Source organism: Sphaerisporangium cinnabarinum (assembly GCF_055567015.1).
Genome location: NZ_JBVHRG010000004.1, coordinates 171279 through 282942 on the forward strand (window position 1 = coordinate 171279; position 111664 = coordinate 282942).

At 75.8% G+C, this 111664-nt stretch carries 106 protein-coding genes, 1 pseudogene and 1 riboswitch (2 of these 108 only partly in view); of the genes and pseudogenes, 67 read left to right on the forward strand and 40 right to left on the reverse strand.

All coding sequences use genetic code 11. The features are described from left to right. From carB to ACZ4MO_RS08110, 15 genes are all read left to right on the forward strand, one after another. Positions 1 to 692: the end of a carbamoyl-phosphate synthase large subunit gene (gene carB, locus ACZ4MO_RS08040; protein WP_175008576.1), read on the forward strand. The gene continues 2680 nt to the left of window position 1, outside the view; the window shows 692 of its 3372 coding nt (coding positions 2681–3372); the start codon falls outside the window, past its left edge; its stop codon occupies positions 690 to 692. Further along, positions 689 to 1558: an orotidine-5'-phosphate decarboxylase gene (pyrF, locus tag ACZ4MO_RS08045; protein WP_175008575.1), complete on the forward strand. Its 870-nt coding sequence runs from the start codon at positions 689 to 691 to the stop codon at positions 1556 to 1558. The genes carB and pyrF overlap by 4 nt, the downstream gene beginning before the upstream one ends. Before the next feature lie 91 nt (positions 1559 to 1649). Then, positions 1650 to 2525 carry a tyrosine-protein phosphatase gene (locus ACZ4MO_RS08050; RefSeq protein WP_209829162.1) on the forward strand — a complete coding sequence of 292 codons (876 nt, stop codon included), beginning with the start codon at positions 1650 to 1652 and terminating at the stop codon, positions 2523 to 2525. Positions 2526 to 2766: 241 nt separating this feature from the next. Further along, positions 2767 to 3078 (forward strand): integration host factor, actinobacterial type, encoded by a 312-nt coding sequence (mihF, locus tag ACZ4MO_RS08055; RefSeq protein WP_021482878.1) that lies wholly within the window; start codon positions 2767 to 2769, stop codon positions 3076 to 3078. A gap of 94 nt (positions 3079 to 3172) precedes the next feature. Beyond that, positions 3173 to 3793 carry a guanylate kinase gene (gene gmk, locus ACZ4MO_RS08060; RefSeq protein ID WP_255437146.1) on the forward strand — a complete coding sequence of 207 codons (621 nt, stop codon included), beginning with the start codon at positions 3173 to 3175 and terminating at the stop codon, positions 3791 to 3793. A gap of 175 nt (positions 3794 to 3968) precedes the next feature. Then, positions 3969 to 4247 (forward strand): DNA-directed RNA polymerase subunit omega, encoded by a 279-nt coding sequence (gene rpoZ, locus ACZ4MO_RS08065; RefSeq protein WP_031316460.1) that lies wholly within the window; start codon positions 3969 to 3971, stop codon positions 4245 to 4247. A 121-nt stretch (positions 4248 to 4368) separates the two neighbouring features. Further along, positions 4369 to 5670 (forward strand): bifunctional phosphopantothenoylcysteine decarboxylase/phosphopantothenate--cysteine ligase CoaBC, encoded by a 1302-nt coding sequence (gene coaBC / locus ACZ4MO_RS08070; RefSeq protein ID WP_175008573.1) that lies wholly within the window; start codon positions 4369 to 4371, stop codon positions 5668 to 5670. A gap of 63 nt (positions 5671 to 5733) precedes the next feature. Continuing rightward, a complete protein-coding gene (metK, locus tag ACZ4MO_RS08075) occupies positions 5734 to 6930 on the forward strand; it encodes a methionine adenosyltransferase (protein WP_175008572.1) in 1197 nt (398 codons plus the stop codon). Positions 6931 to 6994: 64 nt separating this feature from the next. After that, the gene (locus tag ACZ4MO_RS08080) at positions 6995 to 9358 is read left to right on the forward strand and encodes a primosomal protein N' family DNA-binding protein (protein WP_175008571.1); all 2364 of its coding nucleotides are present in this window, start codon (positions 6995 to 6997) and stop codon (positions 9356 to 9358) included. Then, complete coding sequence (locus tag ACZ4MO_RS08085; protein WP_255437129.1) at positions 9355 to 10074, forward strand: HAD family hydrolase; 720 nt, start codon at positions 9355 to 9357, stop codon at positions 10072 to 10074. Before ACZ4MO_RS08080 ends, ACZ4MO_RS08085 begins: the two co-directional genes overlap by 4 nt. Before the next feature lie 13 nt (positions 10075 to 10087). Beyond that, positions 10088 to 10462, forward strand: coding sequence for a hypothetical protein (locus ACZ4MO_RS08090; protein ID WP_175008570.1), 375 nt, complete (start codon positions 10088 to 10090; stop codon positions 10460 to 10462). A gap of 102 nt (positions 10463 to 10564) precedes the next feature. After that, the gene (fmt, locus tag ACZ4MO_RS08095) at positions 10565 to 11518 is read left to right on the forward strand and encodes a methionyl-tRNA formyltransferase (RefSeq protein ID WP_175008569.1); all 954 of its coding nucleotides are present in this window, start codon (positions 10565 to 10567) and stop codon (positions 11516 to 11518) included. Positions 11519 to 11598: 80 nt separating this feature from the next. Then, the gene (locus ACZ4MO_RS08100) at positions 11599 to 13221 is read left to right on the forward strand and encodes an RsmB/NOP family class I SAM-dependent RNA methyltransferase (RefSeq protein ID WP_255437128.1); all 1623 of its coding nucleotides are present in this window, start codon (positions 11599 to 11601) and stop codon (positions 13219 to 13221) included. Positions 13222 to 13353: 132 nt separating this feature from the next. After that, positions 13354 to 13581: a helix-turn-helix domain-containing protein gene (locus tag ACZ4MO_RS08105; RefSeq protein WP_175008567.1), complete on the forward strand. Its 228-nt coding sequence runs from the start codon at positions 13354 to 13356 to the stop codon at positions 13579 to 13581. Next, complete coding sequence (locus tag ACZ4MO_RS08110) at positions 13578 to 14864, forward strand: HipA domain-containing protein (protein ID WP_175008566.1); 1287 nt, start codon at positions 13578 to 13580, stop codon at positions 14862 to 14864. Before ACZ4MO_RS08105 ends, ACZ4MO_RS08110 begins: the two co-directional genes overlap by 4 nt. A 154-nt stretch (positions 14865 to 15018) precedes the next feature. Here ACZ4MO_RS08110 and ACZ4MO_RS08115 read toward each other — a convergent pair whose 3' ends face one another. After that, a complete protein-coding gene (locus tag ACZ4MO_RS08115) occupies positions 15019 to 15627 on the reverse strand; it encodes a GNAT family N-acetyltransferase (RefSeq protein ID WP_499278715.1) in 609 nt (202 codons plus the stop codon). A gap of 52 nt (positions 15628 to 15679) precedes the next feature. Between ACZ4MO_RS08115 and rpe the strand changes: the two genes are divergently transcribed. The 8 genes from rpe to ACZ4MO_RS08155 all read left to right on the forward strand — a co-directional run bounded on the left by rpe (position 15680) and on the right by ACZ4MO_RS08155 (position 22403). Further along, on the forward strand, positions 15680 to 16348 hold the full coding sequence (rpe, locus tag ACZ4MO_RS08120) for a ribulose-phosphate 3-epimerase (protein WP_175008564.1): 669 nt from the start codon (positions 15680 to 15682) through the stop codon (positions 16346 to 16348). A 278-nt stretch (positions 16349 to 16626) separates the two neighbouring features. Continuing rightward, positions 16627 to 16752: riboswitch (FMN riboswitch) on the forward strand. Positions 16753 to 16908: 156 nt separating this feature from the next. Further along, positions 16909 to 18054 carry a bifunctional diaminohydroxyphosphoribosylaminopyrimidine deaminase/5-amino-6-(5-phosphoribosylamino)uracil reductase RibD gene (gene ribD, locus ACZ4MO_RS08125; RefSeq protein WP_255437126.1) on the forward strand — a complete coding sequence of 382 codons (1146 nt, stop codon included), beginning with the start codon at positions 16909 to 16911 and terminating at the stop codon, positions 18052 to 18054. Continuing rightward, the gene (locus tag ACZ4MO_RS08130) at positions 18054 to 18677 is read left to right on the forward strand and encodes a riboflavin synthase (protein WP_175008563.1); all 624 of its coding nucleotides are present in this window, start codon (positions 18054 to 18056) and stop codon (positions 18675 to 18677) included. Before ribD ends, ACZ4MO_RS08130 begins: the two co-directional genes overlap by 1 nt. Next, on the forward strand, positions 18674 to 20095 hold the full coding sequence (ribB, locus tag ACZ4MO_RS08135; RefSeq protein WP_255437125.1) for a 3,4-dihydroxy-2-butanone-4-phosphate synthase: 1422 nt from the start codon (positions 18674 to 18676) through the stop codon (positions 20093 to 20095). Before ACZ4MO_RS08130 ends, ribB begins: the two co-directional genes overlap by 4 nt. Beyond that, a complete protein-coding gene (gene ribH / locus ACZ4MO_RS08140) occupies positions 20092 to 20559 on the forward strand; it encodes a 6,7-dimethyl-8-ribityllumazine synthase (RefSeq protein WP_114553263.1) in 468 nt (155 codons plus the stop codon). The genes ribB and ribH overlap by 4 nt, the downstream gene beginning before the upstream one ends. 87 nt (positions 20560 to 20646) lie before the next feature. Continuing rightward, on the forward strand, positions 20647 to 20910 hold the full coding sequence (locus tag ACZ4MO_RS08145) for a phosphoribosyl-ATP diphosphatase (RefSeq protein WP_024839663.1): 264 nt from the start codon (positions 20647 to 20649) through the stop codon (positions 20908 to 20910). Positions 20911 to 21019: 109 nt separating this feature from the next. Beyond that, entirely contained in the window at positions 21020 to 21874 is an 855-nt protein-coding gene (gene hisG / locus ACZ4MO_RS08150; RefSeq protein WP_175008562.1) for an ATP phosphoribosyltransferase, read from the forward strand. Positions 21875 to 21920: 46 nt separating this feature from the next. Continuing rightward, complete coding sequence (locus tag ACZ4MO_RS08155) at positions 21921 to 22403, forward strand: PH domain-containing protein (protein WP_108049695.1); 483 nt, start codon at positions 21921 to 21923, stop codon at positions 22401 to 22403. Positions 22404 to 22532: 129 nt separating this feature from the next. Here the strand turns inward: ACZ4MO_RS08155 and ACZ4MO_RS08160 are convergent, their stop codons facing one another. After that, positions 22533 to 24434 (reverse strand): DEAD/DEAH box helicase, encoded by a 1902-nt coding sequence (locus tag ACZ4MO_RS08160; protein ID WP_175008561.1) that lies wholly within the window; start codon positions 24432 to 24434, stop codon positions 22533 to 22535. Between the two features lie 404 nt (positions 24435 to 24838). Between ACZ4MO_RS08160 and clsA the strand changes: the two genes are divergently transcribed. From clsA to ACZ4MO_RS08210, 10 genes are all read left to right on the forward strand, one after another. Beyond that, a complete protein-coding gene (gene clsA / locus ACZ4MO_RS08165) occupies positions 24839 to 25465 on the forward strand; it encodes a cardiolipin synthase ClsA (protein WP_499278718.1) in 627 nt (208 codons plus the stop codon). Next, entirely contained in the window at positions 25462 to 26430 is a 969-nt protein-coding gene (locus tag ACZ4MO_RS08170) for a DUF881 domain-containing protein (RefSeq protein ID WP_255437124.1), read from the forward strand. The genes clsA and ACZ4MO_RS08170 overlap by 4 nt, the downstream gene beginning before the upstream one ends. Beyond that, entirely contained in the window at positions 26427 to 26759 is a 333-nt protein-coding gene (locus tag ACZ4MO_RS08175) for a small basic family protein (protein ID WP_021483549.1), read from the forward strand. Before ACZ4MO_RS08170 ends, ACZ4MO_RS08175 begins: the two co-directional genes overlap by 4 nt. 2 nt (positions 26760 to 26761) lie before the next feature. Further along, positions 26762 to 28210: a DUF881 domain-containing protein gene (locus ACZ4MO_RS08180; RefSeq protein ID WP_175008560.1), complete on the forward strand. Its 1449-nt coding sequence runs from the start codon at positions 26762 to 26764 to the stop codon at positions 28208 to 28210. A gap of 176 nt (positions 28211 to 28386) precedes the next feature. Then, positions 28387 to 28869 (forward strand): FHA domain-containing protein, encoded by a 483-nt coding sequence (locus tag ACZ4MO_RS08185; RefSeq protein ID WP_074806382.1) that lies wholly within the window; start codon positions 28387 to 28389, stop codon positions 28867 to 28869. Further along, positions 28866 to 29627: a transcriptional regulator FtsR gene (gene ftsR / locus ACZ4MO_RS08190; RefSeq protein WP_255437122.1), complete on the forward strand. Its 762-nt coding sequence runs from the start codon at positions 28866 to 28868 to the stop codon at positions 29625 to 29627. The genes ACZ4MO_RS08185 and ftsR overlap by 4 nt, the downstream gene beginning before the upstream one ends. A 71-nt stretch (positions 29628 to 29698) precedes the next feature. Beyond that, entirely contained in the window at positions 29699 to 30190 is a 492-nt protein-coding gene (locus ACZ4MO_RS08195) for a bifunctional nuclease family protein (protein WP_499278721.1), read from the forward strand. A 191-nt stretch (positions 30191 to 30381) separates the two neighbouring features. Continuing rightward, positions 30382 to 30996 carry a MerR family transcriptional regulator gene (locus ACZ4MO_RS08200; protein WP_286186053.1) on the forward strand — a complete coding sequence of 205 codons (615 nt, stop codon included), beginning with the start codon at positions 30382 to 30384 and terminating at the stop codon, positions 30994 to 30996. A 189-nt stretch (positions 30997 to 31185) separates the two neighbouring features. Continuing rightward, positions 31186 to 34584, forward strand: coding sequence for a pyruvate carboxylase (locus ACZ4MO_RS08205; protein ID WP_175008559.1), 3399 nt, complete (start codon positions 31186 to 31188; stop codon positions 34582 to 34584). Between the two features lie 50 nt (positions 34585 to 34634). After that, positions 34635 to 35477 carry an MBL fold metallo-hydrolase gene (locus tag ACZ4MO_RS08210; RefSeq protein WP_175008558.1) on the forward strand — a complete coding sequence of 281 codons (843 nt, stop codon included), beginning with the start codon at positions 34635 to 34637 and terminating at the stop codon, positions 35475 to 35477. A gap of 57 nt (positions 35478 to 35534) precedes the next feature. Here ACZ4MO_RS08210 and ACZ4MO_RS08215 read toward each other — a convergent pair whose 3' ends face one another. The 5 genes from ACZ4MO_RS08215 to ACZ4MO_RS08235 all read right to left on the reverse strand — a co-directional run bounded on the left by ACZ4MO_RS08215 (position 35535) and on the right by ACZ4MO_RS08235 (position 40304). Further along, entirely contained in the window at positions 35535 to 36788 is a 1254-nt protein-coding gene (locus tag ACZ4MO_RS08215; RefSeq protein ID WP_083385039.1) for a phospholipase D-like domain-containing protein, read from the reverse strand. A 135-nt stretch (positions 36789 to 36923) separates the two neighbouring features. After that, positions 36924 to 37193, reverse strand: a complete 270-nt coding sequence (locus ACZ4MO_RS08220; protein WP_034656177.1) for a DUF7218 family protein — start codon at positions 37191 to 37193, stop codon at positions 36924 to 36926. 536 nt (positions 37194 to 37729) lie between these two features. Then, entirely contained in the window at positions 37730 to 38791 is a 1062-nt protein-coding gene (locus ACZ4MO_RS08225; protein ID WP_175008557.1) for a tyrosine-type recombinase/integrase, read from the reverse strand. 119 nt (positions 38792 to 38910) lie between these two features. Beyond that, complete coding sequence (locus ACZ4MO_RS08230) at positions 38911 to 39600, reverse strand: histidine phosphatase family protein (RefSeq protein ID WP_209829171.1); 690 nt, start codon at positions 39598 to 39600, stop codon at positions 38911 to 38913. Between the two features lie 239 nt (positions 39601 to 39839). Beyond that, positions 39840 to 40304, reverse strand: coding sequence for a hypothetical protein (locus ACZ4MO_RS08235; protein WP_499278723.1), 465 nt, complete (start codon positions 40302 to 40304; stop codon positions 39840 to 39842). 166 nt (positions 40305 to 40470) lie between these two features. On the opposite strand from ACZ4MO_RS08235, the gene ACZ4MO_RS08240 reads away from it, so the two are divergent. Next, positions 40471 to 40893 carry a type II toxin-antitoxin system VapC family toxin gene (locus ACZ4MO_RS08240; protein ID WP_175008555.1) on the forward strand — a complete coding sequence of 141 codons (423 nt, stop codon included), beginning with the start codon at positions 40471 to 40473 and terminating at the stop codon, positions 40891 to 40893. Between the two features lie 59 nt (positions 40894 to 40952). Here ACZ4MO_RS08240 and ACZ4MO_RS08245 read toward each other — a convergent pair whose 3' ends face one another. Further along, a complete protein-coding gene (locus tag ACZ4MO_RS08245; RefSeq protein ID WP_175008554.1) occupies positions 40953 to 41477 on the reverse strand; it encodes a putative immunity protein in 525 nt (174 codons plus the stop codon). Positions 41478 to 41741: 264 nt separating this feature from the next. On the opposite strand from ACZ4MO_RS08245, the gene ACZ4MO_RS08250 reads away from it, so the two are divergent. Continuing rightward, positions 41742 to 42500 (forward strand): DinB family protein, encoded by a 759-nt coding sequence (locus tag ACZ4MO_RS08250; RefSeq protein WP_175008553.1) that lies wholly within the window; start codon positions 41742 to 41744, stop codon positions 42498 to 42500. Positions 42501 to 42530: 30 nt separating this feature from the next. Here ACZ4MO_RS08250 and ACZ4MO_RS08255 read toward each other — a convergent pair whose 3' ends face one another. Next, positions 42531 to 43004 carry a hypothetical protein gene (locus ACZ4MO_RS08255; protein WP_175008552.1) on the reverse strand — a complete coding sequence of 158 codons (474 nt, stop codon included), beginning with the start codon at positions 43002 to 43004 and terminating at the stop codon, positions 42531 to 42533. A 37-nt stretch (positions 43005 to 43041) separates the two neighbouring features. Between ACZ4MO_RS08255 and ACZ4MO_RS08260 the strand changes: the two genes are divergently transcribed. Further along, positions 43042 to 43482, forward strand: a complete 441-nt coding sequence (locus ACZ4MO_RS08260) for a pyridoxamine 5'-phosphate oxidase family protein (protein WP_175008551.1) — start codon at positions 43042 to 43044, stop codon at positions 43480 to 43482. A 26-nt stretch (positions 43483 to 43508) separates the two neighbouring features. Here ACZ4MO_RS08260 and ACZ4MO_RS08265 read toward each other — a convergent pair whose 3' ends face one another. The 3 genes from ACZ4MO_RS08265 to ACZ4MO_RS08275 form a co-directional block, all read right to left on the reverse strand. Continuing rightward, positions 43509 to 44252, reverse strand: a complete 744-nt coding sequence (locus ACZ4MO_RS08265; RefSeq protein WP_175008550.1) for a hypothetical protein — start codon at positions 44250 to 44252, stop codon at positions 43509 to 43511. Positions 44253 to 44406: 154 nt separating this feature from the next. Further along, positions 44407 to 45045 (reverse strand): FMN reductase, encoded by a 639-nt coding sequence (locus tag ACZ4MO_RS08270; protein ID WP_043651674.1) that lies wholly within the window; start codon positions 45043 to 45045, stop codon positions 44407 to 44409. A gap of 151 nt (positions 45046 to 45196) precedes the next feature. Beyond that, entirely contained in the window at positions 45197 to 46384 is a 1188-nt protein-coding gene (locus ACZ4MO_RS08275; protein ID WP_108049662.1) for an LLM class flavin-dependent oxidoreductase, read from the reverse strand. Positions 46385 to 46749: 365 nt separating this feature from the next. Between ACZ4MO_RS08275 and ACZ4MO_RS08280 the strand changes: the two genes are divergently transcribed. Continuing rightward, a complete protein-coding gene (locus ACZ4MO_RS08280; protein ID WP_021483180.1) occupies positions 46750 to 47094 on the forward strand; it encodes an RNA polymerase-binding protein RbpA in 345 nt (114 codons plus the stop codon). Positions 47095 to 47234: 140 nt separating this feature from the next. Here ACZ4MO_RS08280 and ACZ4MO_RS08285 read toward each other — a convergent pair whose 3' ends face one another. The 10 genes from ACZ4MO_RS08285 to ACZ4MO_RS08330 all read right to left on the reverse strand — a co-directional run bounded on the left by ACZ4MO_RS08285 (position 47235) and on the right by ACZ4MO_RS08330 (position 59634). Then, positions 47235 to 48053, reverse strand: a complete 819-nt coding sequence (locus ACZ4MO_RS08285) for a glycosyltransferase (RefSeq protein WP_175008549.1) — start codon at positions 48051 to 48053, stop codon at positions 47235 to 47237. After that, positions 48050 to 49693: an apolipoprotein N-acyltransferase gene (gene lnt / locus ACZ4MO_RS08290; protein ID WP_175008548.1), complete on the reverse strand. Its 1644-nt coding sequence runs from the start codon at positions 49691 to 49693 to the stop codon at positions 48050 to 48052. The genes ACZ4MO_RS08285 and lnt overlap by 4 nt, the downstream gene beginning before the upstream one ends. Positions 49694 to 50086: 393 nt before the next feature. Then, positions 50087 to 51727 carry an amidohydrolase family protein gene (locus tag ACZ4MO_RS08295; protein WP_175008547.1) on the reverse strand — a complete coding sequence of 547 codons (1641 nt, stop codon included), beginning with the start codon at positions 51725 to 51727 and terminating at the stop codon, positions 50087 to 50089. A 179-nt stretch (positions 51728 to 51906) separates the two neighbouring features. Beyond that, positions 51907 to 54879, reverse strand: coding sequence for a DEAD/DEAH box helicase (locus tag ACZ4MO_RS08300; RefSeq protein WP_175008546.1), 2973 nt, complete (start codon positions 54877 to 54879; stop codon positions 51907 to 51909). A gap of 48 nt (positions 54880 to 54927) precedes the next feature. Next, positions 54928 to 55998: a diacylglycerol kinase family protein gene (locus ACZ4MO_RS08305; RefSeq protein ID WP_175008545.1), complete on the reverse strand. Its 1071-nt coding sequence runs from the start codon at positions 55996 to 55998 to the stop codon at positions 54928 to 54930. Positions 55999 to 56041: 43 nt separating this feature from the next. Beyond that, positions 56042 to 56818, reverse strand: a complete 777-nt coding sequence (gene tatC / locus ACZ4MO_RS08310; RefSeq protein WP_499278726.1) for a twin-arginine translocase subunit TatC — start codon at positions 56816 to 56818, stop codon at positions 56042 to 56044. A 3-nt stretch (positions 56819 to 56821) separates the two neighbouring features. Continuing rightward, the gene (gene tatA / locus ACZ4MO_RS08315) at positions 56822 to 57130 is read right to left on the reverse strand and encodes a Sec-independent protein translocase subunit TatA (RefSeq protein WP_083385040.1); all 309 of its coding nucleotides are present in this window, start codon (positions 57128 to 57130) and stop codon (positions 56822 to 56824) included. A gap of 93 nt (positions 57131 to 57223) precedes the next feature. Continuing rightward, complete coding sequence (locus ACZ4MO_RS08320; protein ID WP_108049759.1) at positions 57224 to 57550, reverse strand: hypothetical protein; 327 nt, start codon at positions 57548 to 57550, stop codon at positions 57224 to 57226. Positions 57551 to 57560: 10 nt separating this feature from the next. Next, entirely contained in the window at positions 57561 to 58568 is a 1008-nt protein-coding gene (locus ACZ4MO_RS08325) for a WYL domain-containing protein (RefSeq protein ID WP_175008544.1), read from the reverse strand. Next, on the reverse strand, positions 58561 to 59634 hold the full coding sequence (locus tag ACZ4MO_RS08330; RefSeq protein ID WP_175008543.1) for a WYL domain-containing protein: 1074 nt from the start codon (positions 59632 to 59634) through the stop codon (positions 58561 to 58563). The genes ACZ4MO_RS08325 and ACZ4MO_RS08330 overlap by 8 nt, the downstream gene beginning before the upstream one ends. Positions 59635 to 59669: 35 nt before the next feature. Here ACZ4MO_RS08330 and ACZ4MO_RS08335 point away from each other — a divergent pair, with 35 nt between their 5' ends. From ACZ4MO_RS08335 to ACZ4MO_RS08355, 5 genes are all read left to right on the forward strand, one after another. Beyond that, positions 59670 to 60839 (forward strand): DUF3866 family protein, encoded by a 1170-nt coding sequence (locus ACZ4MO_RS08335; RefSeq protein WP_114553446.1) that lies wholly within the window; start codon positions 59670 to 59672, stop codon positions 60837 to 60839. A gap of 335 nt (positions 60840 to 61174) precedes the next feature. After that, the gene (locus ACZ4MO_RS08340) at positions 61175 to 61753 is read left to right on the forward strand and encodes a Dps family protein (protein ID WP_074806464.1); all 579 of its coding nucleotides are present in this window, start codon (positions 61175 to 61177) and stop codon (positions 61751 to 61753) included. Between the two features lie 169 nt (positions 61754 to 61922). Beyond that, positions 61923 to 62411: a VOC family protein gene (locus tag ACZ4MO_RS08345; RefSeq protein WP_114553445.1), complete on the forward strand. Its 489-nt coding sequence runs from the start codon at positions 61923 to 61925 to the stop codon at positions 62409 to 62411. A 740-nt stretch (positions 62412 to 63151) separates the two neighbouring features. After that, positions 63152 to 64597 (forward strand): argininosuccinate synthase, encoded by a 1446-nt coding sequence (gene argG / locus ACZ4MO_RS08350; protein ID WP_175008541.1) that lies wholly within the window; start codon positions 63152 to 63154, stop codon positions 64595 to 64597. 71 nt (positions 64598 to 64668) lie between these two features. Then, complete coding sequence (locus tag ACZ4MO_RS08355; protein ID WP_114553442.1) at positions 64669 to 65325, forward strand: YigZ family protein; 657 nt, start codon at positions 64669 to 64671, stop codon at positions 65323 to 65325. A 426-nt stretch (positions 65326 to 65751) separates the two neighbouring features. Here ACZ4MO_RS08355 and ACZ4MO_RS08360 read toward each other — a convergent pair whose 3' ends face one another. Further along, positions 65752 to 67173, reverse strand: a complete 1422-nt coding sequence (locus tag ACZ4MO_RS08360; protein WP_175008540.1) for a UTP--glucose-1-phosphate uridylyltransferase — start codon at positions 67171 to 67173, stop codon at positions 65752 to 65754. A gap of 93 nt (positions 67174 to 67266) precedes the next feature. Here ACZ4MO_RS08360 and ACZ4MO_RS08365 point away from each other — a divergent pair, with 93 nt between their 5' ends. Next, positions 67267 to 68808 (forward strand): lipase maturation factor family protein, encoded by a 1542-nt coding sequence (locus tag ACZ4MO_RS08365; RefSeq protein ID WP_175008539.1) that lies wholly within the window; start codon positions 67267 to 67269, stop codon positions 68806 to 68808. 59 nt (positions 68809 to 68867) lie between these two features. On the opposite strand, the gene ACZ4MO_RS08370 is transcribed toward ACZ4MO_RS08365, so the two are convergent. Further along, complete coding sequence (locus tag ACZ4MO_RS08370) at positions 68868 to 69488, reverse strand: L-threonylcarbamoyladenylate synthase (protein WP_175008538.1); 621 nt, start codon at positions 69486 to 69488, stop codon at positions 68868 to 68870. A 73-nt stretch (positions 69489 to 69561) separates the two neighbouring features. Then, entirely contained in the window at positions 69562 to 70542 is a 981-nt protein-coding gene (locus ACZ4MO_RS08375) for a pyridoxal-phosphate dependent enzyme (protein ID WP_175008537.1), read from the reverse strand. Between the two features lie 94 nt (positions 70543 to 70636). On the opposite strand from ACZ4MO_RS08375, the gene ACZ4MO_RS08380 reads away from it, so the two are divergent. After that, positions 70637 to 71569 (forward strand): LysR family transcriptional regulator, encoded by a 933-nt coding sequence (locus ACZ4MO_RS08380; protein ID WP_499278728.1) that lies wholly within the window; start codon positions 70637 to 70639, stop codon positions 71567 to 71569. Positions 71570 to 71572: 3 nt separating this feature from the next. Here ACZ4MO_RS08380 and ACZ4MO_RS08385 read toward each other — a convergent pair whose 3' ends face one another. Next, on the reverse strand, positions 71573 to 72427 hold the full coding sequence (locus ACZ4MO_RS08385; RefSeq protein WP_175008535.1) for a UbiA family prenyltransferase: 855 nt from the start codon (positions 72425 to 72427) through the stop codon (positions 71573 to 71575). A 108-nt stretch (positions 72428 to 72535) separates the two neighbouring features. Between ACZ4MO_RS08385 and ACZ4MO_RS08390 the strand changes: the two genes are divergently transcribed. From ACZ4MO_RS08390 to ACZ4MO_RS08410, 5 genes are all read left to right on the forward strand, one after another. After that, positions 72536 to 73720 (forward strand): 3-oxoacyl-[acyl-carrier-protein] synthase III C-terminal domain-containing protein, encoded by a 1185-nt coding sequence (locus tag ACZ4MO_RS08390; RefSeq protein WP_175008534.1) that lies wholly within the window; start codon positions 72536 to 72538, stop codon positions 73718 to 73720. After that, positions 73717 to 74268 (forward strand): isoprenylcysteine carboxylmethyltransferase family protein, encoded by a 552-nt coding sequence (locus ACZ4MO_RS08395; RefSeq protein ID WP_175008533.1) that lies wholly within the window; start codon positions 73717 to 73719, stop codon positions 74266 to 74268. The genes ACZ4MO_RS08390 and ACZ4MO_RS08395 overlap by 4 nt, the downstream gene beginning before the upstream one ends. Then, positions 74265 to 75395, forward strand: coding sequence for an FAD-dependent oxidoreductase (locus tag ACZ4MO_RS08400; RefSeq protein WP_209829187.1), 1131 nt, complete (start codon positions 74265 to 74267; stop codon positions 75393 to 75395). Before ACZ4MO_RS08395 ends, ACZ4MO_RS08400 begins: the two co-directional genes overlap by 4 nt. 39 nt (positions 75396 to 75434) lie before the next feature. After that, positions 75435 to 75797, forward strand: coding sequence for an ACT domain-containing protein (locus ACZ4MO_RS08405; protein WP_175008531.1), 363 nt, complete (start codon positions 75435 to 75437; stop codon positions 75795 to 75797). A gap of 262 nt (positions 75798 to 76059) precedes the next feature. Beyond that, a complete protein-coding gene (locus ACZ4MO_RS08410; RefSeq protein ID WP_175008530.1) occupies positions 76060 to 76359 on the forward strand; it encodes a hypothetical protein in 300 nt (99 codons plus the stop codon). A 66-nt stretch (positions 76360 to 76425) separates the two neighbouring features. Here the strand turns inward: ACZ4MO_RS08410 and ACZ4MO_RS08415 are convergent, their stop codons facing one another. From ACZ4MO_RS08415 to ACZ4MO_RS08435, 5 genes are read right to left on the reverse strand one after another with little or no spacing between them, the layout of a single operon-like run. Continuing rightward, positions 76426 to 77061, reverse strand: coding sequence for a GNAT family N-acetyltransferase (locus ACZ4MO_RS08415; RefSeq protein ID WP_175008529.1), 636 nt, complete (start codon positions 77059 to 77061; stop codon positions 76426 to 76428). Then, complete coding sequence (locus ACZ4MO_RS08420) at positions 77058 to 79289, reverse strand: penicillin acylase family protein (RefSeq protein ID WP_175008528.1); 2232 nt, start codon at positions 79287 to 79289, stop codon at positions 77058 to 77060. Before ACZ4MO_RS08420 ends, ACZ4MO_RS08415 begins: the two co-directional genes overlap by 4 nt. Before the next feature lies 1 nt (position 79290). Continuing rightward, positions 79291 to 81813: a GNAT family N-acetyltransferase gene (locus tag ACZ4MO_RS08425; RefSeq protein WP_175008527.1), complete on the reverse strand. Its 2523-nt coding sequence runs from the start codon at positions 81811 to 81813 to the stop codon at positions 79291 to 79293. Further along, complete coding sequence (locus ACZ4MO_RS08430) at positions 81810 to 83372, reverse strand: SidA/IucD/PvdA family monooxygenase (protein WP_175008526.1); 1563 nt, start codon at positions 83370 to 83372, stop codon at positions 81810 to 81812. The genes ACZ4MO_RS08425 and ACZ4MO_RS08430 overlap by 4 nt, the downstream gene beginning before the upstream one ends. Then, positions 83369 to 84934, reverse strand: a complete 1566-nt coding sequence (locus ACZ4MO_RS08435; RefSeq protein WP_209829190.1) for a pyridoxal-dependent decarboxylase — start codon at positions 84932 to 84934, stop codon at positions 83369 to 83371. The genes ACZ4MO_RS08430 and ACZ4MO_RS08435 overlap by 4 nt, the downstream gene beginning before the upstream one ends. A 183-nt stretch (positions 84935 to 85117) precedes the next feature. Between ACZ4MO_RS08435 and ACZ4MO_RS08440 the strand changes: the two genes are divergently transcribed. The 5 genes and pseudogenes from ACZ4MO_RS08440 to ACZ4MO_RS08460 form a co-directional block, all read left to right on the forward strand. Then, positions 85118 to 86794: an NAD(P)/FAD-dependent oxidoreductase gene (locus ACZ4MO_RS08440; RefSeq protein ID WP_255437115.1), complete on the forward strand. Its 1677-nt coding sequence runs from the start codon at positions 85118 to 85120 to the stop codon at positions 86792 to 86794. 62 nt (positions 86795 to 86856) lie between these two features. Next, positions 86857 to 88389 (forward strand): ATP-binding protein, encoded by a 1533-nt coding sequence (locus ACZ4MO_RS08445; RefSeq protein ID WP_255437114.1) that lies wholly within the window; start codon positions 86857 to 86859, stop codon positions 88387 to 88389. Further along, the gene (locus ACZ4MO_RS08450; protein ID WP_186810403.1) at positions 88386 to 89720 is read left to right on the forward strand and encodes a low temperature requirement protein A; all 1335 of its coding nucleotides are present in this window, start codon (positions 88386 to 88388) and stop codon (positions 89718 to 89720) included. Before ACZ4MO_RS08445 ends, ACZ4MO_RS08450 begins: the two co-directional genes overlap by 4 nt. A gap of 272 nt (positions 89721 to 89992) precedes the next feature. Beyond that, positions 89993 to 90466: an HNH endonuclease gene (locus ACZ4MO_RS08455; RefSeq protein ID WP_074806508.1), complete on the forward strand. Its 474-nt coding sequence runs from the start codon at positions 89993 to 89995 to the stop codon at positions 90464 to 90466. A gap of 270 nt (positions 90467 to 90736) precedes the next feature. Beyond that, a pseudogene (locus ACZ4MO_RS08460) lies at positions 90737 to 91669 on the forward strand (endonuclease/exonuclease/phosphatase family protein); the annotation flags it as partial. Between the two features lie 190 nt (positions 91670 to 91859). Here ACZ4MO_RS08460 and ACZ4MO_RS08465 read toward each other — a convergent pair. Next, positions 91860 to 92885: a hypothetical protein gene (locus tag ACZ4MO_RS08465; protein WP_175008522.1), complete on the reverse strand. Its 1026-nt coding sequence runs from the start codon at positions 92883 to 92885 to the stop codon at positions 91860 to 91862. 209 nt (positions 92886 to 93094) lie between these two features. On the opposite strand from ACZ4MO_RS08465, the gene ACZ4MO_RS08470 reads away from it, so the two are divergent. Beyond that, positions 93095 to 93661 (forward strand): dihydrofolate reductase family protein, encoded by a 567-nt coding sequence (locus ACZ4MO_RS08470; protein ID WP_175008521.1) that lies wholly within the window; start codon positions 93095 to 93097, stop codon positions 93659 to 93661. A 54-nt stretch (positions 93662 to 93715) separates the two neighbouring features. On the opposite strand, the gene ACZ4MO_RS08475 is transcribed toward ACZ4MO_RS08470, so the two are convergent. Next, on the reverse strand, positions 93716 to 94990 hold the full coding sequence (locus ACZ4MO_RS08475; protein WP_175008520.1) for an MFS transporter: 1275 nt from the start codon (positions 94988 to 94990) through the stop codon (positions 93716 to 93718). A gap of 96 nt (positions 94991 to 95086) precedes the next feature. Between ACZ4MO_RS08475 and ACZ4MO_RS08480 the strand changes: the two genes are divergently transcribed. The 3 genes from ACZ4MO_RS08480 (at position 95087) to ACZ4MO_RS08490 (ending at position 98814) form a co-directional block, all read left to right on the forward strand. Further along, entirely contained in the window at positions 95087 to 96028 is a 942-nt protein-coding gene (locus ACZ4MO_RS08480; protein ID WP_175008519.1) for a LysR substrate-binding domain-containing protein, read from the forward strand. A 267-nt stretch (positions 96029 to 96295) separates the two neighbouring features. Further along, a complete protein-coding gene (locus ACZ4MO_RS08485) occupies positions 96296 to 97921 on the forward strand; it encodes an ATP-binding cassette domain-containing protein (protein WP_186810402.1) in 1626 nt (541 codons plus the stop codon). Positions 97922 to 98004: 83 nt separating this feature from the next. Beyond that, on the forward strand, positions 98005 to 98814 hold the full coding sequence (locus ACZ4MO_RS08490; RefSeq protein ID WP_175008518.1) for a hypothetical protein: 810 nt from the start codon (positions 98005 to 98007) through the stop codon (positions 98812 to 98814). A 10-nt stretch (positions 98815 to 98824) separates the two neighbouring features. Here ACZ4MO_RS08490 and ACZ4MO_RS08495 read toward each other — a convergent pair whose 3' ends face one another. Next, positions 98825 to 99364 carry a hypothetical protein gene (locus ACZ4MO_RS08495; protein ID WP_175008517.1) on the reverse strand — a complete coding sequence of 180 codons (540 nt, stop codon included), beginning with the start codon at positions 99362 to 99364 and terminating at the stop codon, positions 98825 to 98827. Positions 99365 to 99495: 131 nt separating this feature from the next. On the opposite strand from ACZ4MO_RS08495, the gene ACZ4MO_RS08500 reads away from it, so the two are divergent. The 4 genes from ACZ4MO_RS08500 (at position 99496) to ACZ4MO_RS08515 (ending at position 102099) form a co-directional block, all read left to right on the forward strand. Next, positions 99496 to 100092 carry a GNAT family N-acetyltransferase gene (locus ACZ4MO_RS08500; RefSeq protein WP_175008516.1) on the forward strand — a complete coding sequence of 199 codons (597 nt, stop codon included), beginning with the start codon at positions 99496 to 99498 and terminating at the stop codon, positions 100090 to 100092. 33 nt (positions 100093 to 100125) lie between these two features. Continuing rightward, positions 100126 to 100632 carry a VOC family protein gene (locus ACZ4MO_RS08505; protein WP_175008515.1) on the forward strand — a complete coding sequence of 169 codons (507 nt, stop codon included), beginning with the start codon at positions 100126 to 100128 and terminating at the stop codon, positions 100630 to 100632. 127 nt (positions 100633 to 100759) lie between these two features. Beyond that, the gene (locus ACZ4MO_RS08510; protein ID WP_255437113.1) at positions 100760 to 101365 is read left to right on the forward strand and encodes a DUF2238 domain-containing protein; all 606 of its coding nucleotides are present in this window, start codon (positions 100760 to 100762) and stop codon (positions 101363 to 101365) included. Further along, the gene (locus ACZ4MO_RS08515) at positions 101362 to 102099 is read left to right on the forward strand and encodes a glycosyltransferase (protein WP_175008514.1); all 738 of its coding nucleotides are present in this window, start codon (positions 101362 to 101364) and stop codon (positions 102097 to 102099) included. The genes ACZ4MO_RS08510 and ACZ4MO_RS08515 overlap by 4 nt, the downstream gene beginning before the upstream one ends. 45 nt (positions 102100 to 102144) lie before the next feature. Here the strand turns inward: ACZ4MO_RS08515 and ACZ4MO_RS08520 are convergent, their stop codons facing one another. The 3 genes from ACZ4MO_RS08520 to ACZ4MO_RS08530 all read right to left on the reverse strand — a co-directional run bounded on the left by ACZ4MO_RS08520 (position 102145) and on the right by ACZ4MO_RS08530 (position 105235). Further along, a complete protein-coding gene (locus ACZ4MO_RS08520) occupies positions 102145 to 103146 on the reverse strand; it encodes an MvdC/MvdD family ATP grasp protein (protein ID WP_175008513.1) in 1002 nt (333 codons plus the stop codon). Positions 103147 to 103186: 40 nt separating this feature from the next. Beyond that, a complete protein-coding gene (locus tag ACZ4MO_RS08525; protein WP_175008512.1) occupies positions 103187 to 104668 on the reverse strand; it encodes a trypsin-like peptidase domain-containing protein in 1482 nt (493 codons plus the stop codon). Positions 104669 to 104818: 150 nt separating this feature from the next. After that, positions 104819 to 105235: a VOC family protein gene (locus tag ACZ4MO_RS08530; RefSeq protein ID WP_175008511.1), complete on the reverse strand. Its 417-nt coding sequence runs from the start codon at positions 105233 to 105235 to the stop codon at positions 104819 to 104821. A 135-nt stretch (positions 105236 to 105370) separates the two neighbouring features. Between ACZ4MO_RS08530 and ACZ4MO_RS08535 the strand changes: the two genes are divergently transcribed. After that, the gene (locus tag ACZ4MO_RS08535) at positions 105371 to 106564 is read left to right on the forward strand and encodes an HTH domain-containing protein (RefSeq protein WP_175008510.1); all 1194 of its coding nucleotides are present in this window, start codon (positions 105371 to 105373) and stop codon (positions 106562 to 106564) included. A gap of 95 nt (positions 106565 to 106659) precedes the next feature. After that, positions 106660 to 107853 (forward strand): FAD-dependent oxidoreductase, encoded by a 1194-nt coding sequence (locus tag ACZ4MO_RS08540; RefSeq protein WP_175008509.1) that lies wholly within the window; start codon positions 106660 to 106662, stop codon positions 107851 to 107853. Here the strand turns inward: ACZ4MO_RS08540 and ACZ4MO_RS08545 are convergent. Then, entirely contained in the window at positions 107817 to 108422 is a 606-nt protein-coding gene (locus ACZ4MO_RS08545) for a DUF4334 domain-containing protein (protein WP_175008508.1), read from the reverse strand. The two genes, ACZ4MO_RS08540 and ACZ4MO_RS08545, sit on opposite strands and share 37 nt — an antisense overlap. A 103-nt stretch (positions 108423 to 108525) precedes the next feature. Here ACZ4MO_RS08545 and ACZ4MO_RS08550 point away from each other — a divergent pair, with 103 nt between their 5' ends. Then, on the forward strand, positions 108526 to 108903 hold the full coding sequence (locus ACZ4MO_RS08550; protein ID WP_175008507.1) for a hypothetical protein: 378 nt from the start codon (positions 108526 to 108528) through the stop codon (positions 108901 to 108903). A 19-nt stretch (positions 108904 to 108922) separates the two neighbouring features. Here ACZ4MO_RS08550 and ACZ4MO_RS08555 read toward each other — a convergent pair whose 3' ends face one another. Next, complete coding sequence (locus ACZ4MO_RS08555) at positions 108923 to 110182, reverse strand: AI-2E family transporter (protein ID WP_175008506.1); 1260 nt, start codon at positions 110180 to 110182, stop codon at positions 108923 to 108925. Between the two features lie 97 nt (positions 110183 to 110279). On the opposite strand from ACZ4MO_RS08555, the gene ACZ4MO_RS08560 reads away from it, so the two are divergent. Continuing rightward, positions 110280 to 110660: a VOC family protein gene (locus ACZ4MO_RS08560; RefSeq protein ID WP_175008505.1), complete on the forward strand. Its 381-nt coding sequence runs from the start codon at positions 110280 to 110282 to the stop codon at positions 110658 to 110660. A 4-nt stretch (positions 110661 to 110664) separates the two neighbouring features. On the opposite strand, the gene ACZ4MO_RS08565 is transcribed toward ACZ4MO_RS08560, so the two are convergent. Continuing rightward, entirely contained in the window at positions 110665 to 111531 is an 867-nt protein-coding gene (locus ACZ4MO_RS08565) for an MmyB family transcriptional regulator (RefSeq protein ID WP_175008504.1), read from the reverse strand. A 100-nt stretch (positions 111532 to 111631) separates the two neighbouring features. On the opposite strand from ACZ4MO_RS08565, the gene ACZ4MO_RS08570 reads away from it, so the two are divergent. Next, on the forward strand, positions 111632 to 111664 hold the beginning of the coding sequence (locus tag ACZ4MO_RS08570; protein WP_175008503.1) for an SDR family NAD(P)-dependent oxidoreductase. The gene runs 732 nt beyond the window's last position; only the first 33 of its 765 coding nucleotides appear in the window; its start codon is at positions 111632 to 111634; the stop codon falls past the right edge of the window.

Below are 111664 nucleotides of genomic sequence, written 5' to 3' on the forward strand. Positions count from 1 at the left end.
TGCCCGCCGAGGGCGACGGCGGCACGCTCCCGCTCGACGCGCCGATCGCGGTCAAGGAGGCGGTCCTGCCGTTCAAGCGCTTCCGCACCGCGGACGGCGTGGTCGTGGACACGGTCCTGGGCCCGGAGATGCGCTCGACGGGCGAGGTCATGGGCTTCGACCGCGACTTCCCGCACGCGTTCGCCAAGTCGCAGGCCGCCGCGTTCGGCGGGCTGCCGACGTCGGGCCGCGTGTTCGTCTCGGTCGCGGACCGCGACAAGCGCTCGATCGTCTTCCCGGTCAAGCGGCTCGCGGAGCTGGGCTTCGAGATCCTCGCGACGGACGGCACGTCCAGCGTGCTGCGCCGCAACGGCATCGCGTCGCGCGTGGTGCGCAAGTTCTCCGCGGGCCGCGGGGCGGACGGCGAGCCGACGATCGTCGACCTCATCACGGCCGGCGAGGTGGACATGGTCATCAACACGCCGTCCGGCCAGGGCGCGCGCGCCGACGGCTACGAGATCCGCGCGGCCACGACGGCGGCCGACAAGCCGATCGCGACGACGGTCGACCAGCTCGCCGCCGCGGTGCAGGGCATCGAGGCGGTCCTCGCGGGGCCGTTCGCGGTCGCCAGCCTCCAGGAGCACATGGCGGGCGAGGACCTGACCGCAGGCGTCGAGCTGCCCGCTCCCGCCGCGGAGCGGGTGGGCGCGTGAGCGCGGGCTTCGGCGCGCGCCTCGCGGCGGCGACGGCGGACCACGGGCCGCTGTGCGTGGGCATCGACCCGCACCCGGGCCTGCTCGCGGACTGGGGCCTGCCCGACGACGCCTCCGGGCTGCGCGAGTTCGGTCTGCGGGTCGTCGAGGCGGTCGGAGGCCGCGTGGCCGCGGTCAAGCCGCAGTCGGCGTTCTTCGAGCGGCACGGGTCCCGCGGCGTCGCGGCGCTCGAGGAGGTCCTCGCGGCGGCCCGCGCGGCGGGGACGCTGACGATCGTGGACGCCAAGCGCGGCGACATCGGCTCGACCATGGCCGCGTACGCGGACGCGTACCTGCGCGACGGGTCGCCGCTCGCGGCGGACGCGCTGACCGTGTCCCCGTACCTGGGGTTCGGGTCGCTGCAGCCGGCGGTGGACGCGGCGCTGGAGACGGGGCGCGGCCTGTTCGTGCTGTGCCTGACGTCCAACCCCGAGGGCGCCGAGGTGCAGCACGCGCGCCGGGGCGCCGGGGCGGGCGTGGAGTCCGTCGCGGCGCACGTGGCGCGCGAGGCGGCCCGGGTGAACGCCCCGGTCGTCGCCGCGGGTGACGTGCTCGGGCCGGTCGGGCTCGTGGTGGGCGCGACGATCGCGGACGCCGCGGCGCGCACGGGCACGGACCTCGCGGCCGTGCGTGGGCCGCTCCTCGCTCCCGGTGTGGGCGCGCAGGGCGCGGGCGCTGCGGAGCTCGCCGCCGTGTTCGGCGACGCGCGGCGCCAGGTGCTCGCGTCGTCGTCGCGCGGCGTGCTGCGCGCCGGGCCCGGCACGGACGCGCTGCGCGCGGCGGCTCGGACGGCCACGGACGAGGCGGCTCAGGCGCTGCGCGGCTGAGCCCCGCACCCCCCGGGACCGGGTCGGCACCCTCGCGGGGGCCGACCCGGTCGCCGTCGTGCCCGGTGCGGTCCCGTGCCAGACTGCGTCCATGACCTCCCGCGACGAGACGACGGTCCCAGCCACGCCCGCTGCCGGAGCACCTCCGGAGCTGCCGCCGCCGGGCGCCGTGCCGGGCGCGCTGGACGTGCCGGGCACCTGGAACGCGCGGGACGTGGGCGGTCGGGCGGCGCCGGCCGGTTCCGACGAGCCGCTGCGGACCGGGGTGCTGCTGCGCACGGCGAGCCTGTCCCGGCTGACCCCCGCGGGCCAGACGGCGCTCGTCGACCTGGGCGCGCGGACCGTCGTGGACCTGCGCGGCGAGGACGAGCTCGCGCGCGACGGCGCGGACGCCGTCCCGGGCGGCGTGCGCGTGCTGCGCCGCGGCATGGACCCGACGCCGGGCCTGGTCGACGGGGGAGCGGGCTCGGGTGCGTCGGCGGACCCGGCGGCGCTCGTCGCGGGACTGCTCGCGGCCGACGACCCGGCCGCGGTCGCGCGGCGCCTCATGCACGGCGTGTACGCGACGTTCGTCACGGACCCGGGCATCCGGGAGACGGTCGGCCGCGTCCTGGCGGACGTCGCCGCGGCCGACGGTGCGAGCGTCGTGCACTGCTCGGCGGGCAAGGACCGCACGGGCTGGGTCGTCGCGCTCGTGCAGTACGTCGCGGGCGTCCCGGAGCAGGAGCGCATGGCCGAGTACCTCGCGAGCGCGGCGGCGGCCGAGGGGCTCGCCGCGCTCGTGCCCCCGTTGCCGGGGCTGTCGCCCGAGGCGCTCGCGCCGGTCCTCACCGTCGAGCCCGCGTACCTGGAGGGCGCGTGGGAGCTCGCGGTGCGCGAGCACGGGAGCATCGACGACTACCTCGTGGCGTGCGGCGTGACGACGGCGGTGCGCGACGCGCTCGTGGCGCGTCTCGTGGCGTCCTGAGCCGAGCCCTTCCCCGTCCTGAGCCCGTTGACGAGGTCGCTGCCGGGTCGTCCGCGGCACGGCCACGGACGACGCGCCACGCCCAGTCGTTGCCCGATCGCCCGAGGCTCGCTACTTTCGAGGGGTCGGCTCCGTGCGTCGGCGCAGGTCGCCCGGGTGATCCACCCGGTCGGGGCTCCACCTGCGGGCACGCCGGACGACTGAGTGGGCCCATCCGCCTGACGACGAGTAGGTGACTTGCGTGGCACTTCCACCCCTGACCCCAGAACAGCGCGCGGCGGCGCTCGAGAAGGCCGCGGAGGCGCGACGCGTGCGCGCCGAGGTGAAGAACCGGCTCAAGTACTCCCAGGGCTCCCTGAAGGAGGTCATCGAGCGGGGCCAGACGGACGACATGATCGGCAAGCTCAAGGTCGTCTCGTTGCTGGAGTCCCTGCCCGGCGTGGGTAAGGTGAAGGCTCGGGCGATCATGGAGGAGATCGGGATCGCCGAGACACGTCGTGTCCGCGGCCTCGGCCCCCACCAGTCCGCGGCCCTCATCGAGAGGTTTGGCTGACATTTCCGCGCACCCGTCCGAGCCGACGCCGTCCGTCCCCGCCGGGGAGACCACGGAGCCGGCGTCGCCGCCCGTCGTCCCCGGCCCCGCCCGCCTGACCGTCCTGGCCGGCCCGACCGCCGTCGGGAAGGGCACCGTGTCGGCCGACATCCGGGCCCGCTACCCGGAGGTGTGGCTGTCCGTGTCGGCGACGACGCGCGACCCGCGGCCGGGCGAGGTGGACGGCGTGCACTACCTGTTCGTCGGCCCGGACGAGTTCGCGCGCATGGTCGCGGACCGGGAGCTGCTGGAGTGGGCCGTCGTGCACGGGCGCAACAGCTACGGCACGCCCCGGCGCGCGGTCGAGGAGAAGCTCGCCGCGGGCGTGCCGGCGCTCCTGGAGATCGACCTCCAGGGTGCGCGCCAGGTCCGTGCGTCGATGCCCGAGGCCCGGTTCGTGTTCCTGGCGCCGCCGAGCTGGGACGAGCTCGTGCGTCGGCTCGTCGGCCGCGGCACGGAGGACGCGGAGGAGCGGGAGCGTCGGCTGACGACGGCCCGGGTCGAGCTCGCGGCAGAGTCGGAGTTCGACCACGTCATCGTCAACGACGAGGTGCACCGCGCGACCGACGAGCTCGTGCGCGTCATGGGGCTCGAGCCCCGCCCCGTCCCGGCGGATGGCTCGTCCCCGGCGTCGTCTCCCGTGCCGTCCGGGCACGGCGAGGGGCGCAGCGAGTAGACTGTCCTGCGGTGCCCGTGCGCGGGTGTCCCCCCGTGGGCCCGAGGCCCGGTCGGCGGCCCGTCCTGCGGCGTGGTGCCGCGGCCGCCCGGTCCCGGACGGGGACGCCGTGCGCGCCGCCGCCATCGACCAGCTGCAGCGCCCGCTGCAGACCCTTGAACCCACGGAGCGAACTGTGTCCGGAACCGTCGCCGCCCCCGAGGGCATCACCGACCCGCCCATCGACGACCTGCTCGAGCACGTCGACTCGAAGTACGCGCTGGTCATCTACTCGGCCAAGCGCGCGCGCCAGATCAACGCGTACTACTCGCAGCTCAGCGAGGGCCTGCTGGAGAACGTCGGGCCGCTGCTCGAGACGCGCAACCAGGAGAAGCCGCTCTCGATCGCGATGCGCGAGATCAACGCGGGCCTGCTGACGATCGAGGCCGAGCCCGACGAGGCCCCCGAGGCCTGAGCCCGCACGCCGCGCACCTCCACCGGAGGGCGCGGCGTTCGTGCGTCCGCGCCCGGGTGCGCGGGTGCGTGACCCGCCGCCGCACGCGGCGGGCCTGAGCCGGACCTCCAGGAGGAGCGACATGCGGATCGTGCTCGGTGTGAGCGGCGGGGTCGCGGCGTACAAGGCCGTGCTGCTGCTGCGGCTGCTGCGGGAGCAGGGCCATCGGGTGCGGGTGGTGCCCACGGCGTCGGCCCTGCGCTTCGTGGGCGCGCCCACGTGGGAGGCGCTGTCGGGCGAGCCGGCCACGGACCAGGTGTTCGAGGACGTCGAGCACGTGCCGCACGTCGCGCTGGGCCAGGGTGCCGACCTCGTGGTCGTGGCGCCCGCCACGGCGGACCTGCTCGCGCGCGCGGCCGCCGGTCGCGCGGACGACCTGCTCACCTCGACGCTGCTCACCGCGCGCTGCCCGGTGGTCATGGCGCCCGCGATGCACACGGAGATGTGGGAGCACCCGGCGACGGTCGCGAACGTGGCGACGCTGCGAGCGCGCGGCGTGCACGTGATCGAGCCGGCGTCCGGCCGCCTCACGGGGGCGGACACCGGGCCGGGGCGCCTGCCCGAGCCGGACGAGATCGCGCGCGTCGCGCTCGCCGTCGTGGCGGACGTGTCCCGCGCCGACGCTGCCGACGCGGGTGCCGGGACGGACCGCGGGCCGGTGCAGGACCTCGTGGGACGGCGCGTGGTGGTGTCGGCGGGCGGGACGCGCGAGCCGATCGACCCCGTGCGGTTCATCGGCAACCGGTCGAGCGGGCGTCAGGGCGTCGAGCTCGCGCGCGCCGCGGCGGCGCGGGGCGCGCACGTCACGCTCGTGGCGGCGAACCTGTCCCCGGACGTGGCCGCGCTCGTGCGCGCTCCCGGGGGCGTGCCCGACGCCGTGGTGGAGGTCGAGACGACGGCGCAGCTGCGCGACGCGGTGCGGTCGGCAGCGGCGACGGCGGACGTCGTGGTCATGGCGGCGGCCGTCGCGGACTTCCGTCCGGCTCACGCGCCGGACGCGAAGATCAAGAAGGTCCCGGGCCAGGGGCCCGAGCCGATCGTGCTCGTGGAGAACCCGGACGTGCTCGCCGAGCTCGCCCGCGACCGGCTGCGTCCGGGCCAGGTGGTGGTCGGCTTCGCGGCCGAGACCGGTGACGCGCACGCGTCGGTGCTCGACCACGGCCGGGCGAAGGCGCGCCGCAAGGGCGCGGACCTGCTCGTGGTCAACGCCGTGGGCGAGGGACGGGGGTTCGCGGTCGACGCGAACGACGTGACCGTGGTCGACGGCGCGGGGGACGTCGTCGCGACGGCGAGCGGGTCGAAGGGCGAGGTCGCGGACGCGGTGTGGGACGTCGTCGTGCCGCGCGTGGCGTCGACGGACGAACGGGACGGGGCGGGCGAGTGACCCGCGTCTCGTCTCGCCTACCGGATACGCTCGCTCACCTTTCGGGACAGTAGGCTGTGCGGCATGGCTGAGCTGCGTCTCTTCACGTCCGAGTCCGTCACCGAGGGGCACCCGGACAAGGTCTGCGACCAGATCTCCGACGCGATCCTCGACGCGCTCCTCGCGCAGGACCCCACGTCCCGCGTGGCCGTGGAGACGATGGTGACCACAGGCCTGGTGCACGTCGCGGGCGAGGTGACGACGGACGCGTACGTCGAGATCCCGCAGATCGTGCGCGACGTCGTGCGCCGGATCGGGTACACGTCGTCGGTGATCGGGTTCGACGCGGACTCGTGCGGCATCTCGGTGTCGATCGGCCAGCAGTCGCCGGACATCGCTCAGGGGGTCGACAAGAGTCTCGAGGAGCGCGACGACCAGGGCGACCACGACCCCCTGGACGCGCAGGGCGCGGGCGACCAGGGCCTGATGTTCGGGTACGCGAGCGACGACACGCCGAGCCTCATGCCCCTGCCAGTGTGGCTCGCCCACCGTCTCGCCGAGCGCCTGGCGGCGGTGCGCCGCGACGGCACCGTGCCAGGCCTGCGCCCGGACGGCAAGACGCAGGTCACCGTCGGGTACGACGGCGACCGCGCGGTGACCCTCGACACGGTCGTGCTCTCGACGCAGCACGACCCGGACGTCCGCCAGGACGAGCTGCACCGGCAGGTCGCGGCGCAGGTCGTGGCGCCCGTGCTCGACGCCGCGGGCCTCGACCTCGACGTGCGCGCGACGCGCCTGTTCGTCAACCCCACGGGCACGTTCGTCGTGGGCGGCCCGCAGGGTGACGCGGGACTGACGGGCCGCAAGATCATCGTCGACACGTACGGCGGCATGGCCCGCCACGGCGGGGGCGCGTTCTCCGGCAAGGACCCGTCGAAGGTGGACCGCTCGGCCGCGTACGCGACGCGCTGGGTCGCGAAGAACGTCGTCGCGGCGGGCCTGGCGCGGCGGTGCGAGGTGCAGGTCGCGTACGCGATCGGCAAGGCGCACCCCGTGGGCCTGTACGTCGAGACGTTCGGCACGGAGAAGGTCCCGGTCGAGCGGATCACGGCCGCGATCCGCGAGGTGTTCGACCTGCGTCCGGCCGCGATCATCCGCGACCTGGACCTCCTGCGCCCCATCTACGCCCCGACGGCCGCGTACGGGCACTTCGGGCGCGAGCTCGAGCAGTTCACGTGGGAGCGCACGGACCGCGTCGCGGACCTGCAGTCCCAGGTGTGAGGAGCGTCGTCGCGCCGCCGACGGGTGCGCCGCTCGTGACGGCGGCGCGTGGTTCGATGGCGTCGTGAGCGAGCCGGAGGACACGTCGCGGGCGGTGCAGGACACCCTGCTCACCGTCGCGCCCGCCGCGCCGCGTCGGGGCCCGGCGCCGCCGGCGTCCCACGAGATCGCCGCGCGCCTGCCGGTGGCGCGGCTCGCGCTCGACCTCGCCCCCCCGCACCTGGACCGCGCGTTCGACTACCTCGTCCCCGCCACGATGTCCGACGACGCGCGCCCGGGGGTGCGGGTCAAGGTGCGGTTCGCGGGCCGGGACGTCGACGGCTACGTCCTGGAGCGCGTCGACCGCTCGGACCACGACGGGCGCCTGCTGCCGCTGCGGCGGGTCGTGTCGGCCGAGCCCGTGCTGGCACCCGCCGTCGCGCGGCTCGCGCGCGCGGTCGCGGACCACTACGCGGGCACGCTCTCCGACGTGCTGCGCCTCGCCGTGCCGCCGCGGCACGCGCGGGCCGAGCAGTCCTTCGCGGCACGGACGGGCCCCGGGGCGGTCCCCGCGCCGGGAACGGCCCCGAGCGAGGTCTCCGAGGCCGCAGGGGCCTCGGGCGCGGACGTGGTCGCCGCCGAGGCGGCTCCTGCAGCCCCTCCCGTCGCCGAGCCCGTGCCCACGTCGGCGCCCGCCGCTGCGGCGCGCGCGGCGCACCAGGAGTCCGTGTGGGCCCCGTACCGGGCCGGCGCCGCGTTCCTCGCGCACGTCGCGGGCGGCGGGGCACCCCGGGCCGTGTGGACCGCCCTCCCCGGGCTCGCGCCCCCGGCGCCCGAGGTGGCGCCCGAGGTGGCGTCCGCGGGCCGGCGCGGCGCGGGCCGGTCCCGCAAGGAGCCCGACGCGCTGCCCGTCACGCACTGGGCGGCCGCGGTCGCCGAGGCGGTGCGCGCGGCCCGGTCGGGTGGGCGGGGCGCGCTCGTCGTCGTGCCGGACGCGCGCGACGTTGACCAGGTGTGCGCCGCGCTCGCGGCCGCCGGGCTGCCCGCGTGGGACCCGGCGACCGGGGGCGAGGTGGTGCGGCTGACGGCCGACGAGGGGCCCGCGCCGCGCTACCGCGCGTTCCTCGCCGTGCTGCACGGCGACGCGCGCGTCGTCGTGGGGACCCGTGCGGCGGCGTTCGCGCCCGTGGTCGACCTGGGGCTGGTGGTGTGCTGGAACGACGGCGAGGACACGCTCGCCGAGCCGCGCGCCCCGTACCCGCACTCGCGCGAGGTGCTCGCGCTGCGCAGCGACCAGGAGGGCGCCGCGTTCCTGCTGGGCTCGCACGGGCGCACGGTCGCGGCGCACGCGCTCGTCGTGCGGGGCTGGGCGCACGAGCTCGCGGCGCCGCGCGACGTCGTGCGGGCCCGGGCGCCGCGCGTGCGGGCGCTGACCTCGGTCGAGCTGGCGGCGGAGGGGCCGGGCGCGGCGGCGCGCATCCCGACGGCCGCGTGGCGCACGGCGCGCGCGGCGCTCGAGCAGGGGCCGGTGCTGGTCCAGGTGCCGCGGTCCGGGTACGTGCCCGTGGTGGCGTGCGCCCGGTGCCGCACGCCGGCGCGCTGCACGGTGTGCCACGGCCCGCTCGCGCTGTCCGGCCCGCAGGCGACACCGCAGTGCGCGTGGTGCGGGGCGCTCGCGGGCGGGTGGTCGTGCGCGGAGTGCCACTGGACGGGGCTGCGGTCGGTGCGCGTGGGGTCGCAGCGCACGGCGGAGGAGCTGGGGCGCGCGTTCGCGGGGGTCCCGGTGCAGGTGTCGGGTGCCGCGGCGGCGGGAGGGGTGCTGGGGGCGGTGTCCGCGCGTCCCGCGCTGGTGGTGGCGACGCCGGGCGCCGAGCCGGTCGCGGAGGGCGGGTACGCGGCGGCGCTGCTGCTGGACGCGGCGGTGAGCACGTCGCACGTCGGGCTCGACGTGGCGCAGGACGCGCTCGCGCGCTGGCTCGCCGCGGCGGCGCTCGTGCGACCCGCGACGGCAGGCGGGCAGGTGCTGCTCGTGGGCGACGCCGCGCCCGCGCCGACGAACGCGCTCGTGCGCTGGGACCCGGCGCTCCTCGCGGACCGTGAGCTGGACGAGCGGGTCGAGCTGTCGCTGCCGCCGGCGGTCCGGGTGGCGGCGGTGACGGGCGACCGTCCCGCCGTGGCGGCGGTGCTGGGCCGGGTGGGGCTCGCAGGCCCGGAGACCGTGCTCGGTCCGGTCGAGGTGGCGGCGTCGCCTCGCGGGCGGGGTGCCGACGGGGCGGACGGCGCGGCGCCCGGGCTGGTCGACGCCCCGCCCGTGCGGGCGGTGGTGCGGGTCCCGGTGCGCGACGGCCGGCTGCTGGCGCGCGAGCTCGGCGCGTCCGTCGCGGTCCGGTCCGCGCGGCGCGAGCCGGGTAGCGTGCGGGTGGAGCTCGACCCGAAGGAGATCCTGTGACGCACCGCCCCGCGCCCGACGCCCCGACCGTCGCCCCCCTCGTCGAGGCGTCCGCGGACGCGAACCCCGACCGGGACCCGGCACCCGCCGCCCGCGAGATCGACGCCGTGCTGTACGACTTCGGCAACGTCCTGGTGGGCTGGGACCCGTACGGCGCGTACGACGGCGTCGACCGCCGCGACGTGGACGCGTTCTTCGCCGACGTGGACTTCCGGGTGCTCAACCACGAGCGGGACGCGGGCGCGACGTGGCAGGACGCGCGCGACCGCGTGGCGGCGACCCACCCGCACCACGTCGCGCTGCTCGACCGGTACGTCGAGCGGTTCCCCGCGACGCTCACCGGCCCGGTCGAGGGCTCCGAGGAGCTCGTGCGCGAGCTGCGTGACCTGGGCCTGCGGCTGTACGGCCTGACGAACTGGTCCGCGGAGCTCTTCTCCCACGCCGCGCCGGCCGCGCCCGCCACGGCCCTCATGGAGGACGTGCTGGTCTCGGGGCGCGAGGGCCTGGCCAAGCCCGACCCGGCGATCTTCGCGCTCGCGGTCGAGCGGTTCGGTCTCGACCCGGTCCGGACGTTGTTCACCGACGACAGCCCGGCCAACGTCGAGGCCGCCGCGCGTCTCGGGCTGCGCACCCACCTCTTCGACGGCACGGTCGGCCTGCGCGCCGCGCTGCGCGACCTGGGCGTGCCGGTCGGCCCCGAGGGCTCGGGGTCGTGATGGGCGCCGCGTCGTGACGGGTGCCGGGGTGCCGCGCGCGCTCACGGCCCCGGAGCGCGACGTCCTCGTCTGGATGCTCCGTCACGGGTGCCGCGACGAGGCCGTCGCGCCCGACCAGGACGCGGCCGACCGACGGCGGTGGCTCGCCCAGGTCGACGCCGTGCGGGTGCACGGCACGTGCGCGTGCGGGTCCTGCCCGACGATCGACCTCGGCGACGACGCCGGTCCCGTCCCCGCGCAGGGCCCGCGCGTCGTGCTGGAGGCGGGCACGGAGCGCTTCCTCCTGCTGCTGTTCGTGGACGGTGACCGGCCCAGCTGCCTGGAGTTGGCCCCCGTGGACGACGAGACGTACCCCGCGTTCCCGCCGGTCGCCACGCTGGCGAGCTGACGCCCGCGCCTGGACCGGTCGCCTGCGCACACCGGGCGCCCGACCCGTGCACCGGGCCGCTCCCGGGTCGGCCGCGCTGCCCGGCCACCTAGAATCGGGCCCATGCGCCTGCTGTTCGCGGGGACCCCGGATACCGCGGTCCCGTCCCTCGACGCCCTCCTCGACTCCCGCCACGAGGTGGTCGCCGTGCTCACGCGCGCCGACGCGCCGTCGGGCCGCGGACGGCGCCTGACCCCCAGCCCCGTCCGCGTGCGTGCCGAGGAGGCGGGGATCCCCGTCCTCACGGACCGGCCCCGCGGCGAGGAGTTCCTCGCGCGCCTCGCCGCGCTCGACGTCGACGTGGCGCCCGTCGTCGCGTACGGGGAGATCCTGCGCCCCGACGTGCTCGCCGTGCCGCGGCACGGGTGGGTCAACCTGCACTTCTCCGTCCTGCCCGCCTGGCGCGGCGCGGCGCCCGTGCAGCGCGCGATCATCGCGGGCGACGAGGTGACCGGGGCGACGACGTTCCTCATCGAGGAGGGACTGGACTCCGGCCCCACGCTCGGCACCACGACCGAGACCATCCGCCCCCGGGACACCGCGGGCGACCTCCTGGGCCGCCTCGCCGTCTCCGGTGCGGACCTCCTCGTCGCCACCCTCGACGCCCTCGAGGACGGCACCCTGCGCCCCCAGCCCCAGCCCGCCGACGGCGTCTCGCACGCCGCCAAGCTGACGACCGCGGACGCCGAGGTCCGTTGGGACCACCCGGCGCTCGCGGTCGACCGCCTGGTGCGCGGCTGCACCCCGGCCCCCGGGGCGTGGACGACCCTGCCCGGCGCCGACGGCACGCCCGCGCGCCTGGGGCTCGGCCCCGTCACCCCGCGCCGCGACGTCGTCGACCTCGCTCCCGGGCAGGTGCGTGCGGGCAAGAAGGAGGTGCTCGTCGGGACCGCGACCCACGCCGTCCAGCTCGGGGAGGTGGCGCCGGTGGGCAAGAGGCACATGCCCGCCGCCGACTGGGCGCGTGGCGCCCGGCTCGACGACACCACGGTCCTCGGTGCGGAGACCGCCCGATGAGCGCCGAGCGCCGCGATCGGTCCCCGCGCGGATCGAACGCACGTTCGAACGGGAGCGGGCGTCCGGAACGTCGGGACGACGTGGCGTCGAACACGCGTTCGAACGGTGCCGAGCCACGGGGCGGCGAGCGCTCGAACGCGCGTTCGAAGGCGCGCCCTGAGGCAGGGGCGGGGGCCGCGTCCGGCGGCGGGGACGACGCCCGCCGTGACGCCCGCGGCCGCCAGCGCGGCGCCGCCCGCTCCCGCGGGGAGGCCCACCGCAGCTCTGCGGCACCCTCCCAGCGCCGCAAGGGCACCGACCCCGCACGGGGCGTCGCGTACGACGTCCTGCGCCAGGTCGACGGTTCCGACGCCTACGCCAACCTCGTCCTGCCACCCCTGCTGCGCGAGCGCGGCATCCGCGGACGTGACGCCGGCTTCGCCACCGAGCTCGCCTACGGCACCCTGCGCCTGCGCGGCCGCTACGACGCGATCCTCGCGCACTGCCTCGACCGCCCCCTCGGCCGCCTCGACCCGCCCGTGCTCGACGTCCTGCGCCTCGGCACCCACCAGCTCCTCGCCATGCGCGTCCCGCAGCACGCCGCCGTCTCCGAGACCGTCGGCCTCGCCCGCGAACGCACCGGCGCCGGCAGCGCCCAGCTCGTCAACGCCGTCCTGCGCCGCGTCGCCCGCACCCCCCTCGACGACTGGCTCACCACCCTCGCCGACGACGCCCCCGACCCCCTCGCGGCGCTCGCGGCCACCCAGAGCCACCCCGTGTGGATCGCCCGCGCCCTGCGTGACGCCCTCGCCGGCAACGGGCGCCCCGTGGACGAGCTCGACGCCCTCCTCGCCGCCGACAACGACGCCCCCCGCGTCACGCTCGTCGCCCGCCCCGGCCTCGCCGACCCCCACGAGCTCTCCGACGGCGACGACCGCGTCACCCCCGCCCGCTGGGCACCCACCGCGCTGACCCTCGACGGCGGCGACCCCGCCGCGTTCGGCGCCGTGCGCGACGGCCGCGCCGGCGTCCAGGACGAGGGCAGCCAGCTCGTCGCGCTCGCGCTCGCCGCCGCACCGCTCACCGGACCGCAGCCCGGCTCCGTCGGCGACGACGCGCGCTGGCTCGACCTGTGCGCCGGCCCCGGCGGCAAGGCCGCGCTCCTCGCGGCGCTCGCGGCCGAGCGTGGGGCACGCCTCGTCGCCAACGAGGTCCAGCCGCACCGGGCGCGCCTCGTGGAGAAGGCGCTCGCCGCCGTCCCCGCCGACGCCGTGGAGGCCGTGCGCACGGGCGACGGGCGCGCCGTCGGGCAGGACGAGCCGGGCGCGTACGACCGCGTTCTCCTCGACGCCCCCTGCACGGGCCTCGGTGCCCTGCGGCGCCGGCCCGAGTCCCGGTGGCGCCGCACCCCGGCGGACCTCGCGACCCTCACCGGGCTCCAGCGCGAGCTCCTCGACTCCGCGCTCGACGCCGTCCGGCCCGGGGGAGTGGTCGGGTACGTCACGTGCTCGCCCCACCTCGCCGAGACCCAGGTCGTCGTCGCCGACGTGCTGCGCCGCCGCGACGACGTCGAGGTCCTCGACGCCCCGGCCGTCGTGCGCGACGTCGTGCGCCCCGAGGTGCGCGACGACGTCGAGCTCGGGGATCGTCAGGACGTCCAGCTCTGGCCGCACGTCCACGGCACCGACGCCATGCATCTGACGCTGCTCCGCCGCACGGCATGAGCGCCGCGCCACCGGTCGAGGTGTCGGCATATCTCGACAACGCCGGGGTGTCGGAGTAACCTGACAGCGCCGCGTGCCAGGGAATCCTGACGCGGGCAGCATGGCAGCGCACCCGACGGCAGGAGAGCGAGCATGACCGACACCTGGACCACCCCCCGCAGCCCCCGCGACCTCGGCGCCTACCTCAGCCGCGTCCGCCGCGCCCGCGGGCTCACCCAGGCCCAGGTCGCCGACGAGCTCGGCATCACCCGCCAATACCTCTCCGAGCTCGAGAACGGCGTCGAGAACCTCTGGGTCCAACGACTCTTCGAGCTCCTCGACACCCTCGACGTCGACCTGCGACTCCAGGAACGCCGATGACCACCGTCACCGCCTGGCTCTACGGCACCCCCGTCGCGACCCTCGCACCCACCAGCACCCGCACCACCGACGGCACCCCCCGCGTCAGCCTCACCTGGACCACCGAGGCCCTCGACCGCTGGGGGCACGACGCCCGGGTCCTGTCCCACCTCCTGCCCATCACCCCGCCCGACGAAGCCCCGCCCCACCCCGCCCGCGTCGCCGCCTGGCTCGACGGACTCCTCCCCGAGGGCCGCACCCGCGACGCCATGGCCATCGACGCCGGCATCGACCCCGACGACGCCCTCGCCTTCCTCGTCCACTACGGCCACGACACCGCAGGCGCCGTCCTCCTCGCCCCCGACGGCCACGCCCACCCCGCACCCGGCACCCCCGAACACCTCGACGACGCCGCCGTCGCACGACTCCTGCACGCCGCCGTCGCACGCAGCGGGGGAGAAGGCCGCAGCGAGCACCTCACCAGCTCCCTGCCCGGCATGGAACCCAAGATCACCCTCCTCCACGACGAGCACGGCTGGGCCCGACCCCACGGCTCCGCACCCACCACCCACATCCTCAAGGTCGCCCGCCCCGCCGACTCACCCACCGCCGACCTCGTCAACACCGAAGCAGCCGCCCTCGACCTCGCCCGCCGCATCGGCCTCACCACCGTCGACGCCCACGTCACCGAGTTCGACGGCGAACGCGCCATCGTCGTCACCCGCTACGACCGCGTCCCCGACCCCGACGAACCCACCGGCACCGCACGCCTCCACCAGGAGGACGCCGCCCAGGCCCTCGGCATCAACACCCGCGACCCCGAACGCAAGTTCCAGCACGGCCGCCGCTTCCCCTCCCTCGCCGCCATCGCCCGCACCCTGCGCGACGACGGCACCCGCCCCGACCCCCTCCTCGCCCTCACCACCCTCAACCTCGCCCTCGGCAACACCGACGCCCACGCCAAGAACATCTCCGTCCTGCGCCACGCCGACGGCACCGTCCGCCTCGCCCCCGCCTACGACATCGCCATGCACCTCCACCACGACCACGCCTCCCGCGTCTTCGCCATGGACGTCGCCGGCGAACGCGACATGGACCGACTCACCACCGACCACCTCGTCACCGAGGGCGCCACCTGGGGGCTGCCCCGCCGACGCGCCCAGCGCGTCGTCGCCCAGACCCTCGACGGACTCCTCGCGGCGCTCGCGGACATCGACCGCGACGCCCACCCCGGCGTGAGCCGGCACGCCTGGCGCACGGTCGAGCGGCGCACCGCCGACCTCCGCCGCGGCTTGGTCGCCTGAGCACGGCCTCCTCTCGCGCCGAGCAGGTGGTCGTGGCGGGTCCGCGTGCCCCCCACCCACCAGGACCGCCCGCTCCACCCACCAGGACCGCCTGGTCGGCCGCTGCGCGACGACGGGCACCTGGGCCGGTCGTCGCGCAGCGGCGTCGACATGATCAGAGCGAGCGCTGGAGCAGGATCGTGTCGACCCAGCGGCCGTGCTTGAACCCGACGGCGGTCAGGCGACCCGCCTCCACGAAGCCGAAGCGGCGGTGCAGCGGGAGCGACCCGGCGGCCTCGGGGACGTCGGCGACGACGGAGACGACCTGCCGGACCCCCGCGGCGGCCAGCGCCTCCAGGAGCGCGGCGAGCAGCGCCGTGCCGACGCCGCGCCCGGCGTGGGCCGGGTCGAGGTAGATCGTGTCCTCGGCGGTGTGCCGGTAGGCGGGCTTGGGGCGCCAGGCGGACGCGTACGCGTAGCCCGCGACGACGGTGCCGCGCGGGGAGCCCGGTTCGGCCGGACCCTCCACCTCGGCGACGAGGAACGGCAGGCCGCGCGCAGCGACGTCGTCGAGCTTGCGGTGCCCCGCCGGGACGTCCCAGACCTCCTCCTCGAACGTCACGCACGTGTCGCGGACGAACGGGGCGGCGATCTCGGCGACGCGGGGCAGGTCGTGCACCGTCGCCGGGCGGACCGTCACGGCGGGCACGGGCACGGGTCGGTCGGGCGCGAGGGGGAACGCGGCGGGGATCGGACCGGGGGCGGGGGAGGGGAGGTCGCTCACGCGACGAGGGTACGAGCGCCGGGCGCCGGCCCGCGCCCCTAGGCTGGGGCGCATGGCAGCCCTCATCGCACCGAGCATCCTGTCCGCCGACTTCGCGAACCTCGAGCGCGACCTGAACGCGATCGCCACGGCGGACTACGCGCACGTCGACGTCATGGACAACCACTTCGTGCCGAACCTGACGCTCGGGCTGCCGGTGTTCGAGCGCCTGGCGCAGGTGTCGCCCGTCCCCATCGACGCGCACCTCATGATCGAGGACCCGGACCGCTGGGCGCCGTCGTACGCGGAGGCGGGCGCGGCGTCGGTCACGTTCCACGCCGAGGCCGCTGCTGCCCCTGTGCGGCTCGCTCGCGAGCTCCGGCGCCTGGGAGCCCGCGCGGGGGTCGCGCTGCGCCCTGCCACGCCCGTGGAGCCCTTCCTGGACCTGCTGACCGAGGTGGACATGATCCTCGTCATGACGGTCGAGCCGGGCTTCGGCGGGCAGTCCTTCATCGAGGGGACGCTGCCCAAGATCCGGCGGGCGCGCGAGGCCGTGAGCGAGTCGGGCCTCGACGTGTGGATCCAGGTCGACGGGGGAGTGTCGCGCACGACGATCGAGCGGGCTGCGGACGCGGGGGCGAACGTCTTCGTCGCCGGGTCGGCGGTGTACGGGGCGGAGAACGTGCCGGCGGAGATCCAGGCGCTGCGCGAGCTGGCGGAGGCGTCGGCGCACGCCCACTGATCCGGGAGCGAGGAAGGGGCTCTCCGCGGCGAGAGCCCCTTCTCTGTCTCCGATAAAATAGTGTGCCAAGCGCAGATCCCTCGACCCACCGACCGCGTGAGACTCACCAATCAGCACCGAAGACCGGGCGTCGACGCGGGGAGACCCGCGGCTCGGGAGAGCTCACCTGTCGGGAAGGCCGTCCTCGCCTCGGGCCGCAGACGTCTCGACGGACCACCGACCTCCCTGTCGCAGGGGATACCGGAGTAGCATCGGCGGTTGCAGAACGCAGTACGCACGAACGTGCTCCGGGGTCGGTGCAATTCCGAGCCGGCGGTGACAGTCCGCGACCCGCGCCCACGCGCGGTTGACCTGGTGGAACTCCAGGACCGACGGTGAAAGTCCGGATGGGAGGAAGCACGTGCGGCGCGGCCACGCCTCGGCGCGTGGTGCTCCGGCGACCCGTCGGTGCACCCGTCGCGAGGTGGCGGCCTCGCCGTGGTGAGCGACGCCGTCGGGCCTTCGTGGCTCGACCCGCCGCCCGCCCTCACCCCGGAGCGCCCGTGCCCGGGAGGAGGACGATGGGCGAGCACCCCCGCACCCTGACGATCGACGCCGCGATGGCGCGCGCGCTCGCGCTGGCTGCCCGAGGACCGGCGCACGGGCCGAACCCCCGCGTCGGGTGCGTCCTGCTGGGCCCACCGGCCGGCGCACCCGTGGCCGAGGGCGCGCCCCCCGGCTCGCTCGACCCGCACCCGCGGCCCGTGCTCGCCGAGGGGTGGCACCGGGGCGCAGGGACGCCGCACGCGGAGGCAGCGGCACTCGCCGACGCACGGGCGCGCGGCGTCGACGTCACCGGCGCGACGGCGGTCGTCACGCTCGAGCCGTGCGCCCACACCGGTCGTACCGGCCCGTGCGCCGACGCGCTCGTCGCGGCGGGCGTGGCGGAGGTCGTGCTCGCCGTCGACGACCCGAACCCCGTCGCCACGGGCGGCGCGCACCGGCTGCGTGCCGCAGGGGTGCGCGTCGTGCGCGGCCTGCGCGCCGCAGAGGGTGAGGAGCTCCTGCGCGTGTGGCTCACGGCCGTCCGGCGCGGCACGCCGTACGTGACGCTCAAGACGGCCACGACGCTCGACGGCTACGTCGCCGCCGAGGACGGGACGAGCCGGTGGATCACCGGGCCCGCGGCGCGCGAGCACGCCCACCGCGTGCGCGCGGAGGTCGACGCGATCGTCGTCGGCACGGGCACGCTCCTGGCCGACGACCCGGCGCTCACCGCGCGGGTCCGCACCCACGACTCCTCGCGCACCGCAGCGCAGAACCCCGTGAGCGCCGTGCGTCTGGCGGAGCACCAGCCGATGCGGGTGGTGGTCGGGCTGCGGGGGATCCCGCCGACGGCGCGGGTGCGCGCGGCGGGCGGCGAGCTGGTGCACGTGCTGACGCGGGACGTCGGTGAGGTGCTGGAGAGGCTCGCGGAGCGGGAGGTGCGGCACGTGCTGGTGGAGGGCGGTCCGACGCTGGCGACGGCGTTCCTGGCCGCGGGTGCGGTGGACGAGCTGCACGCGTACGTGGCCCCGGTGCTGCTGGGGAGCGGTCGACGGGCGGTGGACGGGCTGGGCGTGGCGACGATCGCCGACGCGCACCGGTTCCGCACGGTGGAGGTGAGGCGCGTCGGGGACGACGCGCTGGTGGTGTCCAGGAAGAGCGTGGAAGGACGGGTGGGTTGATGTTCACGGGGATCGTGGAGGAGATCGGGAGGGTCCGGGGTATCGGGTTCCCGGGCGGCGAGGGGGAGGACGCGGTGCTGACGGTCGAGGGGCCGCTGGCCGTGTCGGACGCAGGCCTGGGCGACTCGATCGCGGTGAACGGGGTGTGCCTGACGGTCACGAGCCTCGGGGGCGACGGGTCGTTCACGGCGGACGTCATGCCGGAGTCGCTGCGGCGCACGGCGCTGGGTGACCTCGTCGCGGGGTCGCCGGTGAACCTGGAGCGGGCCGTCCGGGCGGACGCGCGGCTGGGTGGTCACGTGGTGCAGGGGCACGTGGACGGTGTGGGCGCGCTCGTGAGCCGCGCGCCGGGGGAGCGCTGGGACGACCTGGTGTTCTCCGCCCCTGCGGGTCTGACCCGGTACGTGGCGGAGAAGGGTTCGATCGCGGTGAGCGGGGTGTCGTTGACGGTGACGCACGTGGACGACGACACGTTCGGCGTATCCCTCATCCCGACGACTCTCGAGGCGACGGTCCTCGGGGGCCTGGTCCCGGGGGACCGCGTGAACCTGGAGGTCGACGTGCTGGCGAAGTACGTCGAGCGGCTGCTCGTGTCGGGCGTGGTCCCCGGGAGCGCGTCGTGACGGGCGCGGGGTCCGCGAGCGCCGCCGTGCCGGAGGGCGTGCGGCTGGGGTCGGTGGAGGAGGCGCTGGCGGCGATCCGGGCGGGGCGTCCGGTGCTGGTGGCGGACTCGCCGGACCGGGAGAACGAGGCGGACGTGGTGTTCGCGGCGCAGGGGGTGTCGGCGGAGTGGGTGGCGTGGACGATCCGGCACTCGTCGGGGTACCTGTGCGCGCCGATGCCGGCGGCGCGGGCGGACGCGTTGGAGCTGCCGTTGATGGTGCCGCACAGCCAGGACCCGCGGCGCACGGCGTACACGGTGACGGTGGACGCGGCGACGGGGGTGACGACAGGGATCTCGGCGGAGGACCGGGCGCGGACGTTGCGGGTGCTCGCGGACCCGGCGTCGGGTCCGGTGGACCTGATCCGGCCGGGGCACGTGCTGCCGTTGCGGGCGGTGCCGGGGGGTGTGCTGCACCGTGCGGGGCACACGGAGGCGGCGGTGGACCTGGTGCGCCTGGCGGGGATGGGCGAGGTCGGCGGGATCGCGGAGCTGGTGCACGACGACGGGACGATGATGCGTCTGGGGGACGCGGCGGCGCTGGCGGAGCGTGACGGGTTGGTGCTCATCACGATCGCGGACCTGGTGGCGTGGCGGCGGGTGCACGACCCGGCGCCTGCGGTGGCCGCGGAGGTGCCGGATCGAGAGGCGTTGGCGCGGCGGGTGCACCGCACCGCCTCGGCAGAGCTCCCGACGGCGCACGGCCGGTTCCGGGTGGTGGGGTATCGGGACCTGCGCACGGGGGCGGAGCACGTGGCGCTGGTTCCCGCGGTGGGTCCGGCTCGCGCGTCGGACCGTGGTGACGCGGGCGCGCAGGCCGCGAGCGCCGTCGGGCCGGAGGGGGTGCCGGTGGTGCGGGTGCACTCGGAGTGCTTGACGGGGGACGCGTTCGGGTCGTTGCGGTGCGACTGCGGTCCGCAGCTGGAGGCCGCGATGGTGCGGGTCGCGGCGGAGGGCGGTGCGGTGGTGTACCTGCGGGGGCACGAGGGGCGCGGCATCGGGTTGCTGGCGAAGATCGGTGCGTACGAGCTGCAGGACGCGGGTCTGGACACGGTGCAGGCGAACCTGGAGCTGGGGTGGCCGGTGGACCGGCGGGAGTACGGGGCGGCGGCGGCGATCCTGGCGGACCTGGGGTTGTCGCGGGTGCGGTTGCTGACGAACAACCCGGCGAAGGTGACGGGTCTGGTGGCGTCGGGCATCGAGGTGGTGGGTGCGGAGCGGATCGAGGTGGGTCACGGGGAGCACAACCGGGCGTACCTGGTGACGAAGAAGGTGGCGATGGGTCATCTGCTGGACACGGTGGCGGTCCCGGACGGGACTGCCGTGGGAGGGCCGGGCGACGGGTCCGGTGCCGAGGAGACGAAGGAGGACGAGGGATGAGCGGGGCGGGTGCGCCGAGGTTGAGCGTGGACGGGTCGGGGCTGCGGGTGACGGTGGTCGCGGCGAGCTGGCACACGGAGGTGATGGACGGGTTGCTGGCGGGGGCGCGCCGGGCGTTGGCGGCAGCGAACGTGTCGCACGTGAGCGTGGTGCGGGTGCCGGGGTCGTTCGAGCTGCCGGTGGCGGCGGCGCGTGCGGTGGAGCACGGTGCGGACGCGGTGGTGGCGCTGGGGGTGGTGATCCGTGGGGGGACGCCGCACTTCGAGTACGTGTGCCAGGCGGCGACGTCGGGTCTGACGGACGTGAGCGTGCGCACGGGCGTGCCGGTGGGGTTCGGTGTGCTGACGTGCGACGACGAGCAGCAGGCGCTGGACCGGGCGGGTCTGGAGGGGTCGCGCGAGGACAAGGGTGCGGAGGCGGCGGAGGCGGCGGTCGCGACGGTCGTGGCGTTGCGCGACCTGTGACCTGTGACCTGTGACGCGAACGGTCGGGGTGTGCCCGCTGGGCGGACACGCCCCGGCCGGGTCCGGGTGGCGGATACCCTGGAGCGCGTGAAGACGTTCGAGTCCCTGTTCGCGGAGCTGTCCGAGAAGGCCACGACGCGACCTGCCGGTTCCGGCACGGTCGCGGAGCTGGACGCCGGCGTGCACGCGATCGGGAAGAAGGTGGTCGAGGAGGCCGCCGAGGTGTGGATGGCCGCCGAGTACGAGGGCGACGTGAAGACGGCGGAGGAGATCTCCCAGCTCCTCTACCACCTGCAGGTCCTCATGCTGGCGAAGGGTCTGAGCCTGCAGGACGTGTACGAGCATCTGTGAGCGGCCGCGCCGGTGAGCGTCCCCGCTCCCGGCCGCGAGCGCCGCTCGCCCCTCGCTCGTCCCTGCTGTTCCCCTCTTCCTGCCCGATCCCCTGAACGAAGGTCCTGTCATGCTGCGTATCGCCGTCCCCAACAAGGGGTCCCTGTCCGAGCCCGCCGTCGAGATGCTGCGCGAGGCGGGGTACCGCCAGCGTCGTGACCCGCGCGAGCTGGTGCTGGCGGACCCGGACAACGACGCCGAGTTCTTCTTCCTGCGCCCGCGCGACATCGCGGTGTACGTGGGGTCGGGCACGGTCGACGTCGGGGTGACGGGGCGGGACCTGCTGCTGGACTCGGGCGCGGACGCGGTGGAGCACATGCAGCTCGGGTTCGGGGGGTCGACGTTCCGGTACGCGGCTCCGGCGGGGACGATCACGTCGTTGGAGCAGGTGCAGGGGCTGCGGGTCGCGACGTCGTACGAGGTCCTCGTGGAGGGGCACCTGCGGGCGCACGGGGTGGACGCGACGGTGGTGCACCTGGACGGTGCGGTCGAGTCGGCGGTGCAGCTCGGGGTGGCGGACGTCGTCGCGGACGTGGTGTCGACGGGTACGACGCTGCGGGGCGCGGGCCTGGAGGTGTTCGGCGACCCGATCCTGGTGTCGGAGGCGGTGCTGATCCGGCCGCGCAAGGTTGCGGAGGAGGACGTCCCGGCGGGGGTGGAGGTGCTGTCCCGTCGTCTGCAGGGTGTGCTGACGGCGCACGAGTACGTCCTCATGGACTACGACGTGCCGGTGTCGCTCGTGGACCGTGCGGTCGCGATCACGCCGGGCCTGGAGTCGCCCACGGTGTCCCCGCTGCACGACCGGGACTGGGCGGCGGTGCGCGCGATGGTGCGCCGCGACCGCACGAACCAGGTCATGGACGCCCTGTACGACGTCGGGGCGCGCGCGATCCTCGTGACCCGGATCCACGCCTCGCGCCTCTGAGCCCTGGTCCCCGGTGGGCCGCCGGAGGGTGTGAGACGGTGGCGGCATGAGCACCGACCCGTTCCCCGACCCCGGCCTGCCGGGCGACCGCGACGACGACCCGTACCGCACGTTCCGGCCGAGGTTCGGCCTGGTGTCGGCGTGGGCGACGGGCGTGGTCGTCGTCGGCGGGTGCGTCGTGGTGGGGCTGTCCGCGACGGGGCCGCTCGGCACGTCGTGGGTGAACCGGCTGTCGATCGCGGCGTTCGCGCTGTTCGCGGCGTGGCTGCTGTGGCGCCTGGGCGGCGTGCACGCGGTCCCGACGCGCGAGGGCCTGCGGGTGCGCAACGTCATCTACACGCGCCGCCTCGCGTGGCCGCAGATCGTGTCGGTGCGGTTCGGCTCGGGCGACGCCTGGGTGCGCCTCGACCTCGCGGACGGGTCGACGCTCGCCGTCATGGGCATCCAACGGGCCGACGGCGCCCGCGGCGAGGCGGAGTCGCGTCGCCTCGCCGCCCTGGTCCAGGCGCACGGCGAGGCCCGCGAGTAAGGACCGCCGCAGGCGCGCGGCTCCCGTGCCCGCCTCGGGCACCCCCGCACCGACGACGACGGCCCCCGGATCGTGGAGATCCGGGGGCCGTCGTCGTGCGCGGGCGGGTCTACCGCCGGCAGGTGCGGGTCAGAACGCGGCGCGGTGGCGCGGCTTGCGCTCGCCCCGGTCGTCGGCACGGTCGAAGCGGTCACGACGCTCGTCACGACGACCCGACGGCCCGTGGCCGGCCCGCGGGCCGCGGGACGCGGGCGCGCCCTCGTCGAGACGGATGCGCAGCGCCTTGCCCGCGACCCGGGCCCGCGAGATGCGGTCCATGGTGACCGCGTCGAGCGGTGCGGTGATGTCCACCAGCGAGAACGACGGGAAGATGTCGATCTTGCCGACGTCCGACCCGGCCAGGCCCGCCTCGTTCGTCAGCGCGCCCACGATGCCGCCGGGCATCACGCCGTCCTTGTGGCCGACCGACAGGCGGTAGCGCGTCCCGACGGCGTCGCGGCGGATGCCGCGCGTCCCGTCGCCCTCGCGCCGGCCCGACGCACGGTCGCCGCGCGACGGGCGCTCACCCGTGCGCTCCGTGCGACGCGTCTTCGCCTGCTCGCGCGCCGCAGCACGCTCGGCCTCGAACCGCTCCTGCTCCTCGCGGGCACGAGGGCCGTCGTCACCGACCGCGAGCGCCGCCATGGCCGCGGCGAGGTCGACGGGGTCGACGTCGTGCTCGGCGAGGAAGGTGCGCACCATGTCGGCGTACATCGACAGGCGGCCCGCCTCCTGGCGGGCGGGGACCTGCCCGAGCAGGGCCCGCACCTTGTGCGCGGACACGTCCGCGGGGGAGGGGATCTCGATCTCCTGCAGCGGGGTGCGGGTCGTGCGCTCGATCGCGCGCAGGCGCCCGCGCTCGTGCGGGGTGACGAAGCTCAGGGCTTCGCCGGTGCGGCCCGCGCGCCCGGTGCGGCCGATGCGGTGCACGTACGCCTCGGGCTCGCCCGGCAGGTCGAAGTTCACGACGAGGCCGATGCGGTCGACGTCGAGGCCGCGCGCGGCGACGTCGGTCGCGACGAGGACGTCGAGCGCACCGGAGCGCAGGCGCTCCACGATCCGCTCGCGCTCCTTCTGCGCGACGTCGCCGGAGATGGTCGCGGCGGAGATGCCGCGCTCGACGAGCGCGGACCCGACCTCCTCCGCGGCGCCGCGCGTGCGGGTGAACACGATCGCGGCCTCGGCGTCGGACGTGGCCAGGACGCGCACGAGGGAGCCGGTCTTGTGGCGGAACGGCACGACGGCGTACGTCTGGCGCACGCTCGTCACCGTGGAGGACTGGCGCGCGACGGCGATCTCGACCGGGTCGGTGAGGTGCTCGTTCGCGACGCGACGGATCGGGGCGGGCATCGTCGCGGAGAACAGCGCGACCTGACGCTCGCGCGGCGCGCGGGAGAAGATCGTGTCGACGTCCTCCGCGAAGCCCATGCGCAGCATCTCGTCGGCCTCGTCGAGCACGAGGAACCGCACGTCGTCGAGCACGAGGGTGCCGCGCTCGATGTGGTCGATGACGCGCCCGGGCGTGCCGACGACGACCTGCGCGCCGGCCGCGAGCGCCCGCTGCTGCGGCTGGTAGGGCGAGCCGCCGTACACGGCGACGACGTCGACCTTCGGCAGGTGCGCGGCGAACGACTCGACGGCGTCGGCGACCTGCATCGCGAGCTCGCGCGTCGGGGTGAGGACGACGGCCTGCACGCGCCGCAGCGTGGGGTCGATCGCGGCGAGCAGCGGGAGGCCGAACGCGGCGGTCTTGCCGGTGCCGGTCTGTGCGACGCCGGTGATGTCGCGGCCCGAGAGGAGCGCGGGGATGGCCTCGGCCTGGATCGCGGACGGGGTGACGAACCCGAGGTCGGCGACGGCGCGCTCGAGGGGAGCCGGCAGGCCGAGGTCGGAGAACACGGGGCCGGCGGGAGCGGTCTGCTCCGCGACGGCGGGGGAGGTGTCGGTGGAGTGGTCGAGGGCGTGCGCGGGCACGACGACGTCAGCAGTCATGAAAGGGTGAGGACCGTTCGTCTCGGGGTGTGGAGTGGCGTGCGGTCACCGGGTCGGTTCTCGCAGGTCGCACTCCCGAACACACCAGGCCGGCCACCACCACGATCGGGGAGATCAGGGGGGATCGGCCACTCTCACGGACACACGCGGGACGAGCGACGAACTCCAGAGGTGCACCCATCGTACCGGAGCGTGCGGGCAGGCCGCGGGCCCGAGGCCGGTGACGTCCCTCACCCGCACCCGCACCGCCGACGCACCACCGACCCCGGGCACCGGGCGAAGCGGGTGATTTCGGGCCCACCCGGTCGCCGCGCCCGGAAATGAGGGCCGAGGTCACCGGGCACGGTACGTAGGATGGTCGCGCGCGGCAGGTCGCCGCGACGGCGCGACGTGAGCACGGGGCGGTGGGTGTGACGGCAGGGCAGCAGGTCAGCTCGCGCGTCCTGACCGTCCCGAACGTCATCAGCCTCCTGCGGCTGCTCCTCGTGCCCGTGTTCGCGGTGCTCATCGTGCGCGGCGACGACGTGTGGGCCCTGCTCGTGCTCGCGGTCTCCGGCGCGTCGGACTGGCTCGACGGCGTGCTGGCGCGCCGCCTGAACCAGGTGAGCCGCCTCGGGCAGATGCTCGACCCCGCCGCCGACCGTCTCTTCATCCTCGTCACCCTCCTCGGGCTCGCGTGGCGCGACGTCGTGCCCGTGTGGCTCGTCGTCGCGATCGTCGCGCGCGACCTCCTCCTCGCGGGCCTCCTGCCGCTGCTCGCCCGCCACGGCTACGGGCCGCTGCCCGTGAGCTTCGCGGGCAAGGCGGGCACCTTCGCGCTGCTGTACGCGTTCCCGCTGCTGCTGCTCGCGGAGATGCCCGGCTGGCTCGGCGACATCGCCGCCGTCACCGGATGGGCGTTCACCTGGTGGGGCGTGGGCCTGTACTGGCTCGCGGGCGCGCAGTACGTGCTGCAGACCCGGGCGCTCGTCCTGCACGACCGCGCCGCCCGCACCGACCGGCCCGGGCCCGCGACGAAGGAGACGCCGTGACCGACACGCGACCGGACCAGCACGGCCCCGCGCGCCGCGCGCCCGTCGACGCGTCCATGACCCTCCTCAACGAGGTCATGCACCGCCCCCTCGACCCCGGGTACGCCGCCGCGGCCGCACGCCGCGCCGCCGGACAGACCCCGCACCGCGGGCGCACCGGCACCGTCGCGCTCGTCGCCCTCGCCGTCGTCCTGGGCGTCGTCACGACCGCCGCCGCCGTGCAGCTGCGCGCCCCGCAGCCCGGCGTCATCGCCGCGCGCGAGACCCTGGAGCAGGAGATCCTCGAACGCCAGGCCACCGCCGAGGAGCTCTCGGCGCGCGGCGCGGAGCTCTCCGGCGAGATCGAGCAGCTCCAGGGCGCGGCCCTGAGCGGCGCGAGCGCCGACGTGCTCGACGGCCTCCAGCAGGAGGGCGCGCTCACCGGCACGCAGGCCGTCGAGGGCCAGGGCGTCGTCGTCACCCTCGACGACACCAGCGGGGGCCTGTCCTCCGGGGCCACCGACGCGAGCACCCTCGTGCACGACTCCGACCTGCAGCGCGTCGTCAACGCCCTGTGGGCCGGCGGCGCCGAGGCCGTCGCGATCAACGACCAGCGGCTCACCGGCCTGTCCGCGATCCGCAGCGCCGGCGACGCCGTGCTCGTCGACCTGCAGCCCCTCGTCGGCCCCTATCGCGTCGAGGCGATCGGCGACCCCGACGCGATGCGCACCTCGCTCTTGCGGTCCGGGACGTCCGACTTCCTCCAGCTCCTCGGCAGCCAGTACGGCATCCGTTCCGGCGTGACCACGCAGAGCCGCCTCGACCTGCCCGGCCGGTCCGCACCCACGCTGTTCTTCGCGCACGCCCCCGAGACGACCGTAGACTCCGACGCACCCGCCGAGGAGACCGGGCCCGCGCCGGGCACGACCGACGGGTCCGGGACCCCACCCGCACCGCACGAGACAGGGCAGGAGATCGTCGAATGATCGCAGTCGTCGGACTGGTGGTGGGCATCGTCGCAGGCCTCGTCCTGCAACCCACCGTGCCCGTGTCGCTGCAGCCCTACCTCCCCATCGCCGTCGTCGCCGCCCTCGACGCCCTCTTCGGCGGCCTGCGCGCCCGCCTCGACGGCCTGTTCGACGACAAGGTCTTCCTCGTGTCGTTCCTGTCGAACGTCGTCGTCGCCGCCCTCATCGTGTTCCTCGGCGACCAGCTCGGCGTCGGCAGCCAGCTCTCGACCGCCGTCGTCGTGGTCCTCGGCATCCGCATCTTCTCCAACGCCGCCGCGATCCGGCGCCACATCTTCAAGGCGTGAGCATGAGCCGCGACCCCCGCGACCAGGCTCCCGGCGACCGGCCCGAGCACCCCGCCGCGCCCGCCGGCGGCGACGCAGGCGCCCCCGCCGAGCCGGGCACCGAGCCCCCGACCCACGACACGACCGGGCCGGACGCCGACCACGACGCGACCGGACCGGCGACCACCGACGTCGCGCACGCCGACGCCCCCGATGACGCGACCCCTGACGCTCCTGGTGCCGACACCGCCGCGGACGACCCCCACGACGCCGAGCCTGTCGCACCCGCGGAGCCCGTCGCGCCCCGCGCGGACGCCACCGGCGAGGCCCCCGCCACCCCGGCCACGACCGACCCGGCTGAGGCTCACCCGGCCGCGGCCGCGCCGTCGGCCACGCCCCACGACGACGACCCCGTCGAGCCCGCCGCGGTCCCCGGCGACCCCGTGACCTCGTCCGACGAGCCGGCCGGGCACGACGAGACGCCGGGCGCCCCGGACGGGGCCACCGGCGCAGGGGAGCGCCCCGCACCCGCCGACCGCACCGACCAGCCCCACGACGCGCCCGCCACCGACACCACGCCGGCCGACACCACGCCCGGCGACACCACGCCCGGCGGCGGCACGCCCGAGCCGGCCACCCGCCCCACCGCCGCGCGTCCGGACGAGCCCTCGAGCACGACCATCCCCGAACCGGAACCGGTCACCGGGGCGACGGCCGCCGTCGGGCGCCACGGAACCCCCACCCAGCCCGAGCCGCGCGGGCTGCGCGGGCTCGGCCGGGCCATGCGCCCGCGCGCGTCGCGCTCCCAGGTCATGGTCGGCGTCCTGTGCGCGCTGCTCGGCTTCGCGCTCGTCGTCCAGGTGAGCCAGACGCAGGAGGACCAGCTGTCCTCCCTGCGCCAGAGCGACCTCGTGCGGCTGCTCGACGACGTCACCCAGCGCTCCGGCGAGCTCGAGGACCAGGTGTCCTCGCTCGAGGCCACGCGCGACGAGCTGCAGTCCGGCTCCGGCCGCGAGCGCGCCGCTCTCGAGCTCGCCGAGCAGCAGGCCGAGACGCTCGGCATCCTCTCCGGCCGGCTCCCCGCCGCAGGCCCCGGCGTCGAGATCGAGGTCGTCGAGGGCGCCGAGCCGCTCGAGGCGTTCGGGCTGTTCAACGTGCTGGAGGAGCTGCGCAACGCCGGCGCCGAGGCCATGGAGGTCAACGGCGTCCGACTCGTCGCGAGCAGCTACTTCGAGGACACCTCCGACGGCGTCGTCGTCGACGGGCAGGTGATCTCGTCCCCGTACCGGTGGACCGCGATCGGCGACCCCTCGACGCTCGAGACCGCGCTCGAGATCCCCGGCGGTGCCATGGCGTCGTTGCGCGCCGACGGTGCGCGCACCACCGTCACCCAGCAGGACCGGGCCGAGGTCACCGCGACCGTCGAGCCCCGCGAACCCCGGTACGCGACCCCCGTCCCTGCCGACGAGTGACCCGGCTTCCCGCAGGCCCACGGCCCGGGGTAGGTTGGGACGACCGAGGGTCGCACGCACAGCGTGACCTGCGGGTGTAGTAGTTTTCGAGCACCAGTTTCCCGCACCACGGGGGCGCGTCCCCCGGTGCGGTTTCCGAGCTCGAGCACGACGTGCGTGAGCCCCGAGGAGGCGTGATGAGTGTCCCAGGCGGTCCTGAGGTGCCGAACCGGGCGGGCAGCGACACGACGGTCAGCTTCGGCCGGATCGAGGCCCCGATCGAGGAAGGCGTGCAGCCCGGTGGCCTGAGCCCCGAGGAGCACGCTGCCGTCGCCGCCCTGCCCCGCCACTCGGCCCTGCTCATCATGCAGCGCGGCCCCGGCCAGGGCTCGCGCTTCCTCCTCGACGCCGAGCGCACCGTCGCGGGGCGCTCCGAGCACGCCGACATCTTCCTCGACGACGTCACGGTGTCCCGCAAGCACGCCGAGTTCGTGCGCGAGGGCGAGCACTTCGTGGTGCGCGACGTCGGGTCCCTCAACGGCACCTACGTGAACCGCAGCCGGATCGACGCGGTCGTCCTCGGCACGGGCGACGAGGTCCAGATCGGCAAGTACCGGCTCACGTTCCACGCCAGCCCGCACGCGGGGGCGTCGGCGGGCGGGGCGGCCTCCCCGTCGTGAACACGTCCACGGGCGCCGCGCACGCCACGGCCCCGGAGCCCGCGGACGGGCCCGAGCCGTGGCCGCAAGGGATCTCGCGCCGCGCGACCATGCGCATCTCCGACGTGCTGCGCGCACTGCGGGCCGAGTTCCCCCACGTCAGCCACTCCAAGCTGCGCTTCCTCGAGGAGCAAGGGCTCATCGAGCCGGTGCGCACCGCGTCGGGCTACCGCCAGTACAGCCCCGCCGACGTCGAGCGGCTGCGCTACGTCCTCGTCGAGCAGCGTGACCGCTACCTGCCGCTGAAGGTCATCAAGGACCGCCTCGCCGCGCTCGACGCCGGGACCGACGTCGAGGCGCTCGCCCCCCGTCTCGCGACCACCGACGGCGAGCCGGGTTCGGCCGCCGTCCGCCAGCGGTACACCGTGGACGCGCTCGTCTCGGCCGCCGGCGTCGAGCGCGAGCTCGTCGAGGGCCTCATCGAGGCCGGCGTGCTGCGCCAGGCACCGGGCGGGCAGCTCGACGCGCGCTCGCTCGACGTCGTCGTGCTCGCCGCGGGCCTCGCGGACTACGGGATCGAGCCGCGCCACCTGCGCTCCCTGCGCACCGCCGCGGACCGCCACGTGAGCCTCGTCCAGCAGGTCGTCTCGCCGTGGCGCGGCCAGCAGAGCCCGTCCGCGCGCGCCCACGCCGGCACCGTCGCCTCCGAGGTCGGCGAGCTGTGCGCGCAGCTGCACACCGTGTTCGTGCGCCAGGGCGTCGACGACCTCACCCGCTGAGGCCCTCGCCCTCCCGCCGGGACCCGTGCCCACCCCCTGCCGGATACCGGGCGGAGTCGTACCGTGGAGGAGTGAGCGACGACGTCCCGATGGTCCCGGTGGAGGTGCTGGGGGTCCGACAGCAGCAGCGCGACCAGGAGATCGTGGTGCTGCTGCTCGACGACGCGTCCGAGCTCGTGGTGCCGATCGTCATCGGCCCCCGCGAGGCGAGCGCGATCGCCATGGCGCAGGCAGGGCTGCCCACGCCACGGCCCATGACGCACGACCTCCTGCGGGACCTGCTCGACGCCGTGGACGTCCGCCTGGAACGGGCGGAGATCGTCGCGCTCGACGGCGGCATCTTCTTCGCCGAGCTCGTCCTCAGCAACGGCGTGCGGCTCGACTCGCGCGCGTCGGACGCGATCGCGGTCGCGGTGCGTACCGGGAGCCCCGTGCTGTGCTCGGCGGAGGTCGTGGCGACAGCAGGCGTCGAGGTCGTCGACCTCGCGCAGCAGGAGGAGGTCGAGAAGTTCCGCGACTTCCTCGACCACGTCCAGCCCGAGGACTTCTCGGTGGACGAGTAGGGACGGTCCCCGGTGCGAGCGACCCGACTCTCGGGCCGCGGTCGAGGCTTCGGGGACACACAGGACAACATGGACCTTCGACCTCAGGTCGAGGGTTCAGCGGTCGGCGCGACGACGTCGCGGGCGCGACACGCCCGCACCCCCCGGGGCGTCGGTCGTTGACGGCCCCCGACGGCGCCCATAGTTTGGTCGTGACATCACCCCAGGAGGCGACAGTGAACAGCAGCGGTGAGGCGAGCGTCGGTGTCGGCGCGGCAGTTCCGCAGGGCGCGCAGGGCCTCCTCTTCGGTGAGGACATCACCGAGCAGGACACCACCACCGGCTACCGCGGCCCGACGGCGTGCCGTGCGGCAGGCATCACGTACCGCCAGCTCGACTACTGGGCCCGCACGGGCCTCGTCGAGCCCACCGTCCGCCCGGCGTCCGGGTCCGGCTCCCACCGCCTGTACAGCTTCCGCGACATCCTCGTGCTCAAGGTCGTCAAGCGCCTGCTCGACACCGGGGTGTCGCTCCAGCAGATCCGCACCGCCGTCGAGCACCTGCGCGAGCGCGGCGTGGACGACCTCGCGCAGATCACGCTCATGAGCGACGGCGCGAGCGTCTACGAGTGCACCTCGCCCGACGAGGTCGTCGACCTCGTCCAGGGCGGGCAGGGCGTGTTCGGGATCGCCGTCGGTCGCGTGTGGCGCGAGGTCGAGGGCACGCTCGCCGAGCTGCCGACCGAGTCCCTCGACGACGAGGACGGCACCGCGACGAGCCCGCAGGACGAGCTCGCCCAGCGCCGTCGGGCCCGCACCGCGGGCTGACCCTGCCGCCCGGCCGGGCCGCACGAGGACCGGCCGCGAGCGCCGACGCACCCCTGAGAGGCGTGTGGACCACGTCACAGCGGGTGCGGCGACCCGTCCGGCGGCGCCGTGGGAGGATCGGCCGGTACGCGCGGTGCGTGACGCCCTCCCCGGCGCCGTGACGCCGCACGGTCGACGGATGGAGTGCCGGTGTTCTCGAAGGTCCTGGTCGCCAACCGCGCGGAGATCGCCGTCAGGGCGTTCCGCGCCGCCTACGAGCTGGGGTCCCGCACCGTCGCGGTGTTCCCGCAGGAGGACCGCAACTCCGAGCACCGGCTCAAGGCCGACGAGGCGTACCTCATCGGGGAGCCCGGTCACCCGGTGCGTGCGTACCTGGACATCGAGGAGATCGTGCGGGTCGCCCGGGAGGCGGGTGCGGACGCCGTCTACCCCGGGTACGGGTTCCTCTCGGAGAACCCCGACCTGGCGCGGGCGTGCGCGGACGCGGGGCTGACGTTCGTCGGTCCGCCGGCGGAGGTGCTCGAGCTCGCGGGCAACAAGGTGCGGGCGCTCAAGGCGGCGCGCGAGGCGGGGCTGCCGGTCCTCGCGTCGAGCGAGCCGTCGGCGGACGTCGACGAGCTCGTCGCGGCCGCGGACGAGATCGGGTTCCCGGTGTTCGTCAAGGCGGTCGCAGGCGGCGGCGGTCGCGGGATGCGGCGCGTCGACGTGCGCGAGGACCTGCCCGAGGCGCTGGCCGCGGCGATGCGCGAGGCGGACGGCGCGTTCGGCGACCCGACGGTGTTCCTGGAGCAGGCGGTGCTGCGGCCGCGGCACATCGAGGTGCAGATCCTCGCGGACGGCGCCGGGAACGTCGTGCACCTGTACGAGCGGGACTGCTCGTTGCAGCGTCGTCATCAGAAGGTCATCGAGATCGCGCCGGCGCCGAACCTCGACCCGGCGGTCCGCGACGCGCTGTGCGCGGACGCGGTGCGGTTCGCGCGGCACATCGGGTACCAGAACGCGGGCACGGTCGAGTTCCTCCTCGACACGGTCGGGGAGCGTGCGGGGCAGCACGTGTTCATCGAGATGAACCCGCGCATCCAGGTGGAGCACACGGTGACCGAGGAGGTCACCGACGTCGACCTCGTGTCCGCGCAGATGCGGATCGCGGCGGGCGAGACGCTGGCGGACCTGGGCATCCGGCAGGAGGACGTGCGCGTCAACGGCGCCGCGCTGCAGACCCGGATCACGACGGAGGACCCGGCGAACGGGTTCCGCCCGGACACGGGCCGGATCATCGCCTACCGGTCCCCGGGCGGGGCGGGCGTCCGGCTGGACGGGGCGACGGCGACGGCGGGGTCCGTCGTGTCGGGCCACTTCGACTCGATGCTGGTGAAGCTCACGTGCCGCGGTCGGGACTTCCCGACGGCGGTGCGGCGCGCGCGTCGTGCGCTGGCGGAGTTCCGCATCCGCGGCATCCGGACGAACATCCCGTTCCTGCAGGCGGTCCTCGCGGACCCGGAGTTCGTCGCGGGCAACGTCGCGACGTCGTTCATCGACGAGCGGCCCGAGCTGCTCGCGGCGCGCGAGAGCGCGGACCGTGGCACCCGCCTGCTCGCGTACGTGGGGGACACCACCGTGAACCGGCCGCACGGGGAGCCGCGGGCCACGAGCGACCCCGCGGCGAAGCTGCCGGCGTTCGACCTGACGGTCGCGCCCCCGCCCGGGTCGCGCCAGCAGCTCCTCGAGCTCGGCCCGGAGGGGTTCGCGCGGGCGCTGCGCGGCGAGCAGCGGCTGCGCGTCACCGACACGACGTTCCGCGACGCGCACCAGTCGCTGCTCGCGACGCGCGTGCGCACGCACGACCTGGCGGCCGTCGCGCCGTACGTGGCGCGGGCGACGCCGCAGCTGTGGTCGGTGGAGGCGTGGGGCGGGGCGACGTACGACGTCGCGCTGCGCTTCCTCGGGGAGGACCCGTGGGAGCGGCTCGCGACCCTGCGCGCCGCGATGCCGAACCTCGCGATCCAGATGCTCCTGCGCGGCCGTAACACGGTCGGGTACACGCCGTACCCGACGCGTGTCACGGAGGCGTTCGTGGAGGAGGCCGCGGCCACGGGCATCGACGTGTTCCGGATCTTCGACGCGCTCAACGACGTCGACCAGATGCGGCCCGCCATCGAGGCCGTGCGCGCGACCGGCACGACGGTCGCCGAGGTCGCGCTGTGCTACACGGGCAACCTGCTCGACCCGGCCGAGGACCTGTACACGCTCGACTACTACCTGCGCCTCGCGGACCGCATCGTCGACGCCGGCGCGCACGTCCTCGCGATCAAGGACATGGCCGGGCTGCTGCGCCCCGCCGCCGCGAGCCGCCTCGTGACGGCCCTGCGCGAGCGGTTCGACCTGCCCGTGCACCTGCACACCCACGACACGTCCGGCGGGCAGATGGCCACGCTGCTCGCCGCCGCCGCGGCGGGCGTCGACGCGGTCGACGCCGCGAGCGCCGCGATGGCCGGGACGACGAGCCAGCCGCCGCTGTCGGCGCTGGTCGCCGCGCTGGAGCACACCGAGCGCGACACCGGGCTGTCGCTGGCGGCGGTCGCGGACCTCGAGCCGTACTGGGAGGCGGTGCGCCGCGTGTACGCGCCGTTCGAGTCGGGCCTGCCGGGGCCGACGGGCCGCGTGTACGAGCACGAGATCCCGGGCGGGCAGCTGTCGAACCTGCGCCAGCAGGCGATCGCGCTGGGCCTGGGGGACCGGTTCGAGCAGATCGAGGCGATGTACGCGGCCGCGGACCGGATCCTCGGGCGGCTGGTGAAGGTGACGCCGTCGTCGAAGGTCGTGGGCGACCTCGCGCTGCACCTCGTGGCGGCGGGCGCGGACCCGGCGGAGTTCGCGGCGGACCCGCAGTCGTTCGACATCCCGGACTCCGTGGTCGGGTTCCTGGGCGGCGAGCTGGGCGACCCGCCCGGGGGCTGGCCGGAGCCGTTCCGGTCGCGCGCCCTCGCCGGCCGTGCGGCGCGCGCCGGGGTCACGCCGCTCTCGGCCGAGGACGAGGCGGAGCTCGCGCAGGAGGGGGAGGTGCGCCGTCGTCGGCTCAACCACCTGCTCTTCGCGGGCCCGACGAAGGAGTTCGAGCAGGTGCGGCAGGCGTACGGGGACGTGTCGGTCCTCGACACCCCCACGTACCTGTACGGGCTGGAGCCTGGGCAGGAGGTCGCGGTCGCGCTCGGCAAGGGCGTCCGCCTGCTCGTGGGCCTCGAGGCGATCGGCACGCCCGACGAGCGCGGGATGCGCACGGTGATGTTCACCCTCAACGGCCAGCTGCGCCCGATCCAGGTGCGCGACCGTGCGGTGGACGTCGACGCGCGCACCGCCGAGAAGGCGGACGCGACCCAGCCGGGCCAGGTCGCGGCGCCGTTCGCGGGTGCGGTGACGCCGGTCGTCGTCGTGGGCGACGTCGTCGAGGCGGGGCAGACGGTCGCGACCGTCGAGGCCATGAAGATGGAGGCCGCGATCACGACCCCCGTCGCGGGCACCGTCCAGCGGGTCGCGATCGGCGCGGTGCAGCAGCTGGAGGGCGGCGACCTCGTCCTCGTGGTGGGCTGAGGGGCCGACCCCGCACGAGCGGGCGGGCAAGGACGACTCGAGGAGGATCCATGCAGGTCACGTTCCACGGTCACGCGTGCGTCACCGTGCGCCACGGCGGTCAGGTCGTCGCGATCGACCCGGGCACGTTCAGCGACGCCGCGGCAGCGCTGGCGGACGCCGGCACGGCGCTCCTCACCCACCAGCACCCCGACCACGTGGACACCGGCGCCCTGGGCGACGCCCTCGCGGCCCGGCCGGAGCTCACGGTGTGGGCGCCGGAGGAGGTGGCCGCCGCGGTGCGTCCGTCGCTGCCCGACGGCGCGGCGTCGCGCGTGCACGTCGTGGCTCCGGGGGACGGCCTGGACCTGGGCGGTCTGGAGGTCGTGGTCGGCGGCGGGCGGCACGCGGTGATCCACCCGGACATCCCACGGATCGCGAACGTGACCTACCTCGTGCGCGGGGACGGCGCGACGCTCCTGCACCCGGGCGACTCGTTCGACGCCCCGGACCCGGGCGTGCTGGGCGGACGTCGGCTCGACGTGCTGCTGGCACCGGTCTCGGCGCCGTGGCTCAAGCTCGCCGAGACGATCGACTTCGTGCGCGCGCTCGACCCCCGGGTCGTGGTCCCCGTCCACGACGCCCTGCTGTCGGACGTCGGGCACGGCCTGGTGAACCGGCTCCTGGGCGAGCAGCGCACCGGCGGCACGTACGAGTACCGGCCGCTCGCGACGGGGGAGTCGTTCGACGTCGCCGCCGGCGCGCTGGACGGCGCGGCCGACGCGGTCGCGCGCGAGCTGCGCGACGAGCACCCGGAGTTCGGCGAGGTCGCGCTGCTCGAGGCCGACGAGACCGTGCCACCGCGCCCGGAGGAGGAGGCGGCCGACGTGCTGCGCTCCGACCCGGCCCGCTGAGCCGCGGACCCCGCTCGCCGTCGTCGTCGCCCTCCGGCGGCGACGACGACGGCGCTGCTACAGCAGCGGGCGCAGGGGAGTGAGGACGACCTCGCTGAGCTTCGCCGCCACCGAGCGCGAGTCCCACTCGTCGAGCGTCAGCTCGCGCGAGTTCGACAGGTCGACCTCGAACACCTTCTCCATCTGCTCGGCCACCCCAGGGTCCGTGATCTCGAGGTTCACCTCGTAGTTCCCCGTGAGCGACAGCCGGTCGATGTTCGCCGTGCCGATCGTGGTCCACGCGCCGTCGATGGTCGCGGTCTTCGCGTGCACCATGGCGTTGCGGTACAGGTGGATGCGGACCCCGCCCTTGAGCAGCGCCGTGTACAGACCGCGCGACAGCCAGTCGGCGAGCACGTGGTTCGAGCGCTCGGGCACGAGGACCCGCACGTCGACGCCGCGCGCCGCGGCCGCGAGCAGCGCGGCCAGGATCTCCCGGTCCGGGATGAAGTACGCCTGCGTGATGTAGACGTGCGAGCTCGCGCGGTCGATCGCGTCGAGGTAGATCCCGCGGATCGGGAACACGAGGTGCGCCGGCGCGTTGCGGGCCGCGCGCAGCCGCGGCTCCCAGTGCACCGACCCCGGGTCGGCGAGCAGCGGCTGGTCCGACGAGCGGTTCGCGTTCCAGAAGTCGACGAACGCGTTGCGCAGCTCCCACGCGCTCGGCCCCACGAGGCGGACGTGCGTGTCGCGCCACTGCGTCGCGTACAGGGCACCGATGTTGTAGCCGCCGACGAACGCGATCTCGTCGTCGACGACGAGGATCTTGCGGTGGTCGCGGCCGGACTTGCGCACGTTGAGCATGAGAACGCCCGGGCGGAACACCGGGTAGCGGATGACGTGGATCGGCTCGGGCAGGTCGAAGAACGCCTGCGGGACGACGAGGTTCGCGAAGCCGTCGTACACGACGAACACCTCGACGCCGCGCTCGCTCGCCTCGACGAGCGCCTGCTTGAACTCCTCGCCGAGCGCGTCGGCCTTCCAGATGTACGTCTCGAGCAGGATGCGGCGCCGCGCACCGCGGATCGCGCCGAGCATCTCCCGGTACACGTCCTCGCCGTACGTGAAGACGGTCGTCGTGGTGCCCGCGACCTCGACGTCGGCGGGGGCCGAGCGCGGGAACGACGCCTCGGTGGTGTTGCGGCGCTTGCGGATCGCGTCCGCGGTGACGAGCACGCCCGCGACCGTCACGGGTGCCGCGACGGCCACCACGAGCGCACGGGAGAGCAGACGGCGGGCGGTGCGCAGGGCGGAGTCGGCGGACAGGTGCACGCACTCACCGTAGCGGGCGGCACCCCGGGCGCGACCGGAAGACGGGCGTGCCGCGGGTGAGATCCCGCACGGGCCCGTCCTCGGACCGTTCCTGGTGTGTCCTGAGCGCCTCCTCGGTGCTTCCTCAGTGCGTCCTCAGTGCGAGCGCAGCGCGCGCACGAGCTCGGCCTTGCGCATGGAGGACCGGCCCTCGATGCCGATCTCCGCGGCGCGCTTGCGCAGCTTCTCGACGGTCCAGTCCTCGTAGTCGCCAGCCTTGCCGCCCTTGCGACCGACGCTCGACCGCGACGAGCCCGCCGCGGCGTTCGCGATGCGGGCCGCCTTCTCCTTCGAGTCGCCCTCGTCCCGCAGCTTCTCGTACAGGTCGGGGTCCTTGACGCTCGGACCCGGGTCACGCTTCGGCACGACGCCCTCCTCGGTCTCGGCCCGGCGGCCCGGACGGCTGCCGGTCTCCCGACAGGCTCTCGCCCTCGACACCTTCTCGCACGCGGACGACCTCCTCGCACGCGGCCTCCGCTCCCGCACGACGACGCGCGACGACCGCGCGTCCACGTGCCCCACGTACCCCGCCAGGGCGGTGAGCCCGGACGGGTCGCCGTCGCCGACGACGTCCCAGCGCACGTCCCCGTCGTCGAGGGAGGCGGCGAGCGTCCGCGAGCGCCGCGACGAGCCGTCGGGGACGACCAGCGCGAGCGTGGCGCGGCCACGACCACACGCGCTCGCCCCAGAGCGCGTCCAGGCCGACGACGCGCTCGCCGGTGACGACGACCGCGCGGTCCACGGTGACCGCGACGACCTGGGCGACGGGTTGCGCGAGCGGCGCGCACGGTCGTGTCCGGCGCGAGGAGCTCCACCCGGTGGAGCGGGGCCATGCCTGCGACGCTACGCCCCGCCCGGCGGGTGTCAGCGCCCCCGACGGCACCGCCCGCGTGCTGGGCGGGTCAGACCTCGCTGGGCTCGAGCGCCGCGGAGAGCGGGTGGGCCCGGATCGCGGCGGCCAGCTCGCCCTCGATGCGATCGAGGTAGACGCCCGTGGTCGCGATGGACGCGTGCCCGAGGAGCTCGGCCACGACCTTGACGTCCCAGCCCTCCGCGGCGAGCAGCGTCGCGGTCGTGTGGCGCAGCGCGTGCGGCGTCGCCTCGCGACGGTACTGCGCGGGCATGCGCTCGACGCAGCGCCGCAGCAGCCCGCGCACAGCCTGGGCGTCGATGCGACGCCCGCGCCACGACAGCAGGAGGGCGCGCTGCGCGTCCGGGTCGTCGGGCCGGCGCGCCAGGAGCGTCGGGCGCAGGCGAGCGAGGTACTCCTCCAGCGCGTCCGCGAGCGGGGGAGACAGCGTGACGGTGCGCACGTGGCCGCCCTTGCCCTGGATGCGCCACCGCGTCTGGTCCGGTTCGCGGGAGAAGTCGTCGAGGTTCGCGCGCTCGAGCTCGGACACGCGCGGGCCGAGGACCAGCAGGAGCGCGACGACGAGGCGGTCGCGGAGCTGAAGGTCCTGGTCGCGGCGCGAGACGGCAGGATCCCCGGGCGCGCGGGCGGCGGACACCTCGAGCAGCGACGCCGCCGAGCCCGCGGACAGCGCGGTGCGGGCGACGCGCAGCCCGTCGCGCAGACGGGCCGGGGGAGCGGCCCACTGCATCGGGTCCGCCTGCACCCAGCCCTCGCGCGCGGCGTGCGCGAAGAAGCGCGTCACCGACTGTCGGAACCGGTTGACCGTCGCTGCCGAGCGGCCCGTGCTGCCGGGCTTGCGCGATGCGTCGGCGTACCGTCCGTCGGGCGTGGTCTGGTAGCGCAGCAGGACGTCGTCGACGTCCTCGCCCGTGACGTCGTCCAGCACGCGCGCGGCTCCCGCGAGGCGCGCGAACTCCGTGACGTCCCGCTCGTAGCTGCGCCGCGTCGTGGGGGACAGGATGCCGCGCAGGGTCTGCGCGGCGACGGACGCGAGGTAGCGGTCGGCTGCCTCGGCGACGGTGATCCGCTCGAGGCGGGGCGGGGCGACCATGGGGCGGGCCTCCTGGGTGACGGGTCGCCGTCAGCCTAGGCCGCGCCACCCACACCGCTGTTCGGGTGCGGCGTGCTGACCTGCACGGACGTGCCGGGCGTCACGCTCCGGCGCCGCGGTCAGCGGGCCAGGTGCGCGACGTCCCCGACGGCGACGACGGCGCGGTTGTGGAAGTGGCCGTCCTCGCGCAGCGTCGTGATGCTGCCCGACGGCACCGGGAAGGCGACGTGCCCCGCGGCCTCCACGGGCATCCCGATCCAGGCGGCGACGACGAACGTGGCCGCGAAGCCGTGCGTCACGACGACCTGGTGATCCACGTCGCGGCGCAGGAGGTCCGTCGTCGCGGCGTACACCCGCAGCGCGACGTCGAGGCGCGTCTCGGCGCCCGCGACACCGACGTCGTGCCGCAGCCGGTCGCCCGTGGCGGGCGGCGGGACGAACCGCGCGTCGAGCCACGCCTGGGGCCGTCCGCCCGCCTCGCCGTAGGACGCCTCGCGCAGCCGCGGGTCGAGGCGCGCCGCCCCGCCGAGCGCGGCGGCGATCGCGGTCGCGGTGCGGCGCGTGCGCAGGAGGTCGGACGTGACGACGTCCGTGCGCGCACCGGCCGGGACGCGTGCGCGCAGCGCAGCCGCGACGAGCTCCGCGTGCCATAGCCCGGCGGGGGTGAGGTCGGAGTCGTGCTGGCCCCCGACGAGCCCGTCGACGTGGTGCGTCGCCTCCGGGTGCGTCACGACGTGCACGGTCCGCACGCGCGCGCCCACGAGGTCGGGCAGCGGGGGAGGGAGGAGCGGTCGGGGAGTGTCGGGCACCGGGACAGGGTGGCACACGCGCCGGGAGTGCGGCGGCGGCAGGGGGCGTCGCGGTGGTCGGTGTACACGGTGACGGAGGGGGAGCCTCGCCTGGGGCGGGGGATCGACGACTCCGGGGCACCTGGCAGCGGGAGGGTGACCCGAGAAGCGGCGGACCACCTGATGCGCGGTCACCGCGGGCACCCGCGTGTCACCATGGTGTTGACCTAAACACAATGGTTTGGGCTCTATGTCCGATTCTACGCATTATAGCCAATGGTGCGGTCGCGAACCACCCGTCGGCCGCACGGAGCTCCTGGGAGCTGCGGCAGGCTCTGGAGCGCCGATCCGTCGGGATCCTCGTCGGCGTCGCCGGCCGACCGGGTCCGCACGGGGGACACCGTGCGCCAGGCCCACACGCCGACGGCCGCGAGACCGCCCACGGCGCCGACCAGGAGGAACACCAGGACGGTCAGCACGAGCACCGGCAGCCAGGCGAGCGTCGCGCACGTCGTCAGGACTCGTCCGGACCGACGGGCGTCAGGTGCGGCGGCTGCGAACGCCGGCATGGCCGAAATGGAATCCGAGGACGCCGGTGCGACCGTCGTGTCGATGCCGGTCCGCGACGCACGCCGCAGGGATCGCACGACGCTCCCAGCCGGTCGGCGGTCGTCTCCGCGGGCCGCGGGGGCGAGAAGCTGCGGTGCGTACGTCGTCGTGCCCATGCCGAAGGGGAGTCCACCGGGGCGCCTCGTGATGCGCTGAAGGGCGCTTCGTTACGCCGTAATGACATAATGTACATTATCGGCGCCATGTCGAGCGGCGTGAGGAGAGTCCAGCAGCCCTCTCCGTACCCCGCCTGCGTGGGGTCTTCAGGTGTGTACTGGCCTCATGGGATCCGCTGGCCTGGAACCGTCCACCCGCTGCGCGATCGACGCGGTCACCGCGCTGCGCCTCGTGCACGACGACGTGCACCTCGGCACACGCCGCCCGCTCGTCGGCCCGTCCGTCCTGCGCAGCCACGCGCTCTCGATGCTGTACCAGGACGTGCGTCGCGGCGTCCTCGACGAGAAGACGGCACGCGAGCGTCTCGAGGGTGTCGCCTCCCTGCGGATCCGCCTGCTCGGTGACCGCGTCTCGCGCGCGACGGCGTTCCGCATCGCGCGCGAGCTCGGTACGGACGACACGGCGGACGCCGAGTACGTCGCGGTCGCGACGCTCCAGGCAGACGTCCTCGTGGCCGGTGACGAGCAGGTCGCCGCCGCGGCGGACGGTCGGATCCCGCTCGTCGCGTACGAGGACCTCCTGGGCTGAGCGCCCGGGCGCTCGTGTCCCGGGCCCTTCTGGTCGCCCCGTCCGAGCCGGGCCCGGGGTCAGTCGTCGAACACGTGCCAGCAGCTCGGGCTGCGACGCCGCTGGTCGTCGAGCACGAGCTCGCGCAGCTCGGCCGGGATGCGATCGCGCTGCCGATCCCGTTCCGCGAGCCGCGCAGCCTCGGCGTCCTCCCCCCGTGCTGCGGCGTCCGCGGCGGCCGCGCGGATCGCGTACGCCGCTGCGCCCAGCCCGTGAGCGGCGACGTGCGCCACGGCGACGGCCTGACCGGCCGCGAGCGCCGCGTACTTGACGGGTGCGACCTGGCCGCGGCCGGCGGCGTTGGCGACGAAGGCGGTGGTGTGGGCGGTCTTCATGGGGACGTCTCCGCGGATCCAGGCGCGGGCGATGTCGAGGGCGTCGCGGGGTCGGGTGTCGTCGGGTCGTGCGTGTTCGAAGAGGGGCAGGACGTGCTCGGCGCAGTCGACGGCCCATCGGGCGATCTGGTGGTGGTCCTCGTCGGTGAGGGTGCCTCCGCGGCGGATCGTGACGAGGCGGGGGTCGCGGTCGGTGGGCAGGATCGGCATGGTGCGATGCTCCCCCGGCCTGGTGTCGGGGCACCAGCCCTGGGGGCGCGTGGGCCAGGTCGTGGGGCCGGTGGGCGTGGGTGCTCTGGTGGGGTGCGGGTCGGGCGGCGTACGGTGCGAACGTCGTCCCCGTTCGTCGTCCGTCCGGGAGGTGCTGGTGCCTCTCCCCCGGCCGGGTCTCCTGCGTCGCGTCGTCGCGGCGGCGGGTCCTCTCCCCCGGGTCTGGCGGGTCGTGGCGGGCGGGTCGTTCCCGAGGAGGCGTTCATGGTCCGGTTCACTCGTTCTGACGATCTGCGGGGTGCGAGGTTCGAGGGTGTGGACCTGCGGGGTGCGCGGTTCGTGGAGCCGGACCTGTCGGGGGTCGTGGTGCGGGGTGCGCAGGTGGAGGGTCTGGACGTGGATGCGCCGTGGTTGGCGGACGGGGATGCTCCGGTGCTGGTGAACGGGGTGGACGTGCGGGGGTTCGTGGAGGCGGAGCTTGACCGGCGGTTCCCGGGCCGGGAGCTGCGGCGGGCGGCGGACCCGGTGGGTCTGCGGGCGGCGTGGGCGGCGCTGGAGTCCACGTGGGCGACGACGCTGGAGCGGGCGTCGATGCTGCCCGCGAGCGCCGTGGACGTGTCGGTGGACGGTGAGTGGTCGTTCGCGCAGACGCTGCGGCACCTGGTGCTGGCGACGGACGCGTGGTTGGGGCGTGCGGTGCTGGGGGTGGAGCAGCCGTTCCATCCTCTGGGACAGCCGGGTCCGCAGGCGGCGGAGGACGGGTTGGACCTGTCGGTGCTCGCGTCGGGGATGCCGTCGTTCGGCGAGGTGCTGGAGGCGCGGGCGGGCCGGGTGGCGATGGTGCGGGACTTCCTCGCGGGGGTGACGCCGGAGGTCCTGGGGGTGGTGCGTCGCAACCCGTGGTCGCCGGAGTATCCGGAGACGACGTTGTCGTGCGTGCACGTGATCCTCGAGGAGGAGTGGGAGCACCACCGGTTCGCGGTGCGGGACCTGGCTGTGGTCGAGGCGTCGCTGGCGGGGTGAGCGCGGGTGGCCTTGCTGTGGTGCGTGGGGTCAGGTGGTGCGTGACACCTGGGCGGCGAGGTTGGGGGTGAGCCGGGTGAGGTCGGGGTCGGCGGGGAGCCCGTCAGGGACGAGGGCGGCGGTGACGAGCGTCTGGGCGTCGCCGTACTCCACGCGGAGGTGGCCGTCGTCGAGGTCGGTGACGCGGCCGCAGGTGGAGGCTCCGGCGTCGTCGTCCGGGGTGTCGCCTTCGACGACGGTGACGAGGCAGACGACGTCCTGCCCGTCGCGGGTGCCCGCCCCGGCGTAGAAGGTGGCTCCGTCGAGCTCGCCGAGGCGTCGCGCGGAGATGGGGTCCATCTCGTCGGGCGTCATCGTGTCGACGAGGGCGTCGGCGGGGGTGGGTGCGTCGGCGAGGCGGGTGACGAGGTCCTGGGGTGTCACGGGTCCGGAGCAGGCGGCGAGGGCGACGAGCGCGGCGCCGACGAGGAGGGCGGGTCGGGCCGGGTGGCGGGACAGATCCATCGAGGATGGATATCACGTCGGGCGCTACGGTGGCGGCATGGATCGTGAGGCGTTCGTCGGCTTCGTCCGTTCTCAGGGGTGGGGCGTCGTGGCGTCTCTCGGCCAGGACGGCGGCCCGCAGGCGGCGTTCCTCGCCGTGGCGGCGACGGACGCGGGCGAGCTGGTGTTCGACGCGCGGGCGTCGTCGCGCAAGGTGGCGAACGTGGCCCGGGACCCGCGGGTCGCCGTGACGGTCGGGGGGACGGACGGGACGACCGTGCAGTGCGAGGGCACGGCGGACGTCCCGGCCGGTGCGGACCGGCGGCGCTGCGCCGCGGCGTACGCGGCGGCGTTCCCGCAGTTCGCGGGGTCGTTGCTGGACGACGGCATCGTGCTGCTGCGGGTCACGCCGGTGTGGGTGCGGTACGGGGACTTCCGTGACGGCCGGTCGGTGATGACGGTCGTCGACGTGACCGGGTGGGGTTCGACGGGGAGCTGACGGCGGCCCGTCCCCCGGTCGTGGCGTCAGCCGAGCAGGGCCTGCTTGGCGCGTGCGTACTCGGTGTCGGTGAGGTCTCCGGCACGGTGGAGGGCGGCGAGGCGTTCGAGCCGGGTCACGAGGTCCGCTCCCCTGCCGGTCGGTGCCGGGTCGGTGGTGGCGCGCCCGACGACCCGCCACAGGGCGCGGGTGAACACGCCGGGGCGGCGGTCGGTCCCGGCACGGTCGGGGCGCAGGTGCGGGAGCCGGGTGGAGGGCACGGTCCGGTCGTCGAGCTCGATGGTGCCGGGGCGGGTGGCGGCGAGGGAGCGGGCGAAGCGTGCGAACCGGGCGGAGGAACCTTCGAGCAGGACGGCGCGCGTGGCCCGGGCGGTGGGGTGCTGGTCGTCGCGCCAGGTGACGGCGACGGTGGGGCCGTCGCCGGTGACGGTGACGACGGGCCTTCCGGCGGGTTGCACCACGGTGTCGTCGCCGCGCACGAGCCGCAGGCGGGTGCCGTCCCACACGAGGCGGCCACCGGCGACGTGGAACATCGCGGGGTACCGGGGTGCGGTGGTGAAGCGGGCGGCGTCGGGTGCGGGCTGCGGTGCCCGCACGATGCCGACGGGTCGGCGCCGGGGCGGTGCCGCGACGTCGTGGTCGGGGCGGGGCGCGTGGTCGGCGAGCGCTTCGACGACGGGGACGGCGAGGGTCTGCGGGGCGGCGGGCGCCGCGCCCTGCTCCGGGTCGCCGGGTCCGGGGGCCCGGTCCTCGGTGGTGCTGCGGCTCATGGTGCTCCCCCGTCGTCGTCGGTCCCCCGATCCTGCCGCGACGGTCCTGCCGGGGGCAAGGCGGGTCGCGGTGCGGACGGGGTGCCGGCGCAGGTCGGGCAGGGGTGCGCGCCCCGGCCGGGAGCACCGGTGGCCGGGGCGCGCGGTCAGGGGGTCACAGGCCGCCGAGCAGGGCCGTGAAGTCGGGCGTCCCGGCGAACGGGTCGGCAGGGCCGGTGTTCTTGCGCAGCGCGACCTTCTCCGCGAGCTCGCGTCCCGCACGCGCGATGCGGGCGGGCAGCCCGCCGCCGGAGTCGCCCTCGGCGGCCGCCCAGTCGTCGGTCGCGGCGAACACGGACGTCGTGGCGACGTCGGCCCGCAGGTAGGTGAACAGGGGGCGCAGCGAGTACTCGAGCGCGAGCGAGTGACGGGCGGTGCCGCCGGTCGCGCCGAGCAGGACGGGCGTGCCGGTGAGCGAGTCCTTGTCGAGGACGTCGACGAACGACTTGAGCAGCCCGGAGTACGTGGTGGTGAACAGCGGGGTGGTCACGACGATCCCGTCGGCGGCGGTGAGGCGCTCGAGCACGCCCGCGAGGTCACCGGTCGGGAAGCCGGTGAGCATGGCGTCGACGACGGCGTGCGCGTGGTCGCGCAGCTCGACGGTCTCGATCTCGGCGCTCACGCCGAGGCCCTGCAGCTCGCGCACCGTGGCCTCGCCGAGCCGGTCGGCGAGCAGGCGCGTGGAGGACGGCTTGGACAGCCCGGCGGACACCACGACGAGGCGGCGGTCCGGGGCGGGGGTGCTGGCGGTCATGCGGTGCTCCTGAGGTGCTGACGTGCGGTGCGGGGTGCGGCCCGTCGTGGGGCCGGGTGCTGCCGTGCCCGACGGCGGCCGGTCGCGGGTGCGGGGCACTCCTCGACCGTACGCCGTCGGGCGGGTGGTCACGGCGCGGGTGTCGCCGGTGTCACAGGCCGAACGCGGCACCGGCGGTGGCGGTGCGGGTGTCGTCCTCGGCGGTGCGCCCGGTCCAGAGGTCCTCGGTGCCGCCGACGTGCGCGGCGCCCTCGGTCCCGGCGGCGCGGGCGGCCGCGACGCGCTCGGCGTGGCTCGGCGGGTTCGACGGCACGTGCGCGGGGCGGACGGCCTCCATCTCCTTGCGCAGCACGGGCACGACCTCGCCGGCGAGGAGGTCGATCTGCTCGAGCACGGTCTTGAGCGGCAGGCCGGCGTGGTCGACGAGGAACAGCTGGCGCTGGTAGTCGCCCACGTGGTCGCGCATCGCGGCGTACCGGTCGATGACCTGCTGCGGCGAGCCGACGGTGAGCGGCGTCTCGCGCGTGAAGTCCTCCATGGAGGGCCCGTGCCCGTAGACGGGCGCGTTGTCGAAGTAGGGGCGGAACTCGTCCCACGCCTTCTGGGAGTCCTTGCGCATGAACACCTGGCCGCCGAGCCCGACGATCGCGGTGTCCGCGGGGCCGTGGCCGTGGTGCTCCCAGCGCTGGCGGTAGAACTGCACCATCTGCTTGGTGTGGCTCATGGGCCAGAAGATGTTGTTGTGGAAGAACCCGTCGCCGTAGTAGGCGGCCTGCTCGGCGATCTCGGGGCTGCGGATCGACCCGTGCCACACGAACGGCGGGACGCCGTCCAGCGGCCGCGGCGTGGAGGTGAAGCCCTGCAGCGGGGTGCGGAACTTGCCCTCCCAGTCCACGACGTCCTCGGTCCACAACCGGCGCAGCAGCGCGTAGTTCTCGATCGCGAGCGGGATGCCCTGCCGGATGTCCTGCCCGAACCACGGGTACACCGGGCCGGTGTTGCCGCGGCCCATCATGAGGTCCATGCGGCCGTCCGAGATGACCTGGAGCATCGCGTACTCCTCCGCGAGGCGCACCGGGTCGTTCGTCGTGATGAGCGTCGTCGAGGTCGACAGGACGATGTTCTTCGTCACGCCCGTCAGGTAGCCGAGCATGGTCGTCGGCGAGGACGGGACGAACGGCGGGTTGTGGTGCTCCCCGGTGGCGAAGACGTCCAGCCCCGCCTCGTCCGCGTGCTTCGCGATCGTCAGCATGGACCGCACGCGCTCGGTGTCGTCGGGGGTCCGGCCCGTCGTGGGATCCGTCGTGACGTCGCCGACGGTGAAGATGCCGAACTGCATGGTGTGCTCCCGGGAGTCCTAGGTCGATGCGTTTGCATGTACATGCCGCTCAACCTGGCTCCCCGCGAGTTTGTTCCCGCCCCCCGGGGAGCCAGGTGTGAGCGTGCACACGTCTGGGCCGGTCGGACGGCCGCGGAGTTGCGCGGGGCATCGAAACCCGGGAGCCTGGGACCGCGCGCCGAGGCGGGCCGGCACGACGCAGCGCAGGGGGCCACCAGGCCGTGGGCCCCGCGACGTTCACCGGACCTTCACGGCGCACCGGAACACCGACCGCACGTGAGGCGTTGCCTCTCGTAGACCGGGCCGCTGCCCGCACCCCCACCGGGCGCGCCCACCCACCCCCGAAGACCCCTCAGGAGGACACCATGGCCGACCGTTCGCTGCGCGGGATGAGCATCGGTGCGAAGAGCATGGAGTCGGACGAGGGCGTCGACTTCGCCCCCCGCTTCCAGGCGCACTACGACTGCCCCAACGGGCACACCATCATCCTGCCGTTCTCGACCGACGCCGAGGTCCCCCCGGTGTGGGAGTGCCGCTGCGGCGCCGAGGCGCTGCTGCGCGACGCGGAGCGCCCCGAGCCCAAGGCCGGCAAGCCCGCCCGCACCCACTGGGACATGCTGCTCGAGCGCCGCACCATCTCCGAGCTCGAGGAGCTCCTCGACGAGCGCCTCGGCCTGCTGCGCGCGGGCAAGCTGCGCCGCAGCGCCTGACGCCTCGCAGCACCCGCACGAGAGGCCCGGACCCCCGAGAGGGAGTCCGGGCCTCTCGTGCGTGACGGCCGGCGTCCGCGCCCTCGCGCCGGCGCGGCACGCACGTCGCGGGGTCGCGCGGCCCGCACCGGGACGACGCCTCAGCGCGTGCCGCGCCGCCCCGCGACCGACCGCGCCAGGCTCGCGAGCTGGGCCGCGCGCCGTCGGGCACCCCACACCGTCACCTTCCACAACGCCTCGGTGACGATCGCGCGGCTCATCTTCGACCGCCCCGCCGTGCGCTCGACGAACGTGATCGGCACCTCCGTCGCCAGGCCCCCCGCCCGCACGACCCGCCACGCCATGTCGACCTGGAAGCAGTACCCGTGCGACTCCACGCTCGCGAGGTCCACCGCGCGCAGCGCCGACGCGCGGTAGGCGCGGTAGCCCGCCGTCGCGTCGCCCAGGTGCAGCCCCAGCGCGAGGCGCACGTACGCGTTGCCCGCGCGCGAGAGCACCTCGCGGTGGCGCGGCCAGTTCTCCACGCGCCCGCCCGGGACCCAGCGCGACCCGATGACGAGGTCCGCGCCGTCGGGCGCGCCGTCCGCCGCGGCGGGGCCGAGGGCGGCGAGCAGGGACGGCAGCTGCTCCGGCTGGTGGGAGCCGTCGGCGTCCATCTCCACGAGCACGTCGTACCCGGCGTCCAGGCCCCACCCGAACCCCGCGACGTACGCGGCACCCAGACCCTCCTTCCCGGCCCGGTGCAGCACGTGCACGCCCGGGTCGGTGGCGGCCGCGGCGTCGGCGAGGTCACCGGTCCCGTCCGGGCTCGCGTCGTCCACGACGAGCACGTCCGCGTCCGGGACCGCGGCGCGCAGGCGCGCGAGCGTGCCCGGCAGGGTCAGCGCCTCGTCGTACGTGGGCACGACGACGAGCACGCGCCCGACCGCGGCGCCACCCTCCCCCGCGGCCCCGCTCACGACGCCTCGCCCCCGGCCGGGACCGGGGCGGTCCGGGTGCGGCGCTCGCGGACGGCGGTGACGACGCCGGCGGCGAGGAGGCCGAGGGCGAGGAGCTCGACCACGCGACCCGGCCAGTCCCCCGCCCGTACGGCGGGGGTGAGGCTGGTGCGCAGCGGCAGGTCGGCGACCATCTGGTCGGCGGTGAACAGGCCGGTGCTCTGCAGGAGCGTGCCGTCGGGGGCGATGACGCCGCTCACGCCGACGGTCGAGACCTGCACGGTCGCGCGGCCCGTCGACACGGCGCGCAGCCGCGACATCGCGAGCTGCTGCGTCGACTCGGCGGTGTACCCGAACGAGGCGTTGTTGGTCGGCACGACGAGCAGCTCGGCGCCCGCGTCGACGGCGTCGTTCACGAGGCCGTCGTAGGCGACCTCGAAGCAGATGACGACGCCGAGCGGCACCGTGCGACCCAGCCGGGGCGCGTCGAGGTCGACGACGCCGGTCTCGGTGCCCGCGATCATGTCGATGCTCACGCGGTCCACCTGGTCGGAGAACACGCGCAGCAGGGAGCGCAGCGGGATGTACTCGCCGAAGGGCGCCGGGTGCTGCTTGGCGTAGCGGTCGACGACGCCGGTGCCCGGCTCCCACAGGAGCGACACGTTGTACCGGCCGCCGGTCTCGGGGTACTCCTGCGCGCCGACGAGGATCGGCGCGCCGACCTCCTGCGCGACGTCGTCGATGGCGCGCGCGACCTCGGGGGTGGTCTGCGGGTCGAGGTCGGAGCCGTTCTCGGGCCACAGCACGACGTCGAGGTCGCCCGGCCCGACGTCGTCGAGGAGCGCGAGGGTGCCCTGCAGGTGGTTGTTCAGCACCTCGGCCCGGTTCGCGAACGACCCGAGGCCGGGCTCGCCCACGTTGCCCTGCACGGCGCCGACGGCGAGCGTGCCCGCCTCGGCGCGCGTGTCGAGCGGCACGAGCAGCGGTGCGGCGACGAGCGCGGCGGCGACGGCCACGGGGACGACGGCGCCGGTCACGACGTCACGGCTGCGCACCACGGCGAGCACCGCGACCGCGAGCAGCGCCCCGACGAGCGCGACGAGCAGCGACACGAGGACCTCTCCCCCGAGCCACGCCGCGCCGACCAGCGGGGAGTCCGCCTGGGAGAACGCGAGCCGGCCCCACGGGAACCCGCCGAACGGGACCTCGGTGCGGGCCTGCTCGACCCCGACGAACAGCACCGCGAACGCGACGGCCTGTCGCCCGGCACGCCCCGTCAGCCACGACCAGCGGCGTGCCCAGACCCACGCGGCACCGAGCAGCCCGACGAAGCACGTCTCCATGACGGACAGCGCGAGCCACGGCACGGTCTCGGTCGCGTAGTTCGCCCACCACAGGTGCGGCAGGAAGAACGCCAGGCCCCACACCAGGCCGACGAGGAAGCCCCAGCGCGCGCCGTCGCGGCGCAGCGCCCAGAACAGGGTGGCCACGCCGACGAACGCGAGCGGCCACCACCCCCGGTCGGGGAACGCGGTGTCGGTGAGCAGGCCGCCCGCGAGGGCGAGCAGGAGCGTCAGGGGCCGCGACGGTACGGCAGGCGACGGGGCGGCAGGCGACGCGCCTGCGGGGACCTCGCGCTCGGGCGAACCGTCGGGCTGCACACCCGGCCTCGGTCCCGGCTGCCGGTCGGGGGGCGTGCCGGTCTCGGGCGCACGGGCGGCCGTGCCTGCGGGGCGGGATCGCCCGGCGGGAGCGGCCGGGGGCTCGGGGGCGTGCACGGGTGCACCCTACGCCACGGACCTGCACGAAGACCTGGCGGGGCCGCGCCCGTCCGCCGGGAGCCGGCGGGAGGGTGTGTGCGGGCTCGCGCGCCCTTCGGCCCGTACGACGCCGCCACCGGCGGAGCACGTTTTCTACTGAGCGCGCGAGCCCGGCCAGGTACCCGGCGCGGCACGCCGAGGGGTCGTCGTCGGTGGCTGATCCCCCTGCGGCCGCGGGGGCCGGAACACCCTGTCGAAACTACTCCGGCTCACCGCCCTGTCAAGCGGGAGCGATCAGACGAACGTGTCGAACAGGGGCACTCCGGCACGCACGGTCTGCAGGCACCGCGGTCGCGGCACGTCCGGGCCGAGCTCGGGCAGCAGCGGCTGCCCCGCGCGCGCGTCCGTGCTCCACGACGACGTCGTGCGGCCCAGCGCACCCTGCACCACGAGGTGCTCCCCGCGCCACACCGCGAGGTGCGCGGGCGCCCCGACGCGCAGCTGCCCGGCGCCGGTGTGGTCGAGCCCGGCGATGCGCCACCCGCCGCGCGTGTGCGCACGGAACGCGGCCCGGGCCGAGATCTGCTGGTCCGGGTCGACGTGCGACATCGCGGCGAGCACGCCCGCCCACGGGTCGATCCGCGTCACCGGCGCGTCCGACCCGAACGCGAGCGGCACGCCCGCGCCCGCGAGGTCCGCGAACGGGCTCAGGCCCTGCGCCCGCATCGCGCCCACCCGCGCGGCGTACATGCCGTCCGGGCCGCCCCAGGCGGCGTCGAACGCGGGCTGGATGCTCAGGCTCACCCCGTACAGCAGGAGCGTGGCGAGCGCGGTCGCGTCGACGAACAGCGCGTGCTCGACCCGGTGCCGCGCCGCGCGCACCGCGCTCTGCCCGTGCGCCTCGGCCGCGACGCCGAGCCCGAGCACGAGCTCGTCCATCGCGCGGTCCCCGATGACGTGGAACCCGCCCTGCGTGCCGGCCGCCGCGACCGCGGACAGGTGGTCCGCGATCTGCTCCGCCGTGAGGTACAGGTTCCCGCGGTCACCGCGGTCCGGGCCGTCCTGGTACGGCAGCCGCATCGCGGCGGTGCGCGACCCGATCGACCCGTCGACGTTGAGGTCGCCCGCGATGCCCGCGAGGCCGGGCACGTCCGCGAGGAGCGCGCGCGCGTCGTCGGCCGTGGCGCACAGCTCGCCCCGGTACCCCACGACGTGCGGCAGGCCCGACGCCGCGTCCGCCGTGAGCGCGAGGATCTCCCGCAGCCCGGCGCGCGTGTCGATGTGCGGGGCGCTCATCTCGTGCACCGACACCACGCCCTGCTCGGCCGCGGCCCGCAGCGCCGTGCGGTACAGCTCCGTGCGCCGCGCCGGGGACACCGCCCGCGCGACGTCGCGTGCGACGTGGTGCGCCTCCCCCGCGACCCAGCCCGACTCGTCCCACCCGGGCCGCGACTCGAGCGCGCAGCGGCGCGCGAGCGACGTCGACACCACCGCGGAGTGCACGTCCACGCGGGCCGCGTACACCGCGCGGCCGCCCGCCGCGGCGTCGAGCTCGTCGCGCGTCGGGGGGCGCCCCTCGGGCCAGGACCGCTCGTCCCACCCGTACGCGAGCACGACGTCGTCCTCGTGCGCCCCGGCTGCCGCCTTCGCGACGGCGTCCAGCGCGGCCGCGAGCGTCGTCACGCCGGCGCTCGCGGACAGGTCGACGCCGGCCAGGGCGAGCCCGACCTCGAACAGGTGGACGTGGGCGTCGACGAACCCGGGGGCGACGAGCGCGCCGTCGAGGTCGATGACGCGGTCGGCGCGGGCGGCGAGCCCGTCGGCCGTGTCGTCGGCGCCGATCCAGGCGATGACGCCGTCGTCGACGAGGAGTGCTTCCGCGAACGGGTCGGCCGGGGAGTGGATCACGCCGCCGCGGTACAGGGTAGAGGCCACAGTCCTTCACGATACCGCCACAACCCGTCGTGCTTCACCGCCCGGTGGCGGCGTCGGCGCAGGTCCGGGCGCGTGTCGTGCACGTCACGCCGGCCGGCTCCAGCGCCGGTCCTCCGAGCCGGCCTCGCGAGACGCCCCGCGCGCCGCCGGCCGACGGTGCCACCGGGGCGGCGGCGCGCTCAGACGCTGGAGTAGGCGACGACGCCGCGGCGCAGGCGGTCGATCGCCTGGCGTGCGGTGCGGCGGACCTCGGGGGTGGGGGCGGCGCCCGCGACCTGGTCGAGGACGTCGATGACCTGCTTGCACCAGCGCACGAAGTCGCCGGCCGCGATCTCGGAGCCGCGCAGCACCGCGTCGAGGCTGCGGCCGACGGCCCACCGGTGCACGGCCGTGACGAGGCCCTCGTCGAGCGGCCCGGTCGCGTCGATGTCGTGCTCGTCCTCGAGGTCGTCGACCTCCGACCACACGCGCGTGGTGGCCTCGAGCGCGCGCGCCAGCCTGCCGTGGGGGCCGCCGGGGACGTCGGGCTCGCCGTGGTCCTCGCGGCGACCGGCGTACACGCACGTGGACACGACGGCGGCCAGGGCGGGCGCGTCGAGGTCCTCCCACACGCCGCGGCGCAGGCACTCGGCCAGGAGCAGGTCGTTCTCGGCGTAGAGGCGGCGCAGCCACTGCCCGTCGGGCGTGACCTGCAGGCCGGTGCGCGCGGCCTCGCGGGCGGCGCGCCCGGTGGGCGGGGCGCCGGGGGTCTCCTCCTCGTCCAGGGCGTCCTCGAGGGGCGCGGCCGGGTCCTGCGCGGGCTCGGCGGGCGCGAGGTAGCCGAGCGTGACGAGGACGTCGCAGATGCGGTCGAAGACGCGCGCGATGGAGCCCGTGCGGCCCTCGACGCGCCGCACGAGCTGGTCGTGCTCCTTCTTCAGCCGCGCCCACCGCTCGGCCCAGCGGGCGTGGTCCTCCCGGTCGGGGCAGTCGTGGCACGGGTGGGCGCGCAGCTGGGCGCGCAGGCGTGCGAGCTGGGCGTCGTCGGTCGCGCCGGACCGGGCGCGGGTGGTGCGGCCGGGGCGCGTGCCCGGCTCGTCGAGCGCGCCGAGCGCGTTGCGCAGCGTGGAGGCGAGGTCGCGCCGCTGCGCGGGCACGCGCGAGTTGAACGTCTTGGGGATGCGCACGCGCGCGACGGTGCGGATCCCGCCGGGTGCGTCGGCGACGGTGAGCTTCTTCACCTGGCGGTCCTGCGTGAGGACGGTGGGGCGCGGGCCGTCGAACCCGGCGCCCTCCCCCGGGTCGAGCACGACGACGTAGCCCGCGCGCCGCCCGGACGGCACCTCGACGACGTCCCCGGGCCGCAGGCGCTCGAACGCCGCGACGACCTCGGCGCGGCGCGACCGGCTCGCGGCGCGCGACAGGTCCCCCTCGCGCGCGGTGATGCGCCGCCGCAGCGCCGCGTACTCGGCGAAGTCGCCGCGGTCGCACGTCATCGCCTGCGCGTACCCGTCGAGCGCCTCGGCGTGGGCCTGCGCCTGCTTGGCCAGGCCGACGACGCCGCGGTCGGCCTGGAACTGCGCGAACGACGTCTCCAGGACCTCGCGCGCCCGGTCGCGCCCGACCTGCGCGACGAGGTTGACCGCCATGTTGTACGTGGGCCGGAAGCTCGAGCGCAGCGGGTACAGGCGCTTGGACGCCAGGCCCGCGAGGTGCACCGGGTCCAGGCCCGCGTGGTCGACGACGACGGCGTGCCCCTCGACGTCGATGCCGCGCCGCCCGGCACGCCCGGTGAGCTGGGTGTACTCCCCCGGGGTCACGTCGACGTGCGCGGTGCCGTCCCACTTGACGAGCTTCTCCAGCGCGACGGAACGGGCGGGCATGTTGATGCCGAGCGCGAGCGTCTCGGTGGCGAACACGACCTTGATGAGGCCGCGGCTGAACAGCTCCTCGACCGTCTCCTTGAACACGGGCAGCAGGCCCGCGTGGTGGGCCGCGATGCCGCGCGCGAGGGACTCCGTCCACGTCCAGTACCCCAGGACCTCCAGGTCCTCGGTCGGGATGGTCGCGGTGCGCTCCTCCGCGACGCGCCGGATCTCGGCCTCCTCCGCGGGCGACGTCAGGCGCAGCCCCGCGGTGAGGCACTGCTGCACGGCGCCCTCGCACCCGGCGCGGGAGAAGATGAAGTAGATCGCGGGCAGCAGCCCGTCCGCGTCGAGCGCGTCCACGACGGCGAACCGGGCGGGGGTGCGCCGCCCGACGACGGACCGGTCCGGCCCCGGGCGGCGCCCCCCGCGGCCGCGGTACCCGCGGTCGCCGGACCCCCGCCGTCCGCCCGGACCGGGGCCGCCCGTGCGGGGCGCGGTGCGGAACGCGGCGAGCAGGTCGGGGTTGATGGGCGGGTTCACGCCCGGGTCGGTCGGGTCCACGGTCCCGGCGTACAGGTCGAGCAGGTCCGCGCCGGGCGCGCGCCCGCCGCCCGCGTGCGCGACCCCCGCCGCGGGGTTCGCCGACGCGACGAGGACGTGCTGCCACAGCGGCACGGGCCGGCGCTCGCTGACGACGACGGTCGTGTCGCCGCGCACCATCTCCAGCCAGTCGCCGAACTCCTCCGCGTTGGACACGGTCGCGGACAGGGACACGAGCTGTACGTCGTCGGGCAGGTGGATGATCACCTCTTCCCACACCGGCCCGCGGAACCGGTCGGCGAGGTAGTGCACCTCGTCCATGACGACGTACGCGAGCCCGTCCAGGGTGCGCGACCCCGCGTACAGCATGTTGCGCAGCACCTCGGTCGTCATGACGACGACGGGCGCCTCCCCGTTGATCGTCGTGTCCCCGGTGAGCAGGCCCACGGAGTCGGCGCCGTGGCGGCGCACGAGGTCCGCGTACTTCTGGTTCGACAGCGCCTTGATGGGGGTGGTGTAGAACGCCTTGCGCCCGCCCGCGAGGGCGAGGTGGACCGCGAACTCGCCCACGACCGTCTTCCCCGCGCCCGTGGGTGCGGCGACGAGCACGCCGCGGCCCTCCTCCAGCGCCTCGCACGCGCGCACCTGGAAGTCGTCGAGGGGGAAGTCGAGCACCTGCCGGAAGTCCGCGAGCCGCGTGCGGGACGCCGCCTGGCGGGCCCGGGACGCGGCGTAGCGGGCGGCGGGCGATTCGTCGGCCGTCATGCCGTCAGCCTACGGTCCGCCGCCCACCTCGCCGGTCGAGCCTCCTGCTCAGCGCGCGGGGACGGTGGCGTCGAGCACGCGCAGCGCCCCGGGGACGACGTCGACCCGCAGCGGCAGCGGCCCGAGGTGCTCCCCGTCGGCGAACGCGTGCGGCGGCGCGGCTCCCGCGGCGGTCGCCTCGACCGTGACCGACGTCGCCCGCACGGTCCCGACCGCACGGTGCGCGAGGTGACGGCCCGCGTACATGCCGGGGAAGACGCGCGCGGCGCCCCACCGCCCGAGCGGGCCCGCGACGACGACGTCCAGCAGACCGTCGTCGGGCACGGCGCCAGGCGCGACCCGGACCCCGCCGCCGAAGCGGGGGCTGTTCGCGACGGCGACGAGCGCGCCCGGCGACTCCCACACGAAGGCCCGTCCGTCCGGGCCGCCGGCCGCGTCCGGGTGCTGCGCGGCGTCGGGCAGGGGCAGCAGGGGCGCCCCGGCGAGGACGTCCGGCACGTCGTCGCCCGCGGGCACGCCCCGCACGGTGAGGCGGTACCCGTAGGGCCGGTACCGGGTGATCTCGGTCAGGGCGGAGCGCGCGTACCGGGACCGTCCGCGCGGCCAGGTCGCCGCGTTGGCGTGCGCGTTCACCGCGGCGTCGATCCCGGCGGACAGCACGCCCGCGTACCAGCGCGCGACCGGCACGTGCTCGCCCGCGACCCGCGCGGCGTCGACCACCCGCACGGTCGCCCCGGCGCTCGCGGCGGGGCCGAGCGCGGCCAGGAGGGCGTCGACGCAGCGGTCGGGACGGCCGGTGGGCAGGTCGAGGGCGTGGGCGAAGTCGTTCCCGGTCCCCACGGCGACGATGCCGAGCGGCACGCCGGTTCCCGCGGTGGCGTTGACGCCGAGATGCACCATGCCGTCGCCGCCGACGACGACGAGCGCGTCCACGCCCGCGGCCGCGACGGTGCCGCGGACGGCGGCGTCGGCGGACTCCTGCGCGAGGGGCAGGCTGGGGGCGCTGAGGTCGAGGACGTCGTGCCCGGCCGCGGTGAGCGCCTCGGCGGTGCGGCGGCCGGCGGTGCGGCCCCGCCCGCGCCCGGCCGTGGGGTTGACGACGAGCGCGACCGTGCTCATGCGTAGTCCCCGCGCCCGGTGGGGCGCGGCCGGGGCGTGGTGCTCACAGGGCGAGCCGGGCGGCGTCGCGCTGGTCGACGCGCCGGTCGTGCAGGACGGAGATCCCGTAGGCGAGGAAGTACAGGGCGCAGATGGGCAGCGCGACGCAGAACATGGTGAGCACGTCGGGCGTGGGGGTCATGATCGCGGCGAACAGGAACGAGATCAGCACGGCCCAGCGCCACCCGGCGAGCCACGTCGCGGCGCGGACCACGCCCATCGTGTTCAGCGCAACCATGATCACGGGCACGAGGAACGCGATGCCGAACGCGAGCATGAGGCGCATGACGAACCCGAGGTACATCTGGGCGTTGATGAGGTTCGCGCTGCCGTCGGGCACGAACTCGTTGAGGAGCGCGACCGCGCGCGGCAGCATCACCCACGCGAGCGCGACGCCGGCGAGGAACAGCGGGACGGCGGCGCCGATGAACCCGAACGCGTACCGCTTCTCCTTGGACGTCAGGCCGGGCGTGATGAACGCGAAGAGCTGGTACAGCCACCACGGGCTCGACAGCAGGACGCCGAGGAACAGGGAGACCTTGACCTTCATGTCGATGGCCGTGGCCACGCCCTCGAAGTTCAGGCCCGTCAGGACGTCGCGGCGCTCGGCCGCGTCGACGAGCGGCTGCTGCAGCGCCTGCAGCACCGGCTCGTACACGATCCACCCGACCACGGCACCGAGGACGATGCCGATCGCGGCGAGGAAGAGGCGCTTGCGGATCTCGACGAGATGCTCGCGCAGGGGCATGCGCCCCTCGGGGTCACGGGGAGAGCGGGACACCGACTACGCCTTGGGGGTGTCGTCCTGCGTGGACGACGCCGTGCCCCCCGTCACGCTCGTCGCACCCGTGCCCGCCGCGCCGGTCGTCGTGGCGCCGGTCGTGGTGCCGGTGCTCGTCGTGGCGGTGGTGCCCGACGGCGTCGTGGTCGTCGTCGCGTCGTCGTCCTCGCGCAGATCCTTGACCTCCTTCTTGAAGATCTTCAGCGACTGGCCGACGGAACGCGCCATGTCGGGGAGCCGCTTCGACCCGAAGAGCAGCAGGACCAGGAGGATGAGGACGACGATCGTCGCGGGGTGACGAAGGATGTTCACGGCGGGAACCTACTACCTACTCGTGGGCGGCCAGGGGCGACGTTGCTCTTCGCGCCATCATAGGTCACGGCGACCCCCGTCCCGCGGTGCCGGTCAGGCGTTGAACCGCCGCCAGCGGGACCACACCAGCTCGTCGCGGCGGCGCCGCAGCACGCGCCGCTCCTCGCGGTCCGCGCGCAGCACGTCCACCCGGGCGCGCAGCTCGACCGGGTCGTCGAACAGCGTGGGCGCCGTCGAGGGCTGCGCCTCCTGCTGAGCTCGCGCCAGCTCGTCCGCCCGCGCACCCAGGTCTGCCGCGACCTGCGACGCACGCGACAGCTCACGTCCTAGGCCCTTGACCGACCGCCACAGGCGCCGCGCCAGGAAGAACGCACCCACGAGCGTGCCCACGACGAGCAGCGTCCAGACCCAGAACCACATGCCGCCCACCCTAACCAGCGGCGGGGTCGGCGCCCGACGGGCCGCCACCCGGGACGCCGGCGGGCAGGTGCGCGTACGCGGCCAGGGCGGCGCTCGCGGCCTCGCGCACGTCCTGCGCGACGGCAGCCGGCTCGACGGCCAGGACGTGGCGGGCGCGCTCGGTGAGGAGCTGGCGCAGCCACACGGGGTTGGTGACGCGCAACCGCACCTCGAACGCGCCGCCCGGCAGGTTGCGTACCGACTCCACGGGGACCTGCTCCGCCACGGCGCGGGCCGGGCTCGCGAACGTGATGGTCGCGAGGGGCGCGTCGCCGGTAGGCGTGAAGTCCACGTCGGGGTCGACGTCGTGCCCCTCGACGGCCTGGTCGAGCTCGGTGGCGGCGAGGATGCGGTCGACGCGGAACGTGCGCCGTCCCTGGGCGCGGTGGCACCACGCGAGCAGGTAGGCGTGCTCGTCCTGCGTGTGCAGGGAGACGGGGTCCACGTCCCGCTCGGACTCCTCGTCCGCCGCGGTGACGTACCGGATGCGCAGGCGGTGGCCCGCGACGAGCGCGCTCGTGATGGCCGCGACCACGCGCGGGTCGCCCTCGGGCGCGAGCTGCACGTCGAGCGCCGCCGCGGCCTCCCCCGTCGCGTCGGTCAGCTTGCGCAGCACCGACTCCACGACGCCCGCACGCTCCGGGTCGGCCTGCACCGCCGCCGTCTCCCGCATCGCGCGCAGCGCCGCGATGAGCGCGACCGCCTCCCGTGTGCCGAGCCGCAGGGGGCGCGTCATGCCGCGCGCCTCGGTGAGGCGCACCACGCCGCGCTCGATCGAGTCCGCGTCGAAGTCGATGAGGTCGTCGGGCCAGTACCCGGGCGTGCCCGACACCCACAGGGCGTCGACGTCGTCCAGGACCTGGCGCTCGCTGACGCCGAAGTGCCGGGCGAGCTCGCCCACCGGCACCGGTCCCGCGCCGTCGAGGTACGCCACGATGCCCAGCAGGCGCACCAGCCGGTCGTCCGCGCGCTCAGCCACGCTCCACCTCCGCCTGTCCGCCGCCGTCGGCCGGGCCGGTCGCCAGTCCCGCCGCGTCGCGCAGCCGCCGCACGACCGCCTCGCGCAGGTCCGGCGGCCCCAGCACCAGCACCGCGTCCCCGTACCCCACGACCTCGTCCGCCATCGCGTACCGCACGTCGTACGCCACCTCGAGCACGTCGCGGCCCGCGCTGTCGCCCGCCCGCGCGTCGGGCACCGAGCCCACGACCGTGCCGCGCGCCCGCAGCGCCCCCGCACGCTCGGGCACCACCGCCAAGCGCGCGAGCCCGCCCGCGTCGCGCGTGCCCAGCGCCGCGTCCACGTCCACGTGCGCCGGCACCTCGAACGCGTCGCGCGGCCCCGACGCCCGCACCCGTCCCTCGACCCGGCTCAGCCGGTAGGACCGGGGCGCGCCCCGGTCCAGGTCCAGGCCTACCAGGTACCAGCCGCCGCGCCGCGCCGCGATGCGCCACGGCTGCACCCGGCGCGGCCGCACCTCGCCCGTGCTCGCCGCCCGGTACGTGAACGACACCACGCGCCGTGCCGAGATCGCGTCCATGAGCGTCGCGTACGCGTCCCCCACCGCCCGCACCCGCGGCGCCAGACCCGCCACGACGTCCATCGCGGTCTCCCCCGCACCCGCCGCCCGCAGCTTCGTCAGCGCGCGCGAGATGTCCGTCCGCAACGTCTTGTCCTGCCAGAACTGCGCCGCCAGCGCCAGCACCCCCAGCTCCGCGGGCGTGAGGTCCACCGCCGGCAGCGCGTACGCGTCCTGGTCGATCCGGTACCCCACCTCGTCCGCGTGCCCGCCCGCGTCCACCGTGACGATGGGGATGCCCAGGTCGCGCAGCGTGTCCTTGTCCCGCTCGAACATCCGTTCGAACGCGTCGGGCGAGGGTGCGTCCCCGTACCCCGCCACGCTCGACCGGATCTGCTGCTTCGTCATCGACGCGTTCGTGTTCACCAACGCGATCACCAGGTTCAGCAGACGCGCCGCAGGGTTCGTCGACGAACCCCCCGACGACGACGCGACGGAGGGCGCGGAGGCAGCAGTGGGCTCGGACATCGGCACCACGCTAGTCGGTCGATAGGGTGTGCCGCGTGATCACGTGGCGGACCGCGACCGTGGTGTCGCACGCGAAGGCCTGGACCGGAGCCCAAGAGCTGAACGTCAGGCTCCACACACCCCTGCCCGGGCGCCCCGACGACCCCCACGCCACCGTGCGCGCACTCGCGTACACCCAGCTCGTCGGCACCCCCCACCCCGGCGACCACGTCCTCCTCAACGTCTCCGCCCTCGCCCGCGGCCTCGGCACCGGCGGCTACGCGCTCGTCGTCGGCCCCGCCCAGCCCGCCACCCCCCTCCCGCCCGACCCCACACCCGGACCCGGTCACCTCGTCAAGGCCCGCTACACCCCCCTGCAAGCCCTCGTCCTCGGCGTCGACGAGCAGGAGTCCCCCCACCACGACACCCTGCGCGACGCCGACGACCTCTCCGACACCCCCGTCGTCGTCGCCGACCTCCACTCCGCCCTGCCCGCCGTCGTCGCCGGCGCCCGCCACGCCGCCGCGCTCGCAGGCCGTCCCACCCCCCGCATCGCCTACGTCATGACCGACGGCGGCGCGCTGCCCGCCGCGTTCTCCCGCACCATCGCCACCCTGCGCGACACCGGCTGGATCGACACCTGCATCACCGTCGGCCAAGCCTTCGGCGGCGACCTCGAAGCCGTCACCGTCCACACCGGCCTCCTCGCCGCCCACCACGTCACCGGCGCCGACCTCGTCGTCGTCGCCCAAGGACCCGGCAACCTCGGCACCGGCACCCGCTGGGGCTTCTCCGGCGTCGCCGCCGGCGAAGCCCTCAACGCCGTCGCCACCCTGCGCGGCCGGCCCGTCGCCTCCCTGCGCGTCTCCGGCGCCGACCCCCGCGACCGCCACCTCGGCATCTCCCACCACTCCCTCACCGCCTACGGCCGCGTCGCCCTCGCCCCCAGCGACCTCCCCCTGCCCGTCCCCACCCCCGACGTCGAGAACCTCCCCGGCTGGGGCCCCGACCTCACCGCCCGCATCACCCACCAGGCCCACACCCTCGCCGCCCCCACCGGCCGCCACCACCTCGTCCCCGTCCCCGCCGGACCCGACCTCCTCCACGCCCTGCACGACACCCCCGTCCGCCTGTCCACCATGGGCCGCGGCCTCGACACCGACCCCGCCGCCTTCCTCACCGCCGCCGTCGCCGGCGCCCACGCCGAATCCGTCAGGCCCGCATGACCACGACGTAGGGGGACCACGACCACCGCCGTCGCCGCACTGGCGCTCGCGGCCGAGCTCGCCGCCGCCCCCCGGAGCCGCGACGTCGACCTCCAGGCCGTGCTGGTCGCCGTGGCGCTCGCGGTGCGGGCGGTCGCGCTGGCCGACGTCTCGTCCGGGGTCGCGGCAGGGCTCGACGGACTCGCCGTGCTCGGCGTCGTCCTGCTCGTGCGACCGCGGGACCGAGCACTCGTCCTGCGAGGACCGCGCCCCGGCACCACGATGGGGACAGACGGCACCCGAGCCGTCGTCCCGCCGCCGTCCCGGCGCGCGTCACCGACCCGAGGAGGCAACCCATGGCTGCTCGCTCCGACCTGCCGAAGTACACGGTCCCGTCGCTCACCCCTGAGGAAGGGGCGAAGATCGCCGGGATCCTCCAGGAGCGGCTGCACGCGCTCAACGACCTGCAGCTCACGCTCAAGCACATCCACTGGAACGTCGTCGGCCCGCACTTCATCGCGGTGCACGAGATGATCGACCCGCAGGTCGACGCCGTGCGCGCGATGGTGGACGCGACCGCCGAGCGCATCGCGACCCTCGGCGTCTCCCCGCAGGGCACGCCGGGTGCGCTCGTCGCCGCCCGCACCTGGGAGGACTACTCCCTGGGTCGCGCGTCGACGATCGCGCACCTCGGCGCCCTCGACGAGGTGTACGTCGGCGTCATCACGGCCCACCGCGAGGCTGCGGCCGCGACCGAGGAGCTCGACGACGTCACGAACGACCTGCTCATCGGGCACCTGCACGACCTCGAGCTCTTCCACTGGTTCGTCCGTGCCCACCTGGAGTCGACGGGCGGCGACCTCTCCACCGAGGGAGCACGTACCGAGGCCGGCGCCGCGCGCAAGGCCGAGGAGGCCGCGGCCGGTCAGCCCTGACCCCGCTCCCCTCCTACGCCGTCGGCCCGACGGCGACCGGGCCCCGTCACGCGAGTCGTGGCGGGGCCCTCGCTTTTCCGGGCTGGTTGGTGAGGTGACCGGCTGGGCTGTCGATGGTTCTGGTGCGCTTGGCACACTATTTATACTGGAGAGCGCATAGAGTCGTGGCATGACCGACCAGCACGGCTCGCCGCCGCCCGTCCGCCAGCTCCGCCTCGTCGTCGAGGCGGAGGACTATGACGCCGCGCTTGCGTTCTACCGCGACGTCCTGGGCCTCCCCCAGCAGATCGCCTACGCGGACGGCGAGGACGACCGGGTGGCGATCCTCGACGTCGGGCGGGCGACGCTCGAGATCGCCTCCCCCGGGCACGCGCGGGCGATCGACGACGTGGAGGTCGGACGACGGGTCGCGGGGCGCCTCCGGGTCGCGCTCGAGGTGGGCGACGCCGGCGACGCGACCGACCGGGCGGTCGCCGCCGGGGCGTCGCTCGTCGCCCCGCCGACGCGCACGCCCTGGGGGTCGCTCAACTCACGCCTCGACGCCCCCGCCGGCCTCCACCTCACGCTGTTCCAGGAGCTCGGCGGCGAGGAGGGCGTCCCGCCCGGCGTCGTCGCCGAGACCGGGCCCGGCGACGATCCCGCTCCCCACCGGGGCTGACGCCTCGACCCACGCCCGCCGGACCTGCTCGAAGCGCGTCGGGAGCGGTGCCCGCACGGCCCCGTAGCGCGCGTTCGTGCGGTGCACGAACCGCCGCCACGACAGCACGAGGCCCTGCTTCGTGATGGGCAGGCCGCTGGACACCGTGACGCCGTTGTCGTGCGTGTGGTGGACCGTGAGCAGCAGCGCGCGCGGCACCGACCCCTCGAGGTCCGCCGCGAGCACCTCCCGCACCGCCATCCAGCGCCGCAGCACGACGACGACGCTCGCGCTCAGCACGTGCTCGCGCACCGTGCGGTGCTTGCCGTGCGTGAGCACGACCCTCCCCTCCCCCGCGCGCTCCGTCTCCGGGCCGAGATCGATGGCGTCGACCGTGCAGCGCAGCAGGTCGCCGTAGCGCGCGCCCGTCGCGCGCGTGAGGCCGGCGATCACCGCGAGCCGCACGGTCTCCGGCTTCGCCGCCTCGACCATCGCCTCCGTCGCCAGCAGGCGCCACACCCACTCGGCCTCGTCGAGCGTGACCGTGGGGCGCGGATAACGGGAGGCGGCGGTCGTGCCGGTAGTGGTGCCGCCCCTCGTGTCCGGGCTGGCGGGTGACGTCGCGTCGTCGGGCATGGACGGGACCCTACCGCTTGGCACACTTTTATTGGGACGGGACGGCGGCGCGTCGCCGTCGGGCGCGTCACGACGTCGTGACCACCGAATTGAATACGTATGCAGAATGCTGCATACTCGTGCCCATGTCCAAGGTTCTCACCTCCCTGCCCGTGGGAGAGCGCGTCGGGATCGCGTTCTCCGGGGGCCTCGACACGTCCGTCGCCGTCGCGTGGATGCGCGACAAGGGCGCGGTGCCGTGCACCTACACCGCCGACATCGGCCAGTACGACGAGCCCGACATCGGCTCCGTGCCCGGTCGCGCGACCGCCTACGGCGCCGAGATCGCGCGCCTCGTGGACTGCCGCGCCGCGCTCGTCGAGGAGGGTCTGGCCGCGCTCGCGTGCGGCGCGTTCCACATCCGCTCCGGCGGTCGCGCGTACTTCAACACCACTCCCCTGGGCCGCGCGGTCACGGGCACGCTCCTCGTCCGCGCCATGCAGGAGGACGACGTCCAGATCTGGGGCGACGGGTCGACCTTCAAGGGCAACGACATCGAGCGGTTCTACCGCTACGGGCTGCTCGCCAACCCGCACCTGCGCATCTACAAGCCCTGGCTCGACGCGGACTTCGTCGCGGAGCTGGGCGGGCGCAAGGAGATGTCCGAGTGGCTGCTCGCCCACGACCTGCCGTACCGGGACAGCACCGAGAAGGCGTACTCGACGGACGCGAACATCTGGGGAGCGACCCACGAGGCGAAGACGCTCGAGCACCTCGACACGGGCATCGAGACCGTCGACCCGATCATGGGCGTGCGGTTCTGGGACCCCGCGGTCGAGATCGCGACCGAGGACGTGACGATCGGCTTCGTCCAGGGTCGTCCGGTGACGATCAACGGGCAGGAGTTCGAGTCGGCCGTCGCGCTGGTCCAGGAGGCCAACGCGATCGGCGGCCGCCACGGGCTCGGCATGTCCGACCAGATCGAGAACCGCATCATCGAGGCCAAGAGCCGCGGCATCTACGAGGCCCCCGGGATGGCGCTCCTGCACGCCGCGTACGAGCGCCTCGTCAACGCGATCCACAACGAGGACACCCTCGCGCAGTACCACACCGAGGGCCGCCGCCTCGGCCGCCTCATGTACGAGGGTCGGTGGCTCGACCCGCAGGCGCTCATGATCCGCGAGTCGCTGCAGCGCTGGGTCAGCACCGCCGTCACCGGCGAGGTCACGCTGCGCCTGCGCCGCGGCGAGGACTACTCGATCCTCGACACCACCGGGCCCGCGTTCAGCTACCACCCGGACAAGCTCTCGATGGAGCGCACCGAGGACTCCGCGTTCGGTCCGATGGACCGGATCGGCCAGCTCACCATGCGCAACCTCGACATCGCCGACTCGCGGGCCAAGCTCGAGCAGTACGCGGGCATCGGCATCGTCGGCACCACGCACGCGGCGCTCATCGGCGCCGTGCAGGCGTCCACCGAGCTCATCGGCGCCATGCCCGAGGGCGGCGCGGAGGTCATCGCGTCACGCGGCATGGCCGAGGGCGACGACGCGCTCCTCGACCGCGCCGCGATGGAGTCCGGCACGGACTGACCGCCACGACGCCCACCGACGGCGCCCGGGTCGACGACCGACCCGGGCGCCGTCGCGGCTAGGCTCGCAGCGTGAGTGCAGGCACCGGGGAGCTGTGGGGGACGATCGCCGGACCCGTCGACCACGAGCTCGTCGTCAAGAGGTCCCGCTTCCTCGCGCACCTCTCCCCCGTCCCGTCCGTCGCCGCAGCCGACGCCGTCGTCGCGCGCGTCCGCAAGGAGCACTGGGACGCGCGCCACCACTGCGTCGCGCTCGTCGTCGGCCCCCACGCCGACCAGCAGCGCTCCACCGACGACGGCGAACCCTCCGGCACCGCCGGCATCCCCATGCTCGAGGTGCTGCGGCACCGGCACGTGACCGACGTCGTCGCCGTCGTGACGCGGTACTTCGGCGGCGTCCTGCTCGGCGCGGGCGGCCTCGTGCGCGCCTACTCGAGCGCGGTGAGCGAGGCGCTCGACCTCGCGCGGCCCGTGCGCCGCGCCGTGCTCACCGCGGTGCGCGTCGACGTGCCGCACGCCGACGCCGGGCGGCTCCACGGCGTCCTGCGCGACTGGTGCACCCACCACGGCGGCACGCTCGAGGGCGTCGACTACGGCGCGACGGCCGCGTTCACCGTCCTCGTCCCCCCGGCCGAGCTCGACCGGTTCGACGCCGGCCTCGCCGCCGCGTCGTCCGGCACCCTCGTCGCACGCCGCGGCGACAGCCGCGTCGTCGACGTCCCCGCCTGACCGCCTGCCCTCCACCCGCGAGGTAGAGCCCTGGTCGCGCCCGATAGAGCCGTGGTCACGCGAAGTAGAGGCCCGGTCACGCGAAGTAGAGGCCCGGTCACGCGAAGCAGAGCCGTGGTCACGCGAAGTAGAGCCGTAGTCGCGTGAAGCGGATCTGCTCGCACGTCGATGACTGCCCGCTCGACCCGCCGGTGCAGGCGACCACGACAGGCCGGGGCGCCACCGCCGTCGGGCAGAGAGCCGAGAGCCCAGAGCCGAGGCGAGGGCGACGCACCCGCCCGGCGCGTGCAGTGCCCGATCGACGAGGCCTCTACCTCGACCGACCAGGGCTCTACCCCGGCCGACCTAACCTCTACCTCGACCGACCAGGGCTCTACCTCGGCGAACCAGGGATCTCCCTCGGCCGACCCGGGCTCTGCCTCCGCGTCAGGCGCTGACGCCGTCCGGGCCGACGACGGCGCCGTCGGGGACGCGGGCGGAGCCGCCCGGGTCGGCGAGCTCGGCGTCGCCGGTGACCGTCACGCCGGAGCCGAAGGTCCAGTCCCCGCGCACCGTGAGCGAGCGGGCCGCGCGCAGGGACGGGGTGCCGTCGTCGAACCGGGCGTCGAACGCGGCGATGGTCTTGTAGTGCGCGGGGTCGAGGTCCACGAACGGCGCGCTGGTGCGCGCGACGAACCGGTACGCGTCGTCGAGGTCGTAGACGTCGGAGCGGAGCACGAGGAGGTCGTTCGTCGTCTTCACCGGCAGGAACCGGTCGCGGCCGACCTCGATCGCGACGGCGCCGTCGAACACCTCGACCGCGGCCCCCATGGCGGACTCGATCTGCACGACCTCGGGCGACGACGGGTCGGTCGGGTCGACGGTCTTGGTGTTCTTGATGAGCGGGAGCTCGAGCACCCCGCCGGTGCGGTCGAGCTCGGCCGACAGCGCCTCGAGGTCGAACCAGAGGTTGTTGGTGTTGAAGTACCGGTGCCGGCCGATGTCGGCGGCGGCGTCCTGGTCGTCGGCCGGGGTCTGTGCGGTCTCGCGCAGGACGAGGCGCCCGTCGCTGCGGCGCACGACGAGGTGGCCGCCCTTGCGGTCCGCGGGCGTGCGGCGTGCGACCTCGGCGGCGAACGGCGCCCCGCTGGCGGCGAACCACCCGGCCATCGCGGCGTCGGGCGCGGCCCCGAGGTTGTCGGAGTTCGAGACGCTCGCGTAGCGGTACCCGGCGTCGAGCAGCGCGCGCAGGGCGCCGGACGCGTAGAGGGCGGTGTACAGGTCGCCGTGGCCGGGCGGGCACCACTCGAGCTCGGGGTCGGCGGGCCAGTCGACGGGCGTGAGGTCGCTCGCGAGGAGCTTGGGCTCGCGGTTCTGCAGGAAGTCGAGCGGGAGGTCGCCGACCGCGAGGTCGTCGTGCGGGGCGAGCGCGGCGAGGGTGTCGGCCTGCGTGCGGAACGAGTTCATGAGCAGCAGCGGCAGGGGTGCGCCCGTCGCGCGCCGGGCGGCCCGCACCTGCGCGACGATGACGTCGAGGAAGGTCAGCGGCCCGCCGTCGGGGCGCTGCGGGTCGGCGTCGCGCACGGTGAGGAGCGACTTGGCGCGGTCCATGCCCATCGAGGTCCCGAGGCCGCCGTTGAGCTTGATGACCGCCGTGCGGCGCAGCGCCTCGCGGGCGGCGTCCTCGGGCACCTCGAGCTCGTCGCGGTGCGTGACGTCGGTGAGCGGCTCGACGTCGGCCTCCGGGATCATGCCGGTCGCGCCGGACTCGAGGAGCCGGTAGAACCGGGCGAAGACGTCGATGGCGGCGGGGGCGACGCCCGCGTCGCGCATGCGGTCGGTGGACTGGCTCAGGCCCTGGCTGCTCATGCCCCGATGGTAGGGGCGTGGCGCGGTCCGGGCCCGGTGCGGCGGCCGGCCGGAGCGCGGGTGAGACAGGGCTCACAGCCCTACCGTGGGCAGATGGCGGACGTCCTGCCCGACGACGTGGCGACCTGGCTCGGGTCGTGGTTCTGGGCGCCCGGCTACGACGTCGCTCGCGAGGTGCTGCAACGGGGCACCGCGGCGATCCTCGTCGTCGCGTTCCTCGTCGTCGTGCGGCAGTGGCGCCCGCTGCTGGGCGAGCGCGGGCTGCTGCCCGCCGCGACGTTCGTGGCGCGCACGACGTGGCGGGACGCCCCGAGCGTGCTCCGGTGGCGGTGCTCGGACCGGTTCGTCGCCGCGCTCGCGTGGGGCGGGGCGGGGCTGGCGGCGCTGCTCGTCGCCGGGGTGCCCCAGCGCGGGCCGTGGTGGCTGACGACGCTCGCCTTCCTCGTGCTGTGGGCGGCCTACCTGTCGGTGGTGAACGTCGGGCAGCGCTTCTACGGGTTCGGGTGGGAGTCTCTGCTGTGCGAGGTGACGTTCCTCGTGGGGTGGCTGGGCTCGTCGGGCGGGGGCGCCGCTCCCCCGCTGCTCGTGCTGCTGCTCGCCCGCTGGTGCCTGTTCCGGGTCGAGCTCGGCGCGGGACTCATCAAGCTCCGCGGGGACCGCGCGTGGCGCGACCTCACGGCCCTGGATTATCACCACGAGACGCAGCCCCTCCCCGGCCCGTTCTCGTGGCACGCGCACCACCTGCCGCGGTGGTGGCACCGCGTCGAGGTGGCGGGCAACCACGTGACGCAGCTCGTCGTGCCGTTCGCGCTCTTCGCGCCGCAGCCGGTCGCGAGCGTCGCGGGCGGGGTCGTGGTGCTCACGCAGGCGTGGCTGCTCGTGACGGGGAACTTCGCGTGGCTGAACTGGCTGACGATCGTGCTCGGGCTCGGTGTCGTGAGCGACGGCGCGTGGGCGGCCGTCGGGTCGTGGCTCGTGCCCGCGCTCGGTCGCGGCGAGGGGCCGGTGCCCGACGGCGGGGCCGCCCCGGGCGGCCCGGTCGCCCTCGTCGTGGCCGTGCTCGCGGTGTCGGCGCTCCTGCTCGTCCTCAGCGTGCGCCCGGCGCGCAACCTCGTCGCGCGCCGGCAGCTCATGAACGCGAGCTTCGAGCCGTTCCGGCTCGTCAACGCCTACGGCGCGTTCGGCTCGGTCTCGCGGCGCCGCGACGAGGTGGTGGTGGAGGGGACGACGGCCCGCTCCCCCGGGCCCGACGACTGGGTCGAGTACGTGTTCCGCGGCAAGCCGGGCGACGTGGGGCGCCGCCCGCCGCAGGTCGCGCCCTACCACCTGCGCCTGGACTGGCAGATGTGGTTCCTCGCGCTCGGGTCGCCCGGCACGCGCTGGTTCGAGGTGCTGCTGCTCCGGCTCCTGGAGGCCGACCGCCCGACCCTGCGGCTGCTCGCGGCAGACCCGTTCGCCGACGATCCCGACGGCCCCGCCCCGCGGTGGGTGCGGGCCCGCGTCTTCCGCTACCGGTACACGACGCGCGCCGAGCGGCGACGCACCGGCGACTGGTGGGTGCGCGAGGAGCGCGGGACGCTCGTCGACCCGGTCGACCGCAGGCATCTGCGGCTGCTCCTGGGCCCGCGGGCCTGAGCGGCCGGCGGCGGGCCAGCCCCGCGCGAGCCGGCCCGCGGCGGCCCGGCGCGACGGTCCTACTCGAAGCGGGACGGGTCGCCCGCGCCGACGCGCACGACCTCGGGGGCGCCGTCGGAGAAGTCGACGACGGTCGTCGGCTCGCTGCCCCGCTCGCCGCCGTCGACGACCGCGTCGACGACGTGGTCGAGCTCCTCCTTGATGGCCCAGCCGTCGGTGAGCGCCTCCGTCGAGCCGGGGAGGATCAGCGAGCTCGACAGGATCGGCTCCCCGAGCGCCGCGACGATGGCCTGGGCGACGACGTCCTCGGGGATGCGGACGCCCACGGTCTTCTTCTTGGGGTGCGCGAGGCGGCGCGGGACCTCGGAGGTCGCGCGCAGGATGAACGTGTACGGCCCGGGGGTGGCGGCCTTGATGGACCGGAACGCCGCGTTGTCGACCATGACGAAGTGTCCGAGCTGGGCGAAGTCGGCGCACACGAGCGTGAAGTGGTGCCGGTCGTCGAGGTGGCGGATGCGGCGGATGCGGTCGGCGCCCTCGCGGTCGTCCATGCGGCAGCCGAGCGCGTAGCCGGAGTCGGTCGGGTAGGCGACGAGCCCGCCGTCCTCGAGGAGGGCGACGACCTGCGCGATCGCGCGCGGCTGCGGGTTGTCGGGGTGCACGTCGAGGTAGCGGGCCATGGGGCGAGCCTAGGCCCGGGGCCGCGGTCCGGCCGCCGGGACCGCCGTCGTCGTGCACCCGGCCCCGGTGCCGCTACCGGGGCAGGTGCGCGGACACCCGGAGCAGCTCCGCCGGGCTGGCGTTGCCGCCGGAGCAGACGACGCCGACGCGCCGGCCGGCGAACCGGGCGGGGTCGGCGAGGACGGCGGCGAGGGCGGCGGCGCCCGCGCCCTCGGCGACGGTCCGGGCCGCGGTGAGGTAGAGCGCGGCGGCGCGGTCGATCGTGTCGTCGTCGACGAGGACGAAGTCGTCGAGGTGCTCGCGCAGGACGGCCTGGGTGAGCGCGAAGCCGGTGCCGGTGGCGAGGCCCTCGGCGCGCGACGTGTTGGGCCGGGCGACGAGGTCGCGTGCCCGCCAGGAGTCGTGCGCGGCGGGCGAGGCGGCCGACTGGACGGCGACGACCTCGAGCCCGGGGGCGAGCGACTCGGCGACGAGGCAGGCCGCGGCCGCGCCGCTCCCCCCGCCCACGGGGACGACGAGCACGTCGAGGTCCGGGACGTCCGTGAGGAGCTCGAGGTACGCCGTCGCCACCCCGGCGACGAGGAGCGGCTCGTTCGCGGCGCTGACGAGCCGGGACCCAGCCTCGGCCGCGAGCGCCGTGGCGTGCTCGCGGGCGTCGTCGAAGGTGGTGCCGGCAAGGACGAGGCGGGCGCCGAGGTCGCGGACGGCGTCGGCCTTGGTGGGGTTGGGGTGGGTGGGCATGACGATGGTGCAGGGGGTGGCGGTGGTGCGGGCTGCGTGGGCGACGGCCTGGGCGTGGTTGCCGGTGGAGAAGGCGGTGACGCCGTGGGCGCGCTCGTCGGGGGTGAGGCGCAGGAGGAGGTTGAGGGCGCCGCGGACCTTGAAGGCTCCGGTGGGCTGGTGGTTCTCGTGCTTGACGACGACGTGGGCGCCGGTGGCGCGGTCGAGCGCGGGGTAGGTGCGGGTGGGGGTGGGCTGGAGGTGGGTGGCGAGGAGGCGGCGGGCGTCGAGGACGTCGCGCATCGTGGGCGGGGCGAGGTCTGCGGGGGCCATGGGTCCACGGTCCCGCGGGTCGTCTCATCGGTCCAATGCCTGTTCTGTGCGGAACGATCGATGCGATCTATGCTTCGCGCATGAGGGCGTGGACGTGGACCTGACGCGGCTGCGGGTGCTGGCGGCGGTGGCGCGCGAGGGGTCGGTGACGGGGGCGGCGCGTGCGCTGCACTACGCGCAGCCGTCGGTGAGCCACCATCTGGCGCGTCTGGAGGCGGAGGTGGGTGTGCCGCTGACGGAGCGGCACGGCCGGGGTGTGCGGCTGACGGCGGCGGGTCGGCTGCTCGCGGCGCGGGCGGAGGAGATCCTGGGGCGCGTGGGTGCGGCGCGCGAGGAGCTGGACGCCCTGGTCTCGTTGTCGGCGGGCCGGGTGCGGCTGGCGGCGTTCCCGTCGGCGCTGGCGACGCTGGTGCCCGACGTCGTGGGTCGCCTGGCGCGCGAGCACCCGGGTCTGGGCGTGGGGCTGGTGGAGGCGGAGCCGCCGGAGGCGCTGGACGCGCTGCGGCGCGGTGCGGTGGACGTGGCGCTGGTGTTCGAGCACGACCGGTCGCCGCTGGACACCGACGGGCTGCGCGCGGTGCCGGTGCTCGCGGAGGAGCTGTTCCTGGTCCGTCCGGGTGCCGACCCGTACCCCGGTGCGCACGACGACACCCGTGACGACCCGAAGAGCGAGGCCGCGGCGTCGTCCGCGGAGGGGCCGGCGGATCTCGCACCGCTCGCGGACGCGGCGTGGATCGCGGGCTGCGAGCGGTGCCGGGCGGACCTGGTGGGCCGGTGCGAGCGCGCGGGGTTCACGCCGCGCGTCGCGTTCGAGACGGACGACTACGTCGCGGTCCAGGCGCTGGTGGCGTCGGGCGTGGGGGTGTCCCTGCTGCCCGCGCTGGCGCTGCGGGCGCACCGGGACCCGCGCGTGGTGGTGCGCCCGCTGCCGGGCGCGGCGCGCCGCGTGCTCGCGGTCACGTACGGGGAGCGCCCTTCCCCGGGGGCGACGGCCGTGGTCGAGGGCCTGGTGCGCGCGGCGGGCTGACCGTCAGGCGGGCACGACGACGGCGGGCGCCGCGAGCACGAGGAGCACGACGCACACGCCCGCGACGGCCATGGAGAGCGCGAACGGGGCGCGGCTGCGCGGGCGTGCGACCCCGACGGCGCCGGCCGCGAGGGCGAGCACGAGCGCCCCGGCGCCGAGAACCCACGTCACCGGGCCGGGGGGCGTCGGGGGTGCGACCACGACGAGCAGGGACGCCGCGGCGAGCAGCACGGGCGCGAGCACGGAGCTCGCGCGGCGCCCGAGCCGGTGCGGCAGGCCGCGGACGCCCGTGGCGGCGTCGTCCTCGAGGTCGGGCAGGGTGTTCGCGACGTGCGCGCCGACGCCGAGCAGCGCGGCGGCCGCGACGGCCCACGGGGCGGGACGGCCGTCGCCGGGGGCGGCGAGCACGACGAACACGGCGAGCAGGCCGAAGGACACGGCGTACGGGGCCCAGGACCACCACGTGGCCTTGAGCCGCGCGTTGTACGACCACGCGACCCCGACGGCGACGGCGTGCACGACCCCCGGCAGCAGCCCGGTCGCGAGGGACAGCGCGACGCACGCGGCGAGCGCCACGAGCGCCGCCGTGCGCAGGGTAGCGGCCGTGACGAGGCCCGACACCACGGGCTTGTCGGCGCGCCCGACGGCGACGTCGCGGCGCGCGTCGAGCCAGTCGTTGGACCAGCCGACGGAGAGCTGGCCGGCGAGGACGGCGAGCGCGACGAGCGTCGTCGTGCGGGTGCCCGCACCGATGCCCGCGGAGAGCGCGAGGGCGAACGCGGTGACCATGACGGTGGGCGGGAAGTGGCTCGCGACCACGAGGCCGCGGACGAGCCCTCGCGAGCGACCGGTCACCATGGCGGCAACCTAGCCCGCCCCCGGCCCGCGCGCCCGGCGCCCGGGCCGGTCGTCGCGGCGCACCCCTCCCCCCGCGCGGGCGGACCGGGCCGGTGGGACGATGCGGGCATGTCGCGCGTCGTCGCCGTCGGGACCTCGCTTCCCGCGCATGCGTACCGCCAGGACGAGATCTCCCGGGTCACGAGCGAGCTGCTCACCGACGACCCGGTCCGCCGTGCGCTCACGCGCCGGCTGCACGCCCACGCGGGCGTCGAGACCCGTCATCTCGCGCTGCCCCTGGAGGACTACGGCGGGCTCTCTTTCGGCTCCGCCAACGACGCCTTCCTGGCGCTCGGGACCGACCTCGCGGAGCAGGCGTGCCGCGCGGCGCTCGACGACGCGGGCCTGCGCCCGGACGAGGTCGACCACGTGGTGCTGACCACGGTCACGGGCGTGGGCGCGCCGACGCTCGACGTGCTCGTCGCGGCCCGGCTGGGCCTACGACCGGACGTGCGCCGCACGCCGTCGTTCGGGTGGGGCTGCGCCGGGGGCGCGGCGGGCCTGGCGCGGGCGGACGACCTGCTGCGAGGGCGCCCGCGGGACGTCGCGCTCCTCGTCGCCGTCGAGCTGTGCTCCCTGACGCTGCAGCGCACCGACCCGTCGACGGCGAACCTCGTGGCGTCGGGACTGTTCGGCGACGGCGCGGGGGCGGCCGTCCTCGTCGGGGACGAGCACCGCCTCGCCCGCCGCCCGGGCCCGTACGGGCGGGCGGGCGCGGGCGTGCGCGCCCGGGGCGTGCGCGTCGTCGACTCGCGCTCGCACCTGCACGCGGGCACGACGGGCGACCTGGGGTGGCGCGTCGGCGACACGGGGTTCGAGATCGTGCTGTCGGCACGCCTGCCCGAGCTCATCGGTGCGCACCTGCTGGGCGACGTCAAGGCGCTGCTCGCCGAGCACGACCTCGAACCGGCCGACGTCGGGGCGTGGGTCGTGCACGCGGGCGGCCCTCGCGTCCTGGACGCCGTCCGCGACACCCTGGGACTCGCCGAGGAGGACCTCGCGCTCAGCCGGGCGTCCCTGCGCGACGTGGGGAACCTGTCGTCGGCGTCCGTGCTGCACGTGCTCGGCGCGACCCTGGCCCGCACGGACGTGCCACCCGGCGCACCGGCCGTCCTCATGGCGTTCGGCCCCGGGGTGAGCACCGAGCTCGTCCTGCTGCGGCTCGACGGCCGCGGCCCGCGCCGGGCGCCCGCGCGACAGGCCGGTCACGCTGCCGGGCACGCGCCCGCCCCGGGCGAGGAGGTCCACGGATGAGCCTCGCCTGGTACGTGGTGCTCGTCGGCGCCACCGCCGTCGAACGGCTCGCCGAGCTCGTCGTCTCGGCCCGCAACGCCCGCTGGTCGTTCGCCCGGGGCGGCGTCGAGTCGGGCCGCGGGCACTTCCCCGCGATGGTCGCGCTGCACACGGGGCTGCTCCTCGCGTGCGTGGCCGAGGCGTGGCTCGCCGACCGGCCGTTCCTGCCGTGGCTCGGCTGGCCCATGCTCGTCCTCGTGCTCGCGAGCCAGGGCCTGCGCTGGTGGTGCATCGCGACCCTCGGGCCGCGGTGGAACACGCGCGTCATCGTCGTGCCGGGCCTGCCGCTCGTCGCGCGCGGCCCCTACCGGTGGCTGCGCCACCCCAACTACGTCGCCGTCGTGGTCGAGGGCGTCGCGCTGCCGCTCGTGCACTCGTGCTGGATCACCGCCGTCGCGTTCACGCTGCTCAACGCCATGCTCCTGGCCCGCTTCCGCATCCCTGCCGAGGAGCGCGCCCTCGCCCGCGCGACGGCGGTCGGCGCCGACGCGCACCCGGCCGTGCCGTGACCCCTCCCCGCCCGACCGACGCCCGCGCGGCCGACCGCCGCGTCGACGTGCTGGTCGTCGGCGGCGGGCCCGTCGGGCTCGCCGCCGCCCTGCACGCCCGCCGCGCGGGGCACGACGTCCTCGTGGTCGACCGCCGCGCCGGCGTCATCGACAAGGCGTGCGGCGAGGGGCTGCTCCCGGGCGCGCTCGCCGCGGTCCTCGCCCTCGGCGTCGACCCGCCGGGCCACCCGCTCGCCGGCATCAGCTACCGCGACGCCACCCGCCACGCCGACCACCCGTTCGCCGCCGGCCCGGGCCGCGGCGTGCGGCGCACCGCGCTGCACGCCGCCCTGCGCGAGCGCGCGCTCGCCGAGGGTGTCGCGATCGAGCACGCCACGCTCCGGGCGCTGCGCCAGGACGCCCGCGGGGTCGACGTCGTGCTCGGAGCGGTGCGAGGACCCGCCGGGGAGGCTCCCGGGGCGGACGGCGGTGCGGACGACGTCGTCCGCGCGGCCCGGGTGCTCGGCTGCGACGGGCTGCACTCCACCGTGCGCCGTCTGACCGGGCTCGACGCCCCGCCGCGCGGGAGCGCCCGGTTCGGCCTGCGCACCCACTACCGGCTCGCCCCGTGGAGCGACCTCGTCGAGGTGCACTGGGCGCCGCACGCCGAGGCGTACGTCACCCCCGTCGCGGCCGACGTCGTCGGCGTCGCCGTCCTCTCCCACCGCGACGGCACCCGTTCCACGCCGCGAGGAGCGCACCACGGGCTCGACGCGTTCGGCGAGCTCGCGGACCGCGTGCGCGACGCCCCCGTGCTCGGGCGCGTCCGCGGCGCGGGACCCCTGCGCCAGCGCGCCCGACGCCGCACCGCCGGGCACGTGCGCCTGGTCGGCGACGCGTCCGGGTACGTCGACGCGCTCACCGGGGAGGGCGTGCGCGTCGGGCTCGCCCAGGCCGAGGCCGCCGTGCGCCACCTCGACGACCCGGCCGCGTACGAGCGGGCCTGGGCCCGCGCCACGCGCGACTACCGCGTCCTCACCTCCGGCCTGCTCGCCTGGGCGGGCAGCCCCGCCCGCCGGGCCATCGTCCCCGCCGCGAGCGCCGCGCCGTGGCTGTACGGGGCGGTCGTGGAGCGCCTGGCCCGCTGACGACGGCGCGCTGTGGGCACCTGCGGCTACCGTGCGGCCATGACCTCGCTCGACCTGCACGTCGTCCCTGACCGTTTCCTGCTCGGCCACGTCCCGGGCGCCACGTTCCCCGAGGACGACGAGTGGGTCGCGCTCGTGCGCGCCCCCGAAGGGCTCACGGTCGTGCGGCACGCGTCCCCGTTCGACGACGCCGAGCGGTGGGCGGGGTTCTACGGCTCGGCCCACGGGCTGGAGACGACGGGGGTGCTCGCGTCCGTCGTCGGGCCGCTGGGCGAGGCCGGCGTGCCGGTGTTCGTCGCGTCCACGTTCCACGCGGACCTCGTGCTGGTCCCGGAGGCGCGGCTCGAGCAGGCCACCCGGGTGCTGCGCGACGCCGGGCACGCGGTCGCCGCTCCTCGGTGATCTCCGGGTCACCGCCTGTCGTCGCGCACGGTCCCCGCACCGGTAGCATGCGCGGATGCGAGCGCGAGGGTGGGTGGCGGCAGCGGCCGTGGTGCTGAGCACGGCGGTCCTGGTCGGGTGCGGGTCCGGCGGTGCAGGCCCGGCGGACGGGACTGAGGAACCGGAGGCGGCGAGCAGCGCTGCGCCGTCGCCGGCCACGGATGCCCCGGTGCAGGACGGCGCCCCGGACGACGCCGCGACCTGCGTTGCCTCCAGCGACGTCATGACGATCGTGGAGAACGCCGACCTCGGCCTCGCCGACGGCCGCATGGCGGAGCAGGAACGCGACGGCTGGTACGAGCTCGCCACCCGCGTGCTCGGCCGCCTGCCGTCCGGCGGGGACAGCGCCGTGCAGACGGCGGTCGCCGACCTCCAGGCGGCCGCCCCGGCCGTCGCGGTCGGGACGTTCGCCGAGTCGACCGGCGTGGGGTCCCCGGAGTGGTCGCAGGCCCAGGCAGACCTCGGCGACGCGTGCGAGACGCTCGGTACTCCGCTGACGATCGCCCCCTTCACCGGCGGCTGACCCGACGCCCGGCCGCCGTGCCACCGCGCGCGGGGACCGCGCCACCGCGCTCGGCGGCGCAGCCGGTCACCCCGGCACCGCTGCCCTCTCCGCCCGGTCGAGCAGGTCGCGCGCGCGGTCGCGCGGCAGGAACGCGAGGAGCGCGTCCTTCTCCCCCACGCGCACCCCCTCGGCCACCTCGAAGCCGAGGGCACGCATCCGGGCGTGCGCCCGCTCGTTCGCCGCGTCCGGCTCGACGACGATCCGGTCCACCCGCGGGTCGGCGAAGCAGAACCCGACGACCAGCGGACCGATGGCGGCCCACAGGTCCGCCCCGCGCGGGCCCCGGCCGCCGAGCAGGAAGTGCAGCCCGACGTCGCCCGGCGCCACCGCGTACGCCTCGCCGACGGGGTCGTGCTCCGGCTCGTACGTCTGCAGGAGCGCGACGGGGGCGTCGTCCCACCGCACGAGGAACGCGTGGTGCGTCGGCAGCGACCCGACGTACGCGTACAGGTCGCGCAGCTCCGTCCGGGACAGGTCCCCGAGGCCCCAGAACCGTGCCCACGGCCGGGTCACCCAGGCGTGCAGCACGTCGAGGTCCGCGTCCGGGTCGAGGACGCGCAGCGTCAGGCGACCGCCGCCCGGCGCGCGGTGGGAGAGGAGCAGCTCGCCGGGCGCACCGGTGGGCAGGCGGCCGGGGGCGGGCAGGTCGGTCGCGGTCATCGGGTCTCCTCGTGGCGCAGCAGGGCCCAGTCGGTCACGACGGGCACGGTCTCGGCGTCGGCCCAGGCGGCGAGCCGGTCGGCGAAGTGGGGCGAGCGCGGGTCGCCGCTCGCGCCGAACGGCACGCCCCAGCGGCTCGCGTCCCGGTCGGCGAGGTCCCACACCCAGCGCGCGACCGACCCGCGCACGCACACGTCGCTGACCCCCGGCACGCTCGCGGTGCAGCGCACGGTGTCCGTGTCGCCGCCGAGCGGCACGTCCGGCACGCGCGGGACCGGGGCGCCCGGCACGTCGAGGAGCACGTGCAGCCCGAGCACGCGGTGGGTGTCGCCCCACACCGGCGCCGAGCCCGACATGCCGTCCCGCGCCCGCACGACGTCGGCGAGCGCGGCCCACGCGAGCGCGGCGCCGTCGAGCCCGAGCCACGCGGCGCCGAGCAGCGCGGGCAGCGCGTCGGCGACGCGCGCGGTGACGGCCAGCCACGGCGCGAAGACCGGGTCGAGACCGTGGGGCGCGTGCAGGGACGCGAGCGCGGGGTGCGCCGCGACCCGGCCGACGAGCGCGCCGCGCCACGCCGCGAAGAGCGCCGCGTCGGCGCTGTCCGCGTCCATGCGGCGGTCCCACGCGCGCAGCCGCCCCGCCGCGCGGACCGTCGCGGGGTCGGGACGCACGCCGGTGCCGCGCTCGGCCTCGGTCTCGGCTCCGGCCCCGCCGCCCGGGCCGCCGACATCGCGGTCGAGCCACCCGAGCAGGTCGTCCGCGCCGCCGAGCAGCGTGTCCGCGTGGACGCGCGACTGGTCCGCCGCGGTCGCGTCGTCGCCCGCTGCCGCGAGCAGCGCCCGGATCCGCCGCGCGCGGTGCGGCGGGGCGTACGTGCGGCCCAGGTCGAGGTCGGGCCGCGCGGGCCGCTCGTTCGCGTCGACCGCGACGTCGTCGACGACCACGGGCGGGGGCGGCACGACCCACGGGCGGGCCCGCCCGGCGTCGGCCCATCCCGGGAGCGGCAGCGCGCGCTCGGCCGGGTCGCGGCGAGGCACGCGCCCCGCCGTCATCGACAGCACGGTCTCGCGGTCGGCCGCCAGCACGCGGTCGACCGGGTCGACCCAGGTCGCGAACGCGTCCGTCACGTCGCGCGCCGACCGGACCCGCAGGAGCCGTCGCCACGCGGTGACCCCGAGGTCGGCGTCCACGCGTGCGGGCAGACGCACGGCGAACGTCCGGCCCGGGTCGTCGGGCCCGCCCGTGACGACGACGCCGCGCGCCGTCTCGATCGTCTCCACCCGGCGCTCGACCGGGCCGCCCGCCGCGCGCACCCGGACCGTGGCGACGACGACGTCCGCCGCCTCCGGACCGTCGGGCCCCTCCGCGACGACACCGCCGTCCGCCGTGCGGTGGAGCCGCTCCGCGACGACGTCCACGTGGTGCGCCATCGCGTTCGTCACGCCCCACGCCGCCGCGCCCGCGTGCCCGAAGTGCGGGACCCCCGGGACGCCCGGGAACGCGAGCCCGACGACGTCGTACGCGTCGCACGCCAGGCGCACCTGCTGGTAGACGCCCGGCAGCTCCAGCAGGCGGTGCGGGTCGCCCGCGAGCAGCGGCGCCCCGGCGCGCGTCCTGGCGCCCGCGAGCGCCCACGCGTTCGACCCCGAGCCGGGTCCGCCGTCGGCCGCGAGCAGGTCGAGCACCGTGGCGGTGGTCACGTCGGGGCGGGACCGCGCGACGGCGGCCCCGAGGGTGCGCGCGACGTGGTCGCGCCACAGCACGTGGCCGAACCCGGAGAACAGGACGTGCGCGACGAGGAAGACGCCGAGGGGCGCCCACGCGGGCCACGGCTCGTGCGGGGGCAGGTCGCCCCCGCCGGGCCACGCCGGGTCGGCGAGGGCGTGCATCTCGGGCACGTCGCGCCCGCGGTCGAGACCGTCGTCGACGCCCGCGGTGTACGCGTCGACCCAGGCGCGGTCGTCGTCCGCGAGCGCCGCGTAGGCGCGGCGCGCGGTGTCGGCGAGGCGGACGCGGTGGGCGAACCGGTCCCAGACCAGGCCCGGCTCGCCCAGGCGCTCGGCGAGCCGCCCCTCGGCGCGCCACCGGTCGACCTCGATCTGCCAGCCGCGGTCGAGCGCGGTGACGTACCCCTGGCCGCGCGCGAGCGCGAGCTCGTCCGCGGCGCGCACGTGCGGGACGCCCCACGCGTCGCGGTGCACCTCGAACCCACCGGGGCCCGCCGTCACGTCAGCCCTCCCGCGCGGCGGGGTTGGCGAGCGTGCCCGCGTACAGCAGGGACGCGGACTGGTCGGCGAGGTCGACCATCTGGAGCGTGTTGCGCAGCTGCAGGCGGTTGAGGCACGAGTGCGCGAACCGCGGGGCGCGCAGGTCGACGCCGCCGCGCAGGTCGGGGTGGTCGGCGCGGTGGGCGTCGAGGCACTGGGCGACGAGACGCCAGAACCGGTCCTCGGCCAGCACGCCGTCGCCGGCGAGGATCGCGGCGAGGTGGCGCAGGACGCCGTCGAACACGTCGGTGAAGATCGCGAGCGCCTTCTCCTCGTCGTCGACGACGGCGCGCACCCGCTCGACGCCGGGCGGGAGCGGCGCGTCGCCGAGGACGGCGACCTCCTCGCCGACGTCCTTCATGACCGCGCGGACCACGACGTGGTCGCGCAGGACGAGGATGAGGTTCTCGCCGTGCGGCATGAACGCGAGGTCGTGCGCGAGGAGCGCGTGGGCGAGCGGGCGCAGGTAGGCGTCGAGGTAGGCGCGCACCCAGTCGGCGGGGTCGAGCCCGGAGGCGCGCACGAGCGCGGTCGCGTGCGCGGCGCCGTCGGGGTCGCGGTGCAGGAGCGCGGCCATGGTGGCGAGGCGCTCCCCGGGCGCGGTGCGCGGCACGGGGCTCTCGCGCCACAGGGCGGCGAGCATCTTGCGGTGCGGGGACGGCGTGGCGGTGCGGTGGTAGACGTCACCGGTGTACCCGATCGAGGCGAGCTCGCGCAGCACGGTGAACCCGCGGCCGCCGAGCTCCGGGTCGGCGGCGACGAGGTCCGCGACCCAGTCGTTGATCGCGGGGGTGTCGCGCATGTACGCGGGCGACAGCCCGCGCAGGAACCCCATGTTCTGGATCGCGAGCGCGACCTTGACGTAGTGGCGGCCGGGCCGGGTGAGGTTGAACAGCGTGCGGATCGACTGCTGCGGCTGGTACTCGTCGGCGCCCGGCCCGAGCGGGACGAGGTCGCCGCGCGCGACGTCGGCCGCGAACGTGATGGGCACGCGGTGCTCCCACTGCCACGGGTGCACGGGGAGGTAGAGGTAGTCGGCCGGGTCGAGGCCGCGCGCGGCGAGCCGGTCCGCGAACGCGGCGCGCTCGTCGGGCGTGAGCTCGGCCCCGTAGTGCGTCTCCTCGTCGAGCCCGGCGCCGAGCGCGAGGTGGGTGTGCTCGCGCCGCGCGGCGAGCCACAAGAGGCGCACGCGGCCGCCGTTCTCGGGCGCGTACGCGCGGTACTCCGCCAGGCCGAACCCGATGCGCCCGTTGTTCGCGACGAACCCCGGGTGCCCCTCCGTCATGGCCGTCTCGACCTGCTGGAACGACGCGTCGAGGAGGTCGGTGGCGCTCGGCCCGCCGGTGCGCGCGTACCGCTCGAGCTTCGCGGTCGCGCTCGCGAGCGTGGACGACACCTCCTCGAGGTAGGTGGCGAGCAGGTCGTCGGGGATGCGCAGGTCGGGCTGGAGCTCGACGACGAGGTCGAGCGCGTCGACCGTCAGCTCGCGGGGCGCGCCGGCGCGGTCCGCACCCGCCGGGGCGCCCGCGTCGTCCGGCAGGTCCGGCCGGTCCTGCGTGGGGCGTCCGTCCGTCACGGTGCGCCGGATCGACGCCTCGTCGAGCACCCAGTGCTCGAGCGCGTACCGCCGCGCGCGGAAGCGGTACTCCACCGAGCCGCCCGCGACGGGCAGCACGTACTCGCCCCACCCGTTCGTCTCGACCGGCCAGACCTCCGCGCGCGGCGCGAGCAGCCGCTCGTGGGTGAGCTCGGCGATCGTCTTCGCCACGAGGTGGCGGTGCGCCCGCTCGGCGAGGTCGGGGCGCAGGTGCGAGGCGAGGTCGACGCCGTCGCCGAGCGGGCTCGCGTCGAGGTCCGCACGCGTCGCGACGGCGAGGTGCGCCGTCTTGCCCGGGAGGTCCACCTCGCGCAGCACGCGGAACCCCGCCGCGGCGTTCTTCGCCGCGATCGCGGCGTTGCGCACGTCCGGCTCGACGACGACACGGCGGGCGCCACGGCCCGCGGGGGCCAGGCAGAACCGCACGACGGCGCCCATCACGGCCGAGGTGAACCCGCCGCGCGGGGGCCCGGGCGGGGGCGCGACGAGCAGGTGCATCCCGACGTCGCCGGGCTCCAGGAGCGCGGCGGCCGCGGGGACGTCGGCGAGCGTGACGCGCGCCGGGTCGTACGTCTCCACGAGGAACGCCGGCGCACCGTCGACCCGGCCGAGCCACGCGTCCTGGTGCGGGTCGGCGCGGACCGCCGCGAGGTAGTCGCGCACGCCGTCGACGTCGAGGTGGCCCAGCTGCCAGAACGCCGAGCGGGGGTGCGCGAGCCAGCCCTGCACGAGCGCGGCGTCGCGCGCCGGGTCGACGGGCTCGAGCGAGACGTCCGCGCGGCCGCCGCCGAGCGGGACCCGCACCGTGAAGGCGGCGCCCGGGCTCGCGCCCGACGCGACAGCGTCAGGCAGGGCGACGTCCCGCGCCGTCGTCGTGGTGGCGCTCATCGGGCCTCCCCTGCCGTGCGCTCGCCCGCCGCGACGCGCGCCGCGGCGTCCGACGTGGCGGGGGTCGTCGTGGGAGTGGTGGCCGGGGACGGAGGACCCGAGGGAGCCGCGTCGTCGGGCAGGCCGAACGTCTGGAACGCGATGCGCTCCTCCACCGGGTACACCTCGCGCCCCGTGACGGTGCGCAGCACGACGGCGTTGCGCCAGGCGGCGAACCCGAGGTCCGGCGCGGTGATGCCGTGGGTGTGCTCCTCGCCGTTGAGCACGTGGACCCGGCGCGCGTGGTCGACCGTGTAGTCGCGTGCGACGTCGAACCGCCCGAGCTCGTCGAACCGGAGCAGGTGGCGCACCGGGTCGAGGAACGCCGGGACCGAGGCGGCGTAGCCCGTCGCGACGACGAGCGCGCGCGTGCGGCGCTCGACCTCCCGCCCGAGCTGCGCGTGCCGCAGCCGCAGCACGTACTCCCCCGCCGGGGCGGCGGCGCCGGCCCGCCCTGGCACGCTCTCGTCGTCGCGCCCGCCGGTGGTCGGCTCGTAGCGCGCGGCGACGACCTCGGTGTCGGTGAGCAGCGTCGTCGGCACCGGGCGGTCGAGGCTCAGGCGGTACAGCGCGTCGTAGATCTCGTCCACGAGGTCGCCGCTGATCCCCTTGTACAGGCCGCGCTGCTCACGGCCGAGGAGCTGGCGCAGCTCGAGCGGCAGCGCGTGGAAGTGGTCGGTGTAGTCCGGCGACGTCATCTCGAGCGTGAGCTTCGTGTACTCCATGGGGAAGAAGCGCGGCGAGCGCGTCACCCAGTCGAGGCGGTACCCGGGGCGCCGCGCGTCGCCGTGGACGCCGTCGAGCAGGTCGCGGTAGACCTCGGCGGCCGACTGGCCGCTGCCCACGACCGTGACCGAGCCCGCCGCCGCGAGCGCGTCGCGGTGCGGCAGGTACTGCGCGCTGTGCACGAGCGGCCCCGCGCCCGGGTGCTCGCCGCGCGCGACCTCGTCCGCGAGCGCCCGCAGCGCGGGCGGCAGCACCGGGGACGTGCCGACGCCGAGCACGAGGTGGCGGCCCCGGTGCTCCTCGGTACCGGTGACGCTCCCGTCGGGCGCGAGCGTCTCGGCCCGCACGACGAACGCGTCGGCGGCCGGGTCGTGCTCGACGGCGACGACGCGCCGCGACCAGCGCAGCGGGCCCAGGCGGGCCGCGACCCAGCGGCAGTACGCGTCGTACTCGGCGCGCAGCGGGTAGAACGACTCGCGGATGTAGAACGGGTAGAGCCGGCCCGTGGCCTTGAGGAACGCGAGGAACGAGTACGGCGACGTCGGGTCCGCCATCGTGACGAGGTCGGCGAGGAACGGGACCTGGATCGTCGCGCCCTCGATCATCATGCCGGGGTGCCAGCGGAACTCGGGCGCGGCGTCGAGGAACACGGCGTCGAGGTCGTCGAGGGGCGCGGACAGCGCGGCGAGGCCGAGGTTGAACGGCCCGATCCCCACGCCGACGACGTCGCGCACGCGCGCCGGGTCGTGGGGCGCCGGGGCGGGGCCGCTCGTCGTGGGAGCGGTCGTGGTCATCGGGTCACCGCCCCGGCGGTCGCGAGCGACGCCACGAGGTCCGCGGCGTGCGCCGCGACGTCGTCGTCGTGCAGCAGCTCGTCGCGCTCGACGAGCGCCTGGGCGGTCGTGCGCACGAGGTCGAGCACGTGGCGCACGTCCGCGAGCGTGACGGTCGGGTTGAGCAGCGTGAGCTTGAGGCACGGGACGCCGTCGAGCACGGTCTTGGCGACCACCGCGCGACCGGACTCGAACAGCACCCGCCGCACGAGCGGCACGAGGCGGTCCGCGTGCGCCGCGGACAACCCGGGCGGCTCGTACCGGAACAGGACCGTGGAGAGGTCCGTCCGGCCCAGCACCCGCAGGTCGGGGTCGTCCGCGAGGTCGGCGTGCACCTGCGCGGCGAGGTCGCACACGGCGTCGACCATCGCGCCGACCCCGCCGGGCCCGAGCGCGCGCAGCGTCGTCCAGAGCTTGAGCGCGTCGAAGCGGCGGGTCGTCTGGAGCGACACGTCGACCTGGTTCGGCTCGGCGTTCTCGCGCGGGTTGAGGTAGTCCGCGTGGTGCGCGACGCGCTCCAGGTCGGCGCGCTCGCGCACGAGCAGCGCGCTCGCGGACACGGGCTGGAAGAACGCCTTGTGGTAGTCGACCGTCACCGACCGCGACCGCTCGATGCCGTCGAGCAGGTGCCGGCGCGTCGGGGACACCAGGAGCCCGCACCCGTAGGCGGCGTCGACGTGCAACCACACGTCGGCCGCGTCGCACACGTCCGCGACCGCGGCGAGCGGGTCCACGCAGCCGCGGTCGGTCGTGCCGGCGGTCGCGACGACCGCCATGACGACCTCGCCCGCGGCGTGCGCCGCGTCGACGGCGGCCGCGAGCGCCGCGGGCACGACCCGACCGTCGGCGTCGGCCTCGACCCGCACGACCGCGTCGTCGGCGAGGCCGAGCAGGAGGGCCGAGCGCGCGACGCTGAAGTGGCTCGACCCCGCCGCCAGGACGCGCAGGCGCGGCAGGACGGCCGAGCGCCCGAGCCCGTCCCGGGCGGCGCGCTCGACCGTGCGCTCGCGGGCGAGGAAGAGCGCGTGGAGGTTGGACTGCGTGCCGCCCGACGTGAGGACGCCGTCGCCGGCGACGTACCCGACGCGGCCCGCGGTCCAGGCGACGACGCGACGCTCCATGAGGGTCGCGACGGTCGACTGGTCGTAGGTGTCGACGGACGTGTTGATCGCGGCGAGCAGGGCCTCGGCACCGACCGCGGGCAGCGCGACCGGGCAGTTGAGGTGCGCGGCGTAGGCCGGGTGGTGGAACCACACGGCGTGGGTCGCGTAGAGGTCGGCGGTCTCGCGCAGCGCCGTGTCGGTCCCGACGCCGGGGCCGTCGAGGTCGGTGGCGTCGACGAGCGCGGCCAGGTGGGCGCGGCTGGCGCCGGACCAGGGCTGGTCGACGGCGGCCACGCGCGCGGCGACGTCGTCCACGACGGCGTGCAGGGTGCTGGCGTAGGCGCCCGCGGTCGCACCGGTGAGCAGCGCCGGGGCGGTCGGGGTACCGTGCGCGGGCGCGACGGATCGTGCTGAGAGCATGCGAGGCTCCAGGACGGGGAGAGGACCGCCGCGGAGCACGGCGGGGCAACCTGAGGTTTGCCTTGCCTAACCTAGCGCAGCGCGGTCCCCCGTCAAGGGTGACCTGCGCCACGTCCGCCGTGGACGCGTGGCCACGCCGGGGAGAGGATGGCAGTCGCCCGTCCTGGTGCCCGAGGAGGCCGTGTGGAACCCACCGTCGCGACGACCCGTCCTGCGATCGTCACCGTGGACGACGACCCCGGGGTCTCGCGCGCGGTCGCGCGCGACCTGCGCCGCCGCTACGGCGACCGCTACCGGATCGTGCGCGCCGAGTCGGGTGCGGAGACGCTCTCCGCGCTGCGCGAGCTCGCGCTGCGGGGCGAGGACGTCGCCGTCGTCCTCGCCGACCACCGCATGCCCGGCATGACGGGCGTCGAGCTGCTCGAGCAGGCGATGGACCTCTTCCCCGCGGCGCGGCGCGTCCTGCTCACCGCCTACGCGGACACCGAGGCCGCGATCGAGGCGATCAACGTCGTCGACCTCGACTACTACCTGCTCAAGCCGTGGGACCCGCCCGAGGAGAAGCTCTACCCCGTCGTGGACGCCCAGCTCGAGGCGTGGTCCGCGACCGACCGGCGCCGCCCGGCCGAGACCGTCGTCGTCGGGCACCGGTGGTCGGCACGCTCGTCGCAGGTGCGCGAGTTCCTCGCGCGCAACCGCGTGCCCTACCGGTGGTACCCGTCGGAGTCCGCCGAGGGAGCGCGCCTGCTCACGGCCGCGCAGGCCGACGGCGAGACCCTCCCCCTCGTCGTCACGCCCGAGGGCGAGCCCCTCGTCGCGCCCGACGACGCGACGCTCGCCGAGCGCGTCGGGCTCGCCACGCGACCCACGGCCGACTTCTACGACCTCGTCGTCGTGGGCGGCGGGCCGGCGGGGCTCAGCGCGGCGCTCTACGGGGCGTCGGAAGGGCTGCGGACGGTGCTCGTCGAGCGCACCGCGACCGGCGGACAGGCCGGGCAGAGCTCGCGCATCGACAACTACCTCGGGTTCCCCGACGGGATCTCGGGCGCCCAGCTCGCCGAGCGCGCGCGCCGCCAGGCCGTGCGGTTCGGCGCCGAGATCGTCACGACGCGCGACGCCGTCGAGCTCGACGTCGACGGCCCGGCCCGCTCGGTGCGGTTCCCCGACGGCACGTCGATCGACGCGCACACCGTCATCCTCGCGTCCGGCGTCTCCTACCGGCTGCTCGACGGCCCGGGCCTCGCGGACCTCGTGGGCCGCGGCGTGTTCTACGGCTCGGCGCTCACCGAGGCGTCCGCGTGCCAGGACCAGGAGGTGTACGTCGTCGGGGGCGCGAACTCCGCCGGGCAGGCGGCGCTGTACCTCGCGCGCGAGGCCAAGCAGGTCACGCTCGTCGTGCGGGGCGACTCGCTCGCCCGGTCCATGTCGTCCTACCTCGTCGAGCAGGTCGAGGCCCACCCGCGCGTGCGGGTCCTCACCCGCACGGAGGTGGTCGCGGCGTCCGGCGACGACCACCTGGAGCACCTCGAGCTGCGCGACCTCGACGCCGCCACCACCACGCGCGTCGAGTGCGGGTGGGCGTTCGTGTTCATCGGCGCCGCGCCCCGCACCGACTGGCTCGACGGCGTCGTCGCGCGCGACCCCCGCGGGTTCGTGCTCGCGGGCCCCGACCTCCTGCACGACGGCGCACCGCCCGCCGGGTGGACGCTCGACCGCCCGCCCTACCACCTGGAGACGTCCGTGCCCGGCGTGTTCGCCGCCGGGGACGTGCGCGCGGAGTCGGCCAAGCGCGTCGCGTCCGCGGTCGGCGAGGGCGCCATGGCCGTCATGCTCGTCCACCGCTACCTCGAACAGCTCTGACCCTCGGCCCCGCGACGCCGCCCCGACGACGCAGGCCCCGACCCGAACCCGGAGGCGACACCGTGACCAGCACCGAGGACCCCACCACGACCCCGCCCACCGAGCACGCGTCCCCGGCGACCGACCCCACCGCCGCGGCCGCCGCCGCGCGCGGGTGGTTGCCGTGCGACGTCGACGAGCTGCGCGCCACGTTCCTGTTCGAGCACCTCACCGACGACCAGCTCGCGTGGCTGTGCGCGACCGGGCACGTCGAACGGCACGACGCGGGCTGGCTGTTCCACGAGGGCTCGCCCGCCGAGGCGTTCTACGTCCTGCTCGACGGCGGCGTCGCCCTGTTCCGTCGCGTCGGCGAGGACGAGGTCGAGGTCTCGCGCACCCGTCAGGTCGGGGTCTACCTCGGGGCGTGGAACGCCTACCTGGGCGACCGCTTGCCCCAGACCTACCTGCACTCGGCACGCGCGCTCGAGCCCTCGCGGTTCTTCGTCCTCGCGGCCCACGACTTCGCGAAGCTCATGACCGAGTGGTTCCCCATGGCGGTGCACCTGCTCGAGGGCGTGTTCTGGGGCACGCGCGACGCGCAGCAGCTCGTCGGGCAGCGCGAGCGGCTGCTCGCCCTCGGGTCCCTGTCCGCGGGGCTCACGCACGAGCTCAACAACCCGGCCGCCGCCGCGGTGCGCGCCACCGGGACGCTGCGCGAGCGCGTCGCCGCCATGCGGCACAAGCTGGCGCTCATCGCCGACGGCCCCTACGACCGCGCCACGCTCGCCGAGCTGATCCGGCTCCAGGAGGAGGCCCTCGAGCGGTACGCGGACACGCGCACCGCGGAGGCCGTCGGCGCCCTGGAGACCTCCGACCTGGAGGACCGCCTCACCGACTGGCTCGACGACCACGGCCTGCCCGAGGGGTGGCGGGTCTCCCCCGCGCTCGTCCAGGCCGGCATCGACGAGCCGTGGCTCGACCGCGTCGCCGCGCGGGTCGACGCCGGCGCGCTCACCGGCGCGGTGAGCTGGCTCGCGTACACGATCGAGACCGAGCAGCTCATGGCCGAGATCGAGGACGCCACGGTGCGGATCTCCACGCTCGTCGGGGCCGCCCGCCAGTACTCCCAGCTCGACCGGGCGCCGTTCCGGCCCGTGGACCTGCACGAGCTGCTCGACTCCACACTGACGATGCTCGACCACACCCTCGACGGCGTCGAGGTCGTGCGCCGCTACGACCCCGACCTGCCCGCCGTGCCCGTGTACGCCGCCGAGCTCAACCAGGTGTGGACCAACCTCGTCGAGAACGCCGCGCAGGCCATGGCCGGCACCGGCACCCTCACCGTGACCACCCGGCGCGTCGACGACCACGCCGAGGTCGAGGTAGCCGACACCGGCCCCGGGATCCCCGACGACGTGCGCCCCCGCATCTTCGAGCCGTTCTTCACCACGAAGCCCGTCGGCCAGGGCACCGGGCTCGGCCTCGACATCTCGTGGCGCATCGTCGTGAACAAGCACCACGGCGACCTCGCCGTGACGTCCGTGCCGGGCGACACGCGGTTCGTCGTGCGGCTCCCGCTCGAGCCCGCGCCCCCCACGCCCGACGGGCGCGCGTGACGGCCCCCTCCCCGGCGGCGGGGACGTCGCCGGTCGGCGAGGAGCGCCACGCCTCCTGGCTCGAGCTGTTCTTCGACCTCGTCGTCGTCGCGGGCATCGGCATGCTCGCCCACCTCCTCCAGGAGGACCACGACGGCGGCGGGCTCGCGCTGTACGTCGTGGCGTACACGGCGTTCTGGCTCGTGTGGGCGTGCTTCACCACGTACGGCAACGTCGCGGGAGAGGGTGCGCGGTCCCTGCCGATCCTCGCCGGCATGGCCGCGCTCGCCGTGATGATCGCCGCCGTGCCGGGCATCCACGACGAGCACGCCCAGGCGTTCGCCGTCGCCTACGTCGTGGGACGCCTCGTCGCCGCGCGCCCGTGGCGGCGCACGACCGTCGTCGTCGACCTGCCCGTCGTGCAGGCGCTCGCCGGGGTCGTGCCCTGGATCGTGTCGTGGTGGGCCGACGGCCAGACCCGCTACGTGCTGTGGGGCGTCGGCCTCGCGATCGACCTCCTGCTGCTCCTCACGCTCTCCGGCGAGCGGCTCGTGCGACGCGCGCAGGAGCGCCTCGACGAGGTCCGCGAGCGCCGGGGCCGGGGTCGGGAGCTGGGCGGGCGTCGTGCGCGGCCCGGCGCGCCGGACCGCGGGCGGCGGCGCGGCCTGGAGGTCCCGACGACGGTCGACGCGGCCGCGAGCGACGTGCCTCACCTCGGCGAGCGGCTGGGGCTGTTCGTCATCATCGTGCTCGGCGAGGGCCTCATCCAGGCGATCGACGCCGCGAGCGAGGCCGAGTGGGACCGTTCCCTGCTCGTGGCGGGCGCAGGGGCGTTCACCCTGCTGGTCGGCCTGTGGGCGCTCACGGTGCGCTCGGGCTACGCGGGCGTGGCGCTCCTGCGCCCGGCCGGCGTGCCGCCGCGCGTCGCGTGGTTCCTGCACCTCGTGACGACGGGGGCCCTCGCCACGCTCGCGGGCGCGCTCGGGGGCGTCCTGGACCGCCCGGCGCGGGCGCTCGAGCCCAGCGAGCTCGCGCTGCTCGTCGGGGCGTTCGCCGTCCACGGGCTGGTGTCCGCGGGCGTGCACGCCGTGCTGCGCGACGTCCGCACGGCGCTGGTCCTCGCCGTGCCCGTCGTGGCCGCCGGGGCGCTCGCCACGTTCGGGGGCGGGTCCGTCTCGGCCGCGGGGCTCGTGTGGGTCCTGTCGGCCGCGCTGCTCGTCCAGCTCTCCGGTGCCGGGCGCGCGAAGCGGCCGACGTCGGGCGACGCGGCGTCGGGCGCGGACCTCGGCACGGGGCCGGGCGCCGAGCCGGGTGCGGCGGCGTCGGAGACGGACGTGCGGGACGACACCTGACTCCTCCCCGGCGCAAAGGCGTGGACGTCGCGCGCTCGCGGGCATAGCCTCATGGCGTCCGGTCGAGACCCGCCCGGACGCTCGACCATGACGACCGGTGAAGGGCAGGTGGACCCGCGTGACGCACGAGCGGTCCGTCGACCCGTCCCGAAGGGCGCTCCTCAGGTAGACGACGTGCGTCGTCCACCTGCAGAGCCGTCCTGGGGCACCGTCCTGGGGCGGCTCTCGTCGTCCCGGGGCACGGCACGCGACGCACGACAGGAGGAGCGACGATGAGCGAGGTGGTCATCTACAACCTCGGCGGCAGCCAGGAGCTCGGCCGCGTGTCGTTGCGCCACGCGATCCGCATGCTGCACCGGCAGGTCGCCGAGGTGCTGGAGGCCGTCGAGGGCGAGACGTTCGGGCCCTACCAGCGCCCCCGGTCGGTCGCGCTCGTGCGGTACGTGCACGCGCGCTGGGTGTACGAGCGCCAGGGCCGCGTCCCGTACTCGCGCGCGGCGCTCCTGCGCCGCGACCGCTACCGCTGCGCGTACTGCGGGGGCACCGCGACGACGATGGACCACGTCGTCCCGCGCTGCCAGGGCGGCACGACGACGTGGCTCAACGCCGTCGCCGCGTGCGAGCCGTGCAACGCGGCCAAGGGCGGGCGCACGCCCGAGCAGGCGGGCCTGCGGCTCCTGTCCAGACCGTTCGAGCCCGCGTTCCGCGACATCTACCCGTCGGCGCCCGCCCCGCGCAGACGCTGACGGGACACCGGCCGGCGCGCCCGGCCGGTCACGGTCTGCCCGGCCGGTGGCGGTGACACCGGCCGGGCCGGCCGCGCCCGAGCGGGCCGGGCTGCCCGGCGCCCGCGAGCGCGGCGGCGTCCGGGACACCGGCCGCGCCCCTCCCTCCTGGTGGAGCCGGTCCGCGTCATGCACCCACCTCGGGTCCCGGACCGCGCGAGGGAGCCCACGATGGCGACGGTCCGGATCGGGACGTTCAACGTCGAGAACCTGTTCGAGCGACCGCGCGCGATGGCGGGCCCGCTGACCGTGGGGAACGCGGTCCTGGCGGCGCACGCCCGGGTCAACGCCCTGATCGCCGAGGAGCGGTACGACCCCGACGTCCGCGCCGAGATCCTGGAGCACCTGGAGACGCTCGGCCTGCTGCGCGCCGACGCCGCCGCGCTCGCGCTGCTGCGCCAGGTGCGGGGGCGGCTCGTGCGCCGCACCGGGTCGCAGGCCGCCGGGACCGCCCGCACGGAGGTGGTCGCGACCGGGCGGGGCGACTGGGTCGGCTGGGTCGACCTCGTCAAGGACCGGGTCGACGAGCTCGCGATGGTGCACACGGCGCGCGTCGTGGCCGACGTCGGCGCGGACGTCCTCGCGGTCGTCGAGGCCGAGAGCCGCGTCGCGCTCAAGCGCTTCACCGACGCGGGCGTCACCCGCTCCGGGCGCGCGCTCTACCCGCACGTCATGGTCATCGACGGCAACGACGACCGCGGGATCGACGTCGGGCTGCTCACCCGGCGACCGTACGAGATCGGGACCGTGCGCTCCCACGTCGACGACCGGGACTCGCGCGGCCGACTCGTCTTCGGTCGCGACTGCCCCGAGTACGTCGTCACGCTGCCCGGCGGCGGCACGCTCACCGTGCTCGTCAACCACTTCAAGTCCAAGGGGTACGGGACGCAGGCCGAGTCGGACGCGACCCGGCGCCGCCAGGCGACCCGCACCGCGGCGATCTACGCCGGCCTGCGCGCCCGCGGCGAGGAGCACGTCGTGGTCGTCGGCGACCTCAACGACACCCCGGGGTCGGTGCCGCTGCGCCCGCTCCTCGAGGGGACCGACCTGCGCGACGTGAGCGTGCACCCGGACTTCCGGGGCGACGGGCGCCCCGGGACGTACGGCAACGGGACCGCGAGCCAGAAGATCGACTACGTCCTGCTCTCCCCCGCGCTGTTCGAGCGCACCGTGGGCGGGTCCGTCTTCCGCCGGGAGCGTGTGGGGCGGGAAGGACGGGACCCTGTTCCCGCACTACGACACGATGACCTCGCCGGTGCACGCGGCGTCCGACCACGCTGCCCTGTGGGCCGACGTCGACCTCGCGTGACGAGCCCGGCCGGGCGCCCGGGGCGGTGGGCGCCCGGCCGGGGCGTCAGTCCGCGCGCGCGAGGGCGATCGTCGTGGAGCCGCGCTGGCCGGCCTCGTAGAACATGTGCAGGCGGCCTTCGACCTCCACGAACGACGGCGCCGCGGCGCGCCCGTGGTCCGGTGCGGCGGACCCCGAGTCGTACAGGACGCCGAGGTGGTCCTCGCGGTCGAAGCCCGTCCCGACGCGCGCGACGTGGATGTTGCCCGAGCCCGCGTGGTACACGACGTGGCCCCCGCCGTTGCGCGACCAGTAGTGCGCCCCGGACACCTGCCCGCCCTCCCCCGCGGCGGGCGTGATGAGCGGCTCCGGCTTGACCTGCCAGCCGGACGTCAGCGCGTGCGACCAGCCGACGTAGATCTTGCGCGTCCCGCCGTGGTTGCCCATGAGCAGCATGACGTAGACGCCGGACTGCGTCGGGTGCGGGAAGACGCGCGCGTACGACGTCTCGCTCACCCCCGGGAGCATGTACGTGCCCACGACCCGGTTGTGGTACGTGAAGCTGCGACCGTCGGCGGAGCTCGCGACGCGGGTCGTGTGGTTCTCGCCGTGGAAGAACAGGTAGATCCGGCGGTCCGCCGGGTTCCAGAACGCGTCGGGGCTCGACACGTGGCTCACGTCGAAGCCCGCCCAGGTGCGCGGGATGATCGGGTTGGCGGGGTGCTCGCGCCACGGGCCGGTGACGGAGTCCGCGTAGGCCAGGCAGATGCCTCCCGGGGCGTCGTGCGGGGCGTAGTACATGTACCAGCGGCCGAGCGGGTTCTCGACCCGCCCGGCGACGTACCGGACCGAGGGGAAGATCAGCTCGTTCGTCGGGTTGTACCGCAGCGTGCTCCGGTCGAGCGGCTGCCCGAGGTAGCGGAACGTCGGGAAACCGGGCACGGCCGCGTGCGCGGGCGCCGGGGCGGCGATACCGCCCACGGTGCCGGCGAGCGTGCCGGTCGCGGTCGCCGCGCCGAGCACGACGGCACCGCGCAGGATCGCGCGACGGGTCAGGGGACGAGGGACGGGTGGGCGAGGGTCGTCCGGCATGCTGCCTCCACGGTGAGAGAGCGGGTGGGACGGCAGCCACTCTCATGACGGCCCGCGACCAGGGTCAACACGATAATGAGAACTGCCGAACGGCCCGACGGCGGGCGCCGACCGGGAGCGGGCCGACCCGGAGGCCGCCCGCCGACCGATGAGTCCGCGGGGCGGCCCGGGTCTCCCCCTCGACCGCGCAACAGGGACGATGAGGATCCATGGCCAAGGTGATCGCCGGGGCGACGGTGTCGCTCGACGGGTTCGTGCAGGACGCCGCCGGGAGCAGCGCCGCGCTCTACGCAGACTTCGACACGCTCGTGGGCAGCGACTACATGCACCGGCTCCAGGACGAGACCGGCGCCGTGCTCATGGGGCGACGCACGTTCGACGGCGCCGAGGACCCCGACAGCTACGCGGAGGACTACGAGTTCCAGGCACCGATCTTCGTCGTGACGCACCACCCGCTGCCCGTCGCGCCGCGCCGCAACGAGCGGCTGTGGATCGAGTTCGTCACCGACGGCGTCGAGGAGGCGGTGCGCCGTGCCGTCGAGGCCGCCGGCGACCGCGACGTGACGTTCGTGGGCGGCGCGGACCTCTTCCGCCAGCTCCTCGCGGCGGACCTCGTCGACGAGCTCGCCGTCGACGTCATGCCGGTGCTCCTCGGCGGCGGCGTCCGCCTGTTCGACGGCGGCGTCCCCGCCACCCTGGAGAAGGTCAGCGTCGACGAGGTGGGCGTCCGCACCGCGCTGCGCTACCGGGTGGTGCGCGACGCCGGACCGGCGTAGGCCCCACCTCGCACCTGGGGGCGGACCGCACCGCGGTCCGCCCCGCGAGCGCGCTCAGGACCGGCGGGCCAGCCCCGGTGCGGCCGCCGCGACGAGCAGCGCGGTCGCCGCCGCGAACACGACGACCATGAGGCGCAGCGGCTCGACCGTGAGCGACAGCCCGAGGAGCAGGACGGGGACCGCGAGCCCCACGTACGCGACGAGGAAGACCCCCGCGAGGACCTCGCCCCGGCGGTCCGGGTCGGCCAGCGACCCCGCCGTCGCGAGCGCGCCCCGGAAGAGGATGCCCACGCCCGCGCCCGCGACGACGGCGCTCGCCACGAACCCGGGCAGGCTCGCGGTGCCGACGGAGACGGCGAGCAGGGCGAGCCCCGCGAGGGTCAGCGCGACGGCGAGCGCGACCTGGCGCCGGCGGGCGAGCCGGCCCGTCGCGAGCTGCGCGACGGCCGCCGTGGCGAACACCGCGGCGGAGACGAGGCCCGCGACGAGGCGCGACTCCTCGTGCATGACCGTCGCGAGCACGCTCGGCGTGAGGGACGTGAAGAGGCCGAAGACCGCGAACCCCGCGAACGCGGCGGCGGCTGCGGCGGCGAACGTGCCGCGCCCGGCGCGCGGCACGGCGACCCGCTGCGGGCGGTAGCGATACGGGGCGGCGACGGGCGCCACGGTCTCCGGCACGAGCGCGGCGGCGAGGACGGCCGCGGCCAGCAGGACGGCGAAGGCGACGTACGGCGTCGTGAGCGGCGCGGGCGCGGCCTGGGCGAGCAGCCCGCCGACGAGCGGGCCGAGCGCGAGGCCGCCGATGTTCGCCAGGCCCGCGACGGCGCTCGCGTCCGCCGGGCCGCCGGGGCGGGCGGCTGCACGGAGCTCGGCGAGGTGCGCGGTCGCCGTCGCGGTGACGGCTCCGATCCCCACGCCCGAGACGAGGCGCGCGACGACGAGGCCGCCCAGGCCGTCCAGCAGCAGGAACAGCACCGCCGCGACGAGCTCGGCCACGAGGCCGAGGAGCAGCACGCGACGACGGCCGAACCGGTCGCTGAGGTGCCCGACGAGGTAGAGGCTCGCGGCGACCCCGACGGCGTACGCGGCGAAGACGACGGTCACGGCGACGGTCGGCAGACCGTCGCGCGCCTGGTAGAGCGGGTAGAGCGGCGTCGGGACCGTCGAGAACGCCATCGCCGTCGCGAACGCGAGCGCCACCACGAGGAACCCGGACCCGTGCGACACGAGCGGCCGCGCGCGCCGCGCACGCGGTGGCCGGGAGGGCCGCTGCGCGTCGTCCGGTCGCGCGGGTGCGGAGCGGGTCGGGGGTGCCGAGGTCGTCGTCATGCGTCCACGGTGCGCCGGGGGCCGTGATCGTGTCCAACGACCTCTGTCGATCCCTCTGATCGCGTTTACCGATGTCAGATCGGTAGGGTGAGCGGCATGGAGACGCGCCAGCTCGAGTACTTCGTCGCCGTGGCCGAGGAGCTGAGCTTCACGCGCGCCGCCGCGCGCGTCTTCGCCGTCCAGTCGAGCGTCTCGGCGGGCGTGCGCGCGCTGGAGGCGGAGCTCGGCGCCCGCCTGTTCGAGCGCACGCGGCGCTCGGTCGCGCTCACCTCGCAGGGGGAGGCGCTCCTCCCCCGGGCCCGGGCGGTGCTCGACGCCATCGACCAGGCCCGCGCCGCCGTCGCCCCCGGACCGCACCACGTGCGCGGCACCGTGCGGCTCGGGGTGTTCACGAACCTCGGGTACCTCGGGCTGCCGCGCACCCTCGCCGCGTTCCGCGACCGGCACCCCGGCGTGGTGCTGCGCCTCACGCCGTCGCCCGCCGGGTCGACGGGCCTCGGGGAGGACGTGCGGCGCGGCGTCGTGGACGTCGCCTTCACCGGGCTCGGGCCCGAGGACCATCCCGGCCTGCGCTACACGCGCCTGACGTCGTCGACCTTCGTCGCGGTCCTGCCCGCCGACCACGCGCTGGCCCGGGCGCGGTCCGTCGCACCCGGCGACCTGGCCGACGAGCACGTGGTGACGACGCCGCGCGGGTTCGGCAACCGGGTGGTCGCCGAGCGGGCGTTCGCGCACGCGGGCGTCGCGCCGCGCGCGGACACGGAGGTGGCCGACGTCGGGGACCTCCCCGCGTTCGTCGCCGCCGGGTTCGGCGTGGCGGTGGTCCCCGCCGACATGTACGAGCCCGCGCCCGGCGCCGTCGCCGTACCGCTCGACGCACCGGAGGCGTGGTCCCTCGGACTCGTCACGCGGCCGCACCCCGGCGCGGCCGCGGCGGCGCTCGTCGCGTCCCTCGTCGCCTCGCTCGTCACGGAGGCGGAGCGGGCTCCGGGGGCGACGACAGGCCCCGCGCCCGCGGACCCGTCCGGGCCGCGCTGATAGCATCGACGCGTGCTCATCGAGGTCGACAGACTCTAGCCGCCGAGCCGTCGGCGGCCCGCCCCAGCGCACCCCTCGCCCCCGCTCCGCCCCGTCGGAGCCCTCTGCGGCGACCCTGGCCCGGCTCGTGCCGCGGCCCCGGCGTGCCTGGACGACGCCCCACCGCTCCCGCCACCGGCGGCCCGTCCGCGCGCCCGCGCGACGACGTCCCGCCCGACCTTCCCGGCACGACCACGCCCGCGGCACCGCGGGCCGAGGAGCACACCCATGTCCACCCTGCACCGGTCCGCGGTGACGCTGACCGACCTCACGTTCGAGTGGCCCGACGGCACCGTCGCGCTCTCCCACCTCTCCGGCACGTTCGGCACCGGCCGCACGGGCCTCGTCGGCGACAACGGCGCCGGCAAGTCCACGCTGCTGCGCCTCGTCGCCGGCCTGCTCGCGCCGACGTCCGGGCGCGTGACGACCACCGGCGACGTCGCCCACCTCCCGCAGACGCTCACGCTCGGCCTCGACGCGAGCGTCGCGCGCCTGCTCGGCATCGACCGCACGCTCGACGCCCTGCGCGCGATCGAGTCCGGCGACGTCGACGAGCGGCACTTCGACGCCGTCGGCGACGACTGGGACGTCGAGGCGCGAGCGGCCCAGGCGCTCGCCGAGATCGGGCTCGACGGCGTCGGCCTCGACCGGCGCGTCGGCGAGCTGTCGGGCGGCGAGGCGATGCTCGTCGCGATCAGCGGCCTGCGGGTGCGGCGCAGCGCCATCACGCTGCTCGACGAGCCGACGAACAACCTCGACCGCGGCACGCGCGCCCGGCTCGCCGCGCTGGTCGACGACTGGGCCGGGACGCTCGTCGTCGTGAGCCACGACCTGGAGCTCCTCGAGCACGTCGACGAGACCGCCGAGCTGCACGCGGGCACGCTGACGACGTTCGGCGGCCCGTACAGCGCGTGGCGCGCCCAGCTCGAGGCCGACCAGGCCGCGGCGGCGCAGGCGGCGCGGACCGCCGAGCAGACGTTGCGCGCCGAGAAGCGCCAGCGCGTCGAGGCCGAGACCAAGCTCGCACGCCGCGAGCGGACGGCGCGGACCGCCCAGGCGAACCGCACCGGCTCGCGCATCTCCATGGGGCTGCGTGCGTCCGCGGCCCAGGTCTCGGCCGGCTCGATGCGCCAGGGCCTGGACGCCAAGGTCCAGGCCGCGCAGCAGGCGCTCGACGCGGCGGCGGCCCGGGTGCGCGACGACGAGCACGTGCGCCTCGTGCTGCCGGACCCGGACGTCCCGCACGGCCGTCGCCTCGCCGAGCTGCACGGGACGAACCGCACGGTCGTCCTCCAGGGACCCGAGCGGGTCGCGCTCGTGGGGGCCAACGGCACCGGCAAGACGACCCTCCTGGAGAACCTGCTCGCGGGGCGCGCGCCCGAGCCGGGGCGCGCCGGCGGGACGCTCCTCACCGACCGGGTCGGGTACCTCTCGCAGCGGCTCGACGGGCTCGACGACGCGCGCAGCGCGCTCGACAACGTCCGCGACGGCGCCCCGGGGACGGCTCCGGGCACGGTCCGCAACCACCTCGCACGCCTGCTCCTGCGGGGGTCGGCCGTGGATCGCCCGGTGGGCACGCTGTCGGGCGGGGAGCGGTTCCGCGTCGCGCTCGCGCGGCTCCTGCTCGCCGACCCGCCCGCGCAGCTCCTCGTGCTCGACGAACCGACGAACGACCTCGACGTGCGCAGCGTCGAGCGGCTCGTCGAGGCGTTGTCGGGCTACGCGGGCGCGCTGCTCGTGGTGAGCCACGACGACGGGTTCCTCGCCCGCCTCGGGGTCGACGTGCGGCTCGAGCTCGACCGGGACGGCGCGCTCCACGAGGTGCCCGCGGGCGTGGCGGACCCCGCCCGCTGAGCGCCGGTCCGGGGCGCCCCGCTCGACGGGTCGCCCCGGACCCCGGACGATGGAGCCGGGACCACCGGCCGGGAGGGGGACCCGTGGGCTGGTACACCGAGCACGTCGTGGGCACGGGCCGCGCCCCGGCGCTGTTCGCGCTCGTCGGGTTCGTCGTGACGTTCGTCGTCGTGCGGTCGATCACGCGCCGCATCCGCGCCCGCACCGAGGCCGCCGCAGCGACGACCACGGAGGCGCCCGGGCGCGAGCCCGCGGACGACGACCGGTCGCCGTCACGACGACCCCTCCTCGGGGACGTGTCGATCGGGGGCGTCCACGTGCACCACCAGGTGTGGGGCATCCTGCTCGTGCTGCTGACCGGCATGCTCGAGTTCCGCTACTCCCCCGGGCACCCGTGGTCGGAGGTGCTCGCGCTCCTGTTCGGCGCGGGCGCCGCGCTCGCGCTCGACGAGTTCGCGCTGTGGCTCTACATCGACGACGTCTACTGGTCCGAGGAGGGTCGGCGCTCGATCGACGCGATCCTCGTCGGCGGGGCGCTCGGCGGGGCCCTTCTCCTGTCCGCGTCGCCGATCGGCACGACCTCGGACGGCACCTCCGGCGGCTGGCTCGCCTTCACCGTGACGGTCGTCGTGCACCTCGCGCTCGCGTTCGTGTGCGTCCTCAAGGGCAAGCTCGCGACGGGCCTGGTCGGCGTGGTGGTCCCGGTCGTCGCGCTCGTGGGCGCGGTGCGGCTCGCGAAGCCGTCGTCGTTCTGGGCCCGACGCCGGTACGGGCGCCGGCCGCACCGGCTCGCCCGCGCGCAGGAGCGGTTCGGGGCGCGCTACCGGGCGCGCCGGGAGCGCGTACGGAACCTCGTCGGCGGCCGGGCCGACGACGACCCGCCGTCGGCGTAGGCCAGGGCCGTCAGGTCAGGTCGGGCGCGGCCCGCACGACGGCGGCCATCGCGGCGGTCGCCGCGGCGTCGGCGTCGGCGTACCGCCAGCCCGGGCTCACGACCCGCGCGTGGTCGTTGAGGGCGGCGAGCACGTCCAGCACCGCAGTGCCCAGGGCCCGCGCGTGCGGCGTGAGGCCGCCGCGGATCTTCAGCTGACCGAGCACGATCGCGATCTGCGCGCGGGCCTCGGCCGCGAGCGCCACCTCGTCGACGTCCCCGCCGCGGAGCCGGTCCACGGCGCCCTGCCGACCGGCCGCCCAGACGTCCTCGGGGACCCCGAGGTCCCATGCGGCGAGGAGGCCGTCGACGAAGGCGGGCAGCGCGTCGTCGCGCCCGTCCGCCGCGTACCACTCCTCGAGGTCGCGCAGCGCGTCGTGCCCGGAGTCGTTGCCGAACGGCGCGAGGTCCTCGCCCTCGTCGTAGAACGGCTCCGGCGCGAGGGACACGAAGGCGGGGTGGCTCGTCGCGGGCGACAGACCCTCGTCGGGGTCGTCGAGGAACAGCGTCATGGGGGCGACCCTAGACCGGCGCGGCGGGTGCCGTCGCGCGCGCCCGTCGTCGGGGCCGCCGTGCGGACCGACGGGCCCGCGCCGCGGGAATCCCCTCGATGCGCAGGCCACGCACGTGCCAGGGTAGGCGCATGACCGACGCCACCGACCTGCGCCCCGACGCCCTGGAGCGGGTCGCGTGGCCCGTGCGGACCGCTCGCCTGACGCTGCGCCGCGCCCGGCCGGACGACGCGGACGCGCTGTTCGCCTACCGCAGCCTGCCGGAGGTGGACCGGTGGCTCACGCAGCGGTTCACCGCGGTCGAGGAGTGGCGCGAGCACCACGTCGAGCCGGGGCGGCTCGCGACGACGCTCGTCGTGGAGTGCGAGGGCGCCGTGGTCGGGGACCTCTACCTCGCGGTACGCGATGGCTGGGCGCAGCGCGACGTCGTCGACCGTCCGCACGACGACGAGGCCGAGATCGGCTGGGTGCTCGACCCGGCGCACCAGGGGCAGGGTTACGCGACGGAATCCGTCCGGGCGCTCCTGCGGGTGTGCTTCGAGGACCTGGGGCTGCGGCGCGTCGTGGCGAGCGCGTTCCTCGCGAACGAGCCGTCGTGGCGGCTCATGGAGCGCGTAGGGATGCGGCGCGAGGGCGTAGGGGTGCGCGACTCCCTGCACCGGGACCTGGGCTGGGTCGACGGCGTCGTGTACGCGCTGCTGGCCGACGAGGCGCGCGCGGGCGCTTGACCCTGACGCGACGTCAGGGCGCAGACTGCCCGCATGACCGACACGTTCCCCGCCTTCGACCTCTCCCCCGTCCCCGCCCCGGGGCCCGACGCCGTCGCCCCGGAGCCGTTCCGCGGCATCTACGGCATGCCGCAGTTCGTGACCGTCCCGACGGACGACCTCGCGGAGTCCGTCGAGCTCTGGACGCGCGGGCTCGGGTTCTTCGACCTGTTCTCCGTGCCGGGCGGCATGGTGCACCTGCGCCGGTGGGCGTTCCAGGACGTGCTCCTCGTCCCGGGCACCCCGGCGCCCGACCTGCCGGCCCTGACGGTGAGCTTCTCGTGCGTCCTGTCGCAGGTCGACGCGATCGTCGCCGCGTGCGAGGCGGTGACGCCCGGCTGCACGACAGGCCCGCGCGAGATGCCGTGGGGGACCGTCGAGGTCGAGGTCCGCACGCCGGAGAACGCGCGCGTCGTCATGACGGCGGCGCGACCGTTCGTCGCCGGGAGCGACTCCGCCCGGTTCCTGGAGGGCATCGGGATCGAGGCACCCGCCCCGTGAGCACCGCGGTGGTCGCTGCGCCACGGAACCACCACCGGCCCGCTGCCCGGCGGACGGGCGTGCGAACGCGGCGCCGGGGTGTGAGGCTGTGATCCCCGCCGCCGCACCACCCTCCCAGGAGCCCCGCATGCCCGCCTCCCCCGCCCCCACGGCGGGCCCCTCCCTCGCCGCCCCGGGACGTGGCGCGATCCTCGCGGGCGACGCGGTCCGGGCTGCGGCCGCGCTCAGCGTCGTCGCGGCCGGCGCGGCGCTCGACGGCGTCGGCGTCGCGCTGTTCCTGCTCGTGCTCGGCGGGACGATGGTGCCGCGCGCCCTCGGGGTGACCGGCGTGCTCGACGTCGGCTCCGGAGCTGCGCTGCTCGCCTCCGCCTGGGCCGCCCAGCTCGAGTGGTACCGCGCGGTGCCGTGGCTCGACCTGCCGGTGCACGCCGTGTGCACCGGGCTCATCGCGGCGCTCGCGACGGTGACGCTCGTCCGGGTCGGGGCGCTGCCCGCCCCGCACACCGACGACCGGCCGTGGCGCACGGGCGTCGTCGTGGTGACCACGGGTCTCGGGGCGGTCCTCGCGATCCTGTGGGAGCTCGGCGAGTGGGCCGGGCACACGTTCCTCGACGACCGGATCGGCGTCGGCTACGGCGACACGGTCACCGACCTCGCGACCGGGCTGCTCGGCTCCGCCGTCGCCGGGGTCCTCCTCGCGCGCGGCACCGCGCTCCGCAAGGACCGACCGTGACGCCCCGCACCGCCCCGACCGTGTCGGTCGTCGTCCCGGTCCGCGACGACGCCGCCGCCCTCGATCGCTGCCTGGCGCGCATCGCGCAGCAGACCGTCGCGCCGCTCGAGGTCGTGGTCGTCGACAACGCGTCGCGCGACGAGTCGGCGCTCGTCGCGCGGCGCTGGGGTGCCGTCGTCGTGCGCGAGGACCGCGTCGGCATCCCCGCCGCCGCGGCGACCGGGTACGACGCCGCACGCGGCGACGTCATCGCGCGGCTGGACGCCGACTCGCTCCCCGACCCGGGGTGGGTGCAGCGCGTCGTGGACCGCATGGCCGCCGACCCGACGCTCGACGCGATGACCGGCACCGGCACGTTCGACGACCTGCCGCGCGGCGCGCGTGCCGCCGTCGCGATCGTCTATCTCGGCGCGTACTACGTGCTGTGCCACCTCGCGCTCGGCCACACCGCGCTCTGGGGATCGTGCATGGCCCTGCGCCGCTCGGCGTGGACCGCCGTGCGCGACGCCGTCGTGCGCGACGACCCCGAGGTGCACGACGACCTCGACCTGTCGTTCCGCCTCGGCCCGGGCCGACGCACGGTGCTCGACCGGTCCTGGCGCGTGGGGGTGTCGGCGCGCTCGCTGCGCGGGCGACGCCAGCGCCGTCGCCGCATGGACCGCGCGTGGCGCACGCTGCGCCTCAACTGGACGGTCGCGCCACCGTGGGAGCGGTGGCGCGACCGCTGGCGCTGACGTGCACGGCCACCGCCCGGCCCGGACCCGGACCCGGACCCACGCTCAGTCCGCGTTGCCGCGCCAGGTGCGCCGCCGCGTCGTGCCCGGGGCCTCCTCGCGGTCGAGACGCGCGAGCAGCGCCGCGAGCGCCGCGGCGATCGGCTGACCCGTGGCGTACTCGACGAACAGCCACTGCCCGGCCGGGTTGATCTCGAGGAACACGTAGTCGCCCTCGGGCGTGCGGCGCAGGTCGACCGCCCCGTACCAGAGGCCGAGCACCTCCATGAGCCGCAGGAGCGCGGTGGCGACGTGCTCGGGCAGGTCGTGGACCGACGTCGGGCAGTGGTGGGTGTCGACGCGGAAGTCGTACGCGTACGCCGACTCCTCGGTGCGCAGCTCGGCCGCGAACAGCTCCGTGCCGACGATCGTCACGCGCACGTCCGACCCCGCGACGGCCTCCTGGAAGATGACGGGCGCGTAGCGCACGCTCTCGATGAGCGCGAGGTCCGCCTCCCGTACGGGGCGGGTCTCGCGCCACGTCGCGGGCGTGCCGCTGAACGGCTTGAAGATCACGCGCCCCGGTTCCCGGTGCAGGAACTCCCGGGCGCGGGCCGGGTCGTTCGTCATGCACGTGCGCGGCACGCGCAGCCCCAGGCGCGCGGCGACCTGGAGCTGCCACATCTTGCGGGACCCTGCCTCGTCGCGGTCCGGGTCGTTGACCCACGTGGCGGGCAGGCACGACCAGAGCCCCGACACCGCCGCGGCCACCTCCCCGTGGGCGAAGCCGCGGTCCTGGGCGGAGCGCAGGTCGTCGTGCAGCGCGAACGGCTGCGGGCGGCGCCACCACACGGCGCGCAGCGTGGTGGTGTCGACCGCGCTCACGCCCTCGGCGCTCGTGTCGACCCAGTCGGCGCGCCACCCCGCGGCGTCCTGCGTCGAGGTGAGCGCCACGTCGCGAGGCGCGTGCCCCGTGTCGAGGAGCACGTGGGGCGCGCCGAGCGCGTCCAGGTGGCGGACGACCTCCGTGGTGTGGAGGTCGTCCGCGTGCGACACGATGCCGATCATCGCGGTCTCCCGGTCCGGTCCGTGAGCGAGGTCGCCAGAGTCACTGCCCGGCCTGGAGCTCGGCGAGCGTCGCCTCGACGGCCTCGAGGGTCGCGCGCGCCTCGGCGACGGCCTCGACGAGCGCGCCGACGACGTCGACCGCCTCGCCCGGACCCTCCTCGTCCACGAGCGACTCCGCGCCCTGGACGAACGGCCGCGCCCCGGCGAGCGCGCCCGCCTGCACGAGCCGCCCGATCGCGGGGTTGACCACGGGGTCGAAGAGGTCGCCGGGGTCGAAGACGCCCTCCTGGAGCGTGTCGCCCGGCCCGGTCCCGACGTCGCCCGCGATCCCGGTGCCGACGGGGTTGTCCGCGGCGAAGCGGGTGTCGCCCTGGAAGACCGAGTCGAGGGCGCGCGGCGTACCGCCCTGGTCCCGGAGGAACGACGTCGCGATCTGGTCGGCGACCGTGTGCGAGTCGGCCTGCCGGATCGTCAGCACGTCGACGGCGCGGGCGGTGTCGGCGCCCAGGAGCGTGCCGACCTGGTCGGCGGCCCTGACGGTCGCGATGACGTCCTGCGCGAGGGACGTGAAGCCGTCGTCGGCGGTCGCGGTGCGCGCCCCGTGGGGCAGGGCCTGGAGCGTCGGCGAGACGGCGCGGATGCCCGCGATCGCCGTGCCGAAGTTCGACCCGGTCCCGGCCGCGTTGCAGCCGCCGTTCGTGTGCACGCCGACGAGCTCGCCCGCGGGCCCGAGGATCCCGGACCCGGAGTTGCCGCCGAGCGTGTCGATGTCGTCGTACCGGACCTGGTTCGTCGTGACGACCGTCGCCGGGCCGGCCTCGACGCGCTTGGGCATCCCGGCGGGGTGGCCGATGATCGCGAGCATGTCGCCCACCGCCGGGTTGGCCGTGGCGACGGCCGTGAACCCGTAGGTGTTCCCCGGGTCGCCGCCCACGCGCACGACGGCCATGTCGAGGCCGCCGAGCCGGTACTCGACGAGCGCGACGATCGGGAAGCTCTGCTCGGTGCGCAGGACACCGGACGGGTCCACCTGGAACAGCACGTTGACGTGCATGCTCGTGGCGATCTGCTGCGGGGTGATGACCTGCATCGACCCGTTCTGCCGGGGCAGGACCCAGCCGTCCGCGCTCTGGTCGAACAGGTGGCCGCACGTGAGGACCAGGTCGGGCGCGATGAGGGTGCCGCTCCCCCAGCGCACGCCGTCGACGTTGCCGGGGTTGGTGAAGACGCCGCCGAGACCCGAGTTCCACTGGACCTGCACGGCCTGCTTCTGGTGGGCGTCCACGTACGCGCGCGTGACGCCGAGCGTGCCGTCGTACTGCTCGACGGGCTGGGAGTCGTCGGTCGCGCCGCAGATGGACTCGAGCATCTCCGCGTACGTGGGCTCGTCGCCCGCGATGGACTCGAGCGTCAGCGGGATGCGTTCGGGCAGCGGCGGGTACAGCGCGTCGACGGTGTCGGGCGTCTGCGGCACCTCGCGCCGGCTCGGCTTCCGTGGTGCCGACTTCTTGCTTCCGGGCATGGGTTCCCCCTCGGTTCGGTCCCCCTGCACCTGGAGGGAGGCCGCGGGGTCCCGGCACGTACACCCGCGTCAGCGGTGCGAGCACGGGACCGACGACCGGATCGGAGGCGATCCGGTCGCCGGTCCCGCGCTCGCCGGTCGACGTCCCGATCAGCGGGGCGCCGCGACGTCCAGCACCCAGGTCACGCCGAAACGGTCGGTGAGCATGCCGTACGCCGGCGCCCAGTCGGACGACGCGAGCGGCGCGACGACGGTCGAGCCGTCGACGAGCGCGTCCCAGTAGCCGCGGACCTCCTCGACGTCGTCGCCGCGCACGGACACGAAGAACGGCGCCTCGCCCGGGCTCCAGGGTCGGTCGGCGGGGACGTCGTAGGCCATGACGCGGAACCCGCTCGGGGCGCTGACCTGACCCCAGACGACGAGGTCGGCGGCCGCCCGGTCGGCGGCCTGGCCGAGGTCGCCGTACGTCGTGACGACGAGCTCTCCCCCGAACACGGACCGGTAGAGCTCGAGCGCGGCGCGGGCGTCACCGCGGAAGTTGAGGTGCGGGGTGGTCTGGACGGACATGAGGACTCCTCGGGAGGCTCGGGACCCGCGGCGGTCGCCGCGGGCCGTGCGCCGGGCCGACGACCCGGGCGCACCCCACGACTCTCGCGCTCCATCAGGACGAATGGTGTCCGCATTGTGCGGGAGCATGGAGCCATGACCGAGACGTCGCACCGCACCCTCCTGCTGCTCGCGCTGCTCCAGTCGCGCCCGGACCGGACCGGACCCGAGCTGGCCGCGCGTCTCGGCGTCGACGCCCGCACGGTCCGGCGCGACGTCGACCGCCTGCGCAAGCTCGGCTACCAGGTCGTGGCGACGCGCGGACGCGTGGGCGGGTACCGCCTCGACGCGGGCGCCGAGCTCCCGCCGCTCCTGTTCGACGACGAGCAGGTCGTGGCCCTGGCCGTCGCGCTGCGGACGGTCACGGCGAGCGGCGTCGGCGATGACCTCGCGGAGGCGTCCGTCCGGGCGCTCACGACGGTCCGGCAGGTGCTGCCCGCCCGGCTGCGGCACCGCGTCGACGCGGTCGACGTCACGACCGTCGCCCCGACACCTGGGCGCCCGGCTGTCCGGGTCGACCTCGACGTCCTGCTCGCCGTAAGCGCGGCGGCGCGCCGCCGGGAGGTGCTGCGCTTCGACTACGCGACCGTGGCGCTCGACGCGCCACCGGAGGCGACCCCCGACGCGAACCCGGACGCGAGCCCCGGCGCGGCATCCGGGACGGTGCAGCCCGACGACCCGCGCACCGGCCCCCGGCCGCCCCGCCGCGCCGAGGTGCACCACGTCGTCGTGCACGACGGGCGCTGGTACGCCGTGGCGTGGGACCTCGACCGCGACGACTGGCGCACCTTCCGGCTCGACCGGATGACGCCGCGCACGCCGACGGGACCACGCTTCGTCGCGCGCGAGGTGCCCGGCGGCGACGTCGGCGCGTTCGTCGCGGCGCGCTTCACGGGCGCCGTCGCGGGCGCCGTCGCGGGCCCTGTGCCGTCCGCCGGCAGCACGGCGACAGGAAGCACGGCGACGGGCAGCGCGGCGCAGCAGGCCTCGGGCGCGGCGGTGACGTCCAGGAACCCGGAAGCCCGGGAGACACCGGCCGCGCGGTGGCCGTGCCAGGGCTGGGCCGAGCTCGCCGCCCCGGCACGCGCGGTCGCGCCGTTCGTCGAGGACGGCACGGTCGAGGCCGTGGGCGCGGAGCACTGCCGGGTCACGCTCGGGTCGTGGTCGTGGGTGGCGCTCGCGGCCCGGGTCGCGGCCTTCGACGCCGACGTGCTCGCCGCGGGCCCGGCCGACCTCGTCGCCGCGTGCGACGCCGTCGCCCGGCGCCTCGGCGCAGTCGCCGGGCGGTGACCCCGGCGCACCCGAGACGCTGCGCCGTCGGCGAGGCGAGCCCACTGACCCGGCCGTAGCGTGGAGCGACCCGCCCCCGGCAGATCGGACCCGCCATGAACGCACCGGCACGCCACGACGTGCTCGTCCTCGGCGGCGGCAACGCCGGGCTCTCGCTCGCCGGGCGCCTGCGCCGCGACGGCTGCCCCGACGTCGCCGTCGTCGACCCACGCACCACGCACCAGTACCGGCCGCTGCTCTCCTACGTCGCGTCGGGCATGGCGACCCTCGACGACCTCACGCGGCCGCAGGAGGACGTCGTGCCCGACGGCGTGCGCGTCTACCCCGACCGCGTCGTCAGCGTCGATCCCGAGCGCTCGCTCGTGCACCTCGCGGGCGGGCGCACCCTCGGCTACGGGGACCTCGCGGTGTGCCCGGGGTCGGAGGTCGACTGGGACGCGGTGCCCGGCGCCGAGCAGGCGATGGGCACGCCGCACGCCGCGACGAGCTACCTGCCCGACCTCGCGCCGAAGACGTGGGAGCTGCTGTCGTCGCTCACGTCGGGCACGGTGGTGTTCGCGATCTCGGCGCGGCACGTGCCGTGCTTCCCGGTGGGCCTCAAGCCGCTGTTCGTCGCGGCCGACCACTGGCGCCGTGCCGGCGTCCTCGACGCGATCCGGATCGAGCTCGCGGTCGAGTCGCCGCGACTCGTGGACGACCCGCGGGCGGAGCCCGCGCTGCGCGCCGCCGCCCGGCGCTACGGCGTGCGGGTCCGTACCGCGACGACGCTCGTGTCCGTCGACGCGGCCCACCGCACGGCCCGCCTCCGCGGGCCGCACGGGACCGACGAGGTCTCGTACGACGCGCTCTACGTCGCTCCGCCGCACCGCGCCCCGGCGTGGGTCGCCGCGAGCGGGCTCGCGACCTCGGAGAGCGACGGGTTCGTCGCGGTGGACCCCGAGACCCTCCAGCACGTCGCGCACCCACGCGTCTGGGGGCTCGGCGACGCCGCGGCGGTCGACGCGATGCCCTCGGGCGGCGCCCTGCGCCGGCAGGTGCCCGTCGTGGCGCGCAACATCCAGGCCCGACGGCGCGGCACCCCGATGCAGCGCTACGACGGCTACTCGGTCGCGCCCGTCACGACGTCGCGCGACCGTCTCCTCCTCGCGGAGTTCGACCGCGACCGCCGACCCGACCCCGGGTTCGGCGTCGTCGACCTCGCCCGCCCGCGCCGCAGCCTGCTGCTGTTCGACCGCTACCTGCAGCCCACGATCTACTGGCGGCGGCTGCTCCAGGGCAAGGTGTCCTGACCCGCGGCACGCCGCAGCACGAAGAAGAACGGGCGGCCCATGCCGCGCGCCTCCATGCAGCCGACGACCGTGTCGTCGTCGACGGCACGCAGCGCGTCCTCGACGGGGAGCGCGTCGTAGGTCATCGCCGCGGTCACGACGCCACGGTGCACGACGGCGCGCACCCGAGCCCGCGGAGCGCGCGTCCGGGTGAGCGGCAGCAGCGCCCGCACGACCCGGGCGACCCGGGGTCGACGCAGCGCCGGGGCCGCTCGCAGCACGAGCGGGAGCGGCACGAGCGCGGGGTTCACGTCCACGACGTCGCCGCCCGGGCCGTCGAACAGGAGGGGGTGCGCGTCGCCGCCGGGCTCGAACCGCTTGCCCGCCCAGCCCAGGGCCTCGAGCGTGCCGTCGAGCACGTGCCCCGTCGGCAGCCCGGAGCCCCACCAGAACCCTGGGAGCGCATCGCCGTCGACCGGCGCGAGCGTGTCGAAGAACGCGAGCGCAGCGTCCGGCGTCGTGCCGCGCGCGAGGTCGTCGAGCGTGCCGGACGGCGAGCGCTCCGGCCGCACGGTGTCGGGGTCGGTCATGCGTCGCTCCTCCGTCGTCCTGGCGGTGCCGTCGTCCCGATCCTCCCGCGCGGCGCGGGACGACGCCCGTCCCGCCGGACCCGGCGCTGACACACTGGTGCTCGTGCAGCACGGCGACCACGAGACCGACCAGGACCCCGCAGCGCAGGCGCTCGCGCGGAGCGTCGCGGCGCTCCGCCGCGCGGCCGAGCACGCGGACCGCTGGTGGTACCTCGCGAGCGGGCGCGAGCTCGACGGGCGCGCCTACGCGTGGGCGTGCGTGCCGCTCGCGGGCGAGGTGGTCGCCGTCCGACAGGTCGTGGGGCTGGAGGACGGGTCGTGGCGCCGGTACGCGTACGACGAGGTCGTCGAGGACGACGCAGGGTTCCTCACCGACCAGCCGTTCGACGACGCCGACCTCGCCGGGACGGGCGACGTCCACCCGCTCGACGCGGCGGAGTTCGCCGCCCTCTGGGCGCGCGCGGGGACCGCCGGGGCCTGAGCCCGCCCCGCACCCGCCGTCAGGACGACGACGCCGGCCCGACGTCCACGGTCTCGTGCCGCTTCTGGCGCGCGAACCGCGCGGGGAGGTCAGGGCCGTCCCAGACCTGGATCGCGCGCCAGATCGACGCCGCGATGGGCACGGCGAGCACGGCGCCCGTGAGGCCCGCGAGCACGGTGCCCGCGGTGAGGGCGATGAGGATCACGAGCGGGTGCAGGCGCAGCGTGCGGCCCATGACGACCGGCTGGAGCAGGTCGCCCTCGAGCTGGTTCACCGCGATGACGATCACGACGACGACGAGCGCCTCGACCGGCCCGACGGCGACGAGCGCGACGAGCGCGCACAGGACGCCCGCGAGCGTGGCCCCCACGAGCGGGATGAACGCGAGCAGGAACACGAGCACGGACAGCGGGAGGACGAGCGGCACCCCGACGATCGCGAGGCCGATGCCGATCGCGACGGCGTCCACCGCGGCGACGATCGCCGTCCCGCGCACGTAGCCGCCGAGCGTGCGGACCGTCGTCTCGCCGATGCGCTGCCCGCGCGCGTACCGGGCGCCCTCGAACGGACGCAGCAGGAACTCCCAGATGGCCGGGCCGTCCTTGAGGAAGAAGAACAGCACGACGATCATCACGAAGAACCCGGCGACGAAGTCGACCGTCTGGGAGGCGCCCGCGAGCGCCCCGGCGCCGACCGCGTCGGACTGGAGCAGGCCGACGAGCGAGTCGCGCACCGACGCGATCTGCTCCTCGGTGATGTCGAACGGCAGGTTCTGCACGTACGTCTGGAGCTCGTCGAAGCCCTCGACGGCCTGGTCGCGCAGCTCCGGCCACTGCTTGACGACCGCCGCCGCGACGAGCAACACCACCACGCCGAGCACGACGACGAGCGCGAGCAGCGCGACGACCGTCGCGAGGAACGACGGCACGCCCTTGCGCCGAAGCAGGCCGACGAGCGGCGAGATCGCCGCGGCGAGCACGAGCGCGATGAGGACGGGGATGACGATGAGCGTCAGCCGCGTCACCGCGAACACCGCGACGGCGACGAGCGCGACCAGGGCGAGCACCTGCACCGAGCGCGTGCCCGCGCGACCGAGGCCGTCCGACCAGAGCGCGGACACCCCCGCCGGCCGCGCGGGCTCGACGGCGTCGTCCCTCTCCGTCGCGGCGTCCGACTCCCCGGCAGGGGCGCGCTCCGCGACGGCGACCCGCTCCGCGGCGGGAGCCTCCTCGGTGCGCTCGTCCGCCCGCTTGCCCGACCGCCGTCTGCCCAGACCCATCCCGCTCCCTCTCTCGCCGCACGTGTGACGGCCAGGGTGCCACGATCGGGCGTCACCCGCCGGGTGCCGGGACGGGGCGCCCCGTAGGGTGCGAGGCATGGCGTCCCGCATCAGCGAGCTGGTCCTCGACTGCGCCGACCCGGAGCTGCTCGCGCGGTTCTGGTGCGGCGTGCTCGGCTACGTCGAGCTCGACCGCGAGGAGGACGGCTCGATCGAGATCGGCCCGCCGGGCGTCGGGTTCGGCGGCCCCCAGCCGACCCTGATCCTCAGCCCGAGCACCGACCCGCGCGCGGGCAAGCTCCCGCTGCACCTCGACGTGAACCCGACCGACCGCGACCAGGACGCCGAGCTCGAACGACTCCTCGGCCTCGGCGCGCGGCCCGCGGACGTCGGCCAGACGGGCGACGAGCCGTGGCACGTCCTCGCCGACCCCGAGGGGAACGAGTTCTGCCTGCTCCGCCGCCGGCTCGACCCCTGAGCGATCAGGTGGCCTGCGGGCCGGACGCCCGGACGGCGAGGTCCTGCGTGCCCACGACCCCGAGCAGCCGGATCCGGTCCGCCGCCTGCGTACCCGGCGCCGCCGTGAGCACGAGGAGCACCTGCAGCTGGTCCTCCGTGACGAGCGCCTGGCAGTCGACCTCGATCTCCCCCACCACCGGGTGCACGAGCGTCTTGTGGTCCACGAACCGGCGCGCGACCTCCTGCCGGTCCCAGAGCGCCACGAACTCCGGGCTCGTGCGGGACAGGACCCGCACCAGCTCGCCCGCGCGCGACGACGCACCCAGCACCGCGACGGCCGACCGCAGGCTCGCGACGAGCGCGCGGCCCTGCCGGTCCCGGTCGTCGGCCGGGTAGATCGCCCGCGCCGTCGTCGGGTGGGCGAACCACCGGTAGATCTCGCTGCGGTCCCACCCCGTGTACGCGGACGCGTCGCCGTAGAGCGCGCGCGCCAGGTCGTTCTGCGCGAGCGTCTGCGCGAGCGGGTCGAGGATCAGGGCAGGGGTGTCGCCCAGGCGGTCGAGCACGCGCTGCAACGCCGGGGCCACGTGCCCGGGATCGGTCGCCCGGTCGGGGACCCCGTGCCCGACGACCCGGTAGAGGTAGTCGCGCTCGTCGTCGGACAGGCGCAGCGCCCGCGCGATCGACGCGAGCATCTGCGTGCTCGGCTGCGGCCCGCGCTGCTGCTCCAGGCGCGTGTAGTAGTCCGTCGACATCAGCGCGAGCTGCGCCACCTCCTCGCGGCGCAGGCCCGGTGCCCGACGGCGCAGCCCGGCCGGGAGGCCCACGTCGCCCGGCTGCAGGGTCTCCCGGCGACGGCGGAGGAAGTCGGCGAGCGCGGCGCGGTCCATGCGCCCATCGTCCGGGGTGCGCGGCGCCCGTGCCAGGGATCGCCGGTCCCCCGTCCACCGGACTCTGCCGCGGCGCGCGCCGGGCGCCCAGGATCGAGGCATGGACATCAGGAACAGCACCGTCTTCATCCCT

Excerpts from the sequence above, each read along its gene's own strand:
- ACZ4MO_RS08050 (WP_209829162.1), top strand. The coding sequence starts at position 1,650 with ATGACCTCCCGCGACGAGACGACGGTCCCAGCCACGCCCGCTGCCGGA.
- coaBC (WP_175008573.1), top strand. The coding sequence starts at position 4,369 with ATGCGGATCGTGCTCGGTGTGAGCGGCGGGGTCGCGGCGTACAAGGCC.
- metK (WP_175008572.1), top strand. The coding sequence starts at position 5,734 with ATGGCTGAGCTGCGTCTCTTCACGTCCGAGTCCGTCACCGAGGGGCAC.
- fmt (WP_175008569.1), top strand. The coding sequence starts at position 10,565 with ATGCGCCTGCTGTTCGCGGGGACCCCGGATACCGCGGTCCCGTCCCTC.
- ACZ4MO_RS08105 (WP_175008567.1), top strand. The coding sequence starts at position 13,354 with ATGACCGACACCTGGACCACCCCCCGCAGCCCCCGCGACCTCGGCGCC.
- ACZ4MO_RS08110 (WP_175008566.1), top strand. The coding sequence starts at position 13,578 with ATGACCACCGTCACCGCCTGGCTCTACGGCACCCCCGTCGCGACCCTC.
- rpe (WP_175008564.1), top strand. The coding sequence starts at position 15,680 with ATGGCAGCCCTCATCGCACCGAGCATCCTGTCCGCCGACTTCGCGAAC.
- ribD (WP_255437126.1), top strand. The coding sequence starts at position 16,909 with ATGGGCGAGCACCCCCGCACCCTGACGATCGACGCCGCGATGGCGCGC.
- ACZ4MO_RS08130 (WP_175008563.1), top strand. The coding sequence starts at position 18,054 with ATGTTCACGGGGATCGTGGAGGAGATCGGGAGGGTCCGGGGTATCGGG.
- ribH (WP_114553263.1), top strand. The coding sequence starts at position 20,092 with ATGAGCGGGGCGGGTGCGCCGAGGTTGAGCGTGGACGGGTCGGGGCTG.
- hisG (WP_175008562.1), top strand. The coding sequence starts at position 21,020 with ATGCTGCGTATCGCCGTCCCCAACAAGGGGTCCCTGTCCGAGCCCGCC.
- ACZ4MO_RS08155 (WP_108049695.1), top strand. The coding sequence starts at position 21,921 with ATGAGCACCGACCCGTTCCCCGACCCCGGCCTGCCGGGCGACCGCGAC.
- ACZ4MO_RS08160 (WP_175008561.1), bottom strand. The coding sequence starts at position 24,434 with ATGACTGCTGACGTCGTCGTGCCCGCGCACGCCCTCGACCACTCCACC.
- ACZ4MO_RS08175 (WP_021483549.1), top strand. The coding sequence starts at position 26,427 with ATGATCGCAGTCGTCGGACTGGTGGTGGGCATCGTCGCAGGCCTCGTC.
- ACZ4MO_RS08180 (WP_175008560.1), top strand. The coding sequence starts at position 26,762 with ATGAGCCGCGACCCCCGCGACCAGGCTCCCGGCGACCGGCCCGAGCAC.
- ACZ4MO_RS08185 (WP_074806382.1), top strand. The coding sequence starts at position 28,387 with ATGAGTGTCCCAGGCGGTCCTGAGGTGCCGAACCGGGCGGGCAGCGAC.
- ACZ4MO_RS08210 (WP_175008558.1), top strand. The coding sequence starts at position 34,635 with ATGCAGGTCACGTTCCACGGTCACGCGTGCGTCACCGTGCGCCACGGC.
- ACZ4MO_RS08225 (WP_175008557.1), bottom strand. The coding sequence starts at position 38,791 with ATGGTCGCCCCGCCCCGCCTCGAGCGGATCACCGTCGCCGAGGCAGCC.
- ACZ4MO_RS08235 (WP_499278723.1), bottom strand. The coding sequence starts at position 40,304 with ATGGGCACGACGACGTACGCACCGCAGCTTCTCGCCCCCGCGGCCCGC.
- ACZ4MO_RS08240 (WP_175008555.1), top strand. The coding sequence starts at position 40,471 with ATGGGATCCGCTGGCCTGGAACCGTCCACCCGCTGCGCGATCGACGCG.
- ACZ4MO_RS08245 (WP_175008554.1), bottom strand. The coding sequence starts at position 41,477 with ATGCCGATCCTGCCCACCGACCGCGACCCCCGCCTCGTCACGATCCGC.
- ACZ4MO_RS08250 (WP_175008553.1), top strand. The coding sequence starts at position 41,742 with ATGGTCCGGTTCACTCGTTCTGACGATCTGCGGGGTGCGAGGTTCGAG.
- ACZ4MO_RS08255 (WP_175008552.1), bottom strand. The coding sequence starts at position 43,004 with ATGGATCTGTCCCGCCACCCGGCCCGACCCGCCCTCCTCGTCGGCGCC.
- ACZ4MO_RS08260 (WP_175008551.1), top strand. The coding sequence starts at position 43,042 with ATGGATCGTGAGGCGTTCGTCGGCTTCGTCCGTTCTCAGGGGTGGGGC.
- ACZ4MO_RS08265 (WP_175008550.1), bottom strand. The coding sequence starts at position 44,252 with ATGAGCCGCAGCACCACCGAGGACCGGGCCCCCGGACCCGGCGACCCG.
- ACZ4MO_RS08270 (WP_043651674.1), bottom strand. The coding sequence starts at position 45,045 with ATGACCGCCAGCACCCCCGCCCCGGACCGCCGCCTCGTCGTGGTGTCC.
- ACZ4MO_RS08275 (WP_108049662.1), bottom strand. The coding sequence starts at position 46,384 with ATGCAGTTCGGCATCTTCACCGTCGGCGACGTCACGACGGATCCCACG.
- ACZ4MO_RS08280 (WP_021483180.1), top strand. The coding sequence starts at position 46,750 with ATGGCCGACCGTTCGCTGCGCGGGATGAGCATCGGTGCGAAGAGCATG.
- ACZ4MO_RS08300 (WP_175008546.1), bottom strand. The coding sequence starts at position 54,879 with ATGACGGCCGACGAATCGCCCGCCGCCCGCTACGCCGCGTCCCGGGCC.
- ACZ4MO_RS08305 (WP_175008545.1), bottom strand. The coding sequence starts at position 55,998 with ATGAGCACGGTCGCGCTCGTCGTCAACCCCACGGCCGGGCGCGGGCGG.
- ACZ4MO_RS08320 (WP_108049759.1), bottom strand. The coding sequence starts at position 57,550 with ATGTGGTTCTGGGTCTGGACGCTGCTCGTCGTGGGCACGCTCGTGGGT.
- ACZ4MO_RS08330 (WP_175008543.1), bottom strand. The coding sequence starts at position 59,634 with ATGTCCGAGCCCACTGCTGCCTCCGCGCCCTCCGTCGCGTCGTCGTCG.
- ACZ4MO_RS08340 (WP_074806464.1), top strand. The coding sequence starts at position 61,175 with ATGGCTGCTCGCTCCGACCTGCCGAAGTACACGGTCCCGTCGCTCACC.
- ACZ4MO_RS08345 (WP_114553445.1), top strand. The coding sequence starts at position 61,923 with ATGACCGACCAGCACGGCTCGCCGCCGCCCGTCCGCCAGCTCCGCCTC.
- argG (WP_175008541.1), top strand. The coding sequence starts at position 63,152 with ATGTCCAAGGTTCTCACCTCCCTGCCCGTGGGAGAGCGCGTCGGGATC.
- ACZ4MO_RS08360 (WP_175008540.1), bottom strand. The coding sequence starts at position 67,173 with ATGAGCAGCCAGGGCCTGAGCCAGTCCACCGACCGCATGCGCGACGCG.
- ACZ4MO_RS08365 (WP_175008539.1), top strand. The coding sequence starts at position 67,267 with ATGGCGGACGTCCTGCCCGACGACGTGGCGACCTGGCTCGGGTCGTGG.
- ACZ4MO_RS08370 (WP_175008538.1), bottom strand. The coding sequence starts at position 69,488 with ATGGCCCGCTACCTCGACGTGCACCCCGACAACCCGCAGCCGCGCGCG.
- ACZ4MO_RS08375 (WP_175008537.1), bottom strand. The coding sequence starts at position 70,542 with ATGGCCCCCGCAGACCTCGCCCCGCCCACGATGCGCGACGTCCTCGAC.
- ACZ4MO_RS08385 (WP_175008535.1), bottom strand. The coding sequence starts at position 72,427 with ATGGTGACCGGTCGCTCGCGAGGGCTCGTCCGCGGCCTCGTGGTCGCG.
- ACZ4MO_RS08390 (WP_175008534.1), top strand. The coding sequence starts at position 72,536 with ATGTCGCGCGTCGTCGCCGTCGGGACCTCGCTTCCCGCGCATGCGTAC.
- ACZ4MO_RS08395 (WP_175008533.1), top strand. The coding sequence starts at position 73,717 with ATGAGCCTCGCCTGGTACGTGGTGCTCGTCGGCGCCACCGCCGTCGAA.
- ACZ4MO_RS08405 (WP_175008531.1), top strand. The coding sequence starts at position 75,435 with ATGACCTCGCTCGACCTGCACGTCGTCCCTGACCGTTTCCTGCTCGGC.
- ACZ4MO_RS08410 (WP_175008530.1), top strand. The coding sequence starts at position 76,060 with ATGACGATCGTGGAGAACGCCGACCTCGGCCTCGCCGACGGCCGCATG.
- ACZ4MO_RS08415 (WP_175008529.1), bottom strand. The coding sequence starts at position 77,061 with ATGACCGCGACCGACCTGCCCGCCCCCGGCCGCCTGCCCACCGGTGCG.
- ACZ4MO_RS08425 (WP_175008527.1), bottom strand. The coding sequence starts at position 81,813 with ATGAGCGCCACCACGACGACGGCGCGGGACGTCGCCCTGCCTGACGCT.
- ACZ4MO_RS08430 (WP_175008526.1), bottom strand. The coding sequence starts at position 83,372 with ATGACCACGACCGCTCCCACGACGAGCGGCCCCGCCCCGGCGCCCCAC.
- ACZ4MO_RS08435 (WP_209829190.1), bottom strand. The coding sequence starts at position 84,934 with ATGCTCTCAGCACGATCCGTCGCGCCCGCGCACGGTACCCCGACCGCC.
- ACZ4MO_RS08455 (WP_074806508.1), top strand. The coding sequence starts at position 89,993 with ATGAGCGAGGTGGTCATCTACAACCTCGGCGGCAGCCAGGAGCTCGGC.
- ACZ4MO_RS08465 (WP_175008522.1), bottom strand. The coding sequence starts at position 92,885 with ATGCCGGACGACCCTCGCCCACCCGTCCCTCGTCCCCTGACCCGTCGC.
- ACZ4MO_RS08470 (WP_175008521.1), top strand. The coding sequence starts at position 93,095 with ATGGCCAAGGTGATCGCCGGGGCGACGGTGTCGCTCGACGGGTTCGTG.
- ACZ4MO_RS08475 (WP_175008520.1), bottom strand. The coding sequence starts at position 94,990 with ATGACGACGACCTCGGCACCCCCGACCCGCTCCGCACCCGCGCGACCG.
- ACZ4MO_RS08480 (WP_175008519.1), top strand. The coding sequence starts at position 95,087 with ATGGAGACGCGCCAGCTCGAGTACTTCGTCGCCGTGGCCGAGGAGCTG.
- ACZ4MO_RS08485 (WP_186810402.1), top strand. The coding sequence starts at position 96,296 with ATGTCCACCCTGCACCGGTCCGCGGTGACGCTGACCGACCTCACGTTC.
- ACZ4MO_RS08495 (WP_175008517.1), bottom strand. The coding sequence starts at position 99,364 with ATGACGCTGTTCCTCGACGACCCCGACGAGGGTCTGTCGCCCGCGACG.
- ACZ4MO_RS08500 (WP_175008516.1), top strand. The coding sequence starts at position 99,496 with ATGACCGACGCCACCGACCTGCGCCCCGACGCCCTGGAGCGGGTCGCG.
- ACZ4MO_RS08505 (WP_175008515.1), top strand. The coding sequence starts at position 100,126 with ATGACCGACACGTTCCCCGCCTTCGACCTCTCCCCCGTCCCCGCCCCG.
- ACZ4MO_RS08510 (WP_255437113.1), top strand. The coding sequence starts at position 100,760 with ATGCCCGCCTCCCCCGCCCCCACGGCGGGCCCCTCCCTCGCCGCCCCG.
- ACZ4MO_RS08520 (WP_175008513.1), bottom strand. The coding sequence starts at position 103,146 with ATGATCGGCATCGTGTCGCACGCGGACGACCTCCACACCACGGAGGTC.
- ACZ4MO_RS08525 (WP_175008512.1), bottom strand. The coding sequence starts at position 104,668 with ATGCCCGGAAGCAAGAAGTCGGCACCACGGAAGCCGAGCCGGCGCGAG.
- ACZ4MO_RS08530 (WP_175008511.1), bottom strand. The coding sequence starts at position 105,235 with ATGTCCGTCCAGACCACCCCGCACCTCAACTTCCGCGGTGACGCCCGC.
- ACZ4MO_RS08535 (WP_175008510.1), top strand. The coding sequence starts at position 105,371 with ATGACCGAGACGTCGCACCGCACCCTCCTGCTGCTCGCGCTGCTCCAG.
- ACZ4MO_RS08540 (WP_175008509.1), top strand. The coding sequence starts at position 106,660 with ATGAACGCACCGGCACGCCACGACGTGCTCGTCCTCGGCGGCGGCAAC.
- ACZ4MO_RS08545 (WP_175008508.1), bottom strand. The coding sequence starts at position 108,422 with ATGACCGACCCCGACACCGTGCGGCCGGAGCGCTCGCCGTCCGGCACG.
- ACZ4MO_RS08555 (WP_175008506.1), bottom strand. The coding sequence starts at position 110,182 with ATGGGTCTGGGCAGACGGCGGTCGGGCAAGCGGGCGGACGAGCGCACC.
- ACZ4MO_RS08560 (WP_175008505.1), top strand. The coding sequence starts at position 110,280 with ATGGCGTCCCGCATCAGCGAGCTGGTCCTCGACTGCGCCGACCCGGAG.
- ACZ4MO_RS08565 (WP_175008504.1), bottom strand. The coding sequence starts at position 111,531 with ATGGACCGCGCCGCGCTCGCCGACTTCCTCCGCCGTCGCCGGGAGACC.